The following is a 115343-nucleotide window of genomic DNA, read 5'->3' on the forward strand; positions in this document are numbered from 1 at the left end:
GTGACGCATGTGATTGAAATCGAGCCTTCGAGAGACTACGCTCTGCTCAGACGTGTATTATGTCGGGGTGCTATTTCATGCTATCAAGTTTCTCCCTATTGGGGATCCGCGCCTACCAGTCCTGGATTTCACCCTACAAAGGGTACCGCTGCGCCTACTCAATCCTACACGGCGGCACAGGCTGCTCTGGCTTTGCCAAGCAGGAGATTCAGCGGAATGGTATCAAATGTGCCATGCCAAAAATTCGCAGCAGGTTTGCCGACTGCCGTTTGGCGTTGGAGACCCTGCAAACAAACCAGCATGAAGCCCAATCTGGACCTGACAAGAAGAAAAAAGGGACCAGAGAATGTGACTGGAGCCATCTGCACCGATGCTCGGGCGATCCTCGCATGGAGAACGTGGATTGCTGCCCGGGCAATGCGGACTGCTGTCCGGGCGATTGCGGCAACTTCTGACGAACTCTCATTTCCGATATTTCTACAATCAAAAGGACGAGTCGTATGACCGATGCCTATATCTATGACGCGCTACGCACGCCGCGTGGCAAGGGCCGCAAAGACGGCAGCCTGCACGAAGTGACCTCGCTGCGCCTGTCAGCCCTGACACTGAATGCAGTCAAGGAACGCAACAACTTAGACGGCCACGCCGTTGAGGATGTAATCTGGGGCAATGTTACCCAAGTGAAAGAGCAAGGCGGGTGTCTGGCGCGCTCGGCTGTGTTGGCATCGGATCTGGATGAACGCATTCCCGGCCTTGCCATCAATCGGTTCTGCGCCTCTGGTATGGAGGCGGTTAATCTGGCTGCAAACCAGGTCAAAGGCGGCGCGGGCAATGCCTATATCGCCGGCGGTGTTGAAATGATGGGCCGTGTTGCAATGGGATCAGACGGCGCTGCGATTGCCGTGGATCCGACCTTGGCGATGGATCAATACTTTGTACCGCAGGGCATTTCGGCCGATATCATTGCAACTGAATATGGATTCACCCGTGAGCAAGCCGATGCACTGGCAGTGGAATCCCAGCGCCGTGCATCGCAGGCCTGGGCGGAAGGCCGATTTGATAAGTCCGTTATCACCGTGCGTGACCAAAACGGGTTACCGATGCTGGACCGCGATGAATACATGCGGCCTCAGACCGACATGCAGTCACTAGGCGCGCTAAACCCTGCGTTCCAGATGATGGGCGAACAAATGCCCGGGTTTGATAAGGTCGCGATGATGAAATACCCGCATCTGGAGCGGATCAACCACATCCACCATGCGGGCAACTCATCCGGGATCGTCGATGGTGCAGCAGCCGTTTTGATCGGCAACATGGAGTTTGGCGAAGAATATGGCCTGACCCCACGCGCGCGAATCAAGGCGACTGCCAAGATCGGCACTGACCCAACAATCATGCTGACCGGTCCGGTTCCGGTGACACAGAAGATCCTAGCTGACAACGGCATGGTCATCAGTGACATCGACCTGTTTGAAGTCAACGAGGCCTTTGCATCTGTTGTCATGCGGTTCCAGCAGGCGTTTGACGTTGATCCAAGCGTTGTGAACGTCAACGGCGGCTCGATCGCGATGGGTCACCCGCTGGGCGCAACCGGCGCCATCATCATCGGCACCTTGCTGGATGAACTGGAGCGTCAGGACAAAGAAATGGGTCTGGCGACGCTGTGCATTGCATCCGGTATGGGTGCCGCCACAATCATCGAGCGCGTCTGATGCCCAAGCTGAATCTTTCCCAAATCCCGTTTCGCGGTGGCTCGGTTTATCCCGGAAAATTGGACGCTGAGGTCAAAGGCCGCAGTAGTCAAAGGTTGGGCGATGTCAGTGGCATCACCCAATACGGTGTGAACATTGTGCGGCTGGAACCCGGCGGCCTGTCGTCGCTGCGCCACTACCATATGCAGCAGGACGAGTTCCTGATGATGACCGAAGGCAAGCTGGTTCTGATCGATGATGACGGCGAACACGACATGCTGCCCGGTGATTGCGCCAGCTTCCCCGCTGGCGACGCAAATGGCCACCATCTGGTGAACAAAACAGACGCGCCTGCCGCCTTTCTGGTGGTGGGAACGCGCACCGAAACTGAAACCGCTTATTACAGCGATATCGACATGATGGTGAAGGTTGACCCCGATGGTTACGCCTTTACCCGCAAAGACGGCAGCCCGCTGACGGCTGACCAGATCGGAGATGAAGAATGACCGATTTTACATATGACGTAGACGCAGATGGCGTGGCCATCATCACATGGGACGCCGTCGGCAAGTCCATGAACGTGCTGACCCGCGAGGCCTTTGGTCTGGTCGAGGAGTACATCGATCGTGCGCTGGCAGATGATGCCGTCAAAGGTGTGGTGATCACCAGCGGCAAGAAGGACTTTGCCGGTGGCATGGACCTGAACGTACTGGCCACCATCCGCGATGAATCTGGTGATGACCCGGCTCAGGGGCTGTTTGACTTCACCATGAACGGCCATCGCATCCTGCGTAAGCTGGAGCGCGCCGGAATGGAGCCCAAGACCAACAAGGGCGGCAAGCCGGTGGCCTGCGCCATCACAGGCACCTGCGCCGGCATTGGAACCGAAATCGCGCTGGCCTGTCACCACCGGGTGATGACTGACAATCCTAAATCTAAAATCGGCCTGCCAGAAATCATGCTGGGGATCTTCCCCGGTGGTGGTGGCACCATCCGCTATTCGCGCATGGTTGGCGCAATGGCTGCGGCGCCTGTTCTGCTGGAAGGCAAGATGCTGGACCCGAAGAAGGCAAAAGGCGCGCAGCTGATTGATGCGGTGGATGCTGACCCACTAGAGGCCGCGCGTCAGTGGGTCTTGAACGCCAAGCCTGCAGACATCGTTAAACCATGGGATGCCAAGGGCTATAAAATGCCTGGTGGTGCGCCCTATCACCCCGCTGGCTTCATGACCTTTGTCGGCGCCAGCGCCATGATCAATGGCAAAACTCAGGGCGCGTTCCCTGCTGCCAAGGCGTTGCTGAGTGCGATCTACGAAGGCTCGCTGGTTGATTTCGACAATGCGCTGAAGATTGAGGCGCGTTGGTTCACCCATGTGCTGATGAACCCGTCATCCTCCGCCATGATCCGCAGCCTGTTCATCAACAAACAAGCTCTGGAAAAAGGTGCTGTGCGTCCGCAGGACGTCGAAGATCAGTCGGTCAAGAAGATTGGCGTGTTGGGTGCAGGCATGATGGGCGCTGGTATTGCGCTGGTGTCGGCTCAGGCCGGTATGGAAGTCATACTGGTCGACCGTGACCAAGAGGCAGCGGACAAGGGCAAGGCCTATTCTGCCAGCTACATGGACAAGGGCATCAAGCGCGGCAAGGCCACGCCTGAGAAGAAAGAGGCGCTGCTGGAGCGGATCACTGCGACGCCGGATCTGGAGCAGCTAAAGGGCTGTGATCTGATCATCGAGGCGGTGTTCGAAGATCCCGGCGTCAAAGCCGAGATGACCAAAAAGGTCGAGGCGATCATCCCCGAGGATTGCATCTTTGCCTCAAACACCTCGACCTTGCCGATCACTGACCTGGCCGAGGCCTCGGTAAGACCCGAGCAGTTCATCGGCATTCACTTTTTCTCTCCGGTAGAAAAGATGTTCCTAGTGGAAATCATCAAGGGTGAGAAAACAGGTGACCGGGCCGTCGCCAAGGCGCTCGACTATGTGCGTCAAATCCGCAAGACGCCGATCGTGGTCAATGACGCCCGGTTCTTCTACTGCAACCGTTGTATCATCCCCTACATCAACGAAGGTGTGCGGATGATCGCCGAGGGCGTGTCACCCGTGCTGATCGACAACGCGGCACGCCAGCTTGGGTTCCCGGTAGGACCGATCCAGTTGACCGATGAGACCTCGATTGATCTGGGTGCCAAGATTGCTAGAGCGACCAAGGCGGCACTGGGCGATGACTATCCTGAAAGCCCGTCAGATGAGGTTTTGTTCTTCTTTGAAGGGCTTGAGCGTAAGGGCCGTAAGTCCAATGCCGGGTTCTTTGACTACGACGACAAGGGCAAGCGGGTTGAGTACTGGAAAGGCGTGCACGACAAGTATCCGTTGGCCGAGGAACAGCCAGACCTGATCGAGGTTCAGGAACGTTTGATGTTCTCGCAAGTACTGGAAGCGGTGCGAGCGCTGGAAGAAGGTGTGCTGGAAGACATTCGTGAAGGGGATGTTGGGGCGGTTCTGGCTTGGGGGTTTGCACCCTGGTCCGGTGGCCCGCTGAGTTGGCTGGATATCATCGGCACGCCATATGCTGCTGAACGTTGCGATCAGCTGACCGAGCAATACGGTGAACGCTTTGCTTGCCCACCGTTGCTGCGTGAAATGGCCGCTAAGGGGCAGACTTTCTATGGTCGGTTCGATCCGGCGAAACAAAGCGCATAAGCAGCAGGCACGATATCAGGCCATCCAACTTATTGGGTGGCCTTTTCAACCCGGTAGTACCGCAACGACACAAACAAAAAAGGGGCGTCTGACTTTTGTCGCGCCCCTTTTGAGAGATGAGTTTGCGGTTTTACCGCACTGAGACAAACTGGGCTTCGCCCTGTCGGCCCAATCCTGCGGGCACATCTGCAGCCCAAAACGATTCATCAGCCATCATGTTTTCGATCAGATCCCGGGCTGTGTCCTGTTGCAAGACACGGTACAGCCCCTCACGTGGACCTGCTGTTTCCAGGATACTAGTGGGGGTTGCACTGAAACCCAGCAGACCAGCCTCAAGATAGATGACTTCGTCCTGAGCAAATCGGGGGATCACCACATCAAACTGTTGCCCAGCTGGGGCACGGTGAATTCCTCGGTAACCTTCTAGTGCACAGGCAGGTACGACCACAAAAGGATCACCCTGAGCATCTTCGGCCAGATCACTTTCCACCAGAATCCCCTGATCCGGCATGACCCACATAGGGACACGGTTATGCAACGCATCCTTTGGCACGAACATCGGGCATTGTGGGTCTACGAAACTATCATTGGCCATTTGAACGGTAACACGGTGCAATTCGGTGATTTCTTGCATGCCATGATCAAATGTAAGCACCTTGTCACCTACGCTAAGTGCTTCGACGACCCGCCATCCCAGGTTCGATGCCACATGTGTTCCAGCAAAGAAACCACCCTGCCCAGTAGACACCATTGGCATTTCGGTGCCCAGGCCAGTATCCACAGAAGAAGTCTTGCGTTTAGTGATCCAGTCAAACATCGTCTTTTCCTTCTAAAAAGACGGCCCTGCCCGATGGCAAAAGCGCGTAGTATTCGTGTCAGTCCCAAGTCACCGTTCATTCACGCCACAAGTGGGCCGGAAACAAGGCATCTCGGGGTCATTGTCGGCGATGGTCACCTAATCCCAGAAAATTCAGAGGATTAGAGGCCATCGAACGACAACAGCTCAATGTCTGATTAAAGGGATAGAGGAGAGTCGTTAAAAGAGTATTCAAATTGAGCGATATCTTCGGCGCAGCTATGAGAAACCGACTCGGCCGAAGAAGAATCATAATAGGTTCGCCAGTCGCGCCGACGTGATGACGTGTTCGCCAACGGAAGTTTCAGCTCAAACCCAAGGTGATCAAACAGTGGCTGCGCATCGATAGCAAAGTGCTCTAATCGGATGTATAGCTGGCACTGAAGGCTTCCATCACGGTAGCGCATATAGGATGACGCCGGCGCCGCCCGGAACGCCGCCATCGTTTGAGGGTGGCTGACAAAATCACAAAAGCTGAGCCTTTGCGCCAGATGCACAGTCGGATTGTCAAAGCTCTGTTCTTGCAGCCAGTGGTAATAACTAACCGCACGGTCCCAAGGGTTGCGTACCAGTGTAAAGGCAAACAGGCCACGGAGTGTCTGGTCAGGCACCAAACCTTCAATGTCGCCCAAAGTAGAGTGTTTCCATTTACGCCCAGCGGTCGAAACGTCCTTTACCCGATGCCGCCGCCGCCGTGCCTTGGGGGTGTCACCCAGCATGATATCATCTGCCATGGCACGGGATTCTAACGCCAACGCCAGCGCAGTGCCGCCGGTCTTGGGACTATGGATAAACACGTATGAGCGGCCAAGAGAAAGGATCATTTGCGCAGGCTATGCTATTGGACTGCTATTGGAAACCAGCACCACTCAATGTTCAAGCACATGGCTCGGCACACCTATTTCGAGGCTAACTGTGAGCTACACAACATTCCCCAATAGGCCTTCAACTCTCTTATCAAATGCCTCTGCCTCTTGACGCCAGTGGTCCAAGTGACCCTCTGCTATCAATCGGCCTGCCGCCTCGGCTCCGACCATCTTAGTTATCGCGGTCTCGTCGCTCATATGGTGCAAAACCTTGGACACCATCATCAGCACATCCTGTGGGGACTGCCCACCGTATGTCCGACACAAAAGCCGTAATCTGGGACTATTGGAGTTCGCGTCTTTTTCCGAAGCTTCGTGCAACTCGCCCGGCGCAAATGACAAAGGAACCATCCAGTAGGCCAAGTAAGCCAAATCACGCACGCGAGGTCCGGGGCCACATAGTTCAAAATCCAGGATCGACACTGGAACACCGTTGCGAAACACCATGTTGTAGGGCGCAAAGTCGTTGTGGCAGATGACTTCTCTGCGTTCGGTGTCTGGATGGCGGTAGACCCAATTGGCGGGATCAAGTGTGGCGAAACCAACCGACACATCATGAAGCTTTCGAAGCAGTGTTGCACTTTCAGTCAGTGCATCAACGTTGTCCCACATGTCGCTTGGGAATTCCGTTTCACCTTCAATGAAGGACAGAATCTCACGCTGGTTTTCATCAATCCCCAGAAATCGTGGCGCAGGTACATTCTTGCGTTCTAGATGACACAAGTAATCGTGAATCGTGGCGCTTTGAGGTCTGGTTGATCGCCGTACCGTATCACCAACCCTGACAACAGTGTTGATATTACCGCCACTCAGAATTTGTTCTTCGTTGGTGCTCATTCAATCATCTACCTTTGCAAGCCTTCAGGTTCATGCACTTCGGTTATGGAAAATGAAGCCAAGGAAATTCAACAATAACTGCGCCGCCAGAACCTGTGTGCTTTCGGTTGGGTCATAGGCTGGGGCAACCTCGACAAGATCTATGCCGACGACATCTCCACGAGAGCTTAACCCCTGAAGGATTTCAAGCACATCATAATACATGAACCCGCCGTGGCTGGGTGTGCCGGTGCCTGCTGCAATAGATGGGCAGAAGGCATCAATGTCGATGGTCACGTAATAGCGTGCGTTTTCCGGGATGCGGTCCAGAACAGCCTCGGTTCCCAGCTTACGCACCTGCCGTACGGATAGAATGTCAGAGCCGCGCGCACGGGCGTCATCATATCCTGATTTCGCCGTGGAAGAGACATTGCGGATACCGAGCTGGGTCATGCCAGAGACGTAGCTTTTCTCGATGGCGCGGCGCATTGGGTTGCCGTGGCCAGCTGTCACTCCGTGGCGTTCGTCGACAAAATCCAGATGGGCATCAATCTGGATCACATGTATCGGCCCCTTTTCGGCGCAATCCTCGGCAAAGGCATTGATACAGGGTATATTGATGGAATGATCGCCACCGATGGTTACCGGCAGCGCACCTGCATCAAGGATCTTCTTGACCCCATATTCAATGTTGGTGTGGCTTTCCTCGGTCTTGGTATGGATGATATCCGCATCGCCAATATCAACGATACGAACGTCGCTCCCCAAATAGGTTGCGTCATCCTCATGATCATAAGCGCCAGAATGGCCAAAACTGAACAGAGTTGATGCCTCTCGCACAGCGCGAGGACCAAAGCGCGCACCGGGGCGGAATTGGCACCCGAAATCATATGGTGCCCCCAGGATAGCCACGTCTGCATCAATCGCATCCCAGTCAGAGACATACTCTTTTTTGCCAAATGTGGATATTCCCACAAAGGGTAGATTTAGGCGTCCAGTCTCGTATCCGTGATCTGACATTTGCTCTTCTCTCTGCGTCCGGTTTTTTCAATTATCTCGTGCATTTAGGAAATAGTATGCACCCTCATCAACTTGTCAATTCCTAGAAATCGGCGGATCTATTAGATCGAACCTCATTCTTTGCAAAGGTAACTAAACTTCGCACTAGCGCCTATAAATGAAATGAAATCACCCGCGCCCCTTTTCAACTGAAATAAGTATGCGCAGTATCGCCGAAGAATACTGAATCACAGTGCGTTAAGTGGAGGGTTGCAATGGGTTGGATGGCTGACGAAACAGGGCTGGAGAAGACAGAGGCAAATCATGTGGCATTGACGCCGTTGTCTCATCTGCGTCGCGCATCGGTGGTGTTCAAAGACCACCTGGCCGTCAGCTATGGTACTCATCGCAAAACCTACAGCGAGTATTATCAACGCTGCACGCAGCTTGCTTCGGGGCTGGTCAAACTTGGGGTCAAACCTGGGGATGTTGTGGCAACGCTAATCCCTAACTTGCCTGCCCAGGCCGAAGCGCATTTTGGTGTGCCTGCCTGTAGCGCAGTGCTGAACACCATCAACACACGGCTAGATGTCGGCACGGTGGCCTATATCTTTGACCACGGTGGTGCCAAGGTTGTCCTGGTGGATTCCCAGTTTCTGGAGCTTGCCGAAGCCGCAGTCGGGGCGATGGATGGGCCTGCGCCGATCCTGATCGAGGTTCCTGATGATCAAGCAGGCTGGCACGCAAGTGGGCGGCACCAAACCTACGAGGATCTACTTGCAGGAGGCGATGTTAATTTCGACTGGATCCTGCCAGAAGATGAGTGGGAAAGTCTGGCGCTGAACTATACCTCTGGCACCACGGGGCGACCTAAGGGCGTGGTGTATCACCATCGCGGCGCCTATCTGATGACCATGGGAACAGTGGTCTCGTGGCGGATGGTATTGCATCCTGTCTACCTAACTATTGTACCAATGTTTCACTGCAACGGTTGGAACCACACCTGGATGATGCCGCTGTTGGGTGGCACGCTGGTATGCTGTCGTGATGTCTCGGCCAAGGCGGTTTACAATGCCATCCACTATGAGCGCGTCACCCATTTTGGCGGTGCCCCGATTGTGCTGAACCTAATCGTCAACGCCTTGGACGAGGACCGTCGGACGTTCGACCATCAGGTTGAGGTCTTTACAGCAGGTGCCCCACCTGCCCCGGCAACCTTAGCCAAGATCGAGGATCTCGGGTTCAACATCACTCAGGTCTACGGACTAACTGAAACCTATGGCCATGTCACCGAGTGCTACTGGAACGCTGACGAATGGGATGGGCTAGACAAGCCCGGCACTGCCGCCATCAAGGCGCGACAAGGTGTGGCGATGCCGATGATGGAACATGTGGTTGTACGTGATAGCGACCACCAGCCAGTGCCTATGGATGGCGTTACCCAAGGTGAAATTGCCATTCGCGGTAATTCGGTCATGAAAGGCTACCTGAAGAACCCAGAAGCCACTGCTGAAGCCTTTGCCGATGGGTATTTCAATTCTGGCGACATTGCTGTGCAGCATCCCGATAGCTATGTGCAGATCTCGGACCGGGCCAAAGATATCATTATCTCAGGTGGCGAGAATATATCGTCCGTTGAGATCGAAGGCGTATTGATGGGGCACCCGGATATCAGTCTTGCAGCTGTCGTTGCCAAGCCCGACGACAAATGGGGCGAAGTGCCCTGTGCCTTTGTTGAGCTGAAACCGGGTACCAACCCCAGTGCGGCTGACCTGATCAGCTTTGCCCGGGAAACTCTGGCTGGCTTCAAAACGCCAAAAACAGTCCTATTTCAAGAGCTTCCCAAAACCTCCACCGGTAAAATTCAGAAGTTTGAGTTACGCAAGATTGCCGAAGCTCTTTGACTGAAGGCAAGGCAGAAAAATGAAATCGCTTGGTGGCAAAGCCATTTGCCGCCAAGGGGCCAACCGTGTTAGCCTCACTTCGTAAATTGAGGCACAGGCAAGAATAAGCAGATGACTGCACTCAGGGAATATCAACGGCTTGAGGCTGCGGGCCTATGGCGCGCCAGCCCCGATGATCAACGCCGTGATGTAGTTGTATCAATCGGTGATGCCACGCTAACGATCCTCGACATGAAGGATCAGCCCATTGCCCATTGGTCTCTGGCTGCGGTGGAACGATTGAATCCTGGCCGTTACCCGGCAATTTTCCATCCAGACGGCGACCCCGGCGAAACGCTAGAGCTGGCGGAAGATGAAACCACTATGCTGAACGCAATTGACCGGGTGCAACAGGCTATCGAAGGCGCTCGCCCTCATCCTGGACGGTTACGCTCCGTCAGTGTACTGGGCGGCCTTGGTTTGATTGCGGCCCTGTTGGTGTTCTGGTTACCCGGCGCCATGATCAATCACACTGTCAGTGTAGTTCCTGACATCAAGCGCAAAGCCATTGGCCAAGCCCTGCTGGGCCGTATCGAGCGGGTTTCAGGCCAAGCCTGTGCGACGCCAGAAACAGTCCCAATTCTGGCTAAGTTAGCAGAACGAACCGGCGTCCGGCAGGTTGTTGTATTACGCGATGCCGTGTCGACCAGTCTGCACCTACCAGGTAACATTATTCTGCTGAATCGCTCGCTGGTCGAAGATCACGAAGATCCAGCCGTTGCGGCGGGTGCGATCTTGGTCGAACGAACGCGCGCGCAAACCAGCGATCCTTTGACCGAAGTTTTGAACTCCGGCGGGCTGCTTGCTTCGTTCCGGCTTTTGACCACAGGGAAGTTAGATCGCGGCAGTTTGGATCATTACGCCGAAACAATGGTCAGCATGCCGCGTCCAGTCGTATCCGAGGAAAAAATCCTTGCCACCTTTGCGCAAGCTGCAATCCCCTCTACGCCTTATGCTTATGCCCAGGATATTACAGGTGAAAAAGTCTTGGGGTTAGTCGAGGCAGACCCGATGGCGGGACGTAGTCTGGAACCCATTCTGAATGACCGCGACTGGGTTCAGCTGCAAAATATCTGCAGCTGATTTATTTGCTAAGACGTGCGCCCGAATACCCTGCAGAGCGGACATTGCGTAATGCTGCCTCGGCAGCAGCTTGGTTGTTGTATGGTCCGGCCAGAACAACTTTGTATTCCTGACCTTTGCGATTGACTGTCCCAAGTCGCACCGACAAGCCGCTCTTTGCCAATCCCTGAGCAGCAGCGCGTGCCGCTGCTGGATCAGAGAAGGTTGCAGCACGCACATAGCGTGGTGGAACAGGAGCAGAGCGGGTAGACAGATGAAGCACCAAGTTATCGGGAGCTTCGGCCTGACTGCGCGCGGTACTTGCCGGCAGGGAAACAACCGGGCGATCCAGCGGCAGTGCGACGAGTTTGCGTGGTACGGTACGGGTCCAGATCAGGTCGCTTTGCGCATCACCTTCGGCTGTGCGGGTTGCACGCATGGTATTCAGACGGTCATCGTCGCGGTTTGCCAAAACATACCCCGGAGGAACCTGAACTGACCCACTGATGATCGCTGGCTTCAAGCGGCGTTCGGCACGATGAAGGTTTAGCCGGTCGTCCTGCCAAACAGGGCGATAACCACTGGGTGCGGTCAAGTCCTGACTGTGGCGGCGGGCCTGATACACATGGGTGGGCACCACACGGGTGTTCGGGGTCAAACGCAAGGATGACTGCGGCGAGATCCCGGAACCATTGCCGTAAGTCACCGGCGAAGCGGATTGCGGGCCACAGCGGGCTCCCGGATTGGTGTATTGCTGGCTGATTGCAGAAATATTGGCACATTCACTTGGCACCGGAACTGGGGCCCGGGCTGTAGGGGCCGCCGCGACGGGCTTTGGCGCAGGTTTGACGACGCGGACTGGAACTGGTGCCGGGGTTGTACTGACCCGGGGTGTCGCAGCGGATCGCTGTGGTTTGGTAGGTGCCGGAGTGGTCGGTGCAGAGGTGGTCGCCACCGCTGTCGCGGGCCGCGCTTGCGCCGGAGCTGGGGATGATGGCTGTTGGTCAGGTGTCAGAGTAATCATTACTGGAGCAGGACCACCCTGAGACGGGCGGCTGGTTGCCCCCGCAACCGATGTCGGCTGCTGGCCACACAATTGCTTGCGCGAGCGACTGACCCGTGGAACCCAATTCACATTACCGTCGATGCCCGCCCGAATGAACACACAGCCCTTGCTGTCGACATATTGTTTTCCCCGGTACGAAGACGGAGGAAACTCAGCAGGAACCCCTGCTCCAGCCTGAGATTGGGCCTGCGCTGCGGGTAGAACAAATGAACCTGCCGCAATGGTCAGTGCAATAACTCTAGTGATGATCATAGCCGTGCCCCACAAAATATGGGTCAAAGATGCCCGAAAACTGATTCGGTGGCAAGCACGGTTTGTGGACAATAATAAGGCAATCCCGCAAATAGTTGCGAAATCGCCCCATAATTTTTTCGCGAAGCTGTCAGTTTCTATTTGGTGCCGAACATACGGTCACCCGCATCACCAAGACCGGGCATGATATAGCCCTTTTCGTTCAACTCACGATCCAGCGAAGCCGTGACAATCGGCACGTCTGGATGTGCCTCTTTCATGCGTGCAACACCTTCTGGTGCCGCCAACAAGCAAAGAAAACGAATATTAGTAGCCCCTGCCTCTTTCAGAAGATCGATAGCTGCAACCGAGCTATTGCCGGTGGCCAACATAGGATCAACAGCAATCACCAAACGATCATTGAGACCTTTGGGAGCTTTGAAATAGTACTGCACGGGCTGCAGTGTTTCTTCGTCCCGGTACAGCCCAACAAAGCCAACCCGCGCAGAGGGGACCAGCTCTAACACGCCGTCCAGCATGCCATTGCCAGCCCGCAGGATCGACACCAGAGCCAGCTTTTTACCCGCCAGAATTGGTGACTCCATACTCTGCATCGGAGTTTCGATGTTTTTCGTGGTCAACGGCATATCACGAGTGATTTCGTAAGCCAGCAATTGCGTGATCTCGTGCAGCAACTGACGGAAACCGGCAGTAGAGGTGCCCTTGTCCCGCATCAGGGTCAGCTTGTGTTGCACCAGTGGGTGGTCAACGACAGTCAGATGTTCGCTCATTTAGCTCTCCAGTCTTTTCTGCACCCGTTCACGGGTGGCATCATCACAAAAGGCGGCTGCAAGAGCCGTCGCGTTTAAGGCCGCAAAATCGTCAGCATCCCAGCCGAAGGCTTTGCTGAGCATTTCATATTCGCGGCGCATCGTTGTGTGGAAGAATGGCGGATCGTCGGTGGATACCGTAACGGCCACACCCGCGTCGCGCAGACGCGCAATTGGGTGTGCAGAAAAGTTGGGGTATAGACCAAGAACAACGTTCGATCCGGGGCAAACCTCAAGAACCGTGCCACGGTCAACCAGCTCGTGTACCAGATCCGCGTCTTCGATGGCGCGTACACCGTGGCCAATACGTTCAACACCTAGATTTCGTACCGCGTCCCGCACGCTTTCGGGGCCACCAAATTCGCCGGCATGTGTGGTCAGGCGCAATCCAGCCTCACGCGCGCAATCAAAGCTCCAGGCGAAGTCGCCCTGACTAAACATGCCTTCATTGCCGCCCATACCAAAACCGACAACCCAATCACCGGCCGTATCAGCCGCACATTGCGCTGCCTTCTTGGCAGTTTCAGCGCCAAAGTGGCGGACGCAGGTTACAACACCACGCAGGGTGATACCAAATTTGGCTTCGGCCTCGCCCGCTGCGTCCTGGATAGCAGCCAGGTAGTCTTTCCAAGCATGCAAATCGCCACCGCCGCAGAAATCCGGACTAATAAAGCTTTCCGTGTAAACCACTCCGTTTGCTGCGCTTTCTTCAAGGATAGCCAGCGTCAGACGACGGAATTCTTCTGGGCCGGTCAGGACTTCGCTTGCCGCTTCGTAGACTGAAAGGAAGTGAGTGAAATCACGGAAATCATAACTGCCATCAGCGCGGAAGATGCCACTGAGGTCCATTTTCTTTTCATGCGCCAACTGACGGATAAACGCCGGAGGTGCGGCCCCTTCGTGGTGCAGGTGCAATTCGATTTTTGGCAGATCGGCAACAGTCATAAGAAACTCCTTCCGGGGCCTTCTGACACAACACCAAGATGATCCGCAATGGTAGCAGCAACATCAACGTAGCCCACTGCACCAATTGGGCCTGCCCCCAGACCAGCAATCAGAACCGGCACCTGTTCGCGAGTGTGATCTGTGCCTGGCCAGCTGGGGTCATTGCCGTGATCGGCCGTCAGTAGCAACATATCGCCCGGCCGTAGCATTTCAATTATTTTGCCGATCTCAACATCGAACCATTCCAATGCCCGCGCATAGCCCGAGATGTCACGGCGATGGCCATATAGACTATCAAATTCCACAAAGTTGGCGAAGGTCAAACTGCCATCTTCAGCAATCTGCACCCGATCAGACAGGTGTTCCATCAGCGTCGAGTCCGCGCCCTTTTGCAGCGTATCAATGCCCTGCATGGTGAAGATGTCGCCAATTTTGCCAATCGCATGTACCGTACCACCGGCGTTTTGAATCCAATTGGTCAGTACCGGCGCTGGTGGCGTAATTGCAAAGTCACGTCGGTTGGTGGTTCGGGTGAATCCATCTTGAGCGTTGCCAACAAACGGCCGCGCAATGACCCTGCCCACCTTCATGTCATGCAAATGCGGCGCGATGGTTCGGCATAGCTCCAGCAGTCGATCCAGACCAAATGTCTCTTCATGGGCGGCGATCTGCATAACTGAATCCGCCGATGTATAGACAATCGGTTTGCCGGTTATCATGTGTTCTTCGCCAAGGCGTTCGATAATGGCAGTGCCCGGCGCGTGGCAATCGCCTAGGATATTATCCACGCCTGCAGCGTCAGCCACATAGCGGCTAAGATCCGACGGAAAGGACGGTGTGGTGTCAGGGAAGAAGCACCAATCCCATGGCACCGGTAGACCTGCCAACTCCCAATGCCCAGACGGGGTATCTTTGCCTTTGCTCACCTCAGCAGCACAGCCCCAGCGCCCTTGTGGCTCGGTTTCAAATCCGGGAACAGGAATGGACGAAGCCAATCGAAGAGCCGCCCCAAGCCCCAACTGTTCGAGGTTTGGTAGTTGAAGCGGTCCACTTCGCCCTTCCTCGGCCCTGCCCTCGGCACAGGCCTGGGCGATATGCGCGACCGTATTGGCACCAAGATCCGGCAAGTCTCCATTGTAGAAGCTGCTGGCATCTGGCGCGCCACCGATACCCACTGAATCCATCACCACTAAAAAGGCACGCGGCATCAAGAGATCCTTTCGTGAATAAGATCAGGCAGCTCAACCGCCTGTGGCGTAATCGTGATCGCCGCATACACGGTAGCTTCGGCACTGCGCGCCGCCTCTTCGCGCGTGGCGTGGACAACAGCCAATGGGGTTCCCTTTTCCACTTTTTGCCCAAGGCACACCAATCCGGCCAGGCCAACCGAAGGGTTAATTTGGTCACTTTCAACCATACGCCCGCCGCCTAAACGTACAACGGCAAGGCCTAGTGCCTCACCATCGATGGCGGTGACATAGCCCGCTTGTTTTGCGGTGATCTCTTGGATCACAGTCGCCTCGGGCAAGAAACGCTGCCAGTTGTCAACAAACCCAAGGGGGCCGCCAACAGCGGCGATCATTCGACCAAACCGGTCAGCGACCTGACCACCGGACAAGGCCGTAGTAATACGATCAGCTCCGTCCTGTTCGCTGGTGGCTAGATCTGCATCCGCCAACAGAATGCCGCCCAATACAGCTGTGATTTCGGACAGAGGCCCACTCGCCGTTCCGGTCAACACTTTCATGACCTCAGCCACCTCTAGAGCATTACCCAAAGCAGGAGCCAAAGGTTGGTTCATATCGGTGATTACGGCAGAGGTTTTACACCCCGCCGCATTTGCGGTCTGGCTAAGAGAGCTGGCCAGCGTGCGGGCTTCGTCGATGGTTTTCATAAACGCGCCAGAGCCGACTTTGACGTCCAACACCAAGCCATCCGGGCTGGCGGCCAGTTTTTTGGACAGGATCGACGCAGTGATCAGGTCAAGACTCTCGACTGTCGAGGTCACGTCACGGATCGCATAAAGGCGTTTGTCGGCAGGCGCGATTTGAGCGGTGGCGCTAACAATAGCACACCCAGCCTCGCGCATGATCTGCACCAGACGATCTTGCGGCACCTGGGTCGTTACACCCGGGATGGCCTCCATCTTGTCCAGCGTCCCGCCGGTGTGGCCCAACCCCCGCCCCGAAATCATCGGAACATAGGCGCCACATTCGGCCAACGCAGGCGCCAGAAGCAGTGATACGCAATCACCCACGCCGCCGGTTGAATGTTTGTCCAGAACAGGCCCGTCTAGATCCCAGTTCAGCACTTCACCCGTGTCGCGCATGGCGAGTGTCAGGGCGCGCCGCCCTTCTGCTTCTAATCCGCGCAGGCAAACAGCCATGGCAAAGGCGCCAGCCTGCGCATCACTGACGGTGTCATCTGCCAACCCTTGGGCAAACCACCGCAGCTGATCCTCGCTTGGGGTGTCACCTCGACGCAGAGCGGCAATAATAGCGCGAGCGTCCATCGGCTTAGCTCCGATCCATATGGCTGGCGTCAAACTTGCCCGGCAGCAAATCGCCAATCGTGGTGGTTTGCTCATCGCCATCAGTTGTAGCCAGCGTCACAGCCACATCGCTTGCGCCAAATTCCGCCAATTTCTGGCGGCAGCCACCACAGGGAGGGATTGGCGCGGGACAATCAGCAATTACGAAAACCTCGGTCAGCTGAGTTTCACCCGCAGCAACCATCGCAGCAATCGCTCCTGCCTCGGCACAGGTGCCTTCGGGATAGGCAACGTTTTCGACATTGCATCCCGCGTAGATCTGCCCCGAGGCCGCACGGATCGCGGCCCCCACCTTAAAGTTGGAATACGGAGCATGGGCATTCAAGCGAACAGCGGTGGCTGCGTTTTTTAGGGTCATGTGGTCTCCAAAGTCGTGGTGAAGGTACCCGGCAGGCTAACCTCCAGTAATTCCAGATCATCTGATGCATCCGATAGTCGGGTCATCATCCCCGGCGGAATGACAAAAGCATCGCCCGGTTCCAGACTATACGGCTCACGTCCCTCGCCATGCAAGATCACTTGGCCTGACATTACAAAGGTAAACAGGATATCGGTATCATGGCTGGCAAAAGGACTGTCACCCTGCCCCTTGCGGACCACCTGAACCCCAGCAACGCCCTTGGTATTGGCACCAATCGTCGTGTCGCGGCAAATGAACCCCGGCAGACGGAAATCCTGCCATTCAGCCCCCTCTGCCTGATTATAGACAAACCGCTGCCCCTGCCACTCGCGGTCAGGACGCAAGTCTGGTGTCGGAAGGGTCATGTCGTGGTCAATCTCGGTCACATGCTCAGCCGGCACGCCGATTTCGATCACCTGCACATTGTCACTGGCTTCTAGCACGCGATGGCGGATCTCGGGCGGCTGGATGAAACAATCACCAGCAGTCAGACGCATCTTGGGGCCCTGATCTTCATAGACCACATCGACCCAGCCATGAATGCAAAAAATCAGCTGAAAACCGACGCGGTGAAAATGCACCATATCCGGCACCGGCCCGCCATCAGGGATACGAATATGGCTGGCGATGATTGATCCACCCAGCCGTGACGGCACCAGATCACGATAGTGCATACCAGCACGACCAATGATCCACGGCGCCTGATCCTTTAGCCTACGCACCACAAAAGAATGCACCGTTTCGGGCATCACAAGCGGTGGATAACGCTCTTCGATTTCGATCTTGGTTCCGTTCGGTGCCGTTAAACTGCGCTGTCCATCAGCAAATGTGTCAGGATCATCGGTCAAAATGCGCAGAGTTCCAGGAGCTTCGAGAGCTCCTTTTTCTATACGCAGACGTAATCCGTGCCCTGAGAACACCGCAACGCTGGGATCATCCGCCGGATAAATTGAATCCATCCGCATCCCCAAAACCTTGGTGTAAAAGGGAATATCCTTGCGCAGCTCTTCTGTCGGCAAACGCATTTCCGCAATTGTTTCGCTCATCTTTCACCCCTAAATATTTCAAGCCTAAAGCAATTATTGGAGATACTGCAAAGATCAGGTTTTAAATTCAAGAAGTCATACCAGTTTATGCTATGTAAATCCCCTATTTCCCCGACGTTAAAACTAGTTTAACACTAAACTACATACTTTTTGGAGCGTCCCATGTCCGATACTCAGAACCTCCGCCAAGCTGCGTTGCACTACCATGAGTTCCCGCAGCCCGGTAAGCTGGAAATCCGTGCAACCAAGCCGATGGCCAATGGTCGTGACCTGGCCCGCGCCTATTCTCCTGGCGTTGCCGAAGCCTGCATAGAGATCAAAGCGGATCCAGCCAATTCCGCTCGTTACACCTCTCGCGGGAACCTGGTTGGCGTTGTCTCAAACGGTACTGCGGTTTTGGGACTGGGTAACATTGGTGCACTGGCGTCCAAACCGGTGATGGAAGGCAAGGCTGTTCTGTTCAAGAACTTTGCCGGCATCGACTGCTTTGACGTTGAAGTCGACGAAATGGATCCAGAAAAACTAGCCGAAATCGTCTGCTCTCTTGAGCCCACTTTTGGCGCCATCAACCTTGAAGACATCAAGGCACCTGATTGTTTTATCGTCGAAAAAATCTGCCGCGAACGGATGAACATTCCTGTTTTCCATGATGATCAACACGGCACAGCCATTGTTGTTGGTGCGGCCGCCAAAAACGCCCTGCACGTTGCCGGGAAAAAGTTTGAGGATATCAAGATTGTTTCGACCGGTGGTGGCGCTGCCGGAATTGCCTGTCTGAACATGCTGTTGAAGCTGGGTGTGAAACGCGAGAACATCTGGCTCTGTGATATTCACGGATTGGTCTATGAAGGCCGCACTGAGGATATGAACCCGCATAAGGCTGCGTTTGCGCAGGCCTCGGACAAGCGCGCGCTGGATGATGTAATCGACGATGCCGACCTGTTCCTCGGCCTGTCGGGTCCCAATGTCCTAAAACCGGAAATGGTCGCAAAAATGAGCGAGCAACCCATTGTTTTTGCGCTGGCCAATCCAACGCCGGAAATCATGCCCGAAGAGGCCCGCAAGGTAAAACCAGACGCAATTATCGCAACAGGGCGCAGCGATTTCCCCAATCAGGTCAACAACGTATTGTGCTTTCCGTTTATTTTTCGCGGCGCGCTGGATGTTGGCGCGACTGAGATCAACGATGCCATGCAGATCGCATGTGTTGAGGGCATCGCCGAACTGGCCCGTGCCACCACTTCAGCCGAGGCCGCTGCCGCCTATAAGGGCGAACAGCTAACCTTTGGCGCCGATTACCTGATCCCCAAACCGTTTGATCCGCGACTTGTTGCTGTGGTGTCTTCGGCTGTGGCCAAGGCGGCAATGGAAACCGGTGTGGCGACCCGTCAGATCGACGACATGGCGGCCTACAAGCAAAAGCTCAATCAGACGGTGTTCAAGTCTGCGCTGCTTATGAAGCCCGTGTTTGAGTCGGCACGTGTTGCCTCGCGCCGGATTGTATTTGCTGAAGGCGAAGATGAACGGGTGCTGCGCGCGGCTCAGGCGATACTGGAAGAAACAACCGAGACCCCGATCCTGATAGGTCGCCCAGAGGTTATCGATGCACGCTGTGAAAAGCTGGGGCTGGACATCCGTCCGGGAACCGACTTTCAGATCGTCAATCCAGAGAATGATCCGCGGTACTACGACTACTGGAATAGCTACCACCGCCTGCTGCAACGCGAAGGGGTCACGCCGGATATTGCCAAAGCTGTCATGCGGACCAACACAACCGCAATTGGCGGCATCATGGTGCATCGCGGCGAGGCCGACAGTCTGATTTGTGGCACGTTTGGCGAGTATCGCTGGCACCTGAACTATGTGAACCAGATGCTGGGCGGCAATAGCTACGAGCCCCATGGTGCGCTGTCGCTGATGATCCTTGAGGACGGTCCGCTGTTCATTGCCGACACCCATGTTCATGTAACGCCAACACCTGAACAGATTGCCCAATCAGTAATTGGGGCTGCCCGCCACGTGCGTCGCTTTGGTCTAGAACCCAAAATCGCCCTATGCTCGCAATCGCAGTTCGGTAATTCCAATTGCGATACTGGCTCGCGGTTGCGGGCTGCGATTGAAATACTGGACGATAAGCAGCGTGATTTCATCTACGAGGGTGAAATGAACATCGACACCGCGCTGGACGCTGATCTGCGCACACGGATCTTCCCTAACTCGCGCATGCAAGGCGCGGCCAATGTGCTGATTTTTGCCCACGCGGATGCGGCAAGCGGCGTGCGTAACATCTTGAAAATGCGTGCTGACGGGCTGGAAGTTGGCCCCATCCTGATGGGCATGGGCAACCGTGCACACATCGTATCGCCATCAATCACTGCGCGGGGCCTGCTGAACATGGCCGCGATTGCCGGGACGCCTGTAACGCACTACGGCTAAGGATAACCCTACGCACTTATTGCTGGACACAAAATCCATCCTCGCTGCAGCCTGTCAAACGGCTGCAGCATACTGTCCTGCTGTTTACGCGAGCCAGACCCACAACAACCGGGCGTCAACATCGCCTGTGTTCACCACGAGGTGCTTGGTATTACTGTTGAAATAGACAGAATCGCCGACACTCATGGTGCGGCGGATTTCGGTGCCGCTTTGGAATTCAACACTCCCCTCTAGAACGGTAAAGAACTCCTCTCCCTCGTGTGAGGAAGGGGCTGTCAGCACCTCAGTCATTTTCGATCGAACCGTGGTTACCATCGGCATCATTTTCCGATTAACCAGATCGGAAAACAGGAACTCAAACTCGTAATTGTCATTGGCCGACCGAACCCCTTCGCCTCGGTTGGCAAACGACAGCACGTCTTGCCCCGGCACGTCCTGTGATAAGAGCGCTGCAGTGGAAACACCTAGCCCCTTTGAGATTTTGTCGATCATATCAAAGGTCGGTGAGATGACGTTGTTTTCGATTTTAGACAGGTTCGATTTCGACACCTTCGCCGCTTCGGCCAGCCGCCCCAATGACATATCCTGTTCCGTCCGCATCTGGCGGATGGTTTCGCCTATTGTCCAGCTTGTTGGCGATGGCGGTGTCATAAGGTGTCCTGTGGTGGCGGTGATTTTTGCAAAGACTGCCGTATATTAAAGGCGGTTGCAAACAGGCTTGCATTCCGGTGCTAAGTGAGGTTTCATATATGAAACGGACGCATTCGCAATGTTCACGAAGGGCCCATCATGACCAAACCAAGCTTGCTAATCCTGTCTCTTGGTGAGCTCGGCACCAGTATGCTTGAGGCTGCCGCTCGGTCTGGGCTGTTTGAAACCATCATCGTCGCAAGCCGCAACATAGAAAAAGCGCAAGAGCGGACAGGAAATGCGATAATCGGGGCTGGGCTTGAAGGCTTCTTTCCCGATATCCGAGCTGAAGCGCTAGACTTTGGTGCTCCGGATTTTGGCCGAAAGCTTTCGGACATAGCGCCTGACTATCTATTTTCTGCGCCCTCCATGCTGCCGTGGTGGAAGGTAGACGCTGGTGACGTGGATCTGCCTTTTGCTGGCTTTACCGCTTTGCATCTCGCGCTGATGGTTCAGCTCCGTGACCGTCTTGCAGAAGCTAAACATCGCCCATTCTGGATTGGTGCTTCGTACCCTGATGTGATCAACGCAGTGCTGAACCGAGGTGGCTACGGACCTGATTGCGGCATAGGCAATGTGGCCGAGCCGATTCCGAAAATCCAACGCCATGTTGCCTCGCGGCTTGGCTGCCCTGCGGCACAGGTAGAAGTGAGTTTGGTCGCGCAGCACGCGTTTGAATACTACATTCTAAACGCCGAAACCTATGACTCACTGCCCCCTCATCTGTTGAAAGCAACGGTTGCTGGCAGAGATGTTAGTGATATCGCCAGCGAAGCGCTGCGGAGCCCTTTCCCCTTCCCTTTCGACCTGCATTTCAACCGGGTCACAGCATCTGCTGGCATTCAGGCCCTTCGTGCTTTGACCGGTGAACAACCCGCCCGCACCCATTTACCGGGAATTGGCAGTTACCTTGGGGGCTATCCGGTCACGGCCAGTCGCGAAGGCATAAAAATTGACCTGCCGGATGATTGGTCCATGGATCAAGCCATCGCCACCAATGATGCCTCGTTGTCATGGGATGGAATCGCTGCCGTGGATGCAGACGGGACCATCCACTTCACCGACAAGACAGCCTCCGCCCTACGCAGCCTTTTGGGGCAAAGCTGTGACACCCTTGATGTGCGCAATGCTGCCGCTCATGCCAAAGCACTCCTTGCCGCACTTTGATCCGAAAACGTCCTGACCCAAAACGAGAGATACCGATGAAGAGTGATACCTCCAAACAGCTATTTGACCGTGGCATGAAGGTGCTGGTTGAAGGTTGCAGTTCTGCCAGCCGCGGCCCGATGAACTATGCCCCCTACCCGGCCTATATCCGCGAAGGTAAAGGCGCGCGACTTTGGGATGTGGACGACAATGAATACATCGACTGGCAGCTCTCCTTTGGTTGTTTGCCACTGGGTCACGCCCATCCCGCTATTGTCGATATCGTGCAAGAGAAGGTCATGGGCGGTACTCATTTCGCCACAGCCCTTGAGGTTGAGGTGGAAGCCGCCGAGTTGATTGTCGAAATGCTGCCCCACGTAGACAAGGTGCGCTTCGCCAATACCGGGACCGAGGCCTGCATGACAGGGGTACGCATGGCGCGCGGAATTACCGGCAAGCGCAAGGTGCTGAAATTTGAAGGCCATTATCACGGCTGGTACGATGGACTTCTGGTTAGTACCAACCCGCAAGCTGTCACCACCTTGGGCCATCCGAACGACCCGGTGCGCATTCCTGACAGCTCTGGTCTGACACCGGGGTCACTGGAAGACACACTGGTCTGTGTTTGGAATGACGCCGACGCGCTGGAACGGATGCTCAAAACCCACGGTCACGAAATTGCTTGTGTGGTGATGGAAGGGGCGATGTCGAACATGGGAGTGATCCCTCCCAAACCCGGCTACCTGAAACAGGTGCAAGAAATGTGCCGGGCCTATGATGTCTTGTTTTATCTCGATGAAACAGTAACCGGCTTCCGCGTGGCGCCCGGTGGCGCGGCGGAGCTTTACGACTTGCAGCCCGATATTGTCACCTTTGGCAAGGCGCTTGGGCAGGGTTTCCCTGTTGCGGCCATCGCCGGGCCCGATCACATCATGGAAAGTATCGAGTACGGCAAAGTCCTGCATTACGGCAGCCACAACGCTCCCCGTCTGGGGCTGTATGCGGCCAAAACGATGCTGGAAGAAATGCGCCGAGACAACAACGCCGGCTGGACCAAGATCAACGCAATTGGTGAAGAGATGACAACCCGCCTGAACCAGGTTGCACGCGACACCGGTCAGAACATGCGAGTCCAAAACGTTGGCTCAATGTTCCACCCAGTCTTTACCGACCTGGATGAAATCACCGGCTACCGCGACTTCTGCGGTCATGTGAACCTCGCCAAATATGGGGAATTCTCAAAACTGATGCGCGAACAGGGTGTGTTCTTTACTGGCAACAAGATCCTGCACAACCTGAGCTGCACCGCCCATACCCAAGCCGACATCGACCGCACCATTGAGGCGGCAGGCAATGCGTTAGAGCAGATGAGCCGCGTAGGGTAATTGAGAACTGGTCATCCATTGAATGTTGGATGGGTGACCACATTCTCCCTACAGGGCAAGCGACGCTATCGCGAAAAAAATTGACAAGTTCTGTCTTCAACCGCCAAAACTTGGATTCGCGGATACCTTTGCACCCGCCGTATTAGCAAGTTTGCAAAACGACAAAGATCCGCACCACAACTCTCTCAAACCGGCCAGTTTGCAAAAATTTGCAGGTCGACCGACAGACAGACTGCAAATAAATCGCAGTAATCTGACGTTGCGCACCGCAGATCCCTTGCTCGAAAGCAAAACTTCCTCCTAACTCCTTTCAACGTGTTAGAAGGAGCACCCGATGTCATATAAAGAGCTCTATGAAGGCTGGAAAACCGATCCCGAGGGGTTCTGGATGCAGGCCGCGCAGGCCATCAGCTGGGACAAGCCCCCAAGCAAAGCCCTGTTTGACGACGATGCCCCCTATTATGAGTGGTTCGCCGATGCCCGTGTAAACACTTGCTACAACGCCGTTGATCGCCATGTCGAAGAAGGCCGCGGAGAGCAGACAGCTATTATCTACGACAGCCCGATCACTCATACCAAGCGAGAGATTTCATACGTCGAGCTGCGCAACCGGGTGGCCAGTTTAGCAGGTGCGCTGAGAACTAAAGGTGTTGAAAAGGGTGACACCGTCATCATCTACATGCCGATGGTCCCCGAGGCGCTAGAGGCCATGCTGGCCTGCGCTCGTATTGGTGCGGTGCACTCGGTTGTATTTGGAGGCTTTGCGGCAAACGAGCTGGCAGTGCGGATTGACGATGCCAAGCCCAAGGCGATCATTGCTGCCTCCTGCGGGTTAGAACCCAACCGGGTGGTGCATTATAAACCTCTGCTGGATGGCGCGATTGAACTGGCAGAGCACAAGCCCGAATTTTGCGTAATTTTCCAACGTGAACAGGACGTTGCGCAGCTTGTTGAAGGACGCGATGTAAACTGGCACGGGTTCCAGTACGGCGTTGAACCTGCCGAGTGTGTCCCGGTTGAGGGGAACCACCCCGCCTATATCCTTTATACGTCCGGCACTACGGGTCAGCCTAAAGGCGTTGTACGCCATACCGCAGGCCAACTGGTCGCGTTGAACTGGACGATGAAGAATATCTATAACGTCGACCCCGGTGATGTGTTCTGGGCGGCGTCGGATGTAGGCTGGGTCGTGGGGCATAGTTATATTTGCTATGCGCCGCTGATTGCTGGCAACACGACGATTGTATTCGAAGGCAAGCCAATTGGAACACCGGATGCCGGCACCTTCTGGCGGGTCATTTCCGAACACAAGGTCAAGAGCTTCTTTACAGCACCTACCGCGTTTCGGGCTGTTAAACGCGAGGATCCGACCGGCGAGTTTGTGAAGAAGTACGACCTGTCAAACTTGGGTCAGGTTTATCTGGCGGGCGAGCGGGCAGATCCAGACACCATCCTTTGGGCGCAAGAACATCTTGACGTGCCTGTGGTGGATCACTGGTGGCAGACAGAAACCGGTTGGTCGATCGCCGCCAACCCGCTGGGCATCGAAGAACTGCCCACCAAGCTCGGCTCGCCTGCTGTGCCCATGCCCGGCTATGAAGTCGATATTCTGGATGAAGGAGGTCACCCGGTTGCCAATGGTGAACTCGGGGCGATTGCGATCAAACTACCTCTGCCCCCCGGCACCCTGCCCGGGTTGTGGAACGCGCCCGAGCGGTTCCAGTCCAGCTATCTCAACGCCTTTCCCGGCTACTATGAGACCGGTGATGCCGGGATGAAGGACGACGACGGATATCTGTATATTATGGCGCGCACAGACGATGTCATTAACGTCGCAGGCCACCGGCTGTCGACTGGTGGCATGGAGGAAGTGCTGGCGGGTCATCCGGATGTTGCCGAATGCGCGGTGATTGGTGTCACGGACCAGCTAAAAGGGCAGATGCCGGTGGGTTTCCTGTGCCTGAACGCAAACACCACGCGCGATCACAGCGAGGTGGTTTCTGAAGTGGTCAAACTGGTCCGCGAAAAGATCGGACCAGTGGCCGCGTTCAAGCTGGCCGTGGTGGTTGATCGGCTGCCTAAGACCCGGTCCGGCAAAATCCTGCGCGGCACCATGGTGCACATTGCCGATGGCACCGCCTACAAAGCGCCGGCCACCATCGACGATCCAGCCATTCTGGACGAGATCAAGACTGCACTGCAAACCATAGGCTATGCGGCTGAATAGATACACATACCTCATCAAAGCTGGTCCTGCCGCCTAGGCAGGGCCAATGGGTCAACGCAACACGCCTAGAGTTGTGACCTTGGGTTTCCCTTGCAACTCTTTCGTCGCTGTCTAACCTGCACCGCAGGAGATTAGTGATATGACAAGCAACGAAATTTGGCGCCTAAGCGCTACTGAGACCGTCGCCCGCACCCACGCCGGAGAGCTAAGCGCCGAGGATAGTATTTCCGCCTCGATCAGCCGTATGAACGCTGTGAACCCAGCCCTGAATGCCGTGGTCGTAGATCTGAGCACCGAGGCGCTGGAGCGGGCCCGCAATCTGGACAAGGCCCGCGCTGCTGGCGCAACACCCGGTGCTTTGCATGGGGTGCCTGTCACCATAAAAATCAACGTCGATCAGGCCGGTCATGCCTCGTCCAACGGCGTGACAGCGCTGAAGGATCTGATCGCCCCGGCGGATGCGCCGATTGTCGAGAACCTGCATAAGGCCGGCGCAGTGGTGATCGGCCGCACCAACACACCCGAATTTTCGTTCCGGGCAGACACAGACAACCCTTTGTTTGGCCGCACCCATAACCCTTGGGGTGAACATATTTCTCCTGGCGGCTCTTCTGGTGGCGCCGGTGCCTCTGTAATGGCAGGTATTGGTGGGCTGGCACATGGCAATGACATCGGCGGCAGCCTGCGTTTCCCTGCCGCTGCCAATGGCGCAGTTACTGTAAAGCCCGGCTTGGGCCGGGTACCCGCCTATAACCCCAGTCAATCTGCCGAACGCGGCATGCTGGCGCAGTCGATGTCGGTGCAAGGTCTGCTGACCCGCAGCGCCGCCGACCTGCATTTGTCGATGCCTACAATGATTGCCGCCGATCCCCGTGATCCCTTTCACGTGCCCCTGCCCTGGCGCGGTGCGCCATTGGATGGGCCAATCAAGGTCGCATTCACCAAAAACACCTTTGGCTACGAGCTTCACCCCGAAGTCGAGGCAGCACTGGACACCGCCCGCGATGCACTGGTGGACGCCGGGTATGTCGTTGAAGAGGTCGAGCCCCCCAACGTCTTTGATGCCGGGCGCACTGGCTACCGCGCCTTGATGGGCGAGGTTTACACGCTGATGAAACAGGATGTAGATGCAGCGGGATCACAAACCGTGCGCGATATTTTTGAGGTCTATTTTCAAGAGTTCCCACCGTTTCTAGAGACCGATCTGCTCAAAATGATGGCCAAGCGCACCCATTACGCCCGTGAATGGTCGCTGTTTCAGGAAAAGTATCCGCTGGTTCTGACCCCATTCCTACCCCAACCCTTTTTCAAACCCGACCGCGACACCGAGGGCGCAGAAGGTGTGCACGAGGTTCTGGGTTGCGCGGTTTATTCCTATGCCTTCAACTATATCGGCTTGCCCGTAGGCTGCGTGCCGTCACGGCTGGCTGATCTGCCGACAGGGCCACAACCGATTAACGTGCAGATCGTGGCGCGACGCTGGCGCGAGGATTTTGCGGTTGATGCCTGCGCCGCAATTGAATCCCGTGCGGGCCGTATGTGTGATTTGCTGTGGGAAAGAATGTCATAAGCACGACGTTTGCGAAAAAGTTGTGCCTCAAACACAACGCGGGCGCGGGGTTGAGGCCCCACGCCCAACGCATGTTTACCAAACATACTCGTACACAACAGAACAGTCATGGATGGAGAGACCGCTGCTGCTTCCAGCTTGCCTGAAGTAGCGTAAATCTGGAGGCTGTCCGCTATAGGTCTATCACGTCTTCGTGATTATCGCTGATCAGGAAAACTGCTCTGAAATCAGCCGTTCTTCCAATCCATGACCGGGATCGAACAAGATTTTATGGCTGACATTGGTTTCGGTACTGATTTCAACCCAATCGATGTCAGCAATCGACTTGGAAATGGAATCCGCATCAGCCATCACAGGTCTTTTTTCGGCCTCGATCACGTCAAAGCGCACCGTGGCATGGCTAGGTAGCAACGCCCCCCGCCACCGCCTTGGTCGAAACGCGGCAATCGGTGTCAGGGCCAGCACATCCGAACCAATAGGCACAATAGGCCCATGTGCAGAATAGTTATACGCTGTTGACCCTGCTGGCGTCGCGACCAAAGCGCCATCACAAACTAATTCCTCCAGCCGCTCTCGTCCATCAATCGAAATCTTCAACTTCGCGGCCTGAGGACCAGCTCGCAACAAGGAGACCTCGTTGATTGCCAAGGCCTGATGCAGTTTTCCATTTTGATCCATCGCCCGCATGGTCAGAGGATTGATGATCTCTTGTTCGGCGGCCTGCAACCGTTCGATCAATCCATTTTCGTTGTACGTATTCATCAAGAACCCGATGGTGCCTCGGTTCATTCCGTAGACAGGTGCCGACAGATCCACTGTGGCGTGCAATGTATGCAACATGAACCCATCTCCGCCCAAGGCGACAATCACGTCAGCCTCTTTCGGGGAAACATTGCCGTATTTAGCAACAAGGGTGCTTAGCGCCATTTGCGCCACCGCCGACGAGTTGGCCAAAAAGGCGATTCTTTTGCTCATCAAATTTGTTTCCGGTGTTGCCCAATTGGTTCCGAAACAACCACACCTTTCCTCGGATAGCCAGTCTTGCCGCACTAACGCATAGATTCGTCGCAATACAGCCTTTCGGACCAGATGTGTTTCCTATAGGAAATCTCCAAATCCAGTCCAACTCTACGGAGCCATCATGACCGAATTCACCAGCGACCCCGGCTTTTTCACCCAATCCCTGTCAGAGCGCGACCCAGAGCTTTACGGCACCATCACTAGCGAGCTGGGCCGTCAGCGCGACGAGATCGAATTGATCGCGAGCGAGAACATCGTGTCCGCTGCCGTGATGGAGGCGCAGGGCACTGTGCTGACCAACAAATACGCCGAAGGATATCCCGGACGCCGCTACTATGGTGGTTGCCAACATGTGGACGTTGCCGAGCAACTGGCTATCGACCGTGCAAAACAGCTGTTTGGGTGTGATTTTGTCAACGTACAGCCAAACTCTGGCAGCCAGGCCAACCAGGGCACGTTCCAGGCGCTGATCAAACCCGGCGACACCATTCTGGGCATGGATCTGGCGTCGGGCGGCCACCTGACTCACGGTGCGCGCCCTAACCAGTCGGGCAAATGGTTCAACGCTGTATCCTATGGCGTGCGTCGCGACGACAACCTGATCGACTATGATCAGGTCGAAGCACAGGCCAAAGAGCACCAGCCCAAAATGATCATCGCTGGTGGTTCCGCCATCCCACGTCAGATCGACTTTGCCCGGTTCCGCGAAATTGCAGACATGGTCGGCGCCTATCTGATGGTCGACATGGCGCATATTGCCGGTCTGGTCGCCGCAGGCGAGCACCCCTCGCCGTTTCCACACGCCCATGTTGCCACTACCACAACCCACAAGACTCTGCGTGGCCCACGTGGTGGCATGATCCTGACAAATGACGAAACAATCGCCAAAAAGGTCAACTCGGCGATTTTCCCTGGCATCCAGGGTGGCCCATTGATGCATGTGATCGCAGCCAAGGCCGTCGCCTTTGGTGAAGCCCTGCGCCCCGAGTTCAAAGAGTACCAAAAGCAGGTACGCTCTAATGCGGTGGCTTTGGCTGATCAGTTGATCAAAGGCGGGTTGGACATCGTCACCGGCGGCACCGACACCCACGTGATGCTGGTCGATCTGCGCCCCAAGAGCGTAACTGGCAACATCGCCGACAAGGCCCTCGGCCGCGCCCATATCACCACCAACAAAAACGGCATTCCGTTTGACCCGGAAAAGCCGATGGTCACTTCAGGCCTGCGCCTGGGTACTCCGGCTGGCACCACACGTGGCTTTGGTGAGGCAGAGTTCCGTCAGATCGCCGATATGATTGTCGAAGTTGTCGACGGTTTGGCCGCCAATGGCGAAGACGGAAACGCCGAGGTTGAAGCAGGTGTGCGGGCCAAAGTCGCCGACCTCTGCGCTAAGTTCCCGCTCTATCCCAACCTATAGGCACCTGGAATTGAATTTGGAAAACCGTCGCGGCCAATGGCTGCGGCGGTTTTTTAGTGTACAAAGTCTCCCACGCCCTGTCCCGGCATCATAGATGCCATGCCAAAGGCCTTGGGCGTGGCAGCCCTGCGGGCTGCCCTTTTCAATCACGCGCAACCGCGCCGCGCTCTGGCGCGGCGCCCGGCCCAACACTTTTGTCTGTCGTCAGGCAGGTGAAAGTGGCGGGAGTTCATCTTGGCCAAATACTCGATACTGGAACCTTAGACGGCAGACTGGTTAAGTGCAGTCATGGACAAAAATGAATTAAAAGCCCGCAGTAAATTTCTAAGCTATCTGCTACGGCACAAGCCAGACGTTTTGGAACTGACAATGGATGCCCAAGGCTGGGTGGCCATTGATGAGATCATTGAAAAGTCAGAGCGTCCTATAACCCGCGAACAGATTGAAGAGATTGTGGTCTCTAACACCAAGCGACGCTTTGCAATTTCTGCCAACGGCCAAAAGATCCGTGCCAATCAAGGGCATTCAATTCCAATCGATCTGGGCCTGCCCGCATGTCGCCCACCTGAGATCTTATTTCATGGCACCGTAGCCAACAATGTCGAGGTGATCCGTGCCGAGGGGCTGACCCGTCAAAGCCGTCACCACGTACATCTGTCCCCAGACGCCGAGACAGCTCGACAGGTCGGCATGCGCCATGGCAAGCCCGTTGTCCTTGTTGTCGAGGCTGGCCAGATGCACACAAATGGTCATGTCTTTCTACTGCCCGAAAATGGTGTCTGGCTGTGTGATTAGGTACCTCCGGAATTTTTACGCCCATGAGCCTACAACAAAACCCAACCCGCCAACTGGAACGTCGATTGGGTGACTGGATGCGGGCACGATTGCCGCATCTGGTCAGCGAGTTGGTTATGTTCACCCTCAAACAGGGCTGGGCTGCGCTATTTGGAGCGCTCTTGCTTGTCGGCATGATCCTGAGCAGCAAGATCTGGCAACCCGATTGGCCCATTGTCCGCTATGACGCGTTGCTTGCCTATGCGCTGACCCTACAATTCCTGTTTCTGGCCACTGGGATGGAGAGCTGGCGTGAGGCCCGGGTAATTCTTCTGTTTCATCTGACCGGAACCGTGATGGAGATTTTCAAGGTTCACGTCGGTAGTTGGGGTTATCCCGGCGAGGGCCTGATAAAGCTCTGGTGAGTGCCTTTGTTTTCGGGCTTCATGTATGCCTCGGTCGGGTCCTATATGGCTCGAGTGATCAGGCTGTTCGACATGCGCTTTGCGCCCTACCCGCCGTTCTGGGCAACCACGCTGTTGGCGCTGGCGATCTATGGAAACTTTTTCGCCCACCATTTCCTGATCGATATTCGGCTAGCGTTGTTCGCTGTAACACTTGTTCTGTTTATCCGCACTCGCATTTGGTTTCGCATCGGCGAGCGCAATTACTGGATGCCGCTTCCGCTGGCTGCGTTCTTTTCCAGCTTCTTTCTATGGCTGGCCGAAAACATCGGCACCAGCACCAAAACCTGGCTATACAATGGCCAAAGCGAACATCACCTGGTCAGTTTGGCCAAGATGGGGTCATGGTATCTTTTGCTCTATGTCAGCTTTGTCACCGTAACCTTAGTGTTGCGCGATGCCCTGTCGCGTGAGCCGTTGCACAGTACGGCCAATCCATACCAACGAACAAACAACAACCATACTTAATTGCGACACTTTTCTTGCCGCCTCCAAAACGCAAGCCCCCGGAGATCTCTCCGGGGGCCTAAACTACATACCGTCCGATACTTAGATAGAAGTGGTAGGTTCGCTTAGGGCTTCTTCCAGAAGCTTGTCATTGCGAGCCTCTTCGATACGGCTGATCCGGTCTGAGCTGGAGCGATGGTCAAAGCGGTATTTCACAACGTTGATCAGGCTGATGGTCAGCAACAAAATACCCATCCCCCAGTAACCCTTGGTGGCCAGTGGTACCTCTGTCGACAACCAAAGCGAGACACCAAGCAAACCGTAGGCCAAGGCTACACCGGCACCGTTCAATGTCATGATGAGTTTGTTATCGTTGTTATCAGTATGCATTTTCTTCTCCACTTACTTAAATCAATGGGGCTCTAATACCCCGTAACTAGGTCGCTTTCGGGTTTCAGTTTCGGTTATTTCTCATTCTTTAACCGGTTCAACACATCGACAGCTGAACTGCCGCTTCGTTTGCCAAACCCGGCATCGGCCAAGTCGTCCGCCACGTTGGCATGGCCAAGATCACCGTCGATTTCTTTTATGATCTCGCTCTGCTCAAATGGATCGTCCTGTTCCATGACCCGAGCAATCAGGGCTTCGGCTTCTTCCATCGGACTGTCTCCTCCCAGATGTTTATTCAGGCGACGTTGCATGGTTTGTTCGCGCTTTGTGGCACGGGCGGACATGGCCCCCTGCTTCAAATCAACGATGCGACGGTTTGCTGTTTCCACTGACTGGCGCAACTGAAGGATCCGGCGCTCTAGCCGCTCCAACGACTGGCGCCGCACAGTCAGTTCATTTTCCATCTCGGCCACAGCCTGCGCTGCAGTCGTGGCCAGGTCTTCGCGATCACCGTCCAATGCTTCCTTGGCCCGTGACAAAAGATCTGCAGTACGGGTTTCAAGGTTTGCGATCTGACGTATTTCAGCACGCTGGCGCTGGATCAGGCTCGCCAGGGTCAGCTTGGCAGCTTTCAGGCTCGCCTCAGATTCACGAATTTTCTGGTCAATCAATTCAATCGAGAATGTATCACGAAGCTGCTCTTCGGCACGGGCGTTTGCACCGGTGAATAAGGTCTTCAAAGTTCCAAACATGTCGCTCTCCAATTTCCTGAACGTCGTTCACAAATTGAGGTGTAGCGCATACGTGAACATCGTTCAAGAAAATAATGAACGTCGTTCAGATTTTTATTTAACCGATCTGACTTAGGATCTGAGCGATCATCAGTTCAACCTTGGTTAGGGGCACCCCCGAGATCCGCTGTTCAAGCCCCAGCAACACAATTCCATGCACCGAAGAAAACAGAGCCCGAACCATCAGGTCCAACTCTTCGTGACTGTAATCAGGGAACAGTTCCGCCACTGGGTGAGCAATATGTGAAAACAGCGACCGTAGCGCCTGCAAATACCAATCGGGCACATTATCCTCGGCCCGCATCTGCAAATCGAACAACGCCCGCCACAGGTTGGTGTTGTCCGAGGCAAAGGTAAGATATGCGTTGCTCATCAGGATCAAACGTTTGGTCGGTGTCTCGCTCTCTTTCCCATCAACCGAGCTGGCTACAACCAGCCCCAGTTTTTGGAACGTTCGCCCGTTCACGGCCATGATCAGCGCATTTAGGTCATCATAAGCGGTATAAATTGCACCAACGGCACAGCCTGCATCCTTGGCCAAGTCCCGAGCCCTCAGCGCGCCTGCTCCATCACGGTCAATCCGGGTTTCTGCGGCTTCCACCAGTTTTTCACGCAGGTTTGCTTTGCGCTGCTGAGCTTTGGTTGTCATCGGACCCTCTATTCTTGAACCCCGTTCAAGACTTTCAATAGCACCGGGCACTGGAAAGATGCAATCAAATCAAGCCACGCCAGCGCATCACCGCAATTGCGAGGCCAAGTACAACCAACAGTGAAAACGCTAAACTGCCCAGAATTGTCAGCACACGACCTTTGCGGCGATCGGCCAGATCAATCGATTTCAGATAGTCCAAGACTTCACCAGCCGATTTCAGCAGCGCGGGCTCATCTAAGGTCAATCGCAGCTTAGGATGATCCATCAACGGTTCAGCCTTTGCCAGCAACATTCCTTGTTTATAGACTCTGCGCGGCAACCGCCGACGTGCCTTCTTTAGCGCGTCCGACAACTCACCCGAGGCATATTCACGGGTTTTCAGCAAATCCCTGATCTCGGCAACTTCCTCTGCAATGCTGTGACCCACTCCGGCGCGCTCCTGTTTTCGTTCAGGCTGATCTTATCCTTTGCCACGCTGGGGCTCAATACGTCCAAATTGATCTGGCGGCCCCGCCCGTGCGGCGCTATTAAAGTGCCATGTTGAACACAATTACCCATGGCACGGCCACTGACAAACCACCCCTTTTGATCGCGCACGGCCTGTATGGCTCCGCTCGAAATTGGGGTGTGATCGCTAAGCGTCTGTCCAACGAACGATTGGTTGTAGCTGTCGATATGCGAAATCATGGCCACAGTCCTTGGGCGGATACCCATAGCTACCCCGAGATGGCCGAGGACTTAGCGCAGGTTATTGCCGCACATAGTGGGCAAATGGATGTGATTGGACATTCTATGGGCGGTAAAGCAGCAATGATGCTGGCCCTGAACTACCCCGAGGCAGTGAACCGCCTGCTGGTCGCTGACATCGCGCCTGTCGCCTATACACACAGTCAAATCCAGTTCATCAAGGCGATGCGCAGCATCGACCTTGCCACCCTACAGCGACGGTCCGAGGCTGAAGAGCAACTGGCCAAAGTAGGGGTAGAACCCGCACTGCAAAGCTTCTTCACCCAATCGCTCGACATCCCCAACAAACGCTGGCGTCTTAACCTGGATGCATTGGCGGACCAGATGCCCAACATTATGTCCTTCCCGCAGACAGAAGCGTCTTGGGAAGGTTCAGCACTATTCTTGTCCGGCGCCGCATCTGACTACGTTACCCCCAAGTACCGTCCCAAGGTTCTCAGCCATTTTCCGCAAGCGCGTTTCGCCAAGATCCCCGGCGCCGGTCACTGGCTACATGCCGAAAAGCCGCGTGAATTCGAAGCCACCGCCCGCATTTTCCTAAATGCATGAGTGGCCAGGCGACCTTTGTGTGTGATGACCACGAAGCGTGATTGCGATTTTCTGGTCACCTTGCGCCCCAGACACCTGCACGGCTGACAGCTAATCTACAGCACATCTGAGGCGGGATACATGCCCACGCTGGAACAGGCGCTCCAAGGTTTTGGCCCTACATACAGCAACCAGACTTCCACACAGTTTTCATGTGAACCAGTCCGGCTTGCGACGGTATTGCCTATTTCACCTTAGTCACCCAAAGGCTGCGGCCCTGTTCTGCCGTGGTACGCAGTCAGCGAGGATCTGATCCGGCGCAGGTTCTCGGTTGTTTCATGCGCCATTTCTTGGGCCACTAACATGGCAAGAGCGTCTACAATAATCATATGGATGTAGCGCGAAGCTGTAGGTTTGTGGATATCCCGGTCTTCTGGAAGGTCAACCAGAATTGGGATTGAGCAAGCCTCTGCGAGACGAGTGCCGGGCTTGGTTATGCAAATCGTCGTCGCGCCATAGCCGCTCGCTATTTCGGCGGCACCAACAATAGCATCCGCCTCTCCGCTGGCAGAGATTAAAAACAAAACGTCACCGGCCTTCAGGGTCGCTGCTCGCATTTGCAAAATGTAGCTGTCGCTCGTCGAGAAAGACGGAATTCCTAGCCGGAAGAACCGGTTAGCGGCTTCTTGTGACACATTTGACGAACCGCCACCTATGCCCGCAAACAGCAAGTGCTTTGTCTCCAGAAGTTTCGTTTGGGCGCGCTCCAGCATGGACGGGTCGATCTGCTGACGCATCACATTTGCCGTAGTGTAGACAGCTCCTAGAATCTGATCGATCGCTGTGTCCCCTCCGGCCGCTACGGGCTGCGGGTCTGCTGACAGGTACTGCATGCTTACAGCCAGGTTTTGTGCCAGCCGAAGCTTGAACTCACGGAACCCGTCACAGCCCAGCGTTCTACAGAACCGGATTACCGTGGGCGTGCTGACCTCACAATGCCCGGCCAGTTCAGCAATTGTCATCGCACTCACGTCCTCAAGGTGTTCCTTGACATAATTGGCCACCTTTTGCTCTTGCGTAGCCAGGTTTCCGTCATGCCGGTGCAGTGCCGAGATAACATCGGCAACTCCCGAGCGCCCCTTTTGCGGTGGAAGCGGCAAAGAATCGGAATCGGTGTTGTTGGATGTCACAGCATTCTCCAGTGGTGATACGAGGAGTGTAATTTAGATACATATGATGGTCAATTTGATATAAATTTTCAAATAATCACAGGTATTTGACCCCAATCATGTAACTTAGTAACGGAATTCGGTTGATCTTACGCCTGAAGTACACTTTAATGTACCTGAATTACACATTCGTTCAAGGGAGGGAGCTGATGCGTAACTGGGCTGAAACAACCAGCGCCAAGATCAACACAGTTGTCGAAGCCATTGTCGCGGCATTGATGCTGGCCTTGGTTCTTGATGTCTGGCTGGGGGTTGTGGACCGTTACTATTTTCACTGGCAATTGCCCTGGCCTGAAGTCTTAGCAAGGTACCTGATGATATGGGCCGCAATGTTGGCGGTTTCCTCAGGAGTTGCGCGCCGCGATCATATAGGACTGACAGCCTTTGTAATGGTGTTACCATATAAGTTACGTCGTATGGCCCTGATCTGTATGGATCTACTTGCACTTGCCCTGTTCCTATATGTTGCATGGTTTGGCGTTCAGTTTGCCCAAAGTGGTGCGCCGCGCCATGCAATGATTTTTGGCGCCAGCCTTGCACCTTTTTATGCAGCCATTCCAGTCGCGGCCTTCCTGTCATCTCTGCAACTCGTTCTTGTCCTGTTACGCGATATGGGCGCGCACATCGACCGTCCTCCGTTTTCTGATCACCTGGAGGAAGAACTGCCATGATCGTTGCAATCTGTTTTGTCACCCTCGTTCTGTTTGGCATGCCAATTGGGTTTGCGATTGGATTGGCGGGCGTTGTTGGTCTGATCGATATGGGCGGAACACAGTTTCTGCAAATCGGCCCCAGCAAGATCTTTAACGGCCTGAATATATTCCCCTTTCTTGCCATGCCGTTTTTCATTCTCGCGGGTGAAATCATGAACGACATTGGCATCACCAATCGCCTGGTCAAACTAGCGCAGGTTCTGGTTGGACGGTTTCGCGGTGGATTGGCGCATACCAACATGCTGGCGTCGGTGTTCTTTGCCGGCCTGACCGGGTCTGCCACTGCTGACGCGGCCGCCTTTGGCCGAACATTGGTTCCGGCCATGGTCAATGAAGGATACAAACGCGACTATGCCTGTGCCGTAACTGCTGCCGGATCAATCATCGGGCCGACCATTCCACCGTCAGGTTTGATGGTTGTCTATGGCTCGCTGATGGGGGTTTCGATTGCTGGCCTATTTGCAGCTGGCGTTCTGCCCGGTCTTGTCATCTGCCTGGTCTGCATGGGCGTTATCGCCATTGGTGGTAAACGCGAAAACTTGCCCAAGGCCATTCGCGGCGCAAGCCCACGTGAAATCTGGGACACCTTTGTCTCTTCCCTGACAGCGCTGGCCATGCCTGTGATCATTCTGGGCGGCATTCTGGGCGGCATCGTCACGCCAACCGAGGCCGCATCAATTGCCGTGGCCTATGCCCTTTTCATCGGTGTTTTTGTCTATCGCACGCTAACGCTCAGGGGCTTTTACGGGATGCTGGTGCGCACTGCGCGGATCATGGGGGTGATTTTTGTCATCATCGCCTTTGCTGGCATCCTTGGCTGGTGGATGAGTTTCGAGCGCATTCCACAACTGATCGCCGAAGCCGTATTGGGGCTGTCCGACAACCGCTATGCGGTGATCGCGATCATCATTGGTTTGCTGCTTGTCGTTGGCATGGTGATGGATATCACCGCGATCCTGATCATTCTTGCCCCGGTCCTGGTGCCATTGACCGAACAGGTCGGGCTCGAGCCGATCCACGCGGGTATCATCTTTGTCCTGGCGCTCAATATCTCGCTGATGACGCCCCCTGTCGGGGCCTGCCTGTTTGTCCTGTCCTCGGTAACCGGTGAAAGGCTGGAACGCATTTCAATCAAACTGATGCCGTTCCTAATCGCCGAGGTCGCCATATTATTTGCCTTTGCTTTCTGGGAGGACGCCGCGCTTTGGCTCCCCCGCCTGCTTGGCTACGCCCAATAATCAACAACTAAAACCAACTGGAGGAAACTATGAAAACGATTATAAGAGGGTTGGCCATTGCCGCGACAATGACAGCCAGCAGTGCCTATGCTGAAGGCCGAGTGATTAAGTTCGGCCATGACAACAAAACCGACCCGTTTGAAAACCCGGCACATGCCTGCACGGCCGTATTCTCGAACATCGTTACTGCCGATACCAATGGGTCAGTTTCGGTAGAGGTCTTTGGCTCTAACCAGTTGGGGTCAGCGTCCGAGCACGTCCAGCAGGTCCGCGATGGTATCATTCAGGCAACCCTGACATCCACCGGTGCGCTGGCCAGCTATTACCCGCGTATTGACGTGCTGAACCTGCCGTTTGCTTTCGACGGTAACGCATCGACCTACGAAGTATTTGATGGCGCCTTTGGTAAGGAGCTGGCAGCAGACATCGAAGCCGAACTGGGCGATGTGGTCGTTCTGGGTTTCCCCGACACTGGCGGATTCTTCGCTGTGACCAACTCTAAGCACGCCATTGCAGATCTGGAAGACTTTGACGGCATACGCATTCGTACAATGACCCTGCCGTCGCACCAGAAAATCATGCAGTCGCTGGGCGCCGAAGCTTATCCACTGTCCTGGGGCGAAGTGTACTCGGGTCTGCAGACAGGCGTGATCGACGGTCAGATGAACCCGGTTCCAATCATTTCTTTTGCCAACTTTGCCGAAGTTCAAAAGTACATGACGCTGACCAATCACCTGTTCTCGCCTTATACCTTTATGGTCAACCGCGCGTTCTACGAAGGTCTGAGCAACAGCGAACAGGCGACCTTGCACACGGCGGCTGAAAACTGCGTTGCTGCAAGTCGCGGCTTGTCGCGCATCATCGAAGCATCGGATCGTGGGCTTGCTGGCCTGATGGATCAGATCGAGGTGACTGCACTTTCGGCAGATCAACGTGCGGCCATGGCCGGCGCTGCCCAGCCCGCATTTGAAGCGCATGTCGCTGAAAACATGGATGCCCGCGCAGGTGAACTGTTGAACATGTTCAAAGCCGAAGTGGCCGCTGCAAATGCAGCTGCATACCTCAACTAAACCCCACCCACCCCACCTGCGTTTGCGTGGGTGGGGATACGGGCAGGTGTTATTAGAATGCCTGCCCACCTTTCAGACTAAAGGATCGAAATATGCGGGTCTTCTGCGCCTCGGTTGCGACCGAAACCAATACGTTCTCGCCTTTGCGCACCGATTTCTCAGATTTCTCACAAAGCTTTTACGCCGCACCGGGCCAGCATCCGGAAACACCAACCCTGTGCAGCGCGGTCTTTCCTGCCTTGCGCAAACGCGTCCAAGCCGGAGAGATCGAGCTCATCGAAGGCACCGCGACCTGGGCTGAGCCTGGTGGTCTGGTCAACGCCAGAACCTGGGCCCGGTTACACGACGAAGTGCTTGATCAACTGCGCTCGGCTTTGCCTGTTGATGCAGTGGTGTTGGGACTTCACGGTGCCATGATTGCCGATGGCTGCGTTGATTGTGAAGGGATGCTGATCGAAGCCGTGCGCAAGATTGTCGGGCCCGACACCTGCATCGGCGTAACATTTGACCCGCACAGCCATCTTAGCGCCCGCCGTGTCGACAACGCGGATATCATCACCGTATTCAAAGAATTTCCCCATACAGATTTTGTTGAAACTGGAGAGGCCTGCGTTGACTTGACCCTACGCGCAGCACGCGGGGAAATATCTCCGGTTTTGTCCGTGTTCGACGTGCACATGATTGATGTGCTTCCCACCAGCCGTGCGCCGATGCGCGGTTTCGTGGACAAAATGCTGGCCTTCGAGGCATCCGGCCAAGCACTGTCGATATCCACTATTCACGGCTTCATGGCAGGTGACTCACCCGACTTGGGAGCGAAGATCATTGTAATCTCGGACGCCGATAAATCCGCAGGTGACGCGTTGGCACGCGATTTGGGCATGGAGCTGTTTTCATTTCGCGGAACCACCAAGCCGGAATTCCTTAGCGTTGAGGAGGCATTGGAACAGGCCCGCAACGCCAAAGACGGACCGGTGGTGATTGCCGATGTCTGGGACAACCCCGGCGGTGGAGTGGCTGGAGATTCCACCATCCTGCTGCGGGCTGCACTGGACATGAACATGACGTCGATGGCGCTAGGCACCATCTGGGATCCGATGGCGGTGCGATTGTGTCATGCCGCCGGAGAAGGGGCAGAACTCGCATTGCGGTTTGGCGGCAAAACCTCGGCCTTTGCAGGCGCACCGATTGATGCAACGGTTACCGTGGTCAAAGTTGCCAAGGATGCAGTGCAAAGCTTTGGCACCTCGATCGTGCCACTGGGTGACTGTGCCGTCATTCGCATCGACGGTATCGAGGTGGTGTTGAACTCGAACCGAGCCCAAGCTTTTTCCCCGGATCTGTTCACCAATCTCGGCATCGACATCAGCGACCGCAAAGTGCTGGTTGTCAAATCGACCAATCATTTCCACGGGGCGTTTGCCTCTGTCGCAGCCGAAATTCTCTATGCTGCGGTCAATGGCCCCTACCCCAACGACCCAACCCAAACCCAATACACCCGGCTGACCCGGCACCTTTGGCCAATTGTTCCAGCCCCATTTGAATTGGAGACCACATGATATTCTCCGAAATCGACACCCCTGCCGTTCTGGTCGATCTGGATATCGCCGAGGCAAATATTGATCGGTTCCAGGCCCATTGCGATGCCCATGACCTGAAACTGCGCCCACATATCAAAACGCACAAACTGCCGATGATCGCCAAACGGCAGATCCAGGCCGGAGCCATTGGCATCACCTGCCAAAAAATCAGCGAGGCCGAGGCGATGATCTCTGAAGGCGGCATCGACGACGTTTTGATCACCTTTAATATCCTTGGTGATCAGAAACTTCGCCGGTTGCGAGCGCTCGCCGAGAAAGTGCGGCTGAGCGTTGTGGCTGATAATATTGAAACCGTTGCAGGACTCGCCAGAACATTTGCGGATGCAAAGGAACCGCTGTCTGTATTGGTTGAATGTGACACCGGCAGCGCGCGCTGTGGGGTGATGACACCCGAGGCCGCCAAGAACCTTGCCCTGCAAATTGAAACACAAGAAGGGCTGAATTTTGGTGGACTGATGACCTATCCACCGGTTGGTCAGGAAGAAACTGTGCAGGCCTGGCTGACCGAAGCCAAAAACATGATCAAGGCCAGCGGACTGGATGTGCCAGTAATTTCAAACGGTGGCTCTCCGGGTATGTGGCAGTCCCAAGATGTTCCAGTAGCCACCGAGTATCGCATAGGTACCTATGTCTATAACGATCGTTCACTTCAAGAGCGCGGCGTATGTAGCTGGGACGATTGTGCGCTGTCGGTACTGGTCACAGTCATCTCTGTCCCTGCAGACAATCGCGCCGTGGTTGACGCCGGCAGCAAGGTTTTGACATCGGATTTGCTTGGCCTGGACGGTCACGGTCACGTATTAGGCCGCCCCGACATCAAGGTTGCAGGCCTGTCCGAGGAACACGGAGTACTGACCGCAGATGCGATTAACCTAAAAGTTGGCGACCGCCTGCGAATTGTTCCGAACCATGTTTGCGTTGTCAGCAATATGCTAGACGAGGTCCAACTCATCCGGGGGGAACAAGGTCTTGGGCCCTGCCACGTGCCCGCACGCGGCAAGGTTTGGTGATAAGCAATGAGTGATCTACTCTGTCTTGGGGAACCTTTGTACGAGCTGAATTCTCTGCCTGATGGCACCTTTAAACCCGGCTTTGGCGGCGACGTTTCAAACGTTGCCATTGCTGCGGCTCGGCAAGACGCCAGTGTTGGGCTGATATCGCGGGTTGGTGATGATCCCTTTGGCGCCCAGCTTTGCGGACTTTGGCAACAAGAAGGTGTTGGGACAGACAATGTTGCGGTTATGCCGGAACAGGAAACCGGTCTCTACTTTGTCTTTCATGACGACGATGGGCATCATTTTGTGTATCGGCGCAAAGGATCCGCTGCCAGCCGGATAACTGCAGATGATGTTCCTGAAACTGCGATTTCTCAGACGCAGATGTTGTACTCATCGGGCATCGGGCTTGGTGTCAGCACCTCGCTGCGCGCGGCAACGTTTCATGCGGTCGCGATTGCAAAGCAAAACGGTGTACCCGTTGCCTTTGATCCCAACCTGCGCACCGTGCTTTGGTCATTGGAGCAGGCCCGCACCGTAACCCATGACCTTATGGGCCAATGTGACATTGCCTTGCCCGGTTTGGATGATGCACGACAGTTGACTGGGCTGCACAGCCCACAGGACATTATCGCCTTTTATCACGGTTTGGGCGCGCGCATCGTTGCGCTGACACTGGGGGCCGACGGGGTGGCCGTATCAAGTAACGGTAGGATCCTCACGATCCCCGGAACCCCAGTTGATGCCAAAGATGCAACCGGTGCAGGCGATTGTTTCAATGGCATTTTCCTGGCCAACTACTTGCGGGATAGCGACATAGCTATGGCCGCCGAAACCGCCAATCGAGGGGCTGCACTTTCTACCATGGGTTATGGCGCAGTTGATCCCATCCCCTTCAAATCCACACTCGATAAATCAAAGGACTATCAGAAATGACCAGCAAGAAAATTGAACGATTGGGCGATGATCGCACCGGCGCAGGCGGGCAGGCATTGCCATTTGCACCCGCAGTACGGGCAGGTGATTTTGTCTTTATTTCAGGTCAGGTCGCAATGAAGGAGAACGGCGAAATCGAGGCAGGCGGCATCGAAAGCCAGACCCGCAAAACGATGGAGAACCTGATCGCAGCCCTGGCGCTTGCGGACTGCACGCTAGAGGACATCGCCAAAGTTGGTGTCTGGCTGGATGATCCTCGCGACTTTTGGACCTTCAACAGGGTGTATGCCAGCTATTTTCCCAACGGCGGACCAGCCAGATCCACCGTGCGATCACAGATCATGGTCGATGCCAAGGTCGAGATCGATGCGACAGTCTATAAGCCGCTGGATTAACCGGTAGTCGGTTAGGAGTAGCGGAAACTTATAGCAAGAGCTTGAGAGTTTTCGCTACTTTTCAGGCGGTGGGTGGTCAGAATAAACTGACCACCCAAGCAATCTTTAAATCAAATCAGAAAAACAATGAATCACACTGCGCTAGAGCCGGTGGCGTGAATGGTTGTTTTGTGGGCATGCACTATGCCCCACTCCATACTTCACCAACTGAGCCAAATTTGAACAACAGACCGGTGTTAAATGTTCTAGACCGTCGTAACCACCACTTCCTCCAAGCGATGGGCCGCCCTCCAGTTCAGATTGCGAAAAGAAGGCGGCACCAATGGTGATAGGATGAGTTGATGCCTATAGCCGTGGCATCAGCACCGAAAAGGTTTCAAACCGCCCAAAATCCTTACCCTTAGCTTCTGTCCAACCCGCCTCAGCAATTGCACTAAGACGTGGGAACACCATGTAGTTGACCCGTTCCATCGTGGTCAGATGCTCTGACCAGACACAACCTTGGACGCCTTTCAAGTGTTTGGCCAAAGCGGGGGACTCGTTCTGTGCCTCGAACGCATAGGTCTGAGAGACCAGCGTCACGCCTGCCCAGCTGGCTCCGGGTTCACACCAGTCCGATGATTGCGCCATGTCCAAGTAGTAAGCCTGCCCAGGAGTGGAGATCACGTCGTATCCCTTCTCGGCCAACTCAGCTGTTTTCTCGACCGTGGTCCAAGCAAACAGCAGGCAGTTCTCGGTCTTCACACCGCCGCCATGGGCCATTTCTTCCCAGCCACCAATCGACTTACCACGCGAAGCGAGAAACTGTTGCAAATGACGCAGGAAATGGGCCTGAAGCTCAAACGTCCCCTTTAGCTTGGTCTCTTTCATCATTGCTTCGGCTTTCGGTGATTTCATCCAGGCGTCATCTGCCACTTCGTCGCCGCCGACATGAACCACCTCAAAAGGGAACAGATCGCAGACTTCACCCAGCACTTGTTCCGCAAAAGTATAAGACAGGTCCATCGCCGGGTTTAAAGCGTTGTTGCCAAAGCCTTGGACCGAGTGATAACTCTCTAACTCTTCTTCTTGGTCCAGTAGTTCGGGGTATGCCCCAACGACGCAGGCGCAGTGCCCGGGCAGATCAATTTCGGGCATCACTTCGATGCCCAGTTCCCCAGCTTGTTCAATAACCCGGCGCGCCTCGTCCTGCGTATAAAACCCACGCTGCCCTTCGGCATCTCCGCCAAGTTGAGGTAGGATCGCCTCCATCATACCAGTGGCCGAGGCCTGCTCAGCCAATTTTGGATAGGCCTTGATCTCTAACCGCCACCCTTCATCATCGGTCAGATGCCAATGGAACCGGTTCATCTTGTGCCAGGCCATAATGTCGACATAACGCAGTACTTTACCCAGTTTGTAGAACTGACGCGAGACGTCCAGATGTGCACCGCGCCAACTATGGCGTGGCGCATCACTGATCACGCCCTCTCTGGGCATGGCGTAGGTTTTGGGATCCAGTCGCGCATGGGTCAGCATTTGCGCCAGACTGATCAAAGCATAGAATAACCCCTGCCCTGCTCCATGCGAAATTTCAATCTCGCCCTTTGCAAACCGGATCTCATAGCTGTCACGAGGCAGGTCACTAGATTTGGCGCTAACCTCTATTGTGCCCAGAGGAGCTGCCAGAACAAATGGGACAGGCACCAATGGATGCAGCCGTCGCGTCAACGCGCTGACTTTAGAAGCTTCTCGTTGCAAGTTCAGATCACCCTGAACCAATAGGTGTGACGGGGTGTGCGCGTGATAGCCGTCTACCAGAATAGTTTGCGGTTGCGGCAGCACCCCGCATCGCAAGTCACTATCCTCTGATGCCTCATTTGGCTTAGGGCTAGAGGCCTGCAAATCAGCGACAAATGTCTTTGCCCGTTCGCCAGACGGCAGCAGGATCGCAGCTGATTTCGGCCCTTCATTGGAATGCAGTGCCGCGCGGGTCAGGCTGTGTTCGGTTACATGCCACTGCGCACCTGGCGCCAGCGTCAAAGTCTCATCCGCAGCGTATTCGTGGTAATTGGCCTGACGACGCACAAAATGACCACCTTCAGCTTTGGAGGGCGGCAATGTGCGGGTGATTGAGCCGTAATACAGGCTGGGAGCGGCAACCGCCGTGTCGCTGAGATTGGTTACCACCATCTCCATCGCGCCGCTGTCATGCCATAGGGTGTCAAAATGAAACGCGTGCATGCGTGTAATCCTCATTGAATTTGAAAGCTGAATTCAGGCTATAGAATTGCCAAAGAATCCCGGCTCTGAGCCCGGGATGACAATGGCGCCACAGGCTGCCTTGTAGAAATCAACAGGACCAGCCTGTCCTATTACCGCATATGCAAACCCGGCGTGACGAAGCTGGTTAAGGGTATGCATCAACAGGTGTTTGCCGATGCCCCGGCCTCGTTCATTTGGGGCAACGCCTGTCGGACCAAAGAAACCGCGTGCAGTAACATCGTAACAGGCAAATCCCAGGCATCGCCCCCCCTCTTCGGCAATCAACACCTTAGCGGGCTGCGCAGACAGGGCGACGGTGACTTCACTGACCCACTTGGCAAAGAAGTGCTCACGTACAAAATCCAGCAAAGCATGGCTTTCATATGGGCGCGCAGGTCTGATGCTGACCCCATCCGGCAACGCGGTCAATTGTGGCAGCGTGTAGAGAGGCACAAGTAAATCGGGCATTGGAGATATCCTGTCCTAATGCTGCGCAATGAGATGTCCGGGGGCCTGCTCGACCATTCCGGAGACCAGTCGAGCACTCGCTTCGCGCACTTCTTTGGCTCGTTTGGAAAACCCGTTGTCATCCGCCAACAACCTTTGTCGCGGATCCGGCACTGCCGAGCGCAGCAATTGCGTGTAGCTGTGCTTAGGTGCTCCGACGACATCTCGGGTTGGTCCTTGTTCGACCACCTGCCCTTGAAACATCACAGCCGTGTCTTCAGCTAGATACTCAGCCGTGGCAATGTCATGGGTGATGTACAGCAGGGATAGGCCACGTTCAGTTTTTAGCCGCTCCATCAAGGCCAATACAGATCTGCGAATTGACACATCCAGCATCGACGTCGGCTCATCCGCCACGATCAAGCGGGCATTTACAGCCAGCGCGCGGGCGAAATTCACCCTTTGACGTTGGCCGCCTGACAGCTCGTGTGGGTATTTGTCCGGAGTGGTATTCGGGTCCAACTCCACCTCGTCCAAAATCTTGCGCACGGCCGCCTCATCTGAGCGGTCCGGTTGATGTAGACGCAGGGCCCGTTGCAAATGATGCCGAATAGTATGGGCCGGATTGAGAGAGGAGAACGGATCCTGAAAGACCATCTGTACCGCTTGGCGGTACTTGCTCTGAGACGCACGATCCGTGAATTCTGCAATATCAGATCCTTCAAACAGGATCCGGCCGCTCGTGGCGGCATGGTGCTGCACAATCATCCGACCCACTGTGGATTTTCCCGACCCGCTTTCACCAACCAGCGCCAATGCCCTGCCCGGTCGCAGTGACAAGTTTACATTGCGCAACGCCTTGACTGTCTTCGCTGGCCCGAACACAGGTTTGATGTGAAACGTCTTATTGATCTGTTCAAGTCGAAGAATATCTGGGGTCACCAAATCATCATTTTCAACCGGCATGAGCATCGCTCTCCTCTACCTGTTCTAACACCGGCATCGCGGACCACAATGCCTGCGTATACTCGTGCTGAGGGTTAGTTACGATTTGCTCGGCACTGCCGATTTCAATGATCTCGCCACCTTTCATGATGCCAATGCGATCCGAAATCTGTGCCATCAGCGCCAGATCATGGGTGATGAACAGGACTGAAAAACCCAACTCTTCGCGTAATCGCAACACCTCTTGCAGAATTTCCCGCTGAACCACGACATCCAATGCAGTGGTGGGTTCGTCCATGACAATCAGTTTGGGCCGCAGAGTCAGCGCCAAAGCCAGAGCCACACGCTGCCGCATGCCGCCCGAGAGTTGATGTGGGTAGGCGTGCATACGTTCCGCCGGAATTCCAACCATTTTCAGCATTTCAGCAGTCCGGGTAATAATGTCCTCACGACTGATTTTTCCGTGGGCTTTCAGCATGTCGCTGAACTGCCCCAAAATGGACATCACCGGATTCAGCGAGTTCATCGCACTTTGGAACACCATCGACACTTCGGACCAACGCCAGGCCCGCAATCGTTCGGCATCAAAGGCCAATACACTGCGACCTTCAAACCGGATATCGCCAGAACGGATCAACGCCGGTGGCTTGTGCAACCGCATTAAGGAGTAGGCGATAGTGGATTTCCCACAACCAGATTCCCCGGCCAGTCCCAGCACCTCGTTTCGATGAATGTCAAAAGACACATCACGTACTGCTGCAAAGGGGTCGCCAGCTGTCAGGTATTCCACCCTCAGATCTTTGACCTGCATTAAAGGCGTATTGCTCTCGCTCATTGGTTCGCCTCCTGCATACGCTGCCGGTTCAGTCGTCGCTCCAATTTCAGTGCCTTGGCCACCTGTCCCAGTGAACGCATCCGTGGGTTCGCAATCTCATCCACACCAAAGTTCATCAGCGACAGACCAACGCCAATGAAAACAATTGCACCGCAGGGGGCCAAGATTTCCCACCATGCCCCTACAATAATCGCCGATGCGTTTTGGGCGTTGTACAGCATCGCCCCCCAGCTCAGCGTCAGCGGGCTACCAAGCCCCAGAAACTCTAGCGTCGCTTGGGTGATAATAGTGAAAATCACCGATCCGATGAAGTTGAAGCCGATAATCGACAGCAGGTTGGGCAACATTTCCACAAGGATCATCCGCCAAGCTGGTTCGCCAATCATTTCCGAGGCCTGAATATAGTCACGAGTTTTCAGCGATAAGGCTTGCGCCCGTGTCACGCGTGCACCCCAAGCCCACGAGGTAACGCCAATAATCAGCGCAATCGCAAGCGGGCTCACTTGCCCAAGGAACGCAGCTAGAACTAGCAACAGTGGCAATTGCGGCAAGACCAGCACCACATTGGTCATGAAGTTCAAAACATCGTCCACTTTCCCACCAAAATATGCAGCCGTAATGCCAATGGTGGTACCAATTGCGGTGACAATAAAGCCTGCAAGCAGGCCAACCATCAGTGAATTTCGCGTGCCATAGATCAACTGACTAAACACATCGCGCCCCATGCGGGTCGTGCCCAGCCAATGATCGGCGGACGGTGCTTGATGTGGGCGGCCAACGCGACCTAATGGATCATATTGGGCAATCAAAGGTGCTGCGATGGCTATAACCACATAGACCAGAACAATGGACAGGCCGATTGCGGCTTTGCGGTTGCGCAGAAATGTTTTGAGCAGGCTTTTCATCACGCCCTCTTTAGTCGGGGATCAAGGAAAACATAGGCAAGATCAACAGCAAAGTTCGCGATCAACATGGCCAGCGTCATGATCAAAAGTTGGCCCTGGATCAGCGGGAAATCACGTCCCACAATGCCAAGATACAGCAGGTTGCCAACGCCGGGATAGTTGAACACCACCTCGGTCACCAGAGAGCCACCAAACAGCGCGCCAAAGCTCAAGGCCAAGGAGGTCACCGAAGGCAACAGTGCATTCCGGGCGGCATATGTGTATCGCACACGGGCGTCAGACAGGCCTTTGGCCTCTCCCATATAGATATAGTCTTCACCCAACTGCCCGATCATATTGTTGCGCATGGTGACAAGGTAGCCACCAACCAACACCATCGACAGCGTCAGCACTGGCAGGAAACCATGGTAGGCAACTGACGCAATAAATTCGAAGCTCCAGGCCGGATCGAGTTTTGGATCAAAGGCATAAGATGTTGGGAAGACTTTGTTGCTGACGCCTAGGAAATATAGCCCACACAGCGCAACAACAACTGAGGGAATGGATTGTAATGCTAGCGCTGTGGGCGACGCGATCACATCAATCATCGTGCCCCGGCGCCAAGCCGCCAGAATACCCAGCAACGTGCCAACAGAAAACGACACCAACAGGGCAGCGCCTGTCAGAAACAGGGTCCAGGGCAACGCCTGCATCAACATATCGGTTACAGGGACCGGGAAGAATTTCACCGAAACGCCAAAGTCCCAAGTAAAGATGCTTTTCAGGTAGGAAAAATACTGTTCATGCAAAGGAGCATCAACAAACCCAAAGGTCGCCATCAGCGCTTCGCGCGCGGCTGGTCCCATTGCTACATTGGCGTTAGCAAGCATGATGTCAGCGGGGTTGCCTGGCAACATCCGTGGAATGACAAAGTTGAAGGTCGCAGCGACCAGAAAAGCGACCAAATAAAAGGCCAGCCGTTTCAGCAGGAAGTTCATGGAAAAACACCGTGGGTTCGTCGTGTCATATAAGACATGGAAACGGGGCGACCCTTTGGCCGCCCCATACCAACAAGAGCGTTACTCAGCCGGGCGCAGCGACAGCAGATGCAGCACACGCGCCGGGTTGGTCTTGTGAACGGCAGGGCTTGCAACCGGATTGTCGGCGTTAAAGAAGCCGGTGAACCGTTTGGTGTTGTACTGATACCAGATCGGGTTGTTAAACACCGGTAGGATCGGCATTTCTTCACCTAGGATCTGCTGCACTTCACCCATGATCATCTGCTGTTTTTTGGTGTCGACGGTCTGAGTAAATGCATCCAGTTTTTCGCTGAGCGCTGCATTGTAGTACCGTGCGGCACCAAAGCGAGTTTTGCCTTGGTTACGCTCGTGCAGACCACGTTCGAACTGGTTGTAAGGTGTCGCACCAACTGAAATCGCGTTGATGGCAACATCATAGTCCGCATTGATCAGCTTATCCGTCCAAACAGCGGCTTCGGGTGTTGCAACATTGGCTTTGATCCCGGCGGCATTCATACCTTCAACCGCAATCTGTACCGAGTTCACCCAGTCGGTCCAACCGTTTGGAACGATGATATCAATGCTGATCGCTTCACCTTGGGGCGTTTCAATAAAGCCGTCACCATCGATGTCTTTAAATCCGGCCTCTGCTAGCTGGGCCTTAGCCGCATCTACATTGTACTCGGTGTAGCCACCAAATTTGTCCTCAGTCGCTTCGTCGTTCCAAGCATGAAATGACGCGCCCAGGCCCGATGGGTACTGGTTGATGGTCGGGTAGCCATAACCCGCAATTTCAACCATAGCTTCACGATCGAAAGCCATCGAAACAGCGCGGCGGAAGTCTACGTTATTAAACGCTTCTTTGTTACCTGCAACTTTGCTCTCAAGGTTCAGGTAGAACGCCACCAATGACCCACCTGGCAGCCAGTATTTGTGGTTCTCTGGATCTTTTGAAACATAAGTGTTTTCGATGTCTGGCAGGAACGAGCCCATCCAGTCCAGCTCGCCACTTGCAGCCGCGGCCAGCGCCTGGTCGTTATTTGCGATTTGAGGCATGCGCAAACAGTCAACTTTCAGGCTGTCGGCGTCCCAGTAATTGTCATTACGACACTGAACATATTCTTGTGCCGAGAAACGCTCAATCGAGGTCAACGCACCAGTTCCAACCGGATTTGGGTTAGTGAATGTGACCGGATCATCAACACTAGACCAAATGTGTTCAGCCACGATTGGCACGCGAACAATCTGGAACATTGCCTGGTTTGACGCGGTATTCAGATGGAAGCGTACGTTCTGAGCGTCAATTTTCTCAACGCTGGCCAGCATTTTGGCCATACCCTGATTGTCAATCGCGGGGTTCTCCATAACCATCGCAAAGGTGGCTAGGACATCATCCGCATCAAAAGCTTCGCCATCAGACCATTCCACACCGTCGCGAAGCGTCACGTCGATCGATGTCAGATCATCGGAGTACTTAAAGTCGCTGGCCAGGCGGAACACCGGGTTTCCGCCATCCATGCGGTTAAAGATGATCAGCGGCTCATACATGAAATGTTCTACTGTCGGCAGCACTGTCGTCTGGTTGAATGGATTATAGTTTTCAACCCATACGGTGACCTGCTCGGGCAAAGCGGTCACAACAGATTTTTCGGCCAACACAGGGGTGGCCATCAGGCTGGCCGACGTCATCAACCCAGCAACTACGGTCTTTTTCATTGTTTCCTCCCAATCGCATCCGGTTCATCCGGCTTAAGCGAAAAATAGCTATCCTCAATCCGAACGAACCCCGGATGAGAACTGAGCTTAGTCAAGCCCTCTTGGTTGCATCTGGACACCAGAAATATCGTAAGTTTCGTCAAAATCGAATTTCAAGACCGGTAGAAATGATAATTTTCAGTCGGTTACGGGTCATTAGATAATTCGTTCAATTCCAAGTTGCGATGCGCTGCCCCTTGTCAGCAAAGAGGTTAACCGACAAAATCTACGAAACGACGCGGCTATCCCATTCGGAGAACATCAGGTGTTAAGCGGAATCCGAGCCCGATTGCTCGTCACATTTTTGTTGGCCTCAGTCCTTCCCCTGACCTTAGGGGGAATGGTGTTTTATGCCTTGGTGAACCAGACCATCACATCCGAGACATTTCAAAAGGTCGGATTTGCCCGCAACGCGAAAAGTGGCGAAATCAGCCAGTACCTGACTCATGCCCGCAAGCAGGCCGAAGATTTGGCAAAGTCGTCAAATGTCCGCTACTCGGTTGGACAGTTTTATGGCTTCAGCTATGCAATTCGACAGCTGGCAGAAACCCCACGCGAAGGCGGCGCATTGTTACGTGATATATTTGGGGTCAGTCATTCCAACCCAGAATCTCTGGGGGTTGGGACTAATGACCGATTGCTACGCGAGGCTTTGGAATACGCCAATATCTACCGTCGGTTCCACGCCGGTTTTCTTAGTTTTCTCCAAGATAGTCCCTTTGACAATCTCTACCTTGTTGATCGCTATGGGCAGATTGTCTACGCCGCAAATGCGGATGCCTATCTTGGCCGCCATCTAGAAGGCGCCGCTGCGGGAATAGAAAGCGCCCATGCGGCGCTCCGTGATCAAGACGGGCCCACTCCAATAGTTCAGGATTTTGCCCCGGATGCGGTAACTGGTAAATTTTCTGCATATCTGGCGGTGCCAGTTGTTTTGCATTCACACACACGCGGAGCCTTGATCCTTCGGATGCCACCAACCGGCATTCAATCCCTGTTGGAAGGCAGTGAAACCCCTTTGACTGTGTTATCTGCCCAAGGCGCTATCATTGCAGCGTCGGATCCCACCACCGCCACATCGATTGGAAAAACTGCGCCCTTGCCTGTTGAGATGGCAACACCTTCCTCAGTGGCAATATTAGACACCGGGTTGTCGGGCAGTCCTGCCCTCACGGCCTGGGGGCGACTAAGCCCCCCCAACCCGCCTTGGTTGGTCGTAGCCGAAGCCTCCAGCGATCAAGCATTTTTCAATTCCCGCCGACTGGGAATCGCACTGCTAGTTATCGGCGCGGGCACCATAGTTGTTTTGGCAACCTTGGTATTTTTGTTCTCCAAATCGCTAACCCGGCCAATCCAACGGCTAGCAGAAGCAGCCAGCGCAGTGGCCGAGGGCAGCCTGAATGAAAACCTGCCCGAATACGACCATCCGGTGGAGTACGCCCGCCTGTCCCGCGCCGTCAGCGGTATGCGCAAAGGGCTACGTGATCAGCTCGATCAAATTCGCGACAAGAACGACACCCTCCAAGGAAACCTGCGCCAGATTGAAGAGAAAAACGTAAAACTGGAAGAGGCAGACCGGATGAAGGACCGGTTTTTGGCAAATACCAGTCACGAATTACGCACTCCATTGAACGGTATCATCGGAATATTAGAAACATTGGAAACCGGCGTTATGGGGGATATGCATCCCGCACAAAAAAGCCAGCTGCGCCTGATTACGTCTTCGGCCCGTCGCCTGTCCCGTCTGGTTGACGATCTGTTGGATATCTACCGTATCCGTGAAGGACGTATGAGTTTGGACCTGCAACCATTGAACGTGGGCCATGCCCTAAGCAATGTGGTGCAACTGGTTCAACCTTTGATGCCCAAGGGGCGCAACACTGACAAAGTTGAGGTTCATCTGGACTTGCCAGCCAACCTGCCCGCAGTGTTGGCTGACCCCGTTCGATATGAACAAATCTTGTTCAATTTAATGTCCAACGCGGCCAAATATGGTGGTGGCGGTGATATCGACATTTCCGCCAGAGTTGAAAATGGCACTCTTATCGTGGCCGTAGAAGATCAAGGCCCCGGAATTAACCCGGACAGCATGGACCGGATTTTTCACCCATTGGAACAACTTACCCCCGGCAGTCACGGCCAACAGCAGGGCACCGGTCTAGGCCTGACCATTGCCCGAAATTTGGCCGTCATGATGGATGGGTCGATTGAAGTCACCAGTGAACTGGGAAAAGGATCTACCTTTGAAATCCACCTTCCTGCGTCTGATCTGCCTGCACCTACGGCACCCGAAGGTTTTCCATCTCTTGAGCTGCCCGAAGATCCAGTTGTCCCGCTGCGCGCGGTTGATGACGCCATAGAAAGTGACGGCGACGCACCAGTCGTGCTTTGTGTGGATGATGAACCAATTAACCTTCAGGTTTTGCAGAACGTTCTACACCCTCAAGGCTACCGCGTGATCAAAGCTTCTAGCGGCTCGGCAGCCCTGCGCAGTGTTGCTACGGCACAACCCGACCTGATTGTTCTGGATGTGATGATGCCTGGCATGAATGGCCTTGATGTGGCTCGCAATTTGCGCCGTCGCTATGGCCTACATGATCTGCCGATCATTCTGCTAACTGCGCGCGGGCGGTCCAGTGATATGATTGCCGGCTTTGATGCCGGCGCCAATGATTACGTGGTAAAGCCCTTTGTCAAAGATGAATTGCTCAGCCGCATTCGAACCTTACTACAAGCCTCACGCGCGCATCGCAGCAGTGAGGAAAATCTGGAACTGCGCGAAGAGATAGAACGCCGCATTCAGATCGAAGACGCATTGCGGCTGTCGCAACGTAGGATGACCCAACTTCTTAACACGCTGGAAGAAGGACTGATCTGCGTGAATGCCCGGGACGTCATCACTTATGCCAATGGGTGCGCCGTACATATTCTGGATCACCCCGTGCGGTCCAACCAGACCACGTTGTCTGAAATTCTACCTCAGGATCTACACCGCCAAATTTCTGCGATTGATGCCGATGATGATCCCCAACAGCTAAAGCTCACCTTGGGCGGCACCGACTACACCACCAGCGTTTTTGCCATGATGCCCGAGGCGGGCGGTGGCAAAGCCATCCTGCTTAGCCCAGCCAGTAACGAACATGGCGAGGCATTTGTTCAGTCCCTGCGTGACGTCGTAGACACTTCGCTCCCTTCACTCATTGCCCCCGAAGGCCCCGGCGCACAGCCGACCCACATCCAAGACCCCTACCGGGACACCATTGTTGACCTGATGACCCGCTCGCTTGACCTATGGTCGGACCTGACTGGGAAGGGCAAAATTGAATTCGCCGAAACCTCCGGCATCTGGCGGGTCAATCTGGACAAAACATCTTTACAAACACGAACTTTGGACAAGTACCTGTTGGCAGACACCCTGCCCAATAATCCCCGATGGCGTGATGTGGTAAAGACAGTGAACTTCATCCAGACCATCTCGGAGAGTGAACCCCTGACAGAAGACCAAAAGGCCCGGTTGGCGCAACTGTCCACTCAGTTGGAATTATTTCGTGAAATGGGCGTTCAACGTGGATTGCCTGACTTTAGCTCCTGATCAATGGGTAAAAGAAAGATCCCGCTACGTGTCATGATCAGCAAACAAGACGGCCTCGCGCTACTGTAGGTTTCCGACTTCGATAGGCGCATTGAAGGACCTGCAGCCTAGCGAGAGACAATCTGTAGGGCGACCGCTCAGCGGCTTCTAAAAAAGAAGAAAAACAATTTCTTATAAGTAAGATTTGGTGCGGGCGGTGGGACTCGAACCCACACGGGCATACGCCCAACAGATTTTAAGTCTGGCATGTCTACCATTCCATCACGCCCGCATGTGAAACACCAAAGCATCTCACCCGCATAGGTCTATCCTTGCAGGCCGCTGGGGACAATCAGTTTTGTGGGAAATGACAGGGGTTTTTGCCTATAGATCAAAATCGCCTGATGGAGGGGGTGCCAAAGGCCCTCCTGGGGCGGCCAAGCCGCGTTCAGGTAGCCAGGGGTTCAATTCCAATGCATCCATTAACGCCGAACGTGCCTCTTCGATGTGCGATAGCCCGAATAGCGACAGGGCTCGACCGCTCATGGCGGCCACATGGCGGGGCGACAATTCCAGTGCGCGATCCAGATCAGTTAAGGCCGCATCAAAATCTTGTCGCAGGAAATGCACAAAAGCTCGTTGATTATAGCCTTCGGCATAAGTCGGGCAATACTCCGTGAGAGTATCAAAATCTTCGATTGCCCCAGTGAGATTCAAGTCTGATCGCCGTGACATTCCGCGGTTCAGAACAGCCTGCGCCTGTTCGTTCGGGGCATCGGCCCAAAAGGTCCATAGTTGATTGAAGATCTGTAACGCGGTTGCTTCATCTTCGGCCTGTTGAACCTGTTCAATCAACGCTTCAATCGAGTCTGAATGGTCAGGGGGCTGAGGGCAATCGTCTGCATGAGCCAAATGCGCTGGAAAAACCAAGGCAGCGCAGAGCGTCAACGTACGGGAGTAATCAGACCAGTAAACCAAATCAAACATAGGGATTAAATTGAAGCCTAATTGGTGATAATCAAGTCAACTTTTCGCGCAGTGCTGTTTCGTAATTTTATTCTTGGGCCCGTGCGCCGTCCTCTTTGACCGCCTGCATGGCAACATATGTCGAGGTCGAGGCAACATGCGGAAGCGTTGAAATCTTTTCTGCCAAAACAGAACGGTAGGCCACCATTGAAGAGGTTCGTATTTTTAACAGATAGTCAAAACTCGATGCGATCATATGCGCTTGCTCAATCTCGGGCACTTTGGTGACGGCGGCATTAAATGCCGTCAGAGCAATTTCTCTGGTGTTACTTAGCTTCACTTCGACAAATGCAACATGATCCAACCCCAAACGGATTGGGTCTACCAAAGCGCGGTACCCGGTGATGATCCCTTCGGCCTCTAGCCGTTTCAGCCGGGTCTGAGTGGGAGATTTGGACAGGCCAATCCGCCGCGCTAAATCAGCAATAGAGATCCGTCCCTCGCCGCCCAAAACCGTCAGAATCTTCTGATCGAACTGGTCCAGTCCCGCCAAGTCCATTTGCATCATATATCCCCCAGTTTTCAGTCCGACTGACCAAGTATTTCAGAAATTCAGGCGAATGTCCCGTAGAATAGCCAGTATTCTTACCAAAACGCCTGAACAAATGGAGCCCCCCGATGGCAAACACCCAACCCTTGCGCCACGTCATCGACGCCATGACATTTGCCGACCAAACTGATCTTCGCGATCAACTGGTGGCCACTGCTGCTCTTACAGATGATGACAGGGCCAGAATCTGCGCCAATGCTGCTTCCTTGGTTCGCGATATTCGGGGTCATTCTGCGCCGGGATTGATGGAGGTGTTCCTAGCAGAGTACGGGCTTTCCACCGACGAAGGTGTAGCGCTGATGTGCTTGGCTGAGGCCCTATTGCGGGTGCCAGATGCCGAGACCATTGATGCATTGATCGAGGATAAGATCGCGCCGTCCAACTGGGGTAAACACCTTGGGAAATCGTCCTCCTCGCTGGTCAATGCTTCGACCTGGGCGTTGATGTTGACGGGCAAGGTTCTGGACGATGAGCGCAGCCCGGTTGGGGCATTGCGCGGTGCTATCAAACGCATCGGCGAACCTGTTATCCGCACTGCCGTCAGCCGCGCAATGAAGGAAATGGGCCGTCAGTTCGTGCTGGGTGAAAGCATCGAAAGCGCGATGAAGCGCGCCGCTGGGATGGAGGAAAAGAGCTATACCTATTCCTACGACATGTTGGGCGAAGCTGCCCGCACCGAGGCCGACGCGGCGCGCTATCATCTTAGCTATTCCCGCGCAATTTCGGCCATTGCCGATGGTTGCAGCAGCGATGACATCCGCGAGAACCCGGGCATCTCGGTCAAGCTATCTGCCCTGCACCCGCGATATGAGCTGGCACAAGAAGCCAGCGTGATGGATCAACTGGTGCCACGTTTGCGGGCACTGGCATTGCTAGCCAAAGCGGCGGGCATGGGGCTGAACGTGGACGCTGAAGAAGCTGACCGCCTATCGATCTCATTAGAGGTGATCGAAACGGTGCTATCAGATCCAGCGCTGGCAGGCTGGGACGGCTTTGGCGTTGTGGTTCAGGCCTATGGGCCACGTGCAGGGTTGGCCATCGATACATTGTACGACATCGCCAAACGCAACGACCGCAAGATCATGGTGCGCTTGGTCAAAGGCGCCTATTGGGATACCGAAATCAAACGGGCTCAGGAAATGGGTGTAGATGGCTTCCCAGTTTTTACCTCCAAGCCGTTGACCGACGTGTCCTATATCGCCAATGCGCGTAAATTGCTGGCGATGACCGATCACATCTACCCGCAGTTTGCCACACACAATGCCCACACTGTCAGCGCCATCCTGCATATGGCAAATGACGGCCAACCCTATGAATTCCAGCGCCTGCATGGCATGGGTGAAACCATGCACCAAATGGTGCTGGAACAGAACCGCACCAAGTGCCGCATCTACGCACCGGTAGGTGCCCACCACGACCTTTTGGCCTATCTTGTTCGGCGGTTATTGGAAAACGGTGCCAACAGTTCTTTTGTGAACCAGATCGTCGATGAGGACGTTTCTCCCGAGGTGGTTGCTGCCGACCCATTTGACATGATCGCGGACGTCAGCAGTACCATTGCCACAGGCCCCGAGCTGTTTTCTCCAGAGCGGGTTAACTCGAAAGGCTTTGATCTGACCCACGCGCCAACGCTGGACCTGATAGAAAAGGCGCGCGCACCTTGGGCAAGCCATGGCTGGAACGCTGCACCGCTGCTTACCCAAGACGCCTCACCACTCGCACCAGAAAGCGTTATCAACCCCAGCGATTTGACGTCGGTTGGCCAAGTAAGCCCTGCCAGTGAAAGCGACGTCGCCTGCGCTCTAACTGCGGCCACCCTGTGGGATGCCCCGGCTAGTACGCGCGCAGCCGCGCTGAACAAAGCCGCTGACCTTTACGAGGAAAACTATGGCGAGTTGTTTGCCCTGCTTAGTCGCGAGGCAGGTAAAACCATGCTCGACTGTGTCTCGGAACTGCGTGAAGCCGTTGATTTTCTGCGTTTCTATGCCTCGCGCATTCCCAAGGATACCAAACCCGCTGGGGTCTTCACCTGCATTTCGCCCTGGAATTTCCCACTGGCGATTTTCTCAGGCCAAATCGCGGCAGCCTTAGCGACTGGAAATGCGGTTCTTGCCAAACCCGCCGAGCAAACCCCTCTGATAGCCTACCGCGCAATATCACTGCTGCATGAGGCAGGCATACCGCGTTCGGCACTGCAATTGCTGCCCGGTGGCGGATCTGTCGGAGCAAGTCTGACCTCTGACAAACGAGTGAGCGGTATTGCCTTTACCGGCTCAACCGCCACCGCACTCAAAATTCGCGCCAGCATGGCCGATAACCTTCGCCCCGGCACGCCGTTGATTGCGGAAACTGGCGGGCTGAATGCTATGATCGTCGACAGCACAGCCTTGCCCGAGCAGGCTGTTCAATCCATTGTCGAAAGCGCCTTTCAGTCGGCAGGCCAGCGATGTTCTGCGCTGCGTTGCCTGTACCTGCAAGATGACATAGCCGACGGCGTACTAACCATGCTGAAGGGCGCAATGGATGTTCTAAACACCGGAAACCCATGGCTGCTTAGCACTGACAGCGGACCGGTAATCGACGAACTCGCCCAAGAAGGTATCGCAGCGCATATCGAGACCGCCCGCACCGAGGGACGGATCCTTAAGCAGATACAGGCTCCAGCCCAAGGGACTTATGTCGGGCCAACCCTGATCGAAATTCCGGGCATTGCGGCCTTGGAAAAAGAGATTTTTGGCCCCGTACTGCACGTAGTCCGGTTCCAGTCCTCAGATCTGGATCAGATTATCGCGGACATCAATGCCACGGGCTATGGTCTGACCTTTGGTCTGCATAGCCGCATTGACGACCGCGTACAGTATGTCACTGATCGCATTGAGGCCGGTAACATCTATGTCAACCGAAACCAAATCGGCGCCGTGGTCGGCAGTCAACCCTTCGGCGGCGAGGGACTGTCAGGGACCGGTCCCAAGGCAGGTGGTCCCAACTATCTGGCCCGTTTCTGCGCACCAGACCGGCAACACAGCAACGCCGAATGGCAGCATGATCAGGCCGACATGCCCACACCCTCAGGCTCTCCATCTGCGCCCACGACCCAAAGTCTCCCTGGCCCTACTGGTGAAAGTAACCGGCTGACCCTTACTGCACGCGCGCCGCTGCTGTGCATGGGCCCCGGCCCCGAGGCCGTTGCGGCTCAGATGGAAGAAGTCACCCGTCAAGGCGGCACTGTTCTGCAGGCCACGGGCAAAGTCGATCTGCAGCAACTGCAGCAGATCCAAGGGATATCCGGTGTGCTTTGGTGGGGCGATGACGAAATCGGCCGTGATATCGAACAGGCCCTGGCACGCCGGAGCGGTCCGATCGTGCCGCTCATTCCCGGCCACCCCGATCGCGCCCGTGTCCTAGGCGAACGCCATATCTGCGTCGATACTACAGCCGCTGGCGGCAATGCCGCCCTCCTAGGTGGCGAAGGCTAAAACCTATAAATGCTTGACGTTGGGCCCTTTTCGGCCCAGCGTCACCCTATGTTTCCAATTCGCGATCACAACCCGTCAGGCCGCACACCTTATGTCGTCTACACCTTGATGACACTTAATTTTGTGGCCTTTGCCTACTATTCGTTGACCTATGACACCACAGCCGAACTGGCCCGGTTTTACGATTCCTATGCGCTGATCCCTACCGAGATCGACGGCACCAGTCGCCTTTCCCCATTGCTCACCTCAATGTTCATGCACGGCGGTTTTATGCATCTCGCAGGCAACATGTTGTTCTTGTGGATCTTCGGAGACAACATGGAAGACGAAATGGGCCACCTGCCCTTTCTGCTCTTCTATTTGGCCAGCGGAATTGGCGCAGGCCTGATCCATGTCGCCTCGAACCCTTGGTCGCATGTGCCAACAATAGGGGCGTCGGGCGCAGTTGCTGGTGTCATGGGCGGCTACCTTTTGCTCTTCCCGCGCGCCCGGATCGACATTCTTTTAATCTTGGTCATCTACTTCCGCATTTTCGCTATTCCAGCCTATCTGATGCTAGGGGTGTGGTTGGGCATGCAATTTTTGGGCTCACTTAATTCCGACCCCAGTCAGGGCGGCGTCGCTTACTGGGCACACACAGGCGGGTTTGCCGTTGGCTTTCTGCTTACAATACCACTTTGGCTCAAACGTGGTGGGCCACGTTACTGGGGCAAAACCCACGGTCATCCACCGCACCCAGCAACAAAATATAGCACTAGTCGCATCCCACAGTTGCCACGCAAAAAATCAGGACGCTCACCTTGGAGTAAGAACCGCTAACTCTACTCCCTCCAATTGAGGATCCGAAGCTTCATCTGGCTTAAAATATCCCCGCCGGAGGCTCCCGCACCGACCAAGTGCCCTTCCTCCAGTAAAAGCCCACAACCAAACAAAAATGCGCGCCAGGAAAGCTCCTGGCGCGCATTCAAACTCAAGAAAAAGTGGTGATTTTAGCCGCGGACAACTTTTGAAAAAGTCTCAAAAATCGGCTCGTTGGCGCAAATTACTTCACCAGTCTCAATGATGTTGTCGTCTGCATTAATTCCCTCGACCAGGCCACCGGCCTCTTGCACTAGAATAATGCCAGCGGCCAGATCCCAAGCGTGCAAGCGACGTTCCCAGAACCCCTCGTAGCGGCCGGTTGCCACATAGGCCATGTCCAGAGCTGCCGAACCCCAGCGACGCACGCCAGCACAGGCTGGTAGTAACCGTGCCAGGTCTTTCAGAGTCTCAGGTAGATCAGACCGGCCAGCAAACGGCAGCCCGGTGGCGAACACACTCTCGATCATCCGGTGACGGCCGGACACTCGGATACGGGTTTCATTCATCCAGGCGCCAGTGCCTTTTTCGGCGAAGTACATTTCGTCCTTGGCAGCATCAAAAATAACGCCAGCAACAATCTTACCCTTGTGCTCCAGAGCAATCGAAATCGCCCAATGGGGTAGTCCGTGCAAAAAGTTTGTGGTGCCATCCAGCGGATCGACAATCCAACGGCGGGTTGGATCCTGGCCTGGAATTTCATCACTCTCTTCAGCCATCCAGCCATAAGTTGGACGCGCGCCCAAAAGCTCCTCTTTCAGGATCTTTTCTGCAGCGATATCCGCCTTGGACACAAAGTCACCTGCGCCTTTTACAGACACCTGCAGGTTTTCCACTTCGCGGAAATCCTTAACCAGAGATTTGCCTGCCTTACGGGCGGCCTTGATCATGATGTTAAGATTCGCACTGCCGATCATATCGCGGCTCCTATGTCGTCAGAGAGATGTTGGTCAAGCGCTGCCTATACGCCGCATGCCCCCAGTTGCCAAGGGCCAATCCCCCCCCTTTTGCCGTTAGGTTAACATAGCGTGGCACTTTCCGATGGCCTAGCTGAACCCATCAGTTTAGAAATACGACGCAACAGTCAGGGAGACTTCAATGTCAGATCAAATGCAGCGCGTTACGCTTGCCAGCCGTCCAACCGGCGCACCAACTGCTGATAACTTCAGCTTAGTAACCTCTGAATTGCCAACTCCCGGCCCCGAAGAAGTATTGGTGAAAGTCCACTATATGTCGCTGGATCCCTATATGAGGGGCCGAATGGACGATGCCAAATCCTATGCCGCCCCTGTCCCAATTGGTGGCACCATGGAGGCCGGAGCAGTGGGTGAAGTGATCGCTTCTAACAGTCCGACCTTCCAGCCGGGTGATTTTGCTTTTGGCATGTTCGGTTGGGTTAGCCACGGTTGTCTGCCGGCAAGCCAGTTGCAAAAGCTGGATCCAAGCCATGGACCGATCACGGCAGCGCTAGGCGTTCTTGGCATGCCGGGATTGACCGGTTGGTATGGCTTGAATGAATATGGCAAGCCAAAAGCGGGAGAGACCTTGGTCGTTGCCGCCGCAACTGGCCCTGTAGGATCCATGGTTGGCCAATTGGCCAAACGCGCGGGTTTGCGCACTGTTGGTATTGCTGGTGGCGCCGACAAATGTGCCTTTGCGGTTGAGACCTTTGGCTTTGACGTCTGCCTGGATCACCGCGCCTATGCAGATGCAGCAGCATTACGCGAAGATTTGGGCGCTGCCTGTCCAGACGGCATCGACATCTATTATGAAAACGTTGCCGGCAAAGTACTTGAGGCGGTACTGCCACTGATGAACGACTTTGGCCGCATCCCCGTCTGTGGCATGATCAGCTATTACGGCGGTGCTAAAGGAGCAGACGCAGACCTGACGGCCCCGATGATTTGGCGCAATATCCTGGTGAAATTCCTATCTGTTCAGGGCTTTATCATCATGAACCACTTTGACCGGCATCCGGCATTCCTGAAAGAGATCGGCCCTTTGGTCGCCAGTGGCGACATTCGCTATCTTGAGGACATCGCCGAGGGTCTGGAAAATGCTCCAGCGGCCTTTATGGCAATGCTAAAGGGGGGAAACATGGGCAAGCAGATCGTAAAACTGATCTGATCTAATATCAGACATGTAGTGGTGCGTGCTTTCGCGCACCACTACTCTCACCAAATCCAGGCGTCGATGCCTTATTGCAATTGCAACTTTCGGGCCTCGACTTTGGCCAGCCGGATCAGTTCTTTCATATACGGCTTGTCCCGGTCTTCGGAACGGATGGCAGCGTATAGGCTGCGGGTAATCCCATTTTTAGTCAGAGGTCGGGTCACGTAATCCGACGAATACTTAACCTCGCGCACTACCCAGTCAGGCAATACAGAAATACCGCGATTCGAAGCCACCAGCAGCAGAATGACCGCTGTTAGCTCCACCTGCCTGATGGCACCTGGCTCTACCCCTGCAGGGATTAGCAACTGACTGAACACGTCCAGCTTCGTCTTCTCAACCGGGTAGGTGATCAACGTCTGACCATCGAAATCCTCGGCAGATATATAGGTCTTTGCCGCCAGTGGGTGCTGAGCAGAAGCCACGAACACCGGTGCGTAATCAAACAGTTCGATAAAATCTACACCAGACATTTGCTCTGGGTCCGATGATACCACCAGATCGACTTCTTCCTTTTGCAACGCGGTCAGCGCATCAAAGGCCAGCCCAGGGCGAATATCGACATCCACGTCAGGCCAGCTTCGGCGGAACCCTTCCAACACCGGAAACAGCCACTCGAAGCAAGCGTGGCATTCAATGGCGATATGCATCCGGCCAGTATGACCGTCACGCAATGCAGAAAACTCGGCTTGCATTGTTTCAATTTGAGGCAACACCTGTTCGGCCAATCGCAACAGACGCAGCCCAGCGGCCGACAATTTCATCGGTTTGGACCGGCGCAGGAACAGTTCGACCCCAGCCTGTTCTTCCAAACCCTTGATCTGATGGCTCAACGCGCTCTGGGTGATGTTCAACTGATCAGCCGCACGCGCTAGACCACCGGCCTCATGTATGGCCTTAACCGTCCGCAGATGGCGGAATTCAATGTGCATCCTATCGCTTCACTCATGTTGTTCTTGAGAATTATGAATTTGTCTCACAATGCTGCGCGTGCAACAAGGGGGGAGTTGAATAGGAGACGCCCCAAATGACAACGCCAGAGATTTCATTTGAATTTTTCCCACCAAAAAATCTCGAGGGGTCCTTTCGCCTGTGGGATACCATGCAAGTGTTGTCCCCTCTGGAGCCACGGTTTGTCTCGGTGACCTATGGTGCTGGTGGCACGACACGCGATTTAACCCGTGATGCCGTTGCTACATTGCATAAATCCTCAGGGCTGAATGTTGCTGCGCATCTGACATGCGTCGACGCCACTCGGGCCGAGACGCTGGAAATTGCCGACCAGTTTGCCGCTGTTGGAGTTAAAGACATTGTTGCCCTACGCGGCGACCCACCCAAAGGCGCTGGCGGTTTCACCCCCCACCCCGATGGCTTTGCCAACTCGATCGAATTGATTGAGGCACTGGCCGAGTCCGGCCGGTTTAACATCCGTGTGGGCGCCTATCCTGACCCACACCCCGAGGCAACCAGCACCGATGCCGACGTTGATTGGCTAAAACGCAAGATCGACGCCGGCGCATGCGAAGCGCTGACCCAGTTCTTTTTTGAATCTGATACCTTTTTCCGATTCCGCGACAAATGTGCCAAGGCAGGAATTGATCACGTTCTGACACCCGGCATCCTGCCAATCGAGAACTGGAAAGGCGCCCGCAATTTTGCCAAGCGCTGCGGCACCATTGTCCCGGCTTGGGTTGACGAGGCATTTGAAAAAGCTGCGCGTGATGACCGCGAAGACCTATTGGCAACGGCGATCTGCACTGAATTGTGCTCCGAGCTGATCGACGGTGGCGTTGAGAAGCTTCACTTCTACACGATGAACCGGCCGGAATTGACCCGCGACGTTTGTCATGCACTTGGGGTTGTTCCAAATGTGTCGCTAGAGAACGTGGCGTAAAACTTGCCCGCACTTGATCGCGTTCCTAGGGTCCGACCAAAAGGAGCGCGACATGTACTATGCCCAGTCTCAGGATGAATTACTAAAGCCCGGCCAGATTACCGAAATGTCAGGGCTAGAGTTTATGGCTGGAATGCTTGACGGGTCGCTGCCAAGCCCCCCTATTGCTCAGACCCTTGGCTATCACTTGCACAGCGTGGAAAATGGTCGCGTAGTGTTTCGCGGCACACCCGAGTTTTCCTGCACCAACCCAATGGGAACAGTACATGGTGGCTGGTATGGCACCCTGCTTGACAGCGCTATGGCCTGCGCAGTGATGACTGGTGTCCCGAGGGGATCGGTCTACACAACGCTGGAATACAAAATCAACATTCTGAAACCCATTCCACTGGGCACTATGGTCGACTCCACTGGCATTACAGAACACGTCGGCCGATCAACCGGTGTGTCGCGCGGGGAAATTCGTGGCGTTGAAAACGGGAAGCTTTATGCGACGGGATCTACAACCTGCATTGTCATGAACCTGTCGGGCACAGAACGCTAACGTCAAGAATTGCTGCAAGCTGGGTAAATGAGTATTTTGAGCAAAAAGAAGCTGTAAGAGGTTCAAATCTGGGAAGAGGTCTGAGTAATGTCTGCTCTTCCCTGTCTCGAATAGGCATTCAAACTTTTGGAGAAACCATACGAGGTCGGCCCGCAGGTTTTGACTTTAGTTTTTGCAATCCAGTGGCTTTAGAAACCGGGCTAGTTCCAACACTATTGTGCAACCGTTCGCTGCGGTCCAGGCCGACACGGCGGCGGCCTCGAAACAGGAAAACTTTTCCCCAGCCACGCCATGTGCCAACAGACGGCGCAGTCGGGTTAACTGGAAACTGCAACCGCCAGTTTCCGGGCAACGGAAGCCCACAGTCCTCGGCTTTTTCCAGCATCCACACCAAAGACACATTGGCCAAAGGCCGCGCCTCTTCAAATCCGCCCAATTGGCCACCTATGTCGCCGTGCGCACCGCGAAACCAGACTTGTTCCACATGCCCGTGCCAACCTGACGGGCAATCCCACAGCACGGGCTCAAACACCTTCCGCGTTTCATCTAGTGCCAGCGCCTGAAATCCATTGCGGATGTTATGTCCCAACTGGTGATTGTGGAAAGCATGCTGGGATTCAGCCCAGCGCCACAACAACGGCAACCGAAGGCCTAGCGCCTTGACTGTTTCCCATACCCCAATCATTTCGATATCAGCATTCTGGTGGCAAAAGGCTTGGGTAAATTGTGATGACACCTCGCTCCCCTCGCCCTGGTAATGGCGGTAAGCGGTTCGAATGTTGCGAACAGTAGCGTGTTCAGCCTTGAGCAGACCAACTTGGTCAATCACCCCAGCGAGAGAGCGCACCGCATAGGCACCGCGAGAATACCCGATAAGATAGATTTGATCGCCGGGGCGATACCGTGAGGCCAAATAACCATAGGCGCGGCGAATTTGCCTATTGATCCCCCGCCCCACCATGACATCCAGTGTCTTACCCCAATTGGGCCATTGGACACCTGCCTCATAAAAGACTGAAACCCCTCCGCCCATCTGACTGCAAAGTTGATAGGTCTTTCCAGCATGGGTTTCATGCCCGGGCTCTAGCGTCGACATCGTCCCATCCAGAATTATCACATGTGCTCGTGGCCCGCGCACCTTGGTTTCACCGGAATGCTCAGACCGTAGTGGCCGCCCTAGCCATCCGAGAATCCGCTTGCTCAGCTTTGTTAATAACATTCCTCACCACTTTCCATTGTTCCGGCAGAACAAGGTTTTTTGGTTCTGCCGACACACGGGGCGCTTTGATCGACTTCTGAAACGGCTATCTCAACCTATTGCGCTAGCCCATGACCAGTGTACCGATTATTGATGATGTTGCTTACATCAATTACCCCAACATTGAGGTAAATCCAATTCCGGGTGGGTCCACTGTCATATGTCGCAGCCACGCGTATCGATTTGGAAAGCTGCTCAGCCGACTTTAGATTATCAACGTCCCTTTTAAGACAAGGATCGCTTAAAATTCTTACGATTTCGTAACACCAGCGAGCACCGCGCCCTCAACATCCTGAAGGTCAAACCCATCCGCAACTGCAGATGGGCGATATTGGCAACATCCGGCCCATAACAGGCCCGCCGAAAAACAATCCTAGTCGAAGGCCGGTCCAGCCAGTTCGATAACAGTTGCAACATCTGACAACCCATACCCATTGAACTGGGTGCTCATCGACGAGGAATACGCACCCAATCCCGGAATAAGCACATAATCCCCCACTTGGGAATCTTCGGCCAATGGCAAGCCATCAGGCAAACGGTCAAGGCTATCGCAGGTCGGGCCAAACACTACGCGAGGAGTTGCGTTTGCGGTGCGATAATCACCATCCCCAGAGACAACATAAACACGTCCCGGCAATCCCATGTCCCGGATATCAACCAAACCGCCATAGATTCCATCATTCAGGAACACTACATCCCCACCTTTGCGCATGCCTTTGATCCGCGCTGCCAGTGTAAAGGCCTCGGACACCATTGCGCGCCCTGGCTCACAGATTAGCAACGGGTGTTCGTCGCCAAATGCGCACTTCGCAGCCCGCGTGATGGCATCAAAGGCTCGCTCTAGATCCGGCGCAACACCATCTCGATTGGCAGCGAATCCTCCTCCAACGTTTAAGCGAGAGATCTTGATCCCTGCGGCCTTACAGATCCGGCTAGCTTCTGCCACGTACTCAACCCAAGCATTTGGATCTTCACACTGTGTACCGGGATGGAAACACAGCGATGGGATCCAGCCCCCCGCAGCCACCCGTTTCAACAATTCCACCGCCTGATCAGGCGCTGCACCGAATTTGCTGCCAAAGTCATAGGCCGCACCGGACACTGGTAGCGCAAACCGCACCGCGATCTCACAACTGCGCGGAACATCCGCTAGCTTATCCAACTCGCTCTGCTCATCGACCGACCAACTGGCAACGCCGCTTTCAATACCAGCCTGCACCTCGGATTGGGAGCGGACAGGATTGTTGTAATGCATCACCGCGGTTGGGCTAGCAGCACGCACTGCGGCCATTTCTCCGGGCGAGGCAACATCAAAGGTCTCAACTCCGGCAGCCACCAAATTGGATAGCACCGCTGGATGCGGGTTCGCCTTAACGGCATAAGTCACTAACCCGGGAAATCCAGCCTGAAACCGTGCGGCGGTCTGGTGCAAAACACGGGGTGAAAAGTACAGAATGGGGTGGTCCGGCTGATGCCGTGCAAGATGTGTCTCTGGGGCATGCCAAAGGGGGGGGATATGCTGCGTCATCATTTGCCTCATTGTTTTCCTTAGGAAACTACAATTACTCGTCGAAATCCTCCCACATACCGACTATAACGACCAAAACTTTCGTCAATAAGTCAGGTCATGCATGCAAAACGTCGGCACCGATGAAAAACTCCTCGCTCTACTGCGCGAAAACGCCCGGCGCCCGGTGGCCGATTTAGCACGTCAACTGGGCCTTGCTCGCACAACTGTGCAGGCCCGGATTGAACGGCTTGAAAACACCGGCGTTATCTCTGGCTATACTCTGCGTGCCTCAGCCGCCACGCGTGCCCCCCTTCAAGCTACAGTGTTGATTTCAATTGAACCGCGCTCAGGACCAGAAGTTCTATCGCGGCTGCACAGCCTGTCTGGCGTGCAAGTCGTGCATACAACCTCGGGGCGGTTCGACTTACTGGCGCAAGTGGTTGCAAAAACCACCGCTGAACTGGACGAAACCATTGACCGAATTGGAGAGGCTCGCGGGGTGAAATCTTCGGAAAGCCTAATCCATTTGGCCACCAAACTGGACCGCACCTGACCCGCGCAGCCGCACCGCATGCGCTAAAAGCACAATGTCGGTTTTGAGTATTTTTGGCAAAAAGAAGCCGGTAAGAATTCATTAGGGTTAATGAGGTATTAAGATTGCGCGGTACAGGCTGGAGAGCCGATGGCCGCGCAAAGAGAAGCCGCCCGACCGTATTTCGCACAATGCGCGGACTGGTCGGGCGCACTGCATCTTCTTTTTGCTAAAAATACTCAAATTCCAAACTTTCCCTCAAAACACACGCTCCTGACGACACGATGCCCTTCCTCCCTTCCCCTTGGCGCGCCTATTCGATATGGGAAACGTCAACCAAGGATACCTATTCAGGACAAAGCGCATGGCGATGGAAAAGACATTCAACGCGGCCGAAGCCGAAGACCGGCTGTACAAGGCCTGGGACGAAGCTGGCTGTTTCAAGGCGGGGGCAAATGCCAAACCCGGTGCCTCTTCTTTCTCGATCATGATCCCACCGCCCAATGTGACTGGCGTTCTGCACATGGGCCATGCATTCAACAACACCCTGCAAGACATCCTGATCCGCTGGAAACGTATGCAGGGCTATGACACCCTGTGGCAGCCCGGCACCGACCACGCAGGCATCGCGACCCAGATGGTTGTCGAGCGTGAGCTTGCAAAAGAAGGCAAAAAGCGCACCGATTTTAGCCGTGAAGAGTTCCTGAGCAAAATCTGGGCCTGGAAAGAACAGTCCGGCGGCACCATTGTTGAACAGCTAAAGCGCCTTGGCGCGTCTTGCGATTTTGACCGCACCGCATTCACCATGTCGGGTGCTAAAGGCGACACCCGCACGGGCCACGAGAACTCGCCCAATTTCCACGACGCGGTGATCAAGGTCTTTGTGGACATGTACAACAAGGGCCTGATCTATCGCGGCAAGCGGTTGGTCAACTGGGACCCACATTTTGAGACCGCTATTTCCGATCTTGAGGTCGAAAACATCGAAGTTGCCGGCCACATGTGGCACTTCAAATACCCCCTCGCCGGTGGCGCGACTTATACCTACGTCGAAAAAGACGAAGACGGGAATGTCACGCTGACCGAAGAGCGCGACTATATCTCTATCGCTACCACCCGCCCAGAAACCATGCTGGGTGACGGCGCGGTTGCGGTGCATCCTTCGGATGAACGCTATGCGCCCATCGTTGGCATGCTCTGCGAAATTCCGGTTGGCCCCAAGGCGCAGCGCCGCCTGATCCCGATCATCACCGATGAATACCCGGACAAAGACTTTGGCTCGGGCGCGGTGAAGATCACTGGCGCGCATGACTTCAATGACTATCAGGTTGCCAAACGCGGCGGCATTCCGATGTACAACCTGATGGACACCAAGGCCAATATGCGCGCCGACGGTGCGCCATATGTTGACGAGGCCGCCACTGCGCAGGCCATCGCCAATGGCGAAGCTGAGTTCACCGAAGCCTCTATCGCTGCGATGAACTTGGTCCCCGAGGAATATCGTGGCCTAGACCGGTTCGAAGCCCGCAATCGCGTGGTCGCAGATATCACCGCCGAAGGTCTGGCCGTGATGCAGACCGTGACCAAAACGGTCAAGGATGAAGACGGTAACGAGACTGAAGTTTCGGAAACCATTCCATATGTTGAGAACAAGCCGATCATGCAGCCGTTTGGAGACCGCTCCAAAGTGGTGATCGAGCCGATGCTGACCGATCAGTGGTTTGTTGAGACCGACAAGATCGTTGGCCCGGCGCTGGACGCGGTCAAAAACGGTGATGTGAAAATCCTGCCGGAAAGCGGCGAGAAGGTCTATTACCACTGGCTGGAAAACATCGAGCCCTGGTGCATCTCGCGCCAGCTGTGGTGGGGCCACCAGATTCCGGTTTGGTTCGACGCGGACGGTAACCAGTTCTGCGCGCCCAGCGAAGCAGAGGCTCAGGCCATGGCTGGTGAAGGCGTTGAGCTGACCCGCGACCCCGACGTGCTCGACACTTGGTTCTCGTCCGGCCTGTGGCCTATCGGCACGCTGGGCTGGCCCGAAGACACTGCCGAGATGCAAAAATATTTCCCGACCTCGACCCTGGTCACTGGGCAGGACATCCTGTTCTTCTGGGTTGCACGGATGATGATGATGCAAATGGCGGTTCTGTCGGACCGTCCAGTTGCCGAAAAATTCCCGTTCGACACCGTGTACCTGCATGGCCTTGTGCGCGACGCCAAGGGCAAGAAGATGTCGAAATCCACCGGCAACGTTGTCGACCCGTTGGAAATCATTGATGAATACGGCGCCGACGCGCTGCGCTTTACCAATGCGGCCATGGCCAGCCTTGGTGGCGTGCTAAAGCTCGACATGAAACGGATCGAGGGCTACCGCAACTTTGTCACCAAGATCTGGCAGGCGTCCTCTTACGGTGACAGCCAGATTGATGCATTCTCGGCAGAGCGTGGAGCACAACCGCCCAAGGCCACCCTGCCCCTGAACCGCTGGATCATTGGTGAAATCGCCAAGCTGCGCGAAGAGGTGGATGGTGCGTTTGAGGCCTATCGCTTTAACGACGCCGCCAATGCGCTGTATTCCTTCTTCTGGAACAGCTTTTGCGCACGTTATCTGGAGTTCACCAAGCCGATCTTCTTTGCCGATGATCAGGCCGCCAAAGATGAAACCCAAGCCGTCTATGCCTGGGCCGTGGACCAAGCTCTGATACTGATGCACCCGATCATGCCATTTGTGACCGAGGAAATCTGGAACGTTACACAGGGCCGTGGCTACGAGGCTGGCGATGCATCGCAAATGTTGGCACATGGCACATGGCCAACCTACACAGCGGCTGATCTGGTCGACGCCGATGCCGAGCGCGAGATGAATTGGGTGATCGCGGTCATCGACAACATCCGCTCTGCCCGTGCACAGCTGAACGTGCCCGCTGGTGCCAAGGTGCCGATGCTGGTGACCGAGATTGACGAGGCCGGTCAAGCCTATTGGGATCGCAATGGCGAGCTGATCAAACGCTTTGCCCGCATTGAAAGCCTAGAGCCTGCTGACACCCTGCCCAAGGGCTGTATATCTATCGGTGCACCGGGTGCTTCGTTTGCGTTGCCACTGGCAGAGATCATTGATGTTGCGGCTGAAAAGGCCCGCCAGGAAAAGAACCTTGGCAAGCTGATGAAGGAATTGGGCGGTCTGCGTGGCCGGTTGAAGAACCCTAAGTTCGCCGATTCTGCCCCTGCCGAAGTGGTCGCCGAAACCCGCGCAAATCTGGAACTGCGCGAGGAAGAGGAAGCCAAAATCAAAGAGGCGTTGGCACGTCTGTCTGAAATTGACTGACCCAAGTAGATAGAACATAAAAGCGCCCGCCTATTCGGTGGGCGTTTTTTTAATCCTTTTGTTACGCTCCCCAAAGGGTCTTGCCGGTATATGATCTCGACCTACAGCCAGCGAACTACCTATAGGTGGTACGGGGAAAATATGTTCAAGCAACTCATTGATATACACTCAAAATTGATCCAGCCTGCACACAAGAACTAAGGGAGAGACTAATGCCAAAGGGATATTGGGTTGCCCATGTCGATGTTGATGACATGGAACGTTACAAAGACTACGTTGCAGCGAATGCAGCACCTTTTGCCGAATTCGGCGCGCGTTTTCTTGTTCGCGGGGGGCCAAAAGAAGTCCGTGAAGGCCAGACGAGAGCCCGTACAGTGGTGATTGAATTTGAGAATTTTGCAACAGCCAAAGCCTGTTATGATTCCCTATCCTATCAGGATGCCAAGGCCCTACGGGACCCAGTATCCACTGGCGACATGGAGATCATTGAGGGCTATGATGGCTAAACAACGCTCGTCGGTCCAACAGTTTCGGAGACACAAATGCCAATGTTGAAAAAGCTATTTCAGGCTTTTCGTCCCAAGGGAGCAGTGACTCTGCCAGACCCTGACGCGGAACTGGCTCTTGGCGCTTTGATGGTGCGGGTTGCACAGTCCGACCGTGAGTACCAGCTAGAGGAAATCAGCCTGATCGATCGGATTCTGGCGCAACTGTATCAACACGACGCGATTGAGGCCGCCAAAGTGCGTGCCACATGTGAGAAACTGCAAGCTGCAGCTCCGGAAAGCGACACCTTTGGCCAGTTGATCCGCGAAACCACCGGCATAGAAGAACGCCTTGCCGCGATGGATGCCCTCTGGGAAGTGGTGTTGGCGGATAACAGGGAACACCCCGGCGAAATTACCATCATTGAAGAGGCCCGCATCGCCATGGGGCTTTCCCTTGCTGACAGCCAGGCCGCCCGTGTCAAAGCCAAAGCCAAAATTGCATCTCAGTCAGAGGAAAACTGATGTTCAAGGACTTGCTGAACAAACTACTGCAACCGGTTCCTTCTACATTGGCACCAAAAGATGCGCGGCTGGCGCTGACCGCACTATTGGTGCGTATTGCTCGCTCGGACCACAATTACGCCGACGTTGAGCAAGATCGGATCGACCGCATAACCGCGTCTCGATATGGTCTGGGTATAGGAGAGGCAATCCTGTTGCGCGAACAGGCCGAAGCAATGGAGGCCGAAGCTCCCGACACGGTTCGTTTTACCCGCGCAATCAAAGAGTCCGTTGCCTATGAAGATCGGATTGGCGTCATAGAGGCGCTCTGGCAGGTTGCCTTGGCCGATGGTGAACGCGATGACAGCGAAGATGCCATTTTGCGTCTGTCCGCTAATCTTCTTGGTGTCAGTGACATCGACAGTGCAAAGGCCCGTCGACGTATGGAGAAAGCGCTGTGATTGCACATCTTGGAATGTATGACCGGCCTGAAACAGCTGCTGCCAATGACGCTTTTTGGGCTGCAATTCGGACCCAACTAGGAACCGGACCTGACGCCCTAACACGCAGCGACGATGTCTGGCAGGTCTGGCGTTCGCCTGATTTGCTGCTATCGCAAACCTGTGGCATGCCATATCGCACGCGTCTTTATAGCGAGGTCCAACTGGTCGGAACGCCTGACTATGACCTGCCCGATTGCCCACCTGGCCACTATAATAGTGTCATCATTGCTCATAATTCCCGGCAGGGTGCGGCTCTGGCGGCGTTTGACGGACAGCGTTTCGCCTACAACGAATCTCAATCCCAATCCGGCTGGGCGGCACCTATTACCCACCTTCGCGCCCGGCATCTCATGCCCGGAGAACTGATCGAAAGCGGTAGCCATCAGTCCTCAGCACTCGCCGTAGCAGAAGGCCGGGCTGACTTCGCCTCTCTTGATGCGCTTACTTGGCTCATGATTCAGCGCTACGACAGTTTTGCAGGTGATCTGGTCGTGATTGACCAGACCGAACCAACCCCGGCCTTACCGTACATCACCGCTATGGGCCGTGACGCGAAACCTCTGTTTTTGGCGATTAAGGCCGCCATCTCTGACCTGTCCAGAGACCACAAGAATACACTGCACTTGAACGGCATACTTGCAATCCCCGCCGCAGATTATCTATCGGTTCCAACACCTTTGGGACCCGCGCTGATGGTACACCAAGGCCGCGATCCTAATTTGTGAAAAGTGCATTTGCCGGCAGCGAATGCACAACACACCACCGTAAAAAGATCGCTAATCTTCATGAATTGAAAACTAGATTCGAACCGTGCTGAACGGCTTACAATAAGCCCGTTTTTTTTGACTGCAGCACCGTTAACAATCGAAGAACCCTCCGTTCCGGTGCCCCAGGTCAACAAAACGCAGGTTTACCCACAGGTTTTACCGTATTGCACGTTGCAATAGCTCTAAAATTAAGTCCAATACTAAACCCAACACAACAGTACCGGATGAAAACTACCTTGACTGACACAACCCCTGTTCTGGAAATTCGCGGCCTGCACAAATCCTATGGCGAACTTGAAGTCATCAAAGGGGTCGATATCACCGCACATCGTGGCAACGTCGTATCGCTGATTGGATCGTCTGGATCAGGCAAGTCAACCTTGCTGCGCTGCTGCAATCTGCTGGAAGACAGTCAAGAAGGTGACATCCTGTTCAAGGGTGAACCCATTTCATGGGCCGGTAATCATCTATCGCGACGCCCTGCGGACCCCAAGCAAATTCTACGCATCCGTACCAATCTCAGCATGGTGTTCCAGCAGTTCAATCTGTGGGCCCATATGACCATATTGCAAAACGTGATGGAAGCACCGGTCACAGTTTTGGGACGCGACCGTGATGAAGCAGAGGCGGACGCCCGCCGCTACCTTGATAAAGTTGGCATTGGCGATAAATGCGATGTCTACCCGGCCCAACTGTCCGGTGGTCAGCAACAACGTGCTGCAATTGCGCGCGCTCTTTGCATGGAACCAGAGGCGCTGTTGTTCGATGAACCGACATCGGCACTGGACCCCGAGCTGGAACAGGAAGTGGTCAAAGTTATCAAGGACCTGGCTGCCGAAGGCCGCACCATGCTGATCGTTACCCACGATATGAAGCTTGCCGCCGATGTTTCGGACCATGTTGTGTTCTTGCACAAGGGCCTGATTGAAGAAGAGGGCAGCCCGGACGAAGTGTTTGGCAATACCCAATCTGAGCGTCTGCGAGGCTTCTTGGCCGCCACGCGCCACTGATACAACCTAACCAAGAAACTAACCAAACTGGGAGTAATATTATGAAGTCATTATTTTTGGGTACCGCCGCGCTCGCACTCAGCGCTGGTCTGGCTATGGCCGACACAGTCCGTCTGGGCACCGAGGGCGCATACCCTCCATACAACTTCCTGAACGATGCTGGCGAAGTTGACGGTTTTGAGCGTGAGCTGGGCGACGAGCTGTGCAAACGCGCTGGTCAAACATGCGAGTGGGTCACCAACGACTGGGATTCGATCATCCCTAACCTGACCTCGGGCAACTACGACGCTATCATCGCTGGCATGTCGATCACTGCTGAGCGTGCTGAAGTTGTTGACTTCACCCAGGGCTACACACAGCCGTCACCGTCGTCCTTCGCTGCAATGTCTGCTGATGTTGACCTGAAGACAGCTGTGATTGCGGCTCAGGCTTCAACGATCCAGGCTGCTCACGTTGCTGAGTCAGGTGCTACTCTGGTTGAGTTCCCAACACCGGACGAAACCATTGCAGCTGTTAAATCTGGCGAAGCTGACGCGGTTTTGTCTGACAAAGACTACCTGAACCCAATCGTTGCTGAAACCGATCTGATGTTGCTCGAAGACATCCTTCTGGGTGGTGGTATCGGCATGGCGTTCCGCAAGTCCGACGCAGAACTGCGCGGCAAGTTCGACGCAGCTATCGCTTCGATGAAAGAAGACGGCACGCTGAACGAACTGCTGGCTAAATGGGAGATCGAGGGCCAATTCTGATCGCCCTGATCTAACATCAAGACAAGTGAGAGGGGGCCTTTGCTCCCTCTCCTACTACTTCCCGCTGCGATCCAGCTCGGCGCTAGAATACGAGGCACGCCATTTTCTCCTATTGCTCAGACCCCGCCGTTCTTGAAGGCATCCAGTGGCTAAGCTGCTACCTGACAACCGGTAAGCACATGTCCTTCTATGTCTCATTTGGGACAGTTCTACTGTTACTCGCAGTCACAGCCCCCACAGCGATGGCCTTTGGCTTTGGTGGTGCAATGGCAGCACGTGCCAGATTTGCTCCGCTCAGCTGGTTCGGCAAAGGCTATATCGCCATTGTTCGCGGCGTCCCGGATATTGCCTTCTTCATGTTCTTTGTCATTGCATTGGACCAGGGCATCGAGTGGCTGTTGCACAAAACAAAATGCCCCGATTGGACTGATCCCATACGCCAGGGTAGTGATTTTGTCGTTTGTGACATTGCTAAAATGCCGCTGGGGACATCCCCCCAATGGATGCACGAAGTGTATGGCTTTACGCTCGCAGTGGTGACTTTTGCCATCGTATTTGGCGCCTTTGCTGCCAACGTTCTCTATGGTGCGATGCGTGCAGTTCCTCGCTCCCAGATCGAAACCGCAGAGGCATACGGACTGACACATCGCCAAACATTCTGGCGCATTCTTGTCCCGCAGATGTGGGTCTACGCCCTACCCGGATTGTCGAACCTTTGGATGGTCCTAATCAAGGCCACACCACTGCTGTTCCTGTTGGGCGTCGAAGACATCGTATATTGGGCCCGCGAATTGGGTGGGTCCAAAACCGCCAAGTTCACCGCCTACCCGCATGGTGACTGGCGCATGTGGTACTTCCTTGCCCTGCTGATTTTCTACCTTGCCTTTACCAAGGTGTCCGAAGTTGTTCTGGAAAAAGTGATGAAACGTCTGTCCCACGGACAGGCCACCTTGGGTGGTGAAGCGCAAAGGAAAGCGTCATGAGCTGCGTTCAGACCTTGCAGGACTATGCATTTCGATCACTGGGCTATGGTGAACGTCTGCTACCGCGCAGTGATTTCACCCTGTGTGAGCAGTTCACCCTGATCGGCTCTGGCATGATCTGGAACATCTACTTTGGTGCACTGGCTGTGTTGACCGGTTTCTTCTTTGCGACGGCACTGGCTGTGGCCAAGAACTCTGGTCGCGCCCTGTACCGAAAACCCGCCGAGTGGTTCATCTTTCTGTTCCGTGGCTCGCCACTGTTCATCCAGTTCTTCTTTGCCTACTTCTTGTTCCTAAGTCTCAAGAGTGTTTCACCGATCTTTGATCCGTTCACATCGGCTTGGCTGGGTGCACTGATCGTATTGTTCTTGAACACCGCAGCCTATACCGGCGAGATCTTTTACGGCGCGCTTCAGTCGATCCCCAAGGGCGACGTCGAGGCCGCTGATGCCTATGGCCTGTCCGGCTGGCCTCGCTTTAAGCGAGTTGTCTGGCCTACAATGCTGCGTCTTGCGTGGCCTGCCTATACAAACGAAGCGATCTTCCTGTTTCACGCCACCACATTGGTCTATTTCTCTGGCTTTCCCGCTTGGCGTCAAAAAGGTGATGCGCTGTACTATGCCAGCTACTTTGCGGATAAAACGTTCAACCCGTTTATCCCCTATCCGATTCTAGCATTCTATTTTATCTTGCTAACACTTGTGATCATTGGCGTCTTTGGCATGGTCAACAAGCAGTTGAACCGCCACTTGCCTCAGGCAGGTCGGCCCAAGCTGAAGTTACGGATGAACCTGATCCGTTAAACCTGAAGTCAGGGCAAAAAGCACGGGCGCCCCGGTTGGTGCACCCGTGCTATTGAGTATTTTTTGCAAAAAGAAACTCAGACATGTTCAAATTTTCAATCGACGTTGCATCGCAAATCTGAACTTTTGATCAAATTATCTTGGCGACAGTGACGTCCTGCGTTAAACCCCTTGTAAGCATCAAGGGAGCCCACCATGGATCTGTCCAACCTCAGCACTATCCGAATTGCAGCATGCGATTTGAATGGCCAGATGCGGGGCAAGCGCATGCCGTCTGCAATGGCAGCAAAACTTGACGGCGGCGGTGCACGTATGCCGCTTTCTGCGCTGAACCTGGATCTTTGGGGCAGCGATATCGACGACAGCCCGCTAGTGTTCGAATCTGGAGACGCAGACGGTGTGCTGCTGCCAACTGACCGCGGCCCTGTGGCCATGCCTTGGCTCAACACAGCCTCTGCACTGGTTCCCATGACATTGCACTATGATGACGGCACCCTATTTCTGGGCGACCCGCGTCATGCGCTGCAATCGGTGCTGGAACGCTACTCCGACCGGGGCTGGACAGTCATCGCCGCAACGGAAATGGAGTTCAATCTGGTAGATGCCAGTGGTGATCAGCCCTGCCCACCTAAGAACCCAGTAACCGGGCGGGTACTGGACAGCCATGCCATCATTTCACTGGCTGAACTGGACGCCTTTGATGACTTTTTCACCGATCTATATGATGCCTCTGAAGCAATGGGTATCCCCGCCCAAACCGCCATTTCCGAAGGCGGATTGGGTCAGTTTGAAATCAACCTGAATCACCAGAATGCCCTGCGTGCGGCGGATGATGCCTGGCTGTTCAAGGCCATGGTCAAAGGCATTGCACGCAAGCACGGCCTGGCCGCAACGTTCATGGCCAAGCCATATGCGGATGAGGCTGGCAACGGTATGCATGTGCATTTCTCGGTGGTGGATCAGGACGGAAAGAACGTCTTTGACGATGGCAGTGACACCGGGTCTAATCTGATGAAGCAGGCCGTGGCCGGATGCCTGGCGGCTATGCCGGCCAGCACGTTGGTGTTTGCCCCGCATGGTAATTCCTATGACCGATTGGTGCCCGGCGCCCATGCACCCACCAGCGCCGCCTGGGGATATGAGAACCGTACTGCTGCCATTCGGATCCCCGGCGGTCCTTCTGCTGCACGGCGCATTGAACACCGTGTGGCCGGCGGGGACATCAACCCCTACCTGATGCTCGCCACTGTTCTAGGAGCAGCAATGGTCGGGATCGAAGACCAGATGGCTCCACCCGCCCCGATCACGGGTAACGCCTATGAGACCGCGGACCTGCCACAACTGGCTGACAGTTGGAGCGCCGCCATTGATGTCTTTGAGAGTGATCCGCTAATCGCGCGGATCCTGCCAGAAATGACAATTCGCAATCTGGTGATGACCAAACGGCAAGAGATGCGACTGTTTGCCGAACGCCCCAAGGAGAGCCACTGGCTGTCGTTGCTGGAAGCTGTCTGACCCCCCTTGTCCGACGGTTCAGCCTCCGCTAGGCTAAATTTGATCAAATTTAGGTGACACATGAGAATCGGAATACTTCAAACCGGCCGCGCGCCTGACGCGCTGATTGAAACCTCGGGTGACTACGACCAGATGTTTCGCACATTGCTGGATGGGCACGGGTTTGAGTTTGAAACTTACGCAGTGCTAGATGGCGTCTTTCCTGAAAACGCCGACACAGCTGACGGGTGGTTGATCACAGGCTCTCGGTTTGGGGTCTACGAAGATCACAACTGGATCCCACCACTCGAACAGCTAATCCGTGACATCCACGCCAAGGGCCTGCCGATGGTTGGCATTTGTTTCGGCCACCAGATCATTGCTCAGGCACTGGGTGGCAGGGTCGAAAAATACGACGGCGGCTGGGCCGTAGGCCGGGTTGAATATCAACAAGACGGTCGCACCATAGCGATGAACGCCTGGCATCAGGACCAAGTAACCAAACTGCCTGATGGCGCCCGTGTTCTGGGTGGCAACGAGTTCTGCGCCAACGGTATTCTGGCGTATGGCGATAACATCTGGACAGTACAGCCGCATCCTGAATTCAAGTCAGACTTTGTTGGCGGACTGATTGAAAAGCGCGGTCGTGGCGTAGTGCCAGACCCCATACTGGATGCCGCCAGAAATGCGCTGGAGCAACCGATAGATACCGACGAAATCGCCAGTTTCATGGCGTCATTCTTGAAGAAAGAGAGGGCGTAATGTCCGACTGGAAATCCACCCTGCCCGAGTCCGCGACTGCCTATCTAGAGGGCCGCCGTCTCGACGAGGTTGAATGTATTGTCTCGGACCTGCCCGGCATCGCCCGCGGCAAGGCTGTTCCTGCGTCCAAGTTTGCGCGCCAGGATTTTTTCCACCTGCCGGACAGCGTGTTCTACCAAACCATCACCGGTGACTGGGGAGAAGCCGCCGGTGACGATGGTTTCATCGAAAAAGACATGGTGCTACGCCCGGATATGAGCACTGCAACTGCAGCGCCCTGGACTGGGGACTGGACGCTGCAAGTGATCCATGATGCATTTGACAGTGCAGGTGAACCGATCCCATTTTCACCACGCAATGTACTGAAACGGGTGGTCGATCTATACACCGCCAAAGGGTGGACACCCGTCGTAGCACCGGAGATGGAATTCTATTTGGTGGCCCGCAACACGGATCCGCTACAGGAAATCAAACCCATGATGGGCCGCTCAGGCCGCCCTGCTGCTGCCCGTCAGGCTTATTCGATGACGGCCGTCGATGAGTTTGGCCCGGTGATCGACGACATCTACGATTTTGCCGAAGCGCAGGGGTTCGAGATTGATGGCATCACTCAGGAAGGCGGCGCCGGTCAGTTGGAAATCAACCTGGTACACGGTGATCCGATCAAGCTGGCGGACGAGGTGTTCTACTTCAAGCGTCTGATCCGCGAGGCCGCACTGCGCCATGATTGCTATGCAACCTTCATGGCCAAGCCGATTGCTAACGAGCCCGGATCCTCGATGCATGTGCACCATTCGATCCTAGATACAGCCACCGGCAAGAATATCTTTTCTGGCCCGGATGGTGAGGAAACAGATGCGTTTCGTCATTTCATTGGCGGCATGCAGACCCATCTGCCGGCGGCGATCGCGGTACTGGCACCCTATGTCAATTCCTACCGTCGCTACGTCAAAGATCACGCAGCACCGATCAACCTGAGCTGGGCAAAAGACAACCGAACCACTGGCATTCGCGTGCCTTTGTCTGGTCCTTCGGCACGTCGCGTTGAAAACCGTCTGGCTGGTATGGACTGCAACCCATACCTTGGCATCGCTGCGTCGCTGGCCTGTGGTTATCTTGGCTTGATCGAGCAACGCCAACCAAGCGCTGAGTTCAAAGGCGACGCCTATGCAGCCGACGAAGACATCCCGCAGGTCATGGGGGATGCTCTGGACCTGTTTGATAATTCCGAAGCCCTGCACGAAGTGTTGGGAGAGGATTTTTCCCGTGTCTATTCCATCGTAAAACGCGCTGAGTATGACGAGTTCCTACAGGTTATTTCTCCTTGGGAACGTGAACATCTGCTGCTGAACGTCTAAGCTAGATCCGCAGCCGTTGGTTCCGCACTGACAGCTGCGATTTGAGTATTTTAGGCAAAAAGAAACACTGGGCCTGATCTTGTGATCGGTCCTGCCAAATATGGTGACGAAATGGCTTTGAACCTACTGCACAGCAATGACCGCAAGGGACAGTATCCAAGCAGTTGGTATGCGGCGACGGCAAACACTCTTGCGCCTTTTGCCTCCCTGAAAGGCGATACGCGCGCCGATGTTTGTATCATCGGCGGGGGCTACACTGGCCTGTCGGCAGCTCTGCATCTGGCCGAGGCCGGTATGAACGTAGTGCTGCTTGAGGCGCACCGGGTGGGGTTCGGCGCCTCTGGCCGCAATGGGGGCCAGTTGGGTAGCGGCCAGCGTCTGGATCAGGAAGGTTTGGAAGCCCTGATAGGCGATCCAGAGGCTGCAAAACTGTGGCAGTTGGGCGAAGATGCCAAGGATCTGGTTAAGGGGTTGATCAGGCGGCACTCAATCGAGTGTGACCTAAAGCCTGGCGTCGCCTGGACCGGGTCGAGCAGCAGTGATGTGGCGCATCTGCATGAGTATGGCGCGCATCTGCAAGACCGGTATGGCTATGACCAGCTAGAGATATTGGACAGGAAATCCTGTCATGAGATGTGCCCCTCGCCCGACTATCAGGGCGGGTTCCTGGACATGGGTGCAGCGCATCTGCACCCGCTGAACTATGCACTGGGACTGGCAAAAGCAGCCACTGCCGCAGGTGCCGTTCTTTATGAGCAAAGCGAAGTTTTGAACATCGAGCCCGGCCCCCAGATCAATGTCACCACAGAAAATGGAAGCGTAACCGCCGACCACTTGATCTTGGCCTGCAACGGCTATCTGGGGGGACTGAACGCCAAAGTGGCTTCAAAGGTAATGCCCATCAACAACTTCATTGCTGCGACCGAACCACTTGGTGATGAGGCCGCCAAAGTTTTGACCCGCGATGTTGCCGTGGCTGACAGCAAATTTGTCGTCAACTACTTTCGCCTTAGCGCCGATAAACGGCTGCTGTTTGGCGGTGGCGAAAGCTATGGGTACAAATTCCCCAGCGATATTGACGCAGTCGTGCGCAAACCCATGACCCAGATATTCCCGCATCTTAAAGACGTGAAGGTGGATTATACTTGGGGTGGCACCCTGGGCATCACCATGAAGCGCATGCCCTACTTGGCCCGCCTTGGCCCCAACATTCTGTCTGCCTCGGGCTATTCTGGTCACGGAGTTGGAACTGCCACGCATGCTGGCCAGCTTATGGCACTGGCAATTCAAGGCCAGGCCGAGGGGTTCGATACAATGTCACGAGTTCCAGCCCCTTCGTTCCCAGGTGGTCCCAGACTACGCTCTCCATTGTTGGTTCTTGCCATGACCTGGTATGTTCTGCGCGACCGTCTAGGGTTCTGATCCAGAACCTAGCACTGCAAATTAACAAGCAACAGTTGTGTGAAATTTCTGACCGAACACCCCGTTTGGTCAGAAACTCCTTGGCACGTGCGCTGCATTGATTTACTAAAACCAAAGGGTCAATTCAGGATTTCAAAATATGACACAGGTTCCTAACGTACATACAGCCGAGCCCATCCCAGATGCGGCGCGTGAGGCTATTGATGCCCTGATGTCATCCGGTGATCTGTTTCGCTATACCGCACCGCAGGATGCCCCTGTTGCTTTGCTCGAACAAGAATTTGCCGAACTTCTGGGCAGCAAGTTCGCTCTGGCAGTTTCCTCCTGCTCCGCAGCCCTGTTCCTGTCGCTTAAGGCATTGGAACTCCCCCGTGATTCACGCGTTCTGATCCCTGGATTTACTTTTGCAGCGGTTCCGTCGTCAGTGGTACACGCCGACTGCATTCCAGTTCTGTGCGAAGTCGGCGAGAATTACCGGATCAATCTGGCGGATTTTGAAGCCAAGCTGGATCAGGACATCTCTGCCGTTCTGATCAGTCACATGCGCGGCCATACATCAGATATGGATGCAATCCTCGCACTGTGCGAAGCCCGTGATATTCCTGTGATCGAGGACGCAGCACATTCGCTAGGCACAACCTGGAATGGTCAGAACATCGGCACCCTTGGCCGCATTGGCTGCTTCTCGTTTCAGTCCTACAAGATGATCAATGCAGGTGAAGGTGGCATTCTGATTACGGATGATGCCGATCTGGTGGCCCGTGCGGTGATCATGTCTGGCGCATACGAGCACAACTGGCAAAAGCACAAAGGCCCACACGGCGACAACTCGCCTGAACTGGCACAGGCTTTTGCCAAATGGCAGAATAAGTTGCCGCTCTATAATCTTCGCATGAGCAATCTGTCGGCCGCAGTTATTCGTCCGCAGCTGCCAGAGCTGATGCGCCGGGTCCGTGATGGCCGCGCCAACCACGACTATGTGGCCGAACAGCTGAATACCTCTCCGGTTTTGCAAGTCCCTGCCCCACTCGCACCCGAAGTACGCGCTCCGGATTCAATCCAGTTCAATCTGGTCAACATGAACGCTCAGGAAATTGAGTCTTTTGCGGCCGCTACAGAAGCGCGCGGCGTCAAAGTGCAGATTTTCGGCCTGTCCAGTGATAACGCACGTGCATTTTGGAACTGGCAATTCTTAAACGACCTGCCCGAGCTACCGCAGACCCGCGCCATGCTGATGAATGCCTGCGATGTGCGCCTTCCGGTGCGTCTGACAAAGGCAGAACTGGATGTGATTGTCGAAATCCTTCTAGTGTCTGCAGCCGAAGCAAAGGACCGCGCCGCGGCATAAGTTCTGCAGCCACATGTCAGGTTGACCATCCATCTAAGGATAGCCCTGACATGTTATGCACAGCGTCCCGCTCACGCAGATAGCCTTTTGCCAGATCGTGGCGCGTCTTGTCCTGCAACACAGGAACCGAGACCGTCGCCGCATCAATCCTGCGACGCACAACTGATGTTAGCGACCTAGGTAGGAACCGCTTCACCCATGTCTGGATGGGACCAGGATGCCGGATATGACGCGTGATCCAAGGCCAGGCTGGCAGGCAAGTAAGTGTCGAGGACGCATTAACGCGTTGATTTTGTGGCATCGGGTGCGGCGACAAGCCAAGATGCTCGCACAGCTGGCACCAACAGGCAGCAGGCTCTGTTTGCAGGCTGTCAAAGGCCAGAAACAGAATTTGGGTTGGGTCGAAAACATCCAGATATCGTTTGATCTGAGCCGCATAACACCCGTTCGATCGGTAGCCGTGCCCCCAGCTCCACCCTTGTTGCATCCGAGCATCCTCATCGAGCAGCGCGGCTTCGAAAGTTGTGTGAGGCTCAATACCTTCGCGACGATGCTGCAAAAACTGAGAGAACGCCCGCATCACCGGATCACGTAAAAGGATGACAATTCTTGCATCTGGTCGTGCATCAGCTATTCGCGCGGCCGCTTGAGGGTCTATCATATAGATCGGCGACACATCGCCCGCTCGCTTACCTCCTTTGGCCGCATACAAGCGATCATAATCCAGTGCATCTGTTGCAACCTCGGCCACATAACTCAGATCATATGGCCCATTGCACGGCGCTGCGGTACCCCCGACAAAAGCAAAAAAACCCGGTTCCTTCACGCTTGGCAGAAAGACGTCGGGATGCTGCCGAAGCCAACTCCACACCGCAGTTGTTCCCGACCTTGCTGCACCGACAACGTAAAACGCCGGGGCATTCTGCGGACTAGGGTTTGCCATATCGCCCTCCACTCATTCATTGCGTTAACCAATAATAGGACCAGCACTGAATGGAGGAATGTCCCGTGAGGATAGCAAGGGGCCAAGGCGGTCGTAGAACCTACCCTACCGGATAGGCACAATGTGATCCTGAGATGACTTAACTGCCAGAGCTTAGTGCGCGCGGATGCGCACCACTTCAGAGACCCTATTTGAGCTTTGACAGCTTATCCTGCAGTTCGGCCAGCTGCTTCTTGATATCATCCAGCCCTTCGCCGTCACTGCTGCTTGGCTTTTCCGGCTCCCGCGCGGAAACGCCCATGCCCGGCCAGCCACCGCCCATAGCTTTCAAAAAAGCTTCCTGTTGAGCCTTCATCGCCTCGAACCCAGGAATATTTGCCATGGGGTTCATCGCTGTCATGGTTTCCGTCATCTGGGACTGACTGTCGCGCAGCATGTCGAACGAGCTTTGCAGGAATTGGGGCATAATCCCACCGCCTGGCACCATATAGCTACGCACCAAATCATTCAGCACATCCACTGGCAAAACGTTTTCGCCCCGGCTTTCGTGTTCAGCGATGATCTGCAAAAGATATTGCCGAGTCAGGTCATCCCCTGACTTTAGATCAATGATCTGAACCTCGCGGCCTTCACGAATGAAACCGGCTATATCCTCTAGCGTAACATAGTCGCTGGTCTCGGTATTATACAGCCGCCGGCTTGCATAGCGCTTAATCAACAAGGGTTTATCCTTTTCCGCCATGTCAACTCTCCCGGCTATTGATGCATTGCAGCAAATCCTATGCGAGTGCAGCACAAAAAGATAGCATCCTACTGGCCAAAATTTCCTTTCTTCCGATAAGCAAACGCTCTGTCTGGGACAAAATCGATCGGCTTCAAGCCCACTTGAATTATTCCCTTGACCTAAAGTGGGCTTCAGCTTTTACAGACAATCCCCAAGAGTAATCAACAATGGGGGTCCCCATGAAAGTTTTGTTATTGGGCGGAACAGGGTCTATCGGCACCGGTGTCGCAGTTGAGCTGGTGAAACATGACCACACAGTCATCGGTCTTAGCCGGTCAGACCTGTCTGACCAAAAACTCAAGCAGCTAGGCGTGACGCCCTACCGTGGTGATCTGCGAGAGCCGGACTACTGGAGCCACCTGATCACTGACGTAGACGGGTTAATCCAGCTTGCCACCACGTTTGACGAAGACATGGACCAAGTGGATACGGTGGCAATGTCTGCAATCTTGGAACAGGCATCGCAGCGTCGCACCCCATTGCGGCTGCTCTATACTGGTGGCTGTTGGCTTTATGGTGCGACAGGCGACGGGGTTGCCAGCGATAAAAGCCCTCTGCGCCCGATCTCATCATTCTCATGGATGATAAAAAACAAGAACATGCTAACTGATGCCGAACAAATTTCAGCGGCTATTCTGCACCCGGCGATGGTCTATCATGACGAAGGTGGCGTTTTCACTCGCTTTATCCAACAGGCGCAGGAAGGTGCCCCGATCGAGGTCTGGGGTAGCATTTCCACTCGCTGGCCTTTGGTTCACCGCCAGGATCTTGCTGTGGCTTACCGTATGTTACTGGAAAACCCCGAACTGACCGGCAGCTTCAACGTCGCAGCCGAGTGTGGCGTCAGAGTCTCAGACATCGTCGCCGAAATTGCCCGGCGCCACCAACATCAAGCGGGATATCTAATACGGAACCTAAAACACGTCGTCGCCAAACACGGCACTTGGGCCGAAGGCCCGACACTGGATCAACAGATGAGCGCCGCGAAAATTCAAGATCTATGTGGCTGGAAGCCCCAGTATGCTGATTTTCAAGCCGCCGACTTTTGACGGACGATAGCGAAGTTGAAAATGAAAAAGGGCAGGTCTTTCGACCTGCCCATCATCGCGAGGACACCTAGAGGGAGGAACCGATGTCACCCGTGCAAATGTCTTATTTCTTTGCAGTTTTCTTAGCAGCTGCGGTCACATCAGCTGTGGCCTTTTTAACAGCAGCCGAAGCTTCTTCGCTCATGTCTTTGCCAGCAGCCATCATCAGTTCAACAGTTTCCATCTGAACCTTCTTGGCGATCTCAGCAAATGCAGCCATGTTTTCAGCTGCTACTTCTGCCGATGCGCTTGCGAAATCTGTGACAGCTTTGGCGTAGTCAGCTGGGTCAGACTTGGCCTGAGACATGCCGCTCAACTTGTCCAAAGTTTCCTTGGCCCATTTGCCGGATACTTCAGCAGATTTTTCAGCAGCGTTCAAAGCAACGTTTGACAGCTTTTCGTTCAACGCAGTTGTGTTCTTGTATGCATCTTCCATCGCAGCGGTGTCGACCGGGAATGCACCCATCATGTCCTTCATGACGGCGGTAAAGTCTTGGTTCGTAGCCATAGTTCCAAATCCTCAATGTGCCGCTGTCGGGACAACCCCGTCTGCTTAGCATGAGGACTATATACTTTCTGCACCGCAGCATTGCAAGGTTAGTTTTGCTGCAACGCAGAAAATCTCCGCAAAACGCGCATTTTCAACGCCTTGCGCTTACTCTCACATAGGTTCCCGGCGCCGGAGCCAGAGGTGTATGATCAGAATCACCGGGTTTCCGTGCCTCAACCTGCTTGCCTGACCGCTTTTTCAACCAGCTCTGCCACCGCGGCCACCAGGACCCTTCGTTAAATTCTGCATCTGCAAACCACCCGTCCGCATCCTGCTTCAGGTTCTTGTTTGTATAGTGACCATACTTTTTCTTACTTGGCGGATTGACGATGCCGGCGATATGGCCCGACTCCGACACGATAAAGGACTTGCTACGCGAACCCATCTGCTGGACGCCACGATAGCATGCCTTCCAAGCGGCGATATGATCGGTCTCGCAGGTGATAGACATCAGCGGAACTTCGACATCGCTCAACCGCAGTTTATGACCCATTAGCTCAAACCCCTCACCAGCAAACTCATTACGCTGGCACAGCCCGCGTAGATACTGCACCGCCATCTTACCCGGCAGGTTGGCGCCATCGCCATTCCAATACAGCAAGTCAAAAGCAGGCGGCGTCTGACCCATCATGTAGCTACGGATAGCAGGCCCATAAACCAGATCATTTGAGCGCAAGAATGAAAAAGTCCGTGCCATGATATAGGATCGCAGCAGGCCAACTTCGTTCACCTCAGCCTCGATCCCATCGATAAAGTCATTCTGCAGGAACGGAGTGAATTCCCCCTGATCGCCAAAATCCGTCAGTGCGGTAAAGAATGTTGCCGATTTAACCGAGGTGTCGCCGCGTTGCTTCATCAACGCCAGTGTCAGGCTCAACGTCGTACCGGCAATACAATAGCCCACGGCATTGACCTGTTTGACCTTGCAGATCTTTTTGACCACATCGATCGCAGTCAGGAAACCGTCCTGAACATAGTCCTCCATACCGACATCGGCATAACTCTCATCCGGGTTGATCCACGAGACAACAAATAGGGTGTACCCCTGCTCTACCACCCATTTGATAAGGCTGTTCTGAGCCTTTAGGTCCAAGATGTAGAACTTGTTGATCCATGGCGGAAACAGCACGATTGGTGTCTCATGCACGGTTTCCGTTGTCGGGCTGTATTGTATGACTTCCATCATCCGATTTCGGTAAACAACCTCACCTTCGGACGTGGCAATGTTTTCACCTAGTTCAAAGGCACTCTCATCGGCCAGCTTCACAATCAGCTCGCCATTATTGGCCTCAAGATCAGCCACCAAGTTCTTCAGACCGTCGATCAACGACTGACCGTCAGTTTCGACCGCTTTTTCCAACGCATCCGGATTAGTCGCCAAGAAATTGGTCGGTGCCATCATGTCTACGATCTGATCGGCAAAATAACTAAGCCGTTTCTTGTCGGTGGCTTCTAATTCGCCGACCTCAGCCACCGACTTGCGGATCGATTCAGCATTTGTCTGGTACTGCTGCTTGATAAAATGAAAGTACGGATTGCTCTGCCACATCGGATTGGAAAACCTCCGATCCGTGGAATTAGCCTTGGGCTCTTCCGCAGCCTCTTGTGCCAAAACCTGTTGCGCTTCGGCAAAATTCATCACCGATTTGCCCCAGAATTCAACCTGTTGCTCTAACAATTTCGCAGGATTTTGCACGGCTCCGGCCCAATATGCCGTTGCTGCGCGCGCAAACAGATCTTGATTCGGTCCATCCAGCGCTGCGTTATGCGCCCTTTTATTCGACATAACTTCGATCAAGCGCTTAGATAATTGATCGACCTTTTCCATATTTTTCTGAAGTTTTTCAATATGTTCCGAATCACAAACATAACCAAAATCGTCACTAGTTGTCATTTTAAGGAATTCCCCTTAATTTTCTGCTATGCAGAATAACGTCGCCCCCATGTTAGGGCAAAGCGACCAAAAATCCGATGGGTAGGATATTTTTCCTCCACAAAAGTTGGACAAAATCTGAGGGAACCGAGCATGCGCTATATGATGACCTACGATCTGATGGAAACTGCACGAAACGCGAACCAATGGTTTGGCGCAACGGCACGATCGCTGGCATCCTATCCGATGTTCTCTGCCGTCCCGAACCCTGCACTGGACTTGATGGCCGCATGGGGCGAAGTTACCGAGCGCAGTTTTGAACGTATGGTGGCAAAGCCTGACTGGGGCATCCGTACCTTCACGTGCGAAGATGGCCGGGATCATCTGGTCGAAATCACACCCGTTTTGGAACGCCCATTTGGCGACCTGCTACATTTCAAGGTCAACGGCCGCGAAGAACAACCCCGCAAGGTTCTGCTGGTGGCGCCGATGTCCGGCCACTACGCCACATTGCTGCGTTCCACCGTCAAAAGCCTGCTTGTAAACTGCGAGGTTTATATCACCGACTGGCACAATGCCCGTGATATTCCTGTATCTGCTGGCAAGTTCGATGTTGAGGACTACAGCCTGTACCTTGTTGACTTCATGCGCGAACTGGGCCCGGAAACCCATGTCGTCGCAGTCTGCCAGCCTGTTCCGCTGGCGCTGGCCGCAACGGCCTATCTGGCCGAGCTGGACCCAACCGCGCAACCCAATTCATTGACCCTGATCGGTGGCCCAATAGACCCAGACGCCGCCCCCACCGAAGTCACCGATTTTGGCGCCCGCGTCACCATGGGCCAACTTGAAGAGACCATGATCCAGCAGGTTGGTTTCAAATACCCCGGCGTCGGCCGCATGGTCTACCCCGGCCTGCTACAACTGTCCTCGTTCATCTCAATGAACGCCGAACGCCATTCCAAGGCGTTTTCCGACCAGATCCAGCGCGCGGCCAAGGGCGAAGCCTCTGACCATGATGCCCACAACCGTTTCTACGACGAATATTTAGCGGTCATGGATATGCCTGCCGAGTTCTATCTGTCGACGGTTGAACGCATTTTCAAATCCCGCGAGATCGCGCTCAACGAATTCACGATTGATGGGCACAAGGTAGATTTCGGCAAGATCACCGATGTCGCTATCAAAACAGTCGAAGGCGCCAATGACGATATCTCGGCCCCGGGTCAGTGCATCGCCGCGCTGGACCTGTGCACCGGACTAGATAACAGCCTAAAGGCCAGCCATGTCGAACCCGGCGCGGGACACTATGGCATCTTTGCCGGTCGCAGCTGGCGCGACAATATCCGCCCATTGGTGATAGGTTTTATGGATGCCAACAGCCGCCATTCCAAACCCAAGCCCAAAGCCAAGACCAAGCGTAAACCAGCCAACAAAAACGCGGCCTAAGAACCATGGCAGCCAGTGATCAGACCTTTGCCTGCAACTGTGGCAAACTGAGTGGCCATGTCACTGCAGAGGGCATTAAATCCGGCACTCGCGTGGTCTGCTACTGCCCCGACTGCCGCGCAAATGAGCTGTACCACGGTCAGCCTGACCCTGCCCCTGGCCCTGTCGATCTGTTCCAGCTATCGCCCGACACAATCAATCTAACCAAAGGGTCTGAGCATTTGCGACTTATGCGTCTCAGCCCCAAGGGTACCCTGCGTTGGTATGCGGGCTGCTGCGGCACGCCCTTTGCCAACACATTGGCAAAGCCTACCCTGCCCTTCGCAGGCCTACGTGCCGACCTGTTCACCAACAAGGACGCATTGGGCAAGATCAAAGCAAAGGCCTTTATTCCGCAAAACGGTCAGCCCGCCAAAACCAAGGGCGCCGCGGGCATGGCTCTTGGCATCATCAGCCGCATGATCACCAGTCGCCTGTCAGGCCGCTGGCGTGAAACGCCGTTCTTTGATGTCGAAACCGGCAACCCAGTGGCCGAGGCTGAAATGCCATCCAAGGAAGAGCGAGCGAAGCTGTATTAACAAAACGGGGTTGTGAACTCCAATTTTATCAGCCCTTCCCGTCTAACCACTCCACCAAAACTCGGTTCACCACATCCGGCCGCTCCAGCGTTGGCAAATGCCCCGCAGCCGTTACAATTTCCAGTTTTGCGGTTGGGATCAACTCAGCCATGAATTCGTGTCGCTTCACCGGGGTCAGCTGATCATATTCACCACATAGGATCAGTGTCGGAACCTTACATTTGCGCAGCGTCCCCTGTTGGTCCTGCCGCCGTTGCAGCGCCCGTGTCTGGGCTACGAACAGCGCCTCGCCCAGCTCCATCCCCATCTGATACACTTGATTCAGAATTTCAATCCGCTGGGGCCCCGGCGCCAGATAGTCCGGCATCATGCTCTGCCGCAGAACATCTTCCATCCGCCCTGTACGTGCCCCAATAATCAATGGCTCCCGAGTGGCCGCCTGTGCAGGCGTATCCGCCAGCGGACTGGTGCTCATCAGACATAGTCGGCTTAGCCTTTCCGGCGCCCGCCGCAGGATTTCCATCGCCACGGTGCCGCCCATTGCTAGTCCCAAAAGGGAGAACCGAGCAGGCATCTGCCGCAACAGGTGCTTAGCGATATCCTCAATTCGCTCACCGCCAAGCAAGGGTGCGACCATCACTGGTAGGTGCCGTGACAGCGCGCCTATTTGCGGCGCAAAAACACGAGCATCACTCATCATACCAGGCAAAAACACCAAAGGATCCTGTGACAATTGCTCTGCCTGCACCATTTCCTCGATCCTTTGCAAACGCTTAATCCGTACAGCCACTTAGCGTTTCCCGCTCGCTTCACGCAAGCGCAATAGGTTTTACAGATAAAAACGTTTCTAAACCGAAACCAATTCCTTTCATCTGGCCAAAAATATCCCGGGGGTGAATTGGCCGCAAGCCAAGAGGGGGCAGAGCCCCCTTAATATCCACCCCACCGAAATGCACCCTCGCCAGACAAGGCAGAGAACGGGTTGAAAGCAACCTCCCACAGCTGCCCATCTGGCGCCCTAAAGTACCCGTGATGGCCACCCCAAAATACATCTGTAGCTGACACCAAAACCTCGGCCCCGGCAGCTTCAGCAGCCGCCAAAACCTCTGCGACCTCGTCTTTGGTTCGGGTGTTATAGCTCAAAGACACCCCGCCTTTGCCCAATTCCTCAACAGGCAGACCAACCTCATCGGCCAACGCCTGCAGCGGATACAGGCCCAATGTCTGCGAAATGAGATTGAAAACAATAATCCCTTCTTGGCTCTCCACCCGTTTCCAGCCCAGCGCCTCATAGAACGCTGCAGCTTTTTGCATATCCTCAACACCCAAAGTAATCAGGCTAACTCTTTGTTCCATCACTGAATTCCTATTCCCTTCAACCAGACCTGGAAGACCTGAACAGCAGCATCCGTTTGCCCCGGTGACAGAATATCCCCTGCAATTGTATGCGCATTCACATCGTCATCTGGACCCGGCGTAACCCTGTGCAGGTCGACGTTTCCTCCCCAACGTTGTGCAACCTGGGTGGTCAGATCCGAACGCACAATCCGATCCCTCTCCGAAATCAAGAACAAAGCAGGAACATGAATTTTACCTACATCCATATCCATCACCCTGTCAACCAGCGCCGCCATCGGCAAAACCGCGACAGAAGGATAGGACCGTGTCCAAAATCTGGCGTGGTCCTCGCTTCGCGCTGGAAATGTCAATTGCCGCCCGGCCAGTGGTGGCAGCCAGTAACGCGCTGCAGGCCAGGTCAGCAACGGCGCCATTGCGGTTTTGAGCCCGTAATTTGGCGACACAAAGATCATCGCAGCGATATTCTCTGACAAGTCTGGATCCATTGCTGCGGCCGTGGCCAGTGTTGCCCCAGTAGACGATGCAATCACCACCACCTGTTCACCGACCTGTCGCGCCGCTGCCAATCCCTCGGCCAGATCCATCATCCAGTCATTCACCGTGGCCTCTGCCATGGCCTTGCCTGTACGCCCGTGGCCGCGCAGACGCGCAAAAACCAGATTGGCGCCCAGCGCATCTGCCACCTTGTCGGGAACAGGACGGATCTCTTCCGAGCTAGCCGAGAACCCATGCACATAAAGCACCGAGTAAGGCGTGCGTTGTTCCTTGAACCCATCCTGCCAGATCACCCGCTTTTCGGTGCCGGCTTTCAGGTCAGCGACATTGCTCTCAACGCTTTCAAAGTAAACCTGCACCCCTTCCCCAAATCGACGCGGCTCAAACGAGGCTTTCAAATCAACAGGTTCATAGGGCCCCAATGCCCACAATCCTCCGGCCACAAGGACCAGCACCAGTAACATACGCCCTAAGATACGACCAAACCTGCGCATTACGCCTCTCCCAACACGTCCTGCACGGCTTCCTCGATCATCTGCAAACATGGTCCGTCCGAAAACCGGTGATCCGCATCCTTGACCAAGTTCAGCCGCATATCATCGCAGGTTGCATGATCCATCAGGCGCAGCGCGGTTTCGGTGCTCACCGCTGTATCCGCCGTTCCTTGCAAACAACGCACTGGAAACGGCAGTTCCAACGGCTCGCGCAACACCAACTGTTCCCGGCCATCCTCGATCATGCGTTTGGTGATGATATAGGGTTCCATATAATCACTTGGCAGTTCCACATGACCGACTTTCTCCAGCTCCAGCTTCTGCATCGGGGTGAAGTTGGCCCAGTACCCGTCTTCGGTGAAATCCGGCGCCGCCGCTATCGTGACCATTCCGTGCACGCGTTCAGGCATCGCTTTGGCCAGCAACAATGCTTGCCAGCCACCCATGGATGATCCAACCGGTGCAATCGGCCCTTCGGTCAGTTCGGAAATCGCCGCAACTGTATCGAGATGCCAGTCGCCAATACAGCCGTCCTCGAATTTGCCCGAGCTTTCCCCATGTCCTGAATAGTCAAACCGCAAAAATGCTAGCCCTCGGGCCTTGGCCCAGGCTTCTAGATGCACCGCCTTGGTGCCCTCCATGTCGGACTTTAATCCACCCAGAAACACCACCCAAGGGCCTTTCCCCTCGCTGCGGTGATAGGCAATGCGGCGCCCCTGCGGACTGTCTAGAAATTTAGCTGCGCCCATATCCAGTCTCCTTAATGTTTCCCAAGATGTGACACGCGCTACCACCGCCCGCAATTGGTGATTTATCACGCCAAGCCTCATCCACTGTTTGATTGTTGCTGCAACTGGTCCATAAGACTGCAAAATTTTCGAGGTGCCACGTGACCAAAATTCTCAATGTATTGCTTATCGCGACCCTTATTCTGGGGCTGACCATTCTAACAGCCTGGGCCGCACTTGCGCTCTGGTATCGCCTGCCCTTTGGCATGCCCATTCGCGCCATTTCCGCCGGCGGCTTTGCTCTTCTGGGCCTATCTGTCATTGCCTCATTGTTCCGGCCAAGCCGCTTGCGTGCATTGGCCACCTACTGCCTGGCGCTGGCGACCACGCTGTTCTGGTGGACCACACTCACCCCACCGTCTCAGGCTAATTGGGCCCCAGACGTCGCCCGCCAGGTCACAGGCGAGCTCAACGGTGACCAACTCACCCTAACCAATGTGCGCAACTTTGATTGGCAAACCCCAACCGAGGCAACAGAACGCTGGGAGACCCGCAGCTACGATCTGGCCGACCTGCAAGGTGTTGATCTGTTCATGTCCTATTGGGCAGGCCCGCAGATGGCCCATATGATCGTCAGCTTTGACTTTGCGGATGCTGATCCCATTGCATGGTCGGTCGAAGTTCGTCGTCAAGTCGGCGGTGGATTTTCCCCTATCGCCGATCTGTTCAAATCCAACACCCTGGTGATCATTGCCGCTGATGAGCGCGACGTAGTCGGCACCCGCAGCAATGTGCGCGGCGAAGATGTTCAACTGTACCGCATCGATACAACACCTGAAAAAGCACGTGCACTGCTGTTGAAATATGTCCAGGCCTCAAACCGGTTGGCCGCACAGCCCCACTGGTACAACTCGCTTCTGACCAATTGTACAACCGTGGTCCTGGACATGATCCGCACCATTGTGAACGAGGTTCCGCTGGACTGGCGTGTGGTCGCAAATGGCTACCTACCCGAATATGCCTATGACCGTGGCGTGCTCGACAGCCGCCTGACGCTAACGGAGTTGCGCGACCGCTCGCACATCAATGCCGCGGCTAAGGCGCACGGGCTCACCGCTGGATTTAGCGCCGCTATCCGACAAGACCTCCCCAAGCCTTAACCCTTCTTCTTGTAGGAAATACCTCGGGGAGCGCGAGGGGCTGGCCCCTCGCCCCTCAACGCTTGACAGACAGGTCTCCGCCTGCCAAATCAACCGAACACATATACCCGCAACCGGGCGTTCAGTGGGCGCCAAACTGACGAGGAGTGCCGATACATGGCCCAAGTCTCTCTCACCTTTCCTGATGGCAATGCACGATCGTACGACGCAGGCGTAACCGCCGCCGAGGTCGCCGCCAGCATTTCAAAATCGCTGGCCAAGAAAGCCATCTCTGCCACCTACAATGATCAACACTGGGATCTGCAATGGCCGATCACTGCTGACGGCACCATCGCGCTGCACACCCTCAAGGACGAAGAGCAGGCCAACGAGCTGATCCGCCACGACTTGGCACATATCATGGCCCGCGCCGTGCAAGAGATCTGGCCTGACACCAAGGTCACCATCGGCCCGGTAATCGATAATGGCTGGTACTACGACTTTGACCGCGCCGAGCCCTTCACCCCCGAGGATCTGGGTGTGATCGAAAAGAAGATGAAGGAAATCATCAACAAGCGCGAGCCCGTGACCACCGAAGTCTGGGAGCGTCAGCGCGCCGTAGATTTCTACACCGCCAATGATGAACCTTATAAGGTCGAGCTGATCGACGCCATTCCCGGTGATGAGCCGTTGCGCATGTACTGGCACGGCGACTGGCAGGATCTGTGCCGTGGTCCTCACCTGCAGCACACCGGTCAGGTGCCCGGCGACAGCTTCAAACTGATGTCCATCGCCGGGGCCTACTGGCGCGGCGACAGTGACCGCGCCATGTTGCAGCGGATTTACGGCGTTGCCTTTACCGGCAAGGAAAAGCTCAAGGCTCACTTGCACATGCTGGAAGAGGCCGCCAAGCGCGACCACCGCAAGCTGGGCAAAGAAATGAACCTGTTCCACATGCAGGAAGAAGCCCCGGGCCAGATCTTCTGGCATCCCAACGGCTGGACCATCTACACCGAGCTGCAGAACTACATGCGTCGCAAACAGCGCGCTGATGGTTATGTCGAGGTGAATACCCCGCAGGTGGTTGACCGCAAATTGTGGGAGGCTTCGGGCCACTGGGACAAATACCAGGAACACATGTTCATCGTAGAAGTCGACGAGGAACATGCGCGCGAGAAGTCGATCAACGCGCTGAAGCCGATGAACTGCCCCTGCCACGTTCAGGTCTATAATCAAGGCCTGAAATCCTACCGCGACCTGCCCCTGCGCATGGCCGAGTTCGGATCGTGTAACCGGTACGAGCCTTCAGGCGCCCTGCACGGCATCATGCGTGTGCGTGGGTTCACTCAGGATGACGCGCATATCTTCTGCACCGAGGACCAAATCGAAGAAGAATGCGCCAAGTTCATCGACTTCCTGTCTTCGGTCTACAAAGACCTTGGATTTGAAGAGTTCGAGATCATGTTTGCCACCCGCCCTGAAAAGCGTGTCGGCACCGAGGAAAGCTGGGATCACGTCGAGGGCGCGTTGGAAAACGCAATCAAGAAGACTGGCCACGCCTATACACTGGACGAAGGCGAAGGCGCGTTCTACGGCCCCAAGCTAGACTTCAAACTGACAGACGCCATTGGCCGCGTTTGGCAGTGTGGCACCTTCCAGGTTGACCCCAACCTGCCCGAGCGTCTGGACGCCAACTACATCGGCGAAGATGGATCCAAGCACCGCCCCTACATGCTGCACCGCGCATGTCTGGGGTCGTTTGAGCGCTTCATCGGTATCCTGATCGAAAGCCACGCTGGCAAGCTGCCGTTCTGGCTGGCGCCGCGTCAGGTTGTGGTTGCCTCGATCATTTCGGACGCCGACGACTATGTTCATGAAGTTGTTGCGGCCTTGAAAGCTGTTGGCGTACGCGCCGAGGCCGACACCCGCAACGAAAAAATCAACTACAAGGTCCGCGAACACTCTGTTGGCAAAGTGCCGGTTATTCTGGCCATTGGTGCCCGCGAAGTCGAAGAACGCACAGTCTCGATCCGTCGCTTGGGACAAAAGCAAAGCAGCGTAGACAGCCTCGAAAATGTTACAAAGCTTCTCGCGCTGGAAGCTACAGCGCCTGATCTTCTGTAACATTTGCTGTCATTTGACATCTTTTCGGCCCCCACTGTGGGGCCGAACTGCATTTAGACCAATCTATCTATTTGAAATTCAACAATTTCGACCAACAGCCTCTGTCACATAGTCTGACGGGCGCGTGACACACAGGCTCGTGTCTTCAAAGTGTGCTTTCTGTCGGCTAGGGTTTGAGTGTCACAACAGAACACTTGGCTTTTAACACAAGGACTTCCCCCGATGTCGAACACAACAAAATCTCTGGTCGTCGCAAGTGCCGTCGCCGCCGCCCTTTCCGCCGCAGCTACTACTCCCGTCGCTGCTCAGTCCAAAGAAAAATGCTATGGCGTATCGCTAGCAGGTCAAAACGACTGCGCCGCTGGCCCAGGCACAACCTGCGCAGGCACATCGGTCACAGACTATCAGGGCAATGCCTGGACACTGGTCGATGCGGGTTCCTGCGAAGGTATGGAATTGCCAGCTATGGCAGACGGCACCGCACGCAAAGGTTCGCTCAAGGCTTTGACCCGCGACGTTCCCGCATAACCCATAATCAATCCCGGTGCGGCCTAGACCTTCTGGCCGCACCTTCAACCCTCGCCGGTCACCAGACCACCCTGCCCCGACCAGACGAGAATGAATCATGCAGGACAGCAACCACACCAACAGCGGACTGCCACTTGCGGCAGGAGTTGGCTACAAACCACAGCATTTCACCCAACTGCTTGATGCGCCAGGCAATGTGCGCTGGCTAGAAATCCACGCAGAAAACTATATGGGCGATGGCGGCAGGCCACACGCGCAACTGCGTCGCCTGTCTGAACAATTTGCGATGTCCGTTCACGGTGTCGGCCTTAGCATCGGTGGCGAAGCCCCGCTGGACACTGATCATCTGGCTCGGTTGAAGCACCTGATAGATTGGTTGAACCCAGCCAGTTTTTCCGAACACCTGGCTTGGTCTACGCATGACAGCCACTTCTATAATGACCTGCTGGCGCTGCCCTATACCAATACCACCCTCGCCCGCATCTGCGATCACATTGACCAAGTGCAAACCGTAATCGGGCGACAAATGTTGCTGGAAAATCCGTCCAACTACCTTGCCTTTGATGAAAGCACTTGGGCAGAACCCGAGTTCTTGACTGAGATTTCGCAACGCACCGGCTGCGGATTGTTGTTGGACATCAATAACGTCTTTGTCTCAGCCACCAATCTAGACTTCTCTCCCCAAGGTTACATTGACGCCTTTGCTTTAGACAAGGTTGGCGAAATTCACTTGGGCGGTCACGATGTTGACGAAGACGACCACGGTGACACCTTGCTGATTGACAGTCACGGCAGCGAGGTCGTGGATCCTGTCTGGGATCTTTTGGATTATACGCTTGAACGCTCTGGCCCACTGCCCATCCTTATCGAATGGGACAACGACGTTCCCGATTGGCCACTGCTGGCCGCCGAGGCCGAACGGGCCGCATCTACATTACAAATGAGAGCGGTATGAGCGTCGGAGAAAAACACTTCATCCAAGCAATGATGGACCCAAGCCTTCCGGTTCCCGAAGGATTGTCCGATAGTCAATTCCGCCCTGCCGGACGCCGGTTCAACGTGTACCGCAATAACGTCGCGACGTCGCTGACTGCGGCCATGCACACTGCCTTTCCAGTGATCACCAAGCTGCTGGGTAAGGAAAACATGGACGGCCTGTCGGGGATGTACCTGCGGGCCCATCCGCCGACCTCGCCGATTATGATGTTCTACGGCGCAGATTTCCCAGTGTTTCTGGCGGAAATCAAACAACTGGACCACTTAGGCTACCTCGCCGATATTGCCCGGCTAGAGCTGGCCCTGCGCACGTCCTACCACGCGGCGGACGCTCAGCCCATCCCGGCTGATGCATTGGCCCAAATCGCACCGGATGATCTGATGAAAACCCAGATTACGTTATCACCCAGTGTGCAGCTCATAGCCTCCGCTTGGCCAATTTACGATATCTGGCGTTTCAACACCCAGGACGATGCGCCCAAGCCTAATGCAGGCGCACAGGATATTTTAATCACTCGCCCGGAATTCGACCCAATCCCGCAGCTTCTTCCTGCTGGTGGCGCGGACTGGATCATGGGTTTGATGCAGGGCGCAACCATCGCCGAAGCGCATGACAAGACTTTGGAAACAATGCCCGAATTTGATCTCGGAGCAACCCTCACACTGCTGCTGCAAGGCGGCGCAATCACACATTTGACGACGAAAGGATAAGGCGATGAATGCACTTGTCTCCACATATGCTTCACTCACAGGCAGGCTTGACAAGCTGTCGGACTTGCTAGTCCCGACGCTGGCCCGGTTGGTTTTTGCCGCCGTCCTGCTGGTCTATTACTGGAACTCCGCCGGGCTAAAGATCGACGGATCCATCTTTTCGCCGTCAGCGGGTGCCTTTGGACAGATCTTCCCCAAGGCAGCTGAGGCCGTCCTGTATGACGTCACCCAACTCAATATCTTCCAACGTTTGGTGATTTTTGCTGGCACTGTGGCGGAATACGTCTTGCCAGCGTTGATCATTCTGGGTCTTTTCACCCGCCTTGCCGCGCTCGGCACGATCGGATTTATCTGGGTGCAAACCATCGTCGATGTGACCGGCCATGGGGTCAAGCTGGGTAGTCTGTTCGACAATAATATAGGCCTAGTTGATCAGCGGGTGATGTGGAGTTTCCTGCTATTGGTCCTCGTCTTCAAAGGCGCCGGCGCCCTATCACTCGATGCTTTGCTGCGGCGTCGCATTGCATAAGGAGTGCTGTTAAAGAGTACAAAGGGCGCCTTATGGTGCCCTTTTTTTTGTGAAGGACAAGGCATGCCGACACTTGAAGTTCGACGCCACACCATGCGCACCAAACCCGGACAACACTTGTCTCAAACCGGTGTTTCTCTCGCACGGCACGTCGGGCAAGATCTTTCCTCGTTCGATTTGGTTGTGTCCAGCGAATTACCTCGCGCGATCGAAACTGCCATCGCAATGGGGTTCGCTGCGGATCGAATGATTGCAGAGCTTGGTATCCTTCCCAAAGAAGTTCTAACCGCAATCAACTGGCCTAACTCTTTGACTAATATATCACAGATAGTGCACGAGAACGAAGCCTGCCGACAGTTTTCTCAAAACCAAGCAGCCCTCTGGAACGCAATCCTGGGTGAAATGTCCGGCGATCAATTTGCGCTTATCATAACCCACGGCGGCATAATCGAGCTTGGCGCTCTGGGGCTAATGCCTGTCGGCGATCCCGACAGTTGGGGGGATGCCATCGGGTACTGCGAAGGCTTCAGGTTTACCAATCAGGGCAACGAACTGATCTGCGAGGTCCTTCGCCTCCCAGATCAGCTTCGCATAATCAACAACTAACAGCGGCCAGCCAAAATGCCATGTTTGGCCTAGAAATGTGCCTTAGGTTCATCCGGCTTACCGGCCGCAATAGCCAAGACGCCAGCCAGTCCGGCAAAGCAGATCGGGAACAAAGTAAATACGTTAAAGCCAAACCCCACAAACATTCCTGCCGCCGAAGCCAGCAACAATATGCCACCCCACAAGGCGCGCGCACGCGCCATCGCACCGCCCGCGATGGCCAACATGGGTGACAGAACGGCAAGAACCCGCAACTGGCTCAAATTCTGCACCTGTTCGGCAATTCCGTCTATTTCGCCAAAGTGCTCAACCGCAGTCGAATACCCATATCCAAAAAAGCCAACAATCATACCAAACAAGCCGGCAATGATCCCCAGAACTAGTGCTGCATTACGCATGTGACATCTCCTTAGTCAGTCTGCACTCAGATAAGGACAGCATCAGGAAACGCCAAGGGCAGACTGTGTATCTTTGCCCCAGCCTAAATACAGCTCACCATTACATTCAATCAACGGGCGCTTCATCAACGCTGGATGCGTCTGTAACAGTTCTATTGGCGGTTTTTCACGTTCTTCCCCGGTCAAACCTCGCCACGTCGTTGATCGTATGTTCAACAACCTGTCGCCAAATTGCCCCAGTGCTCGGTTCAAAACTTCCAACGGGACTCCGTCTACCCGAACATCAACAAATGAGATTTCAGGCAATACTTTCAGCGCCTTACGACAAGTGTCACAGTTCTTTAGGCCAAATAATTTCAACTTCTTCTCCCCACAAAAACCGAAAAAACAAACGATCCGCTGTAAAAAAAACCATTATTTACGGTAGATGTTATCTGTTTTGCTTGATTTTTTTCCTAGCCGTGTAAAATTGAATGCGGCATTCAAGCTACCCTAAACATTGTATTTCCTATCTTGAATGGAAATGCGTGGCTAGGGCGATCTTGTTTGCAGGAACCACTTTGAAATTACTCAAAGTGAAGTGTAAGTTAGAAGGAGACACGGGGCATGCCAAGCGGTACCGTGAAGTGGTTTAATACAACTAAAGGCTTCGGATTCATTGAACCCGATGCGGGCGGAAAAGATGTGTTCGTGCACATCTCTGCAGTGGAGAGATCAGGGATGACCGGGCTCGCCGACAATCAGAAAATTGATTACGAGCTTCAGGAAGGGCGCGATGGGCGTCAAATGGCTGGTGAACTCAAGTCCATATAACCTGAATTTCACTGCGCCCTGATTTTCTCTGGGCGCAGTGCGTGACCTAAAAGTTGCGACTATTGCCGATTGTTACTTTTGGCGCCTCAAGTACTCAACCAAAACACAGGCGGGCTGGTCACTTCGAAGCTCGGTTTTATTGACTATTTTCCATTCTTCTACATTGAAGTCTGGAAAAAATGTATCGGCATCAGCGATGTCTAAATCAACTTCGGTAATCAACAGGCGATCAGCTATCGCCAGCATATCCCGATAGATACCAAATCCGCCAATCCCATAAATCCGCTGATACCCCTGTGCCCGTGCCATATCCACTGCGGCCTTCAACGATGGGCAGACAATGTCAGCCGCATCTGGATTCGATGAAACGACTATATTCAAACGATTTTTCAACGGCTTAAACGGAAGACTGTCCCAGGTATTGCGGCCCATGATGATGGCCCCACCTAAGGTTTCCCGCTGAAATGCCTTTAGATCCTCTGGCGCGTGCCAAGGAATTGTATTGTCTTTGCCAATTGCCCGGTTACGGGCGCAAGCAACCATCAATGAGATCATGTTACACCGCCACCGGTGCACGGATCAGTGGATCCGGGTCATAGTTCAGCACTTCAAAATCCTCGTATTTGAAATCGAAGATAGAGCTGACCTGACGTTTAATTTTAATCTGCGGCAGTGGATGAGGTGTTCTGGACAGCTGCAATTGCACCTGGTCCAGATGGTTGCTGTAGATATGCGCGTCACCAAGAGTATGCACAAAGTCTCCGGGCTCGTGGCCAGTGACATGCGCCAGCATCAGCAAGAGCAGTGAATATGAGGCGATGTTGAACGGCACGCCCAGAAACATATCCGCCGAACGTTGATACAGTTGCAGATGCATTTTCCCGTTCAACACCCGCACTTGCCACAGACTATGACAAGGTGGCAGCGCCATTTCCGGAACATCGGCCGGGTTCCAAGCGGTCACAATTAACCGGCGGCTATCCGGAGACTTCTGAATATTTTCAATAAGTTCCGAAACCTGATCTACGCTACCTGCCCGATAAAGCGGTTCATCCCCTGTGGTGCCCTCAACCAGCTCCAGCTTGGGGAAATTGCGCCACTGATAACCATAGACTGGCCCTAGATCACCATTTTCATCCGCCCATTCATCCCAGATCCGCACCCCGTTTTCCTTGAGATAACCAATGTTGGTGTCGCCCGACAGGAACCACAGCAGCTCGTGGATGATGGATTTCAAGTGCAGCTTCTTGGTTGTGACCAAAGGAAACCCATCTGCCAGAGAATACCGTGTTTGCATACCAAAACTGGACAGCGTCCCGGTGCCGGTGCGATCTGCCGATGGCTCACCGTTTTCAAAAATATGCCTCAACGCATCGTGGTATTGCTTCACCGCGTCGCCCTCCAATGTGATACCATCTCTTCCGCCGTGATACCCTTTGTAAACGCTTTGGCCAAGAGATTGCGAGCGACAGCATTAGAGCAATCAAATTTTCCCACCCTCTAGGCCTTTCTCTCTGGCGCATGCCGCTTTCGACAGTAAGCTGAGCCGCGAAACCAATCTGGAGAACGTCATGTCGCTCACCTACTTACACACAATGATTCGCGTCAAAGATCTGGAAAAGACAATCGCCTTCTTTGAACTGCTCGGGCTCAAGGAAACCCGCCGCCATGACAGCGAGGCCGGTCGATTTTCGCTGATCTTCATGGCTGCGCCAGGGCAAGAGGAATGCCCAATCGAGCTGACATACAACTGGGATGGTGACGATGCGCTGCCCAGCGACAGCCGTCATTTTGGCCATCTGGCTTATGGCGTTGATGATATCTATGCCACTTGCGCACATCTTCAAGCCAATGGTGTCACCATCAACCGGCCTCCGCGCGATGGCCGCATGGCGTTTGTGCGCTCACCCGACAATATTTCGATTGAGTTGCTGCAAAATGGTGAATCCTTCGCCCCAGCCGAACCTTGGACCAGCATGGAAAACAGCGGACACTGGTAAAACAAAGCGCCATTTTGATCTTCGGAAATTAATTGCAGCGCGTTTCGCCGAATTATCGGAGAAACGCGCTGCAATCGAAACCTTATTAATCGATTTGAGGCCATAGTCCGGTCGCTTCTGCAACCGTATGAGCCCGCTCGTCCAGCTTAGTTAAAAGCGGCGTACAGACTGTATTGAGGCCCGGGCAAATATCGTTCTAACGCCATTACCCGTTTGCGGTTGTTTCCGGCTGATTAAGATGGCCGGACCGCCCATTGGGAGCAGATGCACCCATTGGATTATTTTAGTAGATATAGCGGATCTGATCAGTCCAATACCGCTCAACACGCTTCAGAGCAGTAGAGATGTCGGCGATACCTTCGATATCGATGACGCCCTTGCCTTCCAGACCTTCAGCATGACGCGAGAACAGTGACGATACAATATCGCGTACTTCGCGGCCACGTGGTGTCAGGCGAACCCGAACTGAACGACGATCAATTTCACAACGCTGATGGTGCATATAGCCCATTTCAACCAGCTTCTTCAGGTTGTAGCTAACATTGCTGCCCTGATAGTAGCCGCGGCTTTTCAATTCACCGGCAGTCACTTCGTTGTCGCCGATGTTAAACAGCAAAAGCGCTTGTACTGCGTTGATCTCCAACACACCGACACGCTCGAACTCGTCTTTGATTACATCCAACAGCAACCGATGCAGGCGTTCAACCAGCGCTAGTGCTTCTAGGTAGCCAGACATGAACCCTTTTTGGTCCTGCTGGCCAATTGGCATTTCCATACTCATTCGCTTCTCCGACTCGAACTTCTAAGACAGAGTGTGACGAATAAACCCAAATAATCAGTTAAACTGTATTTTCGTTATTTTTGAAAAGTTTGCGATATATCTTTGATCAGTATTTGTAGCGAATCTGGTGCCACAACCTGGCCGGTCACCCACTGGTACAAATCTTGGTCGTTCTCATCCAGCAGCTGATCGTAAAGGTCCAGCTGGCTCTCATCCATCTTGGACAGGTTGGATTGCGCATAGGCTGACAGGATTATGTCCATCTCTTTGATGCCGCGACGCATGGATCGCATCTGCATCCGCTTTAGGCGGTGTTCATAGGTCTCGGTCATTCTTGTTCTCCGCGCTCCAGCAACAGCCGCAGCTTCTTTTCCAGCCGTGCTGTACGGTCAGCATTATTTCTCATTTCACTGCGGATCTCACGCAGCTCAGCCAAGATTTCCGAAAAGTCGCCTGCCACAATAATCTCTTCAGAGGGCTGGCTCATGCCTTCGCCCTCGCCGGTGATCAACCAGGTCATCGATACATTCAGCACCCCGGCCATCATCGACAACTTGTTTGCGCGTGGCTCGGACAGGTCCTGTTCCCAACCCAGCAAGGTGGCTTTCTTGACCCCCAACCGGCGGGCCAGTTGGGCCTGCGTCATAGATGCGACCTCGCGCGCACCTGCCACCCGGTCACCAAATGTTGCCGCATCTGGACCATACCAATCATATTCCAAATCACTCATGTTCACTCTCCAGCATTGAGTTACCCGTACACCCTTGATCGGCATTTGGGCGCACCCTATGACAGTCTAGCGTAACATACAAACAGAGGCCGATTATGCCGTTCATCTCCGACACACTTTCCCGCGTCAAACCTTCGCCGACTATCGCTATGACGGCCAAGGCTGCTGAGCTGAAAGCCGCCGGTCGAAATGTAATTGGCCTTAGCGCGGGCGAGCCTGATTTTGACACACCTCAGAACATCAAAGATGCGGCTGTGGCCGCTATCGCAGCCGGCAAAACCAAATACACTGCCCCCGACGGTATTCCTGAGCTCAAGAAAGCCATCTGTGCAAAGATGAGCCGTGACAATGGCCTCGACTATACTCCGGCCCAGATCTCGGTTGGTACCGGCGGCAAGCAGACGTTATACAACGCGCTGATGGCCACCCTGAACGAGGGCGACGAGGTCGTCATTCCTGCCCCCTATTGGGTCAGCTACCCTGATATGGTGCTGCTGGCTGGCGGTACTCCGGTTGCGGTTGAGGCCACGCTAGAGAACAACTTCAAACTGACGCCTGAGCAGCTTGAGGCTGCGATCACGCCCAAGACCAAATGGTTCATCTTCAACTCCCCCTCCAACCCCACCGGGGCGGGATACAGCCGGGACGAGCTGAAGGCGCTGACAGATGTGTTGATGCGCCACCCGCATGTCTGGGTGATGAGCGACGACATGTATGAACACCTTGCCTATGACGGGTTTGAGTTCTGCACCCCGGCGCAGATCGAACCCAGTCTGTATGAGCGCACGCTCACTTGTAACGGTGTGTCCAAGGCCTATGCCATGACAGGCTGGCGTATCGGCTACGCCGCTGGCCCGGTCGAGCTGATCGCTGCTATGCGCAAGGTTCAATCCCAATCTACCTCGAACCCCTGTACCGTCAGCCAATGGGCTGCGGTCGAGGCTTTGAACGGCACCCAAGAGTTCCTTGCCCCGAACAACGAAATGTTCATGCGTCGCCGGGATCTGGTGATCAAGATGCTGTCTGAAATCGACGGCATGTCAGTTCCAACACCCGAAGGTGCCTTCTACGTCTACCCTTCAATCTCCGGGTTGATCGGCAAGACTACACCCAAGGGCACTGTCATCGAAGACGACGAGGCCTTTGCCAACGCACTTCTGGACGAGGCAGATGTGGCCGTGGTTTTTGGCGCGGCCTTTGGTCTTTCGCCGAACTTCCGGGTCAGCTACGCTACCACGGACGAGGCTTTGGTTGAAGCCTGCACGCGCATTCAGACCTTCTGCGCAGCACTGACGTAAAAGGACGAGACATGAGCGCTGAACTTCCGGATTACTATTTCCGCGTGCGGGACAACGGTGCCTTTGTGTACCGCGTCGACACCGAAAACCGCCAGCGCCGCATTGAAATGGACCAGATCGCCGTTGTGAACATTCGCAACGGCGAGATCAAACCCCATGGTGGGCGCACCCTGTCCGAGCAGGATCTGGATGAAATCAAGACATGGATGGCTGAACGCAGGGCTCTACTGGCTGATCGTGAAATCGATGACATCCACCGGGCGGTAGATTACCTGAACACGACCGCCCACTGGGTTCAGTCCAAGGCGAGCCCCGAACAACTAGAGATGGTCACTGATGACCTGCTACTGGCGATGCACGACCTGCGTTCGGTTTTGGTCCGAAAAAAGGCCGATCGGCTGATGAAGGGGTGATTCCAGTCCAGGGCCCCTAACCATCTGGCCCAGGATCATCTCCATCCAGCAATCGGCCAAGTTCATCTTTGTATGACCTAAGACTATTCAACAGAGCATCTGGATCTCCGACATCCGGCTGATTTGACAACTGCGCCTCGAACTCATGTAGTTTTGGCTCCGCCCGCGCGACTAAGTCCTGCCCTTGTTCCGTCGAGACTACGATCCGACTTCGTTTGTCGCCTTTATTCGCGACGCGCGATATGTGCCCGAACTCTTCTAGCCTAGCCAAACCATTGCTAACGTGCGACTTTTTAATGCCACTCTCTTCACAAATGTCCTGTGCTCTACAAGACTGCAACGAAACAACCGCCCGTAGGATCCGCCAGTCCTGCCAGTTTAGTCCAGTTTCCCGAAGCACCGCCTTGGAATACAGCATCATAATCTTTTGTGAGAGAGAATAGATCGCGGCAAAGATCATTTCGCCGGATGTCATTCCGTTCAATTTCTGGTCCATATTTGGCTTCACCGATCGTCACATCAAACTTGGTTACGTAGGTAACTTGACAAAATTACGAGCATACCGCAACTCTATAACAAAAAAGGGCAACAACTGCTCCATTGTTCAGGGAGGACAATTATGCGTAAAATTCTGTTAGGGGCTATGTGCGCCGGATCTGTGATGTTTGCAGCTGCAGCCGTGCAGGCGGAGACCGTCATTCGGGTTACACTTCAGCTGCCCAAAACTCATTCACTGGGTCAAAACTGGTTAGAGTTCCAATCTTTGATTGAAGAAAAGTCCGGTGGCGAACTAACCCTGCAACTATTTGATTCAGCGCAGCTATTTAAGGACAAAGAAGTTCCAGAAGCTGTTGGAACAGGCGCGGTTGAGGCCGGAACTGCATTCCTGGGTCGCTTTACCGGCGCGGTTCCTGCCGTTGACGTGGTTGCCATCCCTTTCATCTTTGAAGACGAGGCCCATTTGCGCTCTGCCGTGGCTTCGGGGTCCGAATTGCGCACTGGGCTGGATGCCGAGATTCTGAAAGAAACCAACGCCAAGGTTCTATGGTGGCAGGCCTTTGGTCGTAATATATACCTGTCGAATGACAATGCGATCCGTGTGCCTGCGGACATGGCCAATCAAAAGGTTCGGACCTACGGCAAAGTACACGGTTGGACTGTCGAGGCACTGGGTGGAGCTCCGACCCTTATGTCCGGATCCAAGCAATTTCTGGCCTATCAGCAAGGCGCTGTTGATGTCGGCATGACCGGTGCCTCGGCTGTGCGTTCGCGCAAACTGTACGAAGTCATGGATCACGTGACCCTGTCCTATGACAGTGCCATTGAATTTGTCGCTGTGATGAACAACGACTTTTTTGAAAGTCTGTCGGCTGAGCATCAGGCAATCGTCATGGAATCTGCGGCAATTGTGGAGGCTAACCTACGCAATGCGATTTACACTCAAGAGGCCGAAGCCGTTGCCGAAGTCAGCAGTAAAATGACTGTGGTCGAGCTGACAGACGCCGAGCGCGCCGAATGGGTATCAGCCACTTCTGGCGTCGTTGATCGGTTTGTTGCTGAAGCCGGTGATGCGGGTTCCGCGGCAGTCGCTGCAGTTCGCGCCGCCGCAAACTAAGCTTAACCAAAACTTGGTTGCGGCCTCCAAAATTGGGGGCCGCTTCTTTGCGTGCAGAGTGGGAAACATGGCGTCGACACTACAAACATATGTCCGCACGATGGATATCGTTTCGGAAATCACCGGCAAAATCGCGGCGTGGATGTTTTTCACTACCGGAATCATTGTCTCATTCGAAGTCTTCATGCGCTATGTCCTGAATTCGCCGACTATCTGGGTGGACGAAATCAGCCGCATTTTTCAGGTTTGGGCAGCCTATCTTGCCATAGCCTATGTCCTGAAACACAAGGCCCACATCATCATTGATATCACTTTTCGCGATCCCAGCTCACTTGGCCGCAAGGTTGCTGATACCTTTGCTATGTTGGTGATCATTTTCTTTTGTCTGATCACGGTGAAATACGGAATTGATATCTGGTGGAAATCGACTGTCGCTGGCCACACCACCGACAGCTACCTAGCTGTTCCCAAAGTCTTTATTCAATCGGCTATCTGGGTTGGATTTGGCTTGATGGCCCTGCAAGGCGTAGCCGAAATTATCAAAATTTGGACTTGGGATCCTGACGATTTACCCAAGCAGACACTGGTGCACTAATATGGAAACTGTTCTTATTCTAGGAAGCCTGATTGGGCTGCTGTTGTTGCGTGTGCCGGTGGCTTTTGCAATGGGAGCCTTGGGGACAGTTCTGTTATGGCTCAAGGGCTTGCCCCTGATCGGAATTCCCCAGCGCCTGTTCGGCACAATGGACAGCTTTGAGCTGCTGGCTGTGCCGCTGTTCCTGCTGATGTCCAATGTCCTACTCAAGGGCGGTGTAGGGCGAGACCTGTTTGCCAGTGTGCAGGCCTGGGTCGGCCATTGGCCCGGTGGTCTGGGCGTCGCCACTATCATGAGCTGCACTTTGTTCTCAGCGATTTCCGGATCGTCTGTCGCAACAGCCGCCACCATTGGTACCGTCGCCATCCCCGAGATGAAACAACGCGGCTATGACGAACCGTTTATTCTGGGTCAGCTTGCGGCCGGGGGTACGTTGGGGATTTTGATCCCACCCTCTATTCCATTGATTATCTATGGGGTTATCACCGAAACCTCGATCCCGACGCTGTTTCTGGCGGGCATCGGGCCGGGGCTGTTGATGGCAAGTGTCTTTATCGTCTATGCGATGATCTACAGCCGCATGGGGGCCGCTGCGCCAATCGCCAAGGCAAGCTGGAGCGAGCGTGCAACAGCCACGGTGTATGCACTGCCGACCGTTGTTCTGGCACTTGTAATAATCGGCTCAATATATGCCGGCATCGCCACCCCATCAGAGAGCGCCGGCGTTGGTTTTGTCATTGCCATTGTGATGACCTTTCTGATGGGCCGGATGAACTGGGCCAAACTAAAGGGGGCCGTTGAAGACTCGCTTAAAACCACAGCGATGATTTTCATCATTGTGGCCGGGGCCAAGGTTTTCTCATACGCGATAACGCTGTACCTGATCCCACAAGCTATCAGCAGCTATCTGATCTCCAACATTTCGGACCCAACGATGTTTATTCTGGCGGTCGGCGTGGTTCTGTTGATCATTGGGTTCTTCCTGGAGTCCTTGTCGATGATGCTGATCATGGTTCCAGTGCTGTTCCCTGCGCTCCAGGCGATGAATATTGACCCGATCTGGTTTGGCATTTTCTTTGTTGTGCTGATTGAGGCCGCGTTGATCACCCCGCCCGTGGGCTTGAACCTGTTTGTCATTCAGGCGGTCGGTAAGGCCAGGCTTGAAAGCGTCGTGCAAGGGGCATGGCCCTTTGCACTAATGATGCTGGGTATGGCTGCATTACTGTGGTTCTGGCAGGATCTGGCGCTCCACATCCCTTACAAACTGTTCTAAGCGCATATCGACGGAAAACCTGTACTCACAGGGCCCGCATCAAAAGGAAATCTCATGACCCTATCGTCTCCTGACAGATTGCGGGCCCTGTTGAAGGGCGACCAGATTATAACCATGCCGTGCTGTTTTGACCCTCTGTCGGCTAAGCTGATTGAACAGGAAGGCTTTCCACTAACTTTCATGTCCGGCTTTGCGGCCTCTGCAGCGCGTTTGGGGCTGCCCGACACCGGTCTTATGTCTTACGGTGAGGTGGTCGATCAGGGCCGCAATATCTGCAACGCCGTTGATATCCCGGTGATCGGTGATGGCGACACCGGCTATGGCAACGCCTTAAACACCAAACGAACGGTCAAGGGGTTCGCTCAGGCCGGGTTCGCCGCCGTGATGATAGAGGATCAGCTGGCGCCCAAACGATGCGGACATACGGCTGGTAAGGCCGTTGTTGACCGGGATGAAGCGTTTGAGCGCATCCGTGCCGCAGTGGATGCGCGTAACGAGGGCCACGATATCTTGATCCTGGCCAGAACGGATGCGCGCCATGATCACGGTCTGGATGAGGCCATTGAGCGTGCCCACCGGTTTCACGAGATTGGAGCAGATATCCTGTTTGTCGAAGCTCCGCGCAGTAAGGATGAGATGCTGCGGATATGTGAGGAACTGCCGGGAGCAAAAATGGCGAACTTGATTGAAGGCGGACTAACCCCGGTTCTTTCACCGAAAGAACTACAAGACCTTGGTTTTAAGATCGCCGCCTACCCGATCACCCTGATCGCCGCCGCGATGAAGGCTATGACCGGCGTACTGGCTGAACTCAAAACAGGCAACGTCGCGACAGCGAGCCTAATGCCATTTGGCGAGGTTAAATCACGCATCGGCTTTGACGACTACTTCGAGAGCGAAAAACACTACGACAGCCAAAAGACACCATAACTCGCGGTCGGGCATCTTCAGCAGACAAAATGAAAGTGCTGCACAGCTTCTGCTATGCGGCACTCAAAATTGAGACTACCCGCGCTGTTCCTCGGCGCTCCCAACCCTGCCAATCACCGTGCCCCAGAACCGCAACATCAGCAAAATAGCCGCGCAGCTTAGCCCCAGCACCAGTCCCATCCAGACGCCTACGCCGCCATAGCCAAGCACAAAGCCAAAGACATACGAGGCCGTCATTCCAACGCCCCAATAGCTAATAACACCGATCACCATCGGCATCGTGGTATCCTGCACTCCGCGAAGCAGACCCAGCGCTATGGCTTGTACGCCGTCCACCAATTGAAACAACGCCGCCATCGCTATCAGCCCGACCCCAATCAACAGGATTTCAGGTTTCTGTGGGTCACTTCCATCCATAAACGCCGACATCAGTGTCTCGGGCATAGCTATGAAAAACACTGTGGCAATAACCGAAACCACCAATGACATCACTGTCACCACCATACCGCCACGCGCCATGTGGAACCGGTCTCCGCGACCATAGGCATTGCCCGCCCGGATTGTCGCCGCATTGCTTAGCCCCAAATGCACCATAAAGGTCAGTCCCGCCAGCGAGGCAGCAATCCCATGCGCCGCCAAAGGCACGGCTCCCAGCCAACCCATCATCACAGCCGTCGCGGCGAACATGCTGACCTCGCTTAACGTGGTCAGCCCAATCGGGATGCCCAGCCGGAAAACCTCACGCAGCATCTCCCAGTCTGGCCGCCAAAAATTCTTCAGCAACTCATGCTCGGGCAAAGCTTTTAGCGCGTATATGATGATCGCCACAAATGACACCACCTGAGTACTGAACGAGGCAATCGCTGCACCGCGCACGCCTAATTCAGGTGCGCCCCAATTGCCGAAAATCAACGCATAGTTCACTGCGGCATTTGTCACCGCCGCCCCTATGGTCACCCACAAAACAATCTGTGTCCGTTCTAGTGCAGCCAGATAGGACTTCAGCACCATCACCAATAGCGCCGGGAAAACACCCCAGCCGGCCACCCTCAGATAGCTTGCTGCCATCTCCGCAATCACCGGCTCTTGCCCTAGGATATCCAATATGGGGCGCGCGAAGACGAACATCGGCATGACGATCACCCCATAGGCCAGCGACAACCACAGCCCCATACGGGTGCACCGACGGATCTGCCGGTCCTCTCCAGCCCCAGCCGCTGCAGCCACCATTGGCATCACCGCAAAGCCAAAGCCCGCGCCAAGCAGAAACAGGACAAAGAAATAGGTCGAGGCCAGCGTCACCGCCGCCAGTGCTTCAACTCCATACCAGCCCAGCATCACCGTATCGGTCAGGCCAATGGCAAACTGCGCCACGTGGCCTCCGATCAATGGCAGGCCAAGTACGGCGATTGCGGTAACATGACCTCTCCGGGTCATTGGGGATTCTGACTGCGACAATGTGTTCATACCCAAGGCTTAGGCACAGCCATTCCAAGGAGCAAGTCAATCTGTTCCCCCTTGGGCTGAGCTAATCTTGTGTTAGGCTACCCCAATTCACACCCCGGAGCTTATTTACATGGCGGATCCCTTTGCCCAACTCATTCCCGAAGCCAAAACTTTTTTGGCAGAGCTTACCGAAAACAACTCCCGCGAGTGGTTCCACGCCAGCAAGACCCGTTATGACTCGCAGCTCAAGACCCCCTCAAAGCTGCTGCAAGAGCAGATCAGTGCGGTACTAAAAAAGAGTACTGGACTTGCGGTCACCACCAAGCTGTTCCGCCCACAGCGTGATATCCGGTTCTCCAAGGACAAAACCCCGTATCACACACATCTGCACATGTTCTGGCAGCTTCAGGGTCCATTAGACTTCGGGTTATTTCTGGGCATTTCCCCCAGCTACTGCAAAATCGGTGGTGGTGTGATGTCCTTTGACAAAACTCAATTGCTGGCCTGGCGTGACAGTCTCGACAGCTCGCAAGGGCCTGCAATCGCCACAGCGCTAGACCGTCTGGCACAGCAAGGTTTCACCGCAGAAGAACCAGAGCTGAAACGGGTTCCAACTGCTTACGACAAAGACCACCCGCAAGCAGACCTGCTGCGCCGCAAATCGCTAACCCTGTGGCGGGAACTCCCCTCTTCTGACTGGCCCCAGCCCATAACAGCACTCGAGACCGGTTTTACGGACCTTTTGCAACTGCAGGATGTACTGACCCACAGCCTTGCCGTAAGAAACACATCATGATCACCGTACACCACCTTAACCGGTCCCGTTCTCACCGCATCCTGTGGTTGCTCGAAGAGCTCGATCTGGATTACCAGGTGATCCGCTATGACCGCGACCCCAAAACCAGCTTTGCGCCGCCAGAACTGAAAAAGGTTCATCCCTTAGGCAAATCCCCAGTGGTAGAAATGGACGGAGAAGTTATTTCCGAATCCGCCGCCATAGTTGAGCTGATCTGCAGCCATCATGCTCCACAAATGATCCCACTGCGCAGCACTCCCGAATATTTGCGCCACGTCGAGTTGATGCATTTCGCCGAAGGCTCCGCGATGACACCAATCCTGATCAACTTCTACGTCAGCAAACTGGCCGAGGCCGGCGCCCCATTACACCCCCGCATCCAGCAACAGTTGATGAGCCATTTTTCCTATATGGACGGCCAGTTACGTGGCTCAGGGCATTTTGTTCTGGACCAGCTCTCTGCGGTCGACATCCTGCTCAGTTTTCCGGCCGAAATCGCCATACTCATGGGCTGCCGCGAGAAATTTCCCGCTCTGGCAGGCTTTGTAGAGACCATCCAGAACCGCCCTGCTTATCAACGTGCCTTTGTTCGCGGTGGAGGTGCCTAAGCCGCCCGCTTCATCTGGCCATAAATATCCTGGGGGTTTGGGGGCAAAGCCCCCATCAAACTACACTTGCCGCGCCGCCAGTTCCGCAACTGCAGCTATTGCGTCCGTAATATCCTGTTCCCGTGTCCGATGATTGGTAATGGCCGCCCGCAACATCACAACGCCTTGCGCGCGCGTGGTGGAAAACACCGCCTCGCCGCTTTCCTGCAGGGCCTGCGCAATCTCGCTGTTCAACACGGATTGCGCCTCTGCTGACAGGTCCGCCCGCGCGGTGAACACACAGACATTCGACACCACCGAAGCCGCAAGACGCATGTTGGGTCGCGCCTCCACTTCCGCAGCCATCAAGCTCGCCATTCGGCAATTGTCACTGATCGCCGCGCCAAACGCTTCCTCGCCATACATCTCCAACGCGGTCCAGACCTTTAGCGCCCGGTTGCCGCGCGAAAGATCGATCCCATAGTCACAGAACCACGGGTCGCCCCCGGCCAGCCCTCGCTCTGCCGCCTCCAGATAACTGGGCCGTGCAGCAAACGCCGCCCGGTGTGCTGGCTCATCCGCAATCAGAACCATGCCGCAGTCATAACCAACATACATCCACTTGTGAAAATCCAGCGCGATACTGCCGGCCCGTCCGATCCCATCGCTCAGGCTCCTCCATGGCTCATCCGCTATCCGCGTCCAGGCGCCAAAGGCCCCGTCCACATGCAGCCACAGGTCCTCTTCGGCGGCGGCATCCGCCAGCCCGTTCAGGTCATCATAAGTACCCAAGTCAACCG

Annotated in this window: 111 protein-coding genes, 1 tRNA gene and 1 pseudogene (1 of these 113 cut by a window edge); 63 read left to right on the plus strand and 50 right to left on the minus strand. The window is 54.7% G+C overall.

Features of this window, described 5'->3' with window-relative positions; all coding sequences use genetic code 11:
* Positions 1-77 precede the first annotated feature (77 nt).
* From yidD to DL239_RS03155, 4 genes are read left to right on the plus strand one after another with little or no spacing between them, the layout of a single operon-like run.
* Positions 78-455 carry a membrane protein insertion efficiency factor YidD gene (gene yidD / locus DL239_RS21895; RefSeq protein WP_167682211.1) on the plus strand — a complete coding sequence of 126 codons (378 nt, stop codon included), beginning with the start codon at positions 78-80 and terminating at the stop codon, positions 453-455.
* Between the two features lie 45 nt (positions 456-500).
* On the plus strand, positions 501-1712 hold the full coding sequence (locus DL239_RS03145) for an acetyl-CoA C-acetyltransferase (protein ID WP_167682213.1): 1212 nt from the start codon (positions 501-503) through the stop codon (positions 1710-1712).
* The gene (locus DL239_RS03150; RefSeq protein ID WP_167682214.1) at positions 1712-2197 is read left to right on the plus strand and encodes a cupin domain-containing protein; all 486 of its coding nucleotides are present in this window, start codon (positions 1712-1714) and stop codon (positions 2195-2197) included. Before DL239_RS03145 ends, DL239_RS03150 begins: the two co-directional genes overlap by 1 nt.
* Positions 2194-4392, plus strand: a complete 2199-nt coding sequence (locus tag DL239_RS03155) for a 3-hydroxyacyl-CoA dehydrogenase NAD-binding domain-containing protein (RefSeq protein WP_167682217.1) — start codon at positions 2194-2196, stop codon at positions 4390-4392. Before DL239_RS03150 ends, DL239_RS03155 begins: the two co-directional genes overlap by 4 nt.
* A 130-nt stretch (positions 4393-4522) precedes the next feature.
* Here DL239_RS03155 and DL239_RS03160 read toward each other — a convergent pair whose 3' ends face one another.
* From DL239_RS03160 to speB, 4 genes are all read right to left on the minus strand, one after another.
* Complete coding sequence (locus tag DL239_RS03160; protein WP_167682219.1) at positions 4523-5209, minus strand: Hint domain-containing protein; 687 nt, start codon at positions 5207-5209, stop codon at positions 4523-4525.
* 197 nt (positions 5210-5406) lie between these two features.
* Entirely contained in the window at positions 5407-6072 is a 666-nt protein-coding gene (locus tag DL239_RS03165) for a sulfotransferase family 2 domain-containing protein (RefSeq protein ID WP_167682221.1), read from the minus strand.
* 96 nt (positions 6073-6168) lie between these two features.
* A complete protein-coding gene (locus DL239_RS03170) occupies positions 6169-6951 on the minus strand; it encodes a phosphotransferase family protein (protein WP_167682223.1) in 783 nt (260 codons plus the stop codon).
* A 30-nt stretch (positions 6952-6981) separates the two neighbouring features.
* A complete protein-coding gene (gene speB / locus DL239_RS03175) occupies positions 6982-7950 on the minus strand; it encodes an agmatinase (RefSeq protein ID WP_167682225.1) in 969 nt (322 codons plus the stop codon).
* 254 nt (positions 7951-8204) lie between these two features.
* Here speB and DL239_RS03180 point away from each other — a divergent pair, with 254 nt between their 5' ends.
* Both DL239_RS03180 and DL239_RS03185 read left to right on the plus strand, forming a co-directional pair.
* Positions 8205-9833 carry an AMP-binding protein gene (locus DL239_RS03180; RefSeq protein ID WP_167682227.1) on the plus strand — a complete coding sequence of 543 codons (1629 nt, stop codon included), beginning with the start codon at positions 8205-8207 and terminating at the stop codon, positions 9831-9833.
* A gap of 111 nt (positions 9834-9944) precedes the next feature.
* Positions 9945-10955, plus strand: a complete 1011-nt coding sequence (locus tag DL239_RS03185; protein WP_167682229.1) for a hypothetical protein — start codon at positions 9945-9947, stop codon at positions 10953-10955.
* Position 10956: 1 nt separating this feature from the next.
* Here DL239_RS03185 and DL239_RS03190 read toward each other — a convergent pair whose 3' ends face one another.
* The 7 genes from DL239_RS03190 to DL239_RS03220 all read right to left on the minus strand — a co-directional run bounded on the left by DL239_RS03190 (position 10957) and on the right by DL239_RS03220 (position 18003).
* A complete protein-coding gene (locus tag DL239_RS03190; protein ID WP_167682231.1) occupies positions 10957-12252 on the minus strand; it encodes an SPOR domain-containing protein in 1296 nt (431 codons plus the stop codon).
* A gap of 137 nt (positions 12253-12389) precedes the next feature.
* Positions 12390-13022, minus strand: a complete 633-nt coding sequence (gene upp, locus DL239_RS03195) for a uracil phosphoribosyltransferase (RefSeq protein WP_167682233.1) — start codon at positions 13020-13022, stop codon at positions 12390-12392.
* Positions 13023-14006, minus strand: coding sequence for an adenosine deaminase (locus DL239_RS03200; protein ID WP_167682235.1), 984 nt, complete (start codon positions 14004-14006; stop codon positions 13023-13025). It abuts the gene before it with no gap.
* The gene (locus DL239_RS03205; RefSeq protein ID WP_167682237.1) at positions 14003-15214 is read right to left on the minus strand and encodes a phosphopentomutase; all 1212 of its coding nucleotides are present in this window, start codon (positions 15212-15214) and stop codon (positions 14003-14005) included. Before DL239_RS03205 ends, DL239_RS03200 begins: the two co-directional genes overlap by 4 nt.
* Positions 15214-16518 (minus strand): thymidine phosphorylase, encoded by a 1305-nt coding sequence (locus tag DL239_RS03210; protein ID WP_167682239.1) that lies wholly within the window; start codon positions 16516-16518, stop codon positions 15214-15216. Before DL239_RS03210 ends, DL239_RS03205 begins: the two co-directional genes overlap by 1 nt.
* A gap of 4 nt (positions 16519-16522) precedes the next feature.
* A complete protein-coding gene (locus DL239_RS03215) occupies positions 16523-16915 on the minus strand; it encodes a cytidine deaminase (protein WP_167682241.1) in 393 nt (130 codons plus the stop codon).
* Complete coding sequence (locus tag DL239_RS03220; protein WP_167682243.1) at positions 16912-18003, minus strand: cupin domain-containing protein; 1092 nt, start codon at positions 18001-18003, stop codon at positions 16912-16914. The genes DL239_RS03215 and DL239_RS03220 overlap by 4 nt, the downstream gene beginning before the upstream one ends.
* 162 nt (positions 18004-18165) lie before the next feature.
* On the opposite strand from DL239_RS03220, the gene DL239_RS03225 reads away from it, so the two are divergent.
* Positions 18166-20439 carry an NADP-dependent malic enzyme gene (locus tag DL239_RS03225; protein ID WP_167682245.1) on the plus strand — a complete coding sequence of 758 codons (2274 nt, stop codon included), beginning with the start codon at positions 18166-18168 and terminating at the stop codon, positions 20437-20439.
* Between the two features lie 84 nt (positions 20440-20523).
* On the opposite strand, the gene DL239_RS03230 is transcribed toward DL239_RS03225, so the two are convergent.
* Positions 20524-21090, minus strand: coding sequence for a helix-turn-helix domain-containing protein (locus DL239_RS03230; RefSeq protein WP_167682247.1), 567 nt, complete (start codon positions 21088-21090; stop codon positions 20524-20526).
* 138 nt (positions 21091-21228) lie between these two features.
* On the opposite strand from DL239_RS03230, the gene DL239_RS03235 reads away from it, so the two are divergent.
* The 4 genes from DL239_RS03235 (at position 21229) to DL239_RS03250 (ending at position 27457) form a co-directional block, all read left to right on the plus strand.
* Positions 21229-22296, plus strand: a complete 1068-nt coding sequence (locus DL239_RS03235; protein WP_167682249.1) for a hypothetical protein — start codon at positions 21229-21231, stop codon at positions 22294-22296.
* A 35-nt stretch (positions 22297-22331) separates the two neighbouring features.
* Positions 22332-23660 carry an aspartate aminotransferase family protein gene (locus DL239_RS03240; RefSeq protein WP_167682251.1) on the plus strand — a complete coding sequence of 443 codons (1329 nt, stop codon included), beginning with the start codon at positions 22332-22334 and terminating at the stop codon, positions 23658-23660.
* A gap of 334 nt (positions 23661-23994) precedes the next feature.
* Positions 23995-25887, plus strand: a complete 1893-nt coding sequence (gene prpE, locus DL239_RS03245) for a propionate-CoA ligase PrpE (RefSeq protein ID WP_167682253.1) — start codon at positions 23995-23997, stop codon at positions 25885-25887.
* A 139-nt stretch (positions 25888-26026) separates the two neighbouring features.
* Complete coding sequence (locus DL239_RS03250) at positions 26027-27457, plus strand: amidase family protein (protein ID WP_167682255.1); 1431 nt, start codon at positions 26027-26029, stop codon at positions 27455-27457.
* A gap of 207 nt (positions 27458-27664) precedes the next feature.
* Here the strand turns inward: DL239_RS03250 and DL239_RS03255 are convergent, their stop codons facing one another.
* Positions 27665-28432, minus strand: coding sequence for an NAD kinase (locus DL239_RS03255; protein WP_167682257.1), 768 nt, complete (start codon positions 28430-28432; stop codon positions 27665-27667).
* Between the two features lie 166 nt (positions 28433-28598).
* On the opposite strand from DL239_RS03255, the gene glyA reads away from it, so the two are divergent.
* From glyA to DL239_RS03270, 3 genes and pseudogenes are all read left to right on the plus strand, one after another.
* A complete protein-coding gene (gene glyA, locus DL239_RS03260; protein ID WP_167682259.1) occupies positions 28599-29894 on the plus strand; it encodes a serine hydroxymethyltransferase in 1296 nt (431 codons plus the stop codon).
* 288 nt (positions 29895-30182) lie between these two features.
* Entirely contained in the window at positions 30183-30689 is a 507-nt protein-coding gene (locus DL239_RS03265; protein WP_167682261.1) for an RNA 2'-phosphotransferase, read from the plus strand.
* Positions 30690-30766: 77 nt separating this feature from the next.
* Positions 30767-31600 (plus strand): annotated as a pseudogene (locus DL239_RS03270) (DUF817 domain-containing protein).
* An 81-nt stretch (positions 31601-31681) separates the two neighbouring features.
* Here the strand turns inward: DL239_RS03270 and DL239_RS03275 are convergent.
* The 4 genes from DL239_RS03275 to DL239_RS03290 form a co-directional block, all read right to left on the minus strand.
* Positions 31682-31969 carry a YiaA/YiaB family inner membrane protein gene (locus DL239_RS03275; protein ID WP_167682263.1) on the minus strand — a complete coding sequence of 96 codons (288 nt, stop codon included), beginning with the start codon at positions 31967-31969 and terminating at the stop codon, positions 31682-31684.
* A gap of 74 nt (positions 31970-32043) precedes the next feature.
* Entirely contained in the window at positions 32044-32721 is a 678-nt protein-coding gene (locus DL239_RS03280; protein WP_167682265.1) for a PspA/IM30 family protein, read from the minus strand.
* Between the two features lie 97 nt (positions 32722-32818).
* Positions 32819-33409, minus strand: a complete 591-nt coding sequence (locus tag DL239_RS03285; RefSeq protein ID WP_167682267.1) for a TetR/AcrR family transcriptional regulator — start codon at positions 33407-33409, stop codon at positions 32819-32821.
* A 64-nt stretch (positions 33410-33473) separates the two neighbouring features.
* Positions 33474-33839 (minus strand): hypothetical protein, encoded by a 366-nt coding sequence (locus tag DL239_RS03290; protein ID WP_167682269.1) that lies wholly within the window; start codon positions 33837-33839, stop codon positions 33474-33476.
* Between the two features lie 110 nt (positions 33840-33949).
* On the opposite strand from DL239_RS03290, the gene DL239_RS03295 reads away from it, so the two are divergent.
* Positions 33950-34708, plus strand: coding sequence for an alpha/beta fold hydrolase (locus tag DL239_RS03295; protein WP_167682271.1), 759 nt, complete (start codon positions 33950-33952; stop codon positions 34706-34708).
* 233 nt (positions 34709-34941) lie between these two features.
* Here DL239_RS03295 and DL239_RS03300 read toward each other — a convergent pair whose 3' ends face one another.
* Positions 34942-35877 carry a MurR/RpiR family transcriptional regulator gene (locus tag DL239_RS03300; protein ID WP_167682274.1) on the minus strand — a complete coding sequence of 312 codons (936 nt, stop codon included), beginning with the start codon at positions 35875-35877 and terminating at the stop codon, positions 34942-34944.
* 188 nt (positions 35878-36065) lie between these two features.
* Here DL239_RS03300 and DL239_RS03305 point away from each other — a divergent pair, with 188 nt between their 5' ends.
* The 7 genes from DL239_RS03305 to DL239_RS03335 all read left to right on the plus strand — a co-directional run bounded on the left by DL239_RS03305 (position 36066) and on the right by DL239_RS03335 (position 42864).
* Entirely contained in the window at positions 36066-36587 is a 522-nt protein-coding gene (locus DL239_RS03305) for a TRAP transporter small permease (RefSeq protein WP_167682276.1), read from the plus strand.
* A complete protein-coding gene (locus DL239_RS03310; RefSeq protein ID WP_167682278.1) occupies positions 36584-37867 on the plus strand; it encodes a TRAP transporter large permease in 1284 nt (427 codons plus the stop codon). Before DL239_RS03305 ends, DL239_RS03310 begins: the two co-directional genes overlap by 4 nt.
* Positions 37868-37896: 29 nt before the next feature.
* On the plus strand, positions 37897-38937 hold the full coding sequence (locus tag DL239_RS03315) for a TRAP transporter substrate-binding protein (RefSeq protein WP_167682280.1): 1041 nt from the start codon (positions 37897-37899) through the stop codon (positions 38935-38937).
* Between the two features lie 92 nt (positions 38938-39029).
* Positions 39030-40496, plus strand: coding sequence for a M81 family metallopeptidase (locus DL239_RS03320; RefSeq protein ID WP_167682282.1), 1467 nt, complete (start codon positions 39030-39032; stop codon positions 40494-40496).
* The gene (locus DL239_RS03325) at positions 40493-41548 is read left to right on the plus strand and encodes a D-TA family PLP-dependent enzyme (protein WP_167682284.1); all 1056 of its coding nucleotides are present in this window, start codon (positions 40493-40495) and stop codon (positions 41546-41548) included. Before DL239_RS03320 ends, DL239_RS03325 begins: the two co-directional genes overlap by 4 nt.
* Before the next feature lie 6 nt (positions 41549-41554).
* On the plus strand, positions 41555-42469 hold the full coding sequence (locus tag DL239_RS03330) for a sugar kinase (protein WP_167682286.1): 915 nt from the start codon (positions 41555-41557) through the stop codon (positions 42467-42469).
* Positions 42466-42864 carry a RidA family protein gene (locus DL239_RS03335; RefSeq protein ID WP_167682288.1) on the plus strand — a complete coding sequence of 133 codons (399 nt, stop codon included), beginning with the start codon at positions 42466-42468 and terminating at the stop codon, positions 42862-42864. Before DL239_RS03330 ends, DL239_RS03335 begins: the two co-directional genes overlap by 4 nt.
* A 345-nt stretch (positions 42865-43209) precedes the next feature.
* Here DL239_RS03335 and DL239_RS03340 read toward each other — a convergent pair whose 3' ends face one another.
* From DL239_RS03340 to DL239_RS03370, 7 genes are all read right to left on the minus strand, one after another.
* Positions 43210-45087 carry a beta-N-acetylhexosaminidase gene (locus DL239_RS03340; protein ID WP_167682290.1) on the minus strand — a complete coding sequence of 626 codons (1878 nt, stop codon included), beginning with the start codon at positions 45085-45087 and terminating at the stop codon, positions 43210-43212.
* 33 nt (positions 45088-45120) lie between these two features.
* Positions 45121-45576 (minus strand): GNAT family N-acetyltransferase, encoded by a 456-nt coding sequence (locus DL239_RS03345; RefSeq protein WP_167682292.1) that lies wholly within the window; start codon positions 45574-45576, stop codon positions 45121-45123.
* Positions 45577-45591: 15 nt separating this feature from the next.
* Complete coding sequence (locus DL239_RS03350) at positions 45592-46521, minus strand: ABC transporter ATP-binding protein (RefSeq protein ID WP_206188326.1); 930 nt, start codon at positions 46519-46521, stop codon at positions 45592-45594.
* Complete coding sequence (locus DL239_RS03355; RefSeq protein ID WP_167682294.1) at positions 46511-47335, minus strand: ABC transporter ATP-binding protein; 825 nt, start codon at positions 47333-47335, stop codon at positions 46511-46513. The genes DL239_RS03350 and DL239_RS03355 overlap by 11 nt, the downstream gene beginning before the upstream one ends.
* The gene (locus DL239_RS03360; RefSeq protein WP_167682296.1) at positions 47332-48240 is read right to left on the minus strand and encodes an ABC transporter permease; all 909 of its coding nucleotides are present in this window, start codon (positions 48238-48240) and stop codon (positions 47332-47334) included. Before DL239_RS03360 ends, DL239_RS03355 begins: the two co-directional genes overlap by 4 nt.
* Entirely contained in the window at positions 48240-49217 is a 978-nt protein-coding gene (locus tag DL239_RS03365) for an ABC transporter permease (RefSeq protein ID WP_167682298.1), read from the minus strand. Before DL239_RS03365 ends, DL239_RS03360 begins: the two co-directional genes overlap by 1 nt.
* Positions 49218-49298: 81 nt before the next feature.
* A complete protein-coding gene (locus DL239_RS03370) occupies positions 49299-50954 on the minus strand; it encodes an ABC transporter substrate-binding protein (protein ID WP_167682300.1) in 1656 nt (551 codons plus the stop codon).
* Between the two features lie 379 nt (positions 50955-51333).
* Here DL239_RS03370 and DL239_RS03375 point away from each other — a divergent pair, with 379 nt between their 5' ends.
* Positions 51334-54585, plus strand: a complete 3252-nt coding sequence (locus DL239_RS03375; protein WP_167682302.1) for a hybrid sensor histidine kinase/response regulator — start codon at positions 51334-51336, stop codon at positions 54583-54585.
* Between the two features lie 185 nt (positions 54586-54770).
* Here the strand turns inward: DL239_RS03375 and DL239_RS03380 are convergent.
* The 3 genes from DL239_RS03380 to DL239_RS03390 form a co-directional block, all read right to left on the minus strand.
* A tRNA-Leu gene (locus tag DL239_RS03380) sits at positions 54771-54856 on the minus strand.
* Between the two features lie 92 nt (positions 54857-54948).
* Positions 54949-55551, minus strand: coding sequence for a tetratricopeptide repeat protein (locus DL239_RS03385; RefSeq protein ID WP_167682304.1), 603 nt, complete (start codon positions 55549-55551; stop codon positions 54949-54951).
* Positions 55552-55618: 67 nt separating this feature from the next.
* Complete coding sequence (locus DL239_RS03390) at positions 55619-56095, minus strand: Lrp/AsnC family transcriptional regulator (RefSeq protein ID WP_167682306.1); 477 nt, start codon at positions 56093-56095, stop codon at positions 55619-55621.
* A gap of 113 nt (positions 56096-56208) precedes the next feature.
* Between DL239_RS03390 and putA the strand changes: the two genes are divergently transcribed.
* Together putA and DL239_RS03400 are read left to right on the plus strand one after the other, a co-directional pair.
* Complete coding sequence (putA, locus tag DL239_RS03395; protein WP_167682308.1) at positions 56209-59616, plus strand: bifunctional proline dehydrogenase/L-glutamate gamma-semialdehyde dehydrogenase PutA; 3408 nt, start codon at positions 56209-56211, stop codon at positions 59614-59616.
* 48 nt (positions 59617-59664) lie between these two features.
* The gene (locus tag DL239_RS03400) at positions 59665-60435 is read left to right on the plus strand and encodes a rhomboid family intramembrane serine protease (RefSeq protein WP_167682310.1); all 771 of its coding nucleotides are present in this window, start codon (positions 59665-59667) and stop codon (positions 60433-60435) included.
* A gap of 170 nt (positions 60436-60605) precedes the next feature.
* Here the strand turns inward: DL239_RS03400 and DL239_RS03405 are convergent, their stop codons facing one another.
* Entirely contained in the window at positions 60606-61391 is a 786-nt protein-coding gene (locus DL239_RS03405) for an inositol monophosphatase family protein (RefSeq protein ID WP_167682312.1), read from the minus strand.
* 181 nt (positions 61392-61572) lie between these two features.
* On the opposite strand from DL239_RS03405, the gene DL239_RS03410 reads away from it, so the two are divergent.
* Positions 61573-62601, plus strand: a complete 1029-nt coding sequence (locus DL239_RS03410) for an NADP-dependent oxidoreductase (RefSeq protein ID WP_167682314.1) — start codon at positions 61573-61575, stop codon at positions 62599-62601.
* A 71-nt stretch (positions 62602-62672) separates the two neighbouring features.
* On the opposite strand, the gene DL239_RS03415 is transcribed toward DL239_RS03410, so the two are convergent.
* Complete coding sequence (locus tag DL239_RS03415; RefSeq protein ID WP_167682316.1) at positions 62673-63578, minus strand: LysR family transcriptional regulator; 906 nt, start codon at positions 63576-63578, stop codon at positions 62673-62675.
* 95 nt (positions 63579-63673) lie between these two features.
* Here DL239_RS03415 and metF point away from each other — a divergent pair, with 95 nt between their 5' ends.
* The gene (gene metF, locus DL239_RS03420; protein WP_167682318.1) at positions 63674-64540 is read left to right on the plus strand and encodes a methylenetetrahydrofolate reductase [NAD(P)H]; all 867 of its coding nucleotides are present in this window, start codon (positions 63674-63676) and stop codon (positions 64538-64540) included.
* Between the two features lie 52 nt (positions 64541-64592).
* Positions 64593-65084, plus strand: a complete 492-nt coding sequence (locus DL239_RS03425; RefSeq protein ID WP_167682320.1) for a PaaI family thioesterase — start codon at positions 64593-64595, stop codon at positions 65082-65084.
* Between the two features lie 118 nt (positions 65085-65202).
* On the opposite strand, the gene DL239_RS03430 is transcribed toward DL239_RS03425, so the two are convergent.
* Together DL239_RS03430 and DL239_RS03435 are read right to left on the minus strand one after the other, a co-directional pair.
* Positions 65203-66303 carry a T6SS phospholipase effector Tle1-like catalytic domain-containing protein gene (locus DL239_RS03430; RefSeq protein WP_167682322.1) on the minus strand — a complete coding sequence of 367 codons (1101 nt, stop codon included), beginning with the start codon at positions 66301-66303 and terminating at the stop codon, positions 65203-65205.
* Between the two features lie 412 nt (positions 66304-66715).
* On the minus strand, positions 66716-67870 hold the full coding sequence (locus DL239_RS03435) for a type III PLP-dependent enzyme (protein ID WP_167682324.1): 1155 nt from the start codon (positions 67868-67870) through the stop codon (positions 66716-66718).
* A 103-nt stretch (positions 67871-67973) separates the two neighbouring features.
* On the opposite strand from DL239_RS03435, the gene DL239_RS03440 reads away from it, so the two are divergent.
* From DL239_RS03440 to DL239_RS03510, 15 genes are all read left to right on the plus strand, one after another.
* A complete protein-coding gene (locus DL239_RS03440; RefSeq protein ID WP_167682326.1) occupies positions 67974-68405 on the plus strand; it encodes an Lrp/AsnC family transcriptional regulator in 432 nt (143 codons plus the stop codon).
* A gap of 343 nt (positions 68406-68748) precedes the next feature.
* On the plus strand, positions 68749-71709 hold the full coding sequence (locus tag DL239_RS03445) for a valine--tRNA ligase (RefSeq protein ID WP_167682335.1): 2961 nt from the start codon (positions 68749-68751) through the stop codon (positions 71707-71709).
* Positions 71710-71921: 212 nt separating this feature from the next.
* Positions 71922-72215, plus strand: a complete 294-nt coding sequence (locus DL239_RS03450) for a DUF1330 domain-containing protein (protein WP_167682337.1) — start codon at positions 71922-71924, stop codon at positions 72213-72215.
* A gap of 42 nt (positions 72216-72257) precedes the next feature.
* On the plus strand, positions 72258-72719 hold the full coding sequence (locus tag DL239_RS03455) for a tellurite resistance TerB family protein (RefSeq protein ID WP_167682733.1): 462 nt from the start codon (positions 72258-72260) through the stop codon (positions 72717-72719).
* On the plus strand, positions 72719-73159 hold the full coding sequence (locus DL239_RS03460) for a tellurite resistance TerB family protein (RefSeq protein WP_167682340.1): 441 nt from the start codon (positions 72719-72721) through the stop codon (positions 73157-73159). The genes DL239_RS03455 and DL239_RS03460 overlap by 1 nt, the downstream gene beginning before the upstream one ends.
* A complete protein-coding gene (locus DL239_RS03465) occupies positions 73156-73926 on the plus strand; it encodes a phosphate/phosphite/phosphonate ABC transporter substrate-binding protein (RefSeq protein WP_167682342.1) in 771 nt (256 codons plus the stop codon). The genes DL239_RS03460 and DL239_RS03465 overlap by 4 nt, the downstream gene beginning before the upstream one ends.
* Before the next feature lie 278 nt (positions 73927-74204).
* On the plus strand, positions 74205-74978 hold the full coding sequence (locus tag DL239_RS03470) for an ABC transporter ATP-binding protein (RefSeq protein ID WP_167682344.1): 774 nt from the start codon (positions 74205-74207) through the stop codon (positions 74976-74978).
* Between the two features lie 41 nt (positions 74979-75019).
* Positions 75020-75727, plus strand: coding sequence for a transporter substrate-binding domain-containing protein (locus DL239_RS03475; protein WP_167682346.1), 708 nt, complete (start codon positions 75020-75022; stop codon positions 75725-75727).
* Between the two features lie 101 nt (positions 75728-75828).
* Entirely contained in the window at positions 75829-76710 is an 882-nt protein-coding gene (locus DL239_RS03480; protein WP_167682735.1) for an ABC transporter permease, read from the plus strand.
* Entirely contained in the window at positions 76707-77513 is an 807-nt protein-coding gene (locus DL239_RS03485) for an ABC transporter permease (RefSeq protein ID WP_167682348.1), read from the plus strand. The genes DL239_RS03480 and DL239_RS03485 overlap by 4 nt, the downstream gene beginning before the upstream one ends.
* A 195-nt stretch (positions 77514-77708) precedes the next feature.
* Complete coding sequence (locus DL239_RS03490) at positions 77709-79028, plus strand: glutamine synthetase family protein (protein ID WP_167682350.1); 1320 nt, start codon at positions 77709-77711, stop codon at positions 79026-79028.
* A gap of 60 nt (positions 79029-79088) precedes the next feature.
* Positions 79089-79769 (plus strand): type 1 glutamine amidotransferase, encoded by a 681-nt coding sequence (locus DL239_RS03495; protein WP_167682352.1) that lies wholly within the window; start codon positions 79089-79091, stop codon positions 79767-79769.
* Positions 79769-81127 (plus strand): glutamine synthetase family protein, encoded by a 1359-nt coding sequence (locus DL239_RS03500; RefSeq protein WP_167682354.1) that lies wholly within the window; start codon positions 79769-79771, stop codon positions 81125-81127. Before DL239_RS03495 ends, DL239_RS03500 begins: the two co-directional genes overlap by 1 nt.
* A gap of 111 nt (positions 81128-81238) precedes the next feature.
* A complete protein-coding gene (locus DL239_RS03505) occupies positions 81239-82549 on the plus strand; it encodes an NAD(P)/FAD-dependent oxidoreductase (protein ID WP_167682356.1) in 1311 nt (436 codons plus the stop codon).
* Between the two features lie 139 nt (positions 82550-82688).
* Complete coding sequence (locus tag DL239_RS03510) at positions 82689-83897, plus strand: DegT/DnrJ/EryC1/StrS family aminotransferase (RefSeq protein WP_167682358.1); 1209 nt, start codon at positions 82689-82691, stop codon at positions 83895-83897.
* A gap of 16 nt (positions 83898-83913) precedes the next feature.
* Here DL239_RS03510 and DL239_RS03515 read toward each other — a convergent pair whose 3' ends face one another.
* A complete protein-coding gene (locus tag DL239_RS03515; protein WP_167682360.1) occupies positions 83914-84840 on the minus strand; it encodes a sulfotransferase family protein in 927 nt (308 codons plus the stop codon).
* Positions 84841-85027: 187 nt separating this feature from the next.
* The gene (gene phaR / locus DL239_RS03520; protein ID WP_167682362.1) at positions 85028-85582 is read right to left on the minus strand and encodes a polyhydroxyalkanoate synthesis repressor PhaR; all 555 of its coding nucleotides are present in this window, start codon (positions 85580-85582) and stop codon (positions 85028-85030) included.
* A 221-nt stretch (positions 85583-85803) separates the two neighbouring features.
* On the opposite strand from phaR, the gene DL239_RS03525 reads away from it, so the two are divergent.
* Complete coding sequence (locus DL239_RS03525) at positions 85804-86673, plus strand: NAD-dependent epimerase/dehydratase family protein (RefSeq protein WP_167682364.1); 870 nt, start codon at positions 85804-85806, stop codon at positions 86671-86673.
* Between the two features lie 103 nt (positions 86674-86776).
* Here DL239_RS03525 and DL239_RS03530 read toward each other — a convergent pair whose 3' ends face one another.
* A complete protein-coding gene (locus tag DL239_RS03530; RefSeq protein ID WP_167682366.1) occupies positions 86777-87220 on the minus strand; it encodes a phasin family protein in 444 nt (147 codons plus the stop codon).
* Between the two features lie 133 nt (positions 87221-87353).
* Positions 87354-89156 (minus strand): PHA/PHB synthase family protein, encoded by a 1803-nt coding sequence (locus DL239_RS03535; protein ID WP_167682368.1) that lies wholly within the window; start codon positions 89154-89156, stop codon positions 87354-87356.
* Positions 89157-89288: 132 nt separating this feature from the next.
* Between DL239_RS03535 and phaZ the strand changes: the two genes are divergently transcribed.
* Positions 89289-90581, plus strand: coding sequence for a polyhydroxyalkanoate depolymerase (gene phaZ, locus DL239_RS03540; RefSeq protein WP_167682370.1), 1293 nt, complete (start codon positions 89289-89291; stop codon positions 90579-90581).
* A gap of 5 nt (positions 90582-90586) precedes the next feature.
* On the plus strand, positions 90587-91159 hold the full coding sequence (locus tag DL239_RS03545) for a DUF6151 family protein (RefSeq protein ID WP_167682372.1): 573 nt from the start codon (positions 90587-90589) through the stop codon (positions 91157-91159).
* A 28-nt stretch (positions 91160-91187) separates the two neighbouring features.
* On the opposite strand, the gene DL239_RS03550 is transcribed toward DL239_RS03545, so the two are convergent.
* The 4 genes from DL239_RS03550 to DL239_RS03565 all read right to left on the minus strand — a co-directional run bounded on the left by DL239_RS03550 (position 91188) and on the right by DL239_RS03565 (position 94256).
* Positions 91188-91910, minus strand: a complete 723-nt coding sequence (locus tag DL239_RS03550) for an alpha/beta fold hydrolase (protein ID WP_167682737.1) — start codon at positions 91908-91910, stop codon at positions 91188-91190.
* A gap of 179 nt (positions 91911-92089) precedes the next feature.
* The gene (locus tag DL239_RS03555) at positions 92090-92515 is read right to left on the minus strand and encodes a VOC family protein (RefSeq protein WP_167682374.1); all 426 of its coding nucleotides are present in this window, start codon (positions 92513-92515) and stop codon (positions 92090-92092) included.
* Positions 92515-93507 (minus strand): alpha/beta hydrolase, encoded by a 993-nt coding sequence (locus tag DL239_RS03560; protein ID WP_167682376.1) that lies wholly within the window; start codon positions 93505-93507, stop codon positions 92515-92517. Before DL239_RS03560 ends, DL239_RS03555 begins: the two co-directional genes overlap by 1 nt.
* Entirely contained in the window at positions 93507-94256 is a 750-nt protein-coding gene (locus tag DL239_RS03565) for an alpha/beta hydrolase (RefSeq protein ID WP_167682377.1), read from the minus strand. Before DL239_RS03565 ends, DL239_RS03560 begins: the two co-directional genes overlap by 1 nt.
* Positions 94257-94396: 140 nt before the next feature.
* Here DL239_RS03565 and DL239_RS03570 point away from each other — a divergent pair, with 140 nt between their 5' ends.
* The 7 genes from DL239_RS03570 to DL239_RS03600 all read left to right on the plus strand — a co-directional run bounded on the left by DL239_RS03570 (position 94397) and on the right by DL239_RS03600 (position 100868).
* Positions 94397-95395 (plus strand): Lnb N-terminal periplasmic domain-containing protein, encoded by a 999-nt coding sequence (locus DL239_RS03570; RefSeq protein ID WP_369410531.1) that lies wholly within the window; start codon positions 94397-94399, stop codon positions 95393-95395.
* A 156-nt stretch (positions 95396-95551) separates the two neighbouring features.
* Positions 95552-97498, plus strand: coding sequence for a threonine--tRNA ligase (gene thrS / locus DL239_RS03575; RefSeq protein WP_167682379.1), 1947 nt, complete (start codon positions 95552-95554; stop codon positions 97496-97498).
* A 222-nt stretch (positions 97499-97720) separates the two neighbouring features.
* Positions 97721-98026, plus strand: a complete 306-nt coding sequence (locus DL239_RS03580; RefSeq protein WP_167682381.1) for a BufA1 family periplasmic bufferin-type metallophore — start codon at positions 97721-97723, stop codon at positions 98024-98026.
* Between the two features lie 97 nt (positions 98027-98123).
* Positions 98124-98981, plus strand: coding sequence for an MNIO family bufferin maturase (gene bufB, locus DL239_RS03585; protein WP_167682383.1), 858 nt, complete (start codon positions 98124-98126; stop codon positions 98979-98981).
* Entirely contained in the window at positions 98978-99733 is a 756-nt protein-coding gene (locus DL239_RS03590) for an HvfC/BufC N-terminal domain-containing protein (protein WP_167682386.1), read from the plus strand. Before bufB ends, DL239_RS03590 begins: the two co-directional genes overlap by 4 nt.
* Positions 99734-99737: 4 nt before the next feature.
* The gene (locus DL239_RS03595) at positions 99738-100262 is read left to right on the plus strand and encodes a DoxX family protein (RefSeq protein ID WP_167682388.1); all 525 of its coding nucleotides are present in this window, start codon (positions 99738-99740) and stop codon (positions 100260-100262) included.
* A 63-nt stretch (positions 100263-100325) separates the two neighbouring features.
* Complete coding sequence (locus tag DL239_RS03600; protein WP_167682390.1) at positions 100326-100868, plus strand: phosphoglycerate mutase family protein; 543 nt, start codon at positions 100326-100328, stop codon at positions 100866-100868.
* Between the two features lie 29 nt (positions 100869-100897).
* On the opposite strand, the gene DL239_RS03605 is transcribed toward DL239_RS03600, so the two are convergent.
* Both DL239_RS03605 and DL239_RS03610 read right to left on the minus strand, forming a co-directional pair.
* The gene (locus DL239_RS03605) at positions 100898-101266 is read right to left on the minus strand and encodes a hypothetical protein (protein WP_167682392.1); all 369 of its coding nucleotides are present in this window, start codon (positions 101264-101266) and stop codon (positions 100898-100900) included.
* Between the two features lie 42 nt (positions 101267-101308).
* Positions 101309-101626: an ArsC/Spx/MgsR family protein gene (locus tag DL239_RS03610; RefSeq protein WP_167682394.1), complete on the minus strand. Its 318-nt coding sequence runs from the start codon at positions 101624-101626 to the stop codon at positions 101309-101311.
* Positions 101627-101872: 246 nt separating this feature from the next.
* Here DL239_RS03610 and DL239_RS03615 point away from each other — a divergent pair, with 246 nt between their 5' ends.
* The gene (locus tag DL239_RS03615) at positions 101873-102079 is read left to right on the plus strand and encodes a cold-shock protein (RefSeq protein WP_167682396.1); all 207 of its coding nucleotides are present in this window, start codon (positions 101873-101875) and stop codon (positions 102077-102079) included.
* 72 nt (positions 102080-102151) lie between these two features.
* On the opposite strand, the gene DL239_RS03620 is transcribed toward DL239_RS03615, so the two are convergent.
* Both DL239_RS03620 and DL239_RS03625 read right to left on the minus strand, forming a co-directional pair.
* On the minus strand, positions 102152-102634 hold the full coding sequence (locus DL239_RS03620) for a dihydrofolate reductase (protein WP_167682398.1): 483 nt from the start codon (positions 102632-102634) through the stop codon (positions 102152-102154).
* A 1-nt stretch (position 102635) separates the two neighbouring features.
* Positions 102636-103469 carry a thymidylate synthase gene (locus DL239_RS03625; RefSeq protein WP_167682400.1) on the minus strand — a complete coding sequence of 278 codons (834 nt, stop codon included), beginning with the start codon at positions 103467-103469 and terminating at the stop codon, positions 102636-102638.
* Positions 103470-103650: 181 nt separating this feature from the next.
* Between DL239_RS03625 and DL239_RS03630 the strand changes: the two genes are divergently transcribed.
* On the plus strand, positions 103651-104079 hold the full coding sequence (locus DL239_RS03630; RefSeq protein WP_167682402.1) for a VOC family protein: 429 nt from the start codon (positions 103651-103653) through the stop codon (positions 104077-104079).
* A 283-nt stretch (positions 104080-104362) separates the two neighbouring features.
* Here the strand turns inward: DL239_RS03630 and DL239_RS03635 are convergent, their stop codons facing one another.
* From DL239_RS03635 to DL239_RS03645, 3 genes are all read right to left on the minus strand, one after another.
* A complete protein-coding gene (locus tag DL239_RS03635; protein WP_206188329.1) occupies positions 104363-104860 on the minus strand; it encodes a MarR family winged helix-turn-helix transcriptional regulator in 498 nt (165 codons plus the stop codon).
* A gap of 74 nt (positions 104861-104934) precedes the next feature.
* Complete coding sequence (locus tag DL239_RS03640) at positions 104935-105192, minus strand: succinate dehydrogenase assembly factor 2 (RefSeq protein WP_167682404.1); 258 nt, start codon at positions 105190-105192, stop codon at positions 104935-104937.
* A complete protein-coding gene (locus DL239_RS03645; protein ID WP_167682405.1) occupies positions 105189-105590 on the minus strand; it encodes a helix-turn-helix domain-containing protein in 402 nt (133 codons plus the stop codon). The genes DL239_RS03640 and DL239_RS03645 overlap by 4 nt, the downstream gene beginning before the upstream one ends.
* A 95-nt stretch (positions 105591-105685) precedes the next feature.
* On the opposite strand from DL239_RS03645, the gene DL239_RS03650 reads away from it, so the two are divergent.
* Positions 105686-106888, plus strand: coding sequence for a pyridoxal phosphate-dependent aminotransferase (locus DL239_RS03650; protein WP_167682407.1), 1203 nt, complete (start codon positions 105686-105688; stop codon positions 106886-106888).
* Positions 106889-106899: 11 nt separating this feature from the next.
* Positions 106900-107301 carry a hypothetical protein gene (locus DL239_RS03655; RefSeq protein WP_167682409.1) on the plus strand — a complete coding sequence of 134 codons (402 nt, stop codon included), beginning with the start codon at positions 106900-106902 and terminating at the stop codon, positions 107299-107301.
* Between the two features lie 16 nt (positions 107302-107317).
* On the opposite strand, the gene DL239_RS03660 is transcribed toward DL239_RS03655, so the two are convergent.
* A complete protein-coding gene (locus DL239_RS03660) occupies positions 107318-107797 on the minus strand; it encodes a MarR family winged helix-turn-helix transcriptional regulator (protein WP_167682411.1) in 480 nt (159 codons plus the stop codon).
* A gap of 123 nt (positions 107798-107920) precedes the next feature.
* Here DL239_RS03660 and dctP point away from each other — a divergent pair, with 123 nt between their 5' ends.
* The 4 genes from dctP (at position 107921) to DL239_RS03680 (ending at position 111714) form a co-directional block, all read left to right on the plus strand.
* Positions 107921-108916, plus strand: coding sequence for a TRAP transporter substrate-binding protein DctP (gene dctP / locus DL239_RS03665; protein ID WP_167682413.1), 996 nt, complete (start codon positions 107921-107923; stop codon positions 108914-108916).
* Positions 108917-108983: 67 nt separating this feature from the next.
* Entirely contained in the window at positions 108984-109511 is a 528-nt protein-coding gene (locus DL239_RS03670) for a TRAP transporter small permease subunit (RefSeq protein WP_167682415.1), read from the plus strand.
* A 1-nt stretch (position 109512) separates the two neighbouring features.
* The gene (locus DL239_RS03675) at positions 109513-110784 is read left to right on the plus strand and encodes a TRAP transporter large permease (protein ID WP_167682417.1); all 1272 of its coding nucleotides are present in this window, start codon (positions 109513-109515) and stop codon (positions 110782-110784) included.
* Positions 110785-110838: 54 nt separating this feature from the next.
* Entirely contained in the window at positions 110839-111714 is an 876-nt protein-coding gene (locus DL239_RS03680) for an isocitrate lyase/PEP mutase family protein (protein ID WP_167682419.1), read from the plus strand.
* Between the two features lie 75 nt (positions 111715-111789).
* Here DL239_RS03680 and DL239_RS03685 read toward each other — a convergent pair whose 3' ends face one another.
* A complete protein-coding gene (locus DL239_RS03685; protein WP_167682421.1) occupies positions 111790-113151 on the minus strand; it encodes an MATE family efflux transporter in 1362 nt (453 codons plus the stop codon).
* 139 nt (positions 113152-113290) lie between these two features.
* On the opposite strand from DL239_RS03685, the gene DL239_RS03690 reads away from it, so the two are divergent.
* Together DL239_RS03690 and DL239_RS03695 are read left to right on the plus strand one after the other, a co-directional pair.
* A complete protein-coding gene (locus DL239_RS03690; RefSeq protein ID WP_167682423.1) occupies positions 113291-113956 on the plus strand; it encodes a TIGR02453 family protein in 666 nt (221 codons plus the stop codon).
* Complete coding sequence (locus tag DL239_RS03695) at positions 113953-114564, plus strand: glutathione S-transferase family protein (RefSeq protein WP_167682425.1); 612 nt, start codon at positions 113953-113955, stop codon at positions 114562-114564. Before DL239_RS03690 ends, DL239_RS03695 begins: the two co-directional genes overlap by 4 nt.
* 60 nt (positions 114565-114624) lie before the next feature.
* Here DL239_RS03695 and DL239_RS03700 read toward each other — a convergent pair whose 3' ends face one another.
* A protein-coding gene (locus tag DL239_RS03700; protein ID WP_369410532.1) for a pyridoxal phosphate-dependent decarboxylase family protein crosses the window boundary here: on the minus strand, positions 114625-115343 show its 3' portion. Its footprint extends 718 nt past the window's final position; only the last 719 of its 1437 coding nucleotides appear in the window; its start codon lies off the right edge, out of view — the gene reads right to left on this strand; its stop codon occupies positions 114625-114627.

The sequence above is a fragment of the Parasedimentitalea denitrificans genome, from assembly GCF_011813015.1.
In the GTDB taxonomy this organism is placed as follows: domain Bacteria; phylum Pseudomonadota; class Alphaproteobacteria; order Rhodobacterales; family Rhodobacteraceae; genus Parasedimentitalea; species Parasedimentitalea denitrificans.

What these genes read in the sequence shown, in the direction of transcription:
- yidD (WP_167682211.1), top strand. Translation starts at nt 78, where the DNA reads ATGCTATCAAGTTTCTCCCTATTGGGGATCCGCGCCTACCAGTCCTGG.
- DL239_RS03145 (WP_167682213.1), top strand. Translation starts at nt 501, where the DNA reads ATGACCGATGCCTATATCTATGACGCGCTACGCACGCCGCGTGGCAAG.
- DL239_RS03150 (WP_167682214.1), top strand. Translation starts at nt 1,712, where the DNA reads ATGCCCAAGCTGAATCTTTCCCAAATCCCGTTTCGCGGTGGCTCGGTT.
- DL239_RS03155 (WP_167682217.1), top strand. Translation starts at nt 2,194, where the DNA reads ATGACCGATTTTACATATGACGTAGACGCAGATGGCGTGGCCATCATC.
- DL239_RS03160 (WP_167682219.1), bottom strand. Translation starts at nt 5,209, where the DNA reads ATGTTTGACTGGATCACTAAACGCAAGACTTCTTCTGTGGATACTGGC.
- DL239_RS03165 (WP_167682221.1), bottom strand. Translation starts at nt 6,072, where the DNA reads ATGATCCTTTCTCTTGGCCGCTCATACGTGTTTATCCATAGTCCCAAG.
- DL239_RS03170 (WP_167682223.1), bottom strand. Translation starts at nt 6,951, where the DNA reads ATGAGCACCAACGAAGAACAAATTCTGAGTGGCGGTAATATCAACACT.
- speB (WP_167682225.1), bottom strand. Translation starts at nt 7,950, where the DNA reads ATGTCAGATCACGGATACGAGACTGGACGCCTAAATCTACCCTTTGTG.
- DL239_RS03180 (WP_167682227.1), top strand. Translation starts at nt 8,205, where the DNA reads ATGGGTTGGATGGCTGACGAAACAGGGCTGGAGAAGACAGAGGCAAAT.
- DL239_RS03185 (WP_167682229.1), top strand. Translation starts at nt 9,945, where the DNA reads ATGACTGCACTCAGGGAATATCAACGGCTTGAGGCTGCGGGCCTATGG.
- DL239_RS03190 (WP_167682231.1), bottom strand. Translation starts at nt 12,252, where the DNA reads ATGATCATCACTAGAGTTATTGCACTGACCATTGCGGCAGGTTCATTT.
- upp (WP_167682233.1), bottom strand. Translation starts at nt 13,022, where the DNA reads ATGAGCGAACATCTGACTGTCGTTGACCACCCACTGGTGCAACACAAG.
- DL239_RS03200 (WP_167682235.1), bottom strand. Translation starts at nt 14,006, where the DNA reads ATGACTGTTGCCGATCTGCCAAAAATCGAATTGCACCTGCACCACGAA.
- DL239_RS03205 (WP_167682237.1), bottom strand. Translation starts at nt 15,214, where the DNA reads ATGCCGCGTGCCTTTTTAGTGGTGATGGATTCAGTGGGTATCGGTGGC.
- DL239_RS03210 (WP_167682239.1), bottom strand. Translation starts at nt 16,518, where the DNA reads ATGGACGCTCGCGCTATTATTGCCGCTCTGCGTCGAGGTGACACCCCA.
- DL239_RS03215 (WP_167682241.1), bottom strand. Translation starts at nt 16,915, where the DNA reads ATGACCCTAAAAAACGCAGCCACCGCTGTTCGCTTGAATGCCCATGCT.
- DL239_RS03220 (WP_167682243.1), bottom strand. Translation starts at nt 18,003, where the DNA reads ATGAGCGAAACAATTGCGGAAATGCGTTTGCCGACAGAAGAGCTGCGC.
- DL239_RS03225 (WP_167682245.1), top strand. Translation starts at nt 18,166, where the DNA reads ATGTCCGATACTCAGAACCTCCGCCAAGCTGCGTTGCACTACCATGAG.
- DL239_RS03230 (WP_167682247.1), bottom strand. Translation starts at nt 21,090, where the DNA reads ATGACACCGCCATCGCCAACAAGCTGGACAATAGGCGAAACCATCCGC.
- DL239_RS03235 (WP_167682249.1), top strand. Translation starts at nt 21,229, where the DNA reads ATGACCAAACCAAGCTTGCTAATCCTGTCTCTTGGTGAGCTCGGCACC.
- DL239_RS03240 (WP_167682251.1), top strand. Translation starts at nt 22,332, where the DNA reads ATGAAGAGTGATACCTCCAAACAGCTATTTGACCGTGGCATGAAGGTG.
- prpE (WP_167682253.1), top strand. Translation starts at nt 23,995, where the DNA reads ATGTCATATAAAGAGCTCTATGAAGGCTGGAAAACCGATCCCGAGGGG.
- DL239_RS03250 (WP_167682255.1), top strand. Translation starts at nt 26,027, where the DNA reads ATGACAAGCAACGAAATTTGGCGCCTAAGCGCTACTGAGACCGTCGCC.
- DL239_RS03255 (WP_167682257.1), bottom strand. Translation starts at nt 28,432, where the DNA reads ATGAGCAAAAGAATCGCCTTTTTGGCCAACTCGTCGGCGGTGGCGCAA.
- glyA (WP_167682259.1), top strand. Translation starts at nt 28,599, where the DNA reads ATGACCGAATTCACCAGCGACCCCGGCTTTTTCACCCAATCCCTGTCA.
- DL239_RS03265 (WP_167682261.1), top strand. Translation starts at nt 30,183, where the DNA reads ATGGACAAAAATGAATTAAAAGCCCGCAGTAAATTTCTAAGCTATCTG.
- DL239_RS03275 (WP_167682263.1), bottom strand. Translation starts at nt 31,969, where the DNA reads ATGCATACTGATAACAACGATAACAAACTCATCATGACATTGAACGGT.
- DL239_RS03280 (WP_167682265.1), bottom strand. Translation starts at nt 32,721, where the DNA reads ATGTTTGGAACTTTGAAGACCTTATTCACCGGTGCAAACGCCCGTGCC.
- DL239_RS03285 (WP_167682267.1), bottom strand. Translation starts at nt 33,409, where the DNA reads ATGACAACCAAAGCTCAGCAGCGCAAAGCAAACCTGCGTGAAAAACTG.
- DL239_RS03295 (WP_167682271.1), top strand. Translation starts at nt 33,950, where the DNA reads ATGTTGAACACAATTACCCATGGCACGGCCACTGACAAACCACCCCTT.
- DL239_RS03305 (WP_167682276.1), top strand. Translation starts at nt 36,066, where the DNA reads ATGCGTAACTGGGCTGAAACAACCAGCGCCAAGATCAACACAGTTGTC.
- DL239_RS03310 (WP_167682278.1), top strand. Translation starts at nt 36,584, where the DNA reads ATGATCGTTGCAATCTGTTTTGTCACCCTCGTTCTGTTTGGCATGCCA.
- DL239_RS03315 (WP_167682280.1), top strand. Translation starts at nt 37,897, where the DNA reads ATGAAAACGATTATAAGAGGGTTGGCCATTGCCGCGACAATGACAGCC.
- DL239_RS03320 (WP_167682282.1), top strand. Translation starts at nt 39,030, where the DNA reads ATGCGGGTCTTCTGCGCCTCGGTTGCGACCGAAACCAATACGTTCTCG.
- DL239_RS03325 (WP_167682284.1), top strand. Translation starts at nt 40,493, where the DNA reads ATGATATTCTCCGAAATCGACACCCCTGCCGTTCTGGTCGATCTGGAT.
- DL239_RS03330 (WP_167682286.1), top strand. Translation starts at nt 41,555, where the DNA reads ATGAGTGATCTACTCTGTCTTGGGGAACCTTTGTACGAGCTGAATTCT.
- DL239_RS03335 (WP_167682288.1), top strand. Translation starts at nt 42,466, where the DNA reads ATGACCAGCAAGAAAATTGAACGATTGGGCGATGATCGCACCGGCGCA.
- DL239_RS03340 (WP_167682290.1), bottom strand. Translation starts at nt 45,087, where the DNA reads ATGCACGCGTTTCATTTTGACACCCTATGGCATGACAGCGGCGCGATG.
- DL239_RS03345 (WP_167682292.1), bottom strand. Translation starts at nt 45,576, where the DNA reads ATGCCCGATTTACTTGTGCCTCTCTACACGCTGCCACAATTGACCGCG.
- DL239_RS03350 (WP_206188326.1), bottom strand. Translation starts at nt 46,521, where the DNA reads ATGCCGGTTGAAAATGATGATTTGGTGACCCCAGATATTCTTCGACTT.
- DL239_RS03355 (WP_167682294.1), bottom strand. Translation starts at nt 47,335, where the DNA reads ATGAGCGAGAGCAATACGCCTTTAATGCAGGTCAAAGATCTGAGGGTG.
- DL239_RS03360 (WP_167682296.1), bottom strand. Translation starts at nt 48,240, where the DNA reads ATGAAAAGCCTGCTCAAAACATTTCTGCGCAACCGCAAAGCCGCAATC.
- DL239_RS03365 (WP_167682298.1), bottom strand. Translation starts at nt 49,217, where the DNA reads ATGAACTTCCTGCTGAAACGGCTGGCCTTTTATTTGGTCGCTTTTCTG.
- DL239_RS03370 (WP_167682300.1), bottom strand. Translation starts at nt 50,954, where the DNA reads ATGAAAAAGACCGTAGTTGCTGGGTTGATGACGTCGGCCAGCCTGATG.
- DL239_RS03375 (WP_167682302.1), top strand. Translation starts at nt 51,334, where the DNA reads ATGGTGTTTTATGCCTTGGTGAACCAGACCATCACATCCGAGACATTT.
- DL239_RS03385 (WP_167682304.1), bottom strand. Translation starts at nt 55,551, where the DNA reads ATGTTTGATTTGGTTTACTGGTCTGATTACTCCCGTACGTTGACGCTC.
- DL239_RS03390 (WP_167682306.1), bottom strand. Translation starts at nt 56,095, where the DNA reads ATGCAAATGGACTTGGCGGGACTGGACCAGTTCGATCAGAAGATTCTG.
- putA (WP_167682308.1), top strand. Translation starts at nt 56,209, where the DNA reads ATGGCAAACACCCAACCCTTGCGCCACGTCATCGACGCCATGACATTT.
- DL239_RS03400 (WP_167682310.1), top strand. Translation starts at nt 59,665, where the DNA reads ATGTTTCCAATTCGCGATCACAACCCGTCAGGCCGCACACCTTATGTC.
- DL239_RS03405 (WP_167682312.1), bottom strand. Translation starts at nt 61,391, where the DNA reads ATGATCGGCAGTGCGAATCTTAACATCATGATCAAGGCCGCCCGTAAG.
- DL239_RS03410 (WP_167682314.1), top strand. Translation starts at nt 61,573, where the DNA reads ATGTCAGATCAAATGCAGCGCGTTACGCTTGCCAGCCGTCCAACCGGC.
- DL239_RS03415 (WP_167682316.1), bottom strand. Translation starts at nt 63,578, where the DNA reads ATGCACATTGAATTCCGCCATCTGCGGACGGTTAAGGCCATACATGAG.
- metF (WP_167682318.1), top strand. Translation starts at nt 63,674, where the DNA reads ATGACAACGCCAGAGATTTCATTTGAATTTTTCCCACCAAAAAATCTC.
- DL239_RS03425 (WP_167682320.1), top strand. Translation starts at nt 64,593, where the DNA reads ATGTACTATGCCCAGTCTCAGGATGAATTACTAAAGCCCGGCCAGATT.
- DL239_RS03430 (WP_167682322.1), bottom strand. Translation starts at nt 66,303, where the DNA reads ATGTTATTAACAAAGCTGAGCAAGCGGATTCTCGGATGGCTAGGGCGG.
- DL239_RS03435 (WP_167682324.1), bottom strand. Translation starts at nt 67,870, where the DNA reads ATGACGCAGCATATCCCCCCCCTTTGGCATGCCCCAGAGACACATCTT.
- DL239_RS03440 (WP_167682326.1), top strand. Translation starts at nt 67,974, where the DNA reads ATGCAAAACGTCGGCACCGATGAAAAACTCCTCGCTCTACTGCGCGAA.
- DL239_RS03445 (WP_167682335.1), top strand. Translation starts at nt 68,749, where the DNA reads ATGGCGATGGAAAAGACATTCAACGCGGCCGAAGCCGAAGACCGGCTG.
- DL239_RS03450 (WP_167682337.1), top strand. Translation starts at nt 71,922, where the DNA reads ATGCCAAAGGGATATTGGGTTGCCCATGTCGATGTTGATGACATGGAA.
- DL239_RS03455 (WP_167682733.1), top strand. Translation starts at nt 72,258, where the DNA reads ATGTTGAAAAAGCTATTTCAGGCTTTTCGTCCCAAGGGAGCAGTGACT.
- DL239_RS03460 (WP_167682340.1), top strand. Translation starts at nt 72,719, where the DNA reads ATGTTCAAGGACTTGCTGAACAAACTACTGCAACCGGTTCCTTCTACA.
- DL239_RS03475 (WP_167682346.1), top strand. Translation starts at nt 75,020, where the DNA reads ATGAAGTCATTATTTTTGGGTACCGCCGCGCTCGCACTCAGCGCTGGT.
- DL239_RS03485 (WP_167682348.1), top strand. Translation starts at nt 76,707, where the DNA reads ATGAGCTGCGTTCAGACCTTGCAGGACTATGCATTTCGATCACTGGGC.
- DL239_RS03490 (WP_167682350.1), top strand. Translation starts at nt 77,709, where the DNA reads ATGGATCTGTCCAACCTCAGCACTATCCGAATTGCAGCATGCGATTTG.
- DL239_RS03495 (WP_167682352.1), top strand. Translation starts at nt 79,089, where the DNA reads ATGAGAATCGGAATACTTCAAACCGGCCGCGCGCCTGACGCGCTGATT.
- DL239_RS03500 (WP_167682354.1), top strand. Translation starts at nt 79,769, where the DNA reads ATGTCCGACTGGAAATCCACCCTGCCCGAGTCCGCGACTGCCTATCTA.
- DL239_RS03505 (WP_167682356.1), top strand. Translation starts at nt 81,239, where the DNA reads ATGGCTTTGAACCTACTGCACAGCAATGACCGCAAGGGACAGTATCCA.
- DL239_RS03510 (WP_167682358.1), top strand. Translation starts at nt 82,689, where the DNA reads ATGACACAGGTTCCTAACGTACATACAGCCGAGCCCATCCCAGATGCG.
- DL239_RS03515 (WP_167682360.1), bottom strand. Translation starts at nt 84,840, where the DNA reads ATGGCAAACCCTAGTCCGCAGAATGCCCCGGCGTTTTACGTTGTCGGT.
- phaR (WP_167682362.1), bottom strand. Translation starts at nt 85,582, where the DNA reads ATGGCGGAAAAGGATAAACCCTTGTTGATTAAGCGCTATGCAAGCCGG.
- DL239_RS03525 (WP_167682364.1), top strand. Translation starts at nt 85,804, where the DNA reads ATGAAAGTTTTGTTATTGGGCGGAACAGGGTCTATCGGCACCGGTGTC.
- DL239_RS03530 (WP_167682366.1), bottom strand. Translation starts at nt 87,220, where the DNA reads ATGGCTACGAACCAAGACTTTACCGCCGTCATGAAGGACATGATGGGT.
- DL239_RS03535 (WP_167682368.1), bottom strand. Translation starts at nt 89,156, where the DNA reads ATGACAACTAGTGACGATTTTGGTTATGTTTGTGATTCGGAACATATT.
- phaZ (WP_167682370.1), top strand. Translation starts at nt 89,289, where the DNA reads ATGCGCTATATGATGACCTACGATCTGATGGAAACTGCACGAAACGCG.
- DL239_RS03545 (WP_167682372.1), top strand. Translation starts at nt 90,587, where the DNA reads ATGGCAGCCAGTGATCAGACCTTTGCCTGCAACTGTGGCAAACTGAGT.
- DL239_RS03550 (WP_167682737.1), bottom strand. Translation starts at nt 91,910, where the DNA reads ATGGTGCAGGCAGAGCAATTGTCACAGGATCCTTTGGTGTTTTTGCCT.
- DL239_RS03555 (WP_167682374.1), bottom strand. Translation starts at nt 92,515, where the DNA reads ATGGAACAAAGAGTTAGCCTGATTACTTTGGGTGTTGAGGATATGCAA.
- DL239_RS03560 (WP_167682376.1), bottom strand. Translation starts at nt 93,507, where the DNA reads ATGCGCAGGTTTGGTCGTATCTTAGGGCGTATGTTACTGGTGCTGGTC.
- DL239_RS03565 (WP_167682377.1), bottom strand. Translation starts at nt 94,256, where the DNA reads ATGGGCGCAGCTAAATTTCTAGACAGTCCGCAGGGGCGCCGCATTGCC.
- thrS (WP_167682379.1), top strand. Translation starts at nt 95,552, where the DNA reads ATGGCCCAAGTCTCTCTCACCTTTCCTGATGGCAATGCACGATCGTAC.
- DL239_RS03580 (WP_167682381.1), top strand. Translation starts at nt 97,721, where the DNA reads ATGTCGAACACAACAAAATCTCTGGTCGTCGCAAGTGCCGTCGCCGCC.
- bufB (WP_167682383.1), top strand. Translation starts at nt 98,124, where the DNA reads ATGCAGGACAGCAACCACACCAACAGCGGACTGCCACTTGCGGCAGGA.
- DL239_RS03590 (WP_167682386.1), top strand. Translation starts at nt 98,978, where the DNA reads ATGAGCGTCGGAGAAAAACACTTCATCCAAGCAATGATGGACCCAAGC.
- DL239_RS03595 (WP_167682388.1), top strand. Translation starts at nt 99,738, where the DNA reads ATGAATGCACTTGTCTCCACATATGCTTCACTCACAGGCAGGCTTGAC.
- DL239_RS03600 (WP_167682390.1), top strand. Translation starts at nt 100,326, where the DNA reads ATGCCGACACTTGAAGTTCGACGCCACACCATGCGCACCAAACCCGGA.
- DL239_RS03605 (WP_167682392.1), bottom strand. Translation starts at nt 101,266, where the DNA reads ATGCGTAATGCAGCACTAGTTCTGGGGATCATTGCCGGCTTGTTTGGT.
- DL239_RS03615 (WP_167682396.1), top strand. Translation starts at nt 101,873, where the DNA reads ATGCCAAGCGGTACCGTGAAGTGGTTTAATACAACTAAAGGCTTCGGA.
- DL239_RS03620 (WP_167682398.1), bottom strand. Translation starts at nt 102,634, where the DNA reads ATGATCTCATTGATGGTTGCTTGCGCCCGTAACCGGGCAATTGGCAAA.
- DL239_RS03630 (WP_167682402.1), top strand. Translation starts at nt 103,651, where the DNA reads ATGTCGCTCACCTACTTACACACAATGATTCGCGTCAAAGATCTGGAA.
- DL239_RS03635 (WP_206188329.1), bottom strand. Translation starts at nt 104,860, where the DNA reads ATGAGTATGGAAATGCCAATTGGCCAGCAGGACCAAAAAGGGTTCATG.
- DL239_RS03640 (WP_167682404.1), bottom strand. Translation starts at nt 105,192, where the DNA reads ATGACCGAGACCTATGAACACCGCCTAAAGCGGATGCAGATGCGATCC.
- DL239_RS03645 (WP_167682405.1), bottom strand. Translation starts at nt 105,590, where the DNA reads ATGAGTGATTTGGAATATGATTGGTATGGTCCAGATGCGGCAACATTT.
- DL239_RS03650 (WP_167682407.1), top strand. Translation starts at nt 105,686, where the DNA reads ATGCCGTTCATCTCCGACACACTTTCCCGCGTCAAACCTTCGCCGACT.
- DL239_RS03655 (WP_167682409.1), top strand. Translation starts at nt 106,900, where the DNA reads ATGAGCGCTGAACTTCCGGATTACTATTTCCGCGTGCGGGACAACGGT.
- DL239_RS03660 (WP_167682411.1), bottom strand. Translation starts at nt 107,797, where the DNA reads ATGGACCAGAAATTGAACGGAATGACATCCGGCGAAATGATCTTTGCC.
- dctP (WP_167682413.1), top strand. Translation starts at nt 107,921, where the DNA reads ATGCGTAAAATTCTGTTAGGGGCTATGTGCGCCGGATCTGTGATGTTT.
- DL239_RS03670 (WP_167682415.1), top strand. Translation starts at nt 108,984, where the DNA reads ATGGCGTCGACACTACAAACATATGTCCGCACGATGGATATCGTTTCG.
- DL239_RS03675 (WP_167682417.1), top strand. Translation starts at nt 109,513, where the DNA reads ATGGAAACTGTTCTTATTCTAGGAAGCCTGATTGGGCTGCTGTTGTTG.
- DL239_RS03680 (WP_167682419.1), top strand. Translation starts at nt 110,839, where the DNA reads ATGACCCTATCGTCTCCTGACAGATTGCGGGCCCTGTTGAAGGGCGAC.
- DL239_RS03685 (WP_167682421.1), bottom strand. Translation starts at nt 113,151, where the DNA reads ATGACCCGGAGAGGTCATGTTACCGCAATCGCCGTACTTGGCCTGCCA.
- DL239_RS03690 (WP_167682423.1), top strand. Translation starts at nt 113,291, where the DNA reads ATGGCGGATCCCTTTGCCCAACTCATTCCCGAAGCCAAAACTTTTTTG.
- DL239_RS03695 (WP_167682425.1), top strand. Translation starts at nt 113,953, where the DNA reads ATGATCACCGTACACCACCTTAACCGGTCCCGTTCTCACCGCATCCTG.